This is a genomic window from Streptomyces sp. NPDC000229, assembly GCF_040300825.1.
Lineage (GTDB): Bacteria > Actinomycetota > Actinomycetes > Streptomycetales > Streptomycetaceae > Streptomyces.
The window spans coordinates 1-92,448 of record NZ_JBEPEL010000019.1 but is presented as its reverse complement, the minus strand read 5'-3'; the positions used below and the strand labels follow the sequence as shown (position 1 = coordinate 92,448).

The 92,448-nt window shown below is 71.8% G+C and carries 83 protein-coding genes and 1 pseudogene; 39 read left to right on the top strand and 45 right to left on the bottom strand.

What is annotated here, in order from left to right:
* The first annotated feature begins 122 nt into the window (after positions 1–122).
* From ABT360_RS13120 to ABT360_RS13110, 3 genes and pseudogenes are all read left to right on the top strand, one after another.
* Positions 123–1,145 carry a carbohydrate ABC transporter permease gene (locus tag ABT360_RS13120; protein ID WP_351814476.1) on the top strand — a complete coding sequence of 341 codons (1,023 nt, stop codon included), beginning with the start codon at positions 123–125 and terminating at the stop codon, positions 1,143–1,145.
* 65 nt (positions 1,146–1,210) lie between these two features.
* The gene (locus ABT360_RS13115; protein WP_351814489.1) at positions 1,211–2,029 is read left to right on the top strand and encodes a carbohydrate ABC transporter permease; all 819 of its coding nucleotides are present in this window, start codon (positions 1,211–1,213) and stop codon (positions 2,027–2,029) included.
* Positions 2,030–2,037: 8 nt separating this feature from the next.
* A pseudogene (locus ABT360_RS13110) lies at positions 2,038–3,580 on the top strand (glycoside hydrolase family 3 protein).
* A 91-nt stretch (positions 3,581–3,671) separates the two neighbouring features.
* On the opposite strand, the gene nagB reads toward ABT360_RS13110, so the two are convergent.
* Entirely contained in the window at positions 3,672–4,457 is a 786-nt protein-coding gene (gene nagB, locus ABT360_RS13105) for a glucosamine-6-phosphate deaminase (protein ID WP_351814474.1), read from the bottom strand.
* 52 nt (positions 4,458–4,509) lie between these two features.
* On the opposite strand from nagB, the gene ABT360_RS13100 reads away from it, so the two are divergent.
* Positions 4,510–5,610: an SIS domain-containing protein gene (locus tag ABT360_RS13100; protein WP_444852234.1), complete on the top strand. Its 1,101-nt coding sequence runs from the start codon at positions 4,510–4,512 to the stop codon at positions 5,608–5,610.
* Between the two features lie 421 nt (positions 5,611–6,031).
* Positions 6,032–7,501, top strand: a complete 1,470-nt coding sequence (locus ABT360_RS13095; protein WP_351814485.1) for a sensor histidine kinase — start codon at positions 6,032–6,034, stop codon at positions 7,499–7,501.
* A 137-nt stretch (positions 7,502–7,638) separates the two neighbouring features.
* Here the strand turns inward: ABT360_RS13095 and ABT360_RS13090 are convergent, their stop codons facing one another.
* Positions 7,639–7,896 carry a WhiB family transcriptional regulator gene (locus tag ABT360_RS13090; RefSeq protein ID WP_003953983.1) on the bottom strand — a complete coding sequence of 86 codons (258 nt, stop codon included), beginning with the start codon at positions 7,894–7,896 and terminating at the stop codon, positions 7,639–7,641.
* 318 nt (positions 7,897–8,214) lie between these two features.
* Positions 8,215–9,183, bottom strand: coding sequence for a diacylglycerol/lipid kinase family protein (locus ABT360_RS13085; RefSeq protein WP_351814472.1), 969 nt, complete (start codon positions 9,181–9,183; stop codon positions 8,215–8,217).
* An 82-nt stretch (positions 9,184–9,265) separates the two neighbouring features.
* Here ABT360_RS13085 and ABT360_RS13080 point away from each other — a divergent pair, with 82 nt between their 5' ends.
* Entirely contained in the window at positions 9,266–9,697 is a 432-nt protein-coding gene (locus tag ABT360_RS13080) for a hypothetical protein (protein WP_351814470.1), read from the top strand.
* A 37-nt stretch (positions 9,698–9,734) separates the two neighbouring features.
* Here ABT360_RS13080 and ABT360_RS13075 read toward each other — a convergent pair whose 3' ends face one another.
* The 3 genes from ABT360_RS13075 to ABT360_RS13065 all read right to left on the bottom strand — a co-directional run bounded on the left by ABT360_RS13075 (position 9,735) and on the right by ABT360_RS13065 (position 11,563).
* Positions 9,735–10,652 (bottom strand): RNA polymerase sigma factor SigF, encoded by a 918-nt coding sequence (locus tag ABT360_RS13075; RefSeq protein WP_351814468.1) that lies wholly within the window; start codon positions 10,650–10,652, stop codon positions 9,735–9,737.
* Entirely contained in the window at positions 10,649–11,062 is a 414-nt protein-coding gene (locus ABT360_RS13070; RefSeq protein ID WP_073754203.1) for an anti-sigma regulatory factor, read from the bottom strand. Before ABT360_RS13070 ends, ABT360_RS13075 begins: the two co-directional genes overlap by 4 nt.
* A 240-nt stretch (positions 11,063–11,302) precedes the next feature.
* Positions 11,303–11,563 carry a UBP-type zinc finger domain-containing protein gene (locus tag ABT360_RS13065; RefSeq protein WP_351814465.1) on the bottom strand — a complete coding sequence of 87 codons (261 nt, stop codon included), beginning with the start codon at positions 11,561–11,563 and terminating at the stop codon, positions 11,303–11,305.
* Positions 11,564–11,760: 197 nt separating this feature from the next.
* Here ABT360_RS13065 and ABT360_RS13060 point away from each other — a divergent pair, with 197 nt between their 5' ends.
* A complete protein-coding gene (locus ABT360_RS13060) occupies positions 11,761–13,359 on the top strand; it encodes a Na+/H+ antiporter (RefSeq protein ID WP_351814464.1) in 1,599 nt (532 codons plus the stop codon).
* Here ABT360_RS13060 and ABT360_RS13055 read toward each other — a convergent pair.
* Complete coding sequence (locus ABT360_RS13055; protein ID WP_351814462.1) at positions 13,335–14,288, bottom strand: 1-aminocyclopropane-1-carboxylate deaminase/D-cysteine desulfhydrase; 954 nt, start codon at positions 14,286–14,288, stop codon at positions 13,335–13,337. The two genes, ABT360_RS13060 and ABT360_RS13055, sit on opposite strands and share 25 nt — an antisense overlap.
* Before the next feature lie 10 nt (positions 14,289–14,298).
* Complete coding sequence (locus ABT360_RS13050; RefSeq protein ID WP_351814460.1) at positions 14,299–14,889, bottom strand: N-acetylmuramoyl-L-alanine amidase; 591 nt, start codon at positions 14,887–14,889, stop codon at positions 14,299–14,301.
* A gap of 242 nt (positions 14,890–15,131) precedes the next feature.
* Here ABT360_RS13050 and ABT360_RS13045 point away from each other — a divergent pair, with 242 nt between their 5' ends.
* Complete coding sequence (locus tag ABT360_RS13045; protein ID WP_351814458.1) at positions 15,132–16,547, top strand: family 2B encapsulin nanocompartment shell protein; 1,416 nt, start codon at positions 15,132–15,134, stop codon at positions 16,545–16,547.
* A gap of 422 nt (positions 16,548–16,969) precedes the next feature.
* On the opposite strand, the gene ABT360_RS13040 is transcribed toward ABT360_RS13045, so the two are convergent.
* A complete protein-coding gene (locus ABT360_RS13040) occupies positions 16,970–17,545 on the bottom strand; it encodes a TetR/AcrR family transcriptional regulator (protein WP_351814456.1) in 576 nt (191 codons plus the stop codon).
* 109 nt (positions 17,546–17,654) lie between these two features.
* Between ABT360_RS13040 and ABT360_RS13035 the strand changes: the two genes are divergently transcribed.
* The 3 genes from ABT360_RS13035 to ABT360_RS13025 all read left to right on the top strand — a co-directional run bounded on the left by ABT360_RS13035 (position 17,655) and on the right by ABT360_RS13025 (position 19,024).
* Entirely contained in the window at positions 17,655–18,239 is a 585-nt protein-coding gene (locus ABT360_RS13035; protein ID WP_351814454.1) for a dihydrofolate reductase family protein, read from the top strand.
* A 43-nt stretch (positions 18,240–18,282) separates the two neighbouring features.
* On the top strand, positions 18,283–18,504 hold the full coding sequence (locus tag ABT360_RS13030) for a hypothetical protein (protein WP_351814453.1): 222 nt from the start codon (positions 18,283–18,285) through the stop codon (positions 18,502–18,504).
* Positions 18,505–18,565: 61 nt separating this feature from the next.
* A complete protein-coding gene (locus ABT360_RS13025) occupies positions 18,566–19,024 on the top strand; it encodes a DUF6304 family protein (protein ID WP_351814451.1) in 459 nt (152 codons plus the stop codon).
* 54 nt (positions 19,025–19,078) lie between these two features.
* Here ABT360_RS13025 and snpA read toward each other — a convergent pair whose 3' ends face one another.
* Positions 19,079–19,759 carry a snapalysin gene (gene snpA, locus ABT360_RS13020; protein WP_351814449.1) on the bottom strand — a complete coding sequence of 227 codons (681 nt, stop codon included), beginning with the start codon at positions 19,757–19,759 and terminating at the stop codon, positions 19,079–19,081.
* Between the two features lie 175 nt (positions 19,760–19,934).
* Between snpA and ABT360_RS13015 the strand changes: the two genes are divergently transcribed.
* Together ABT360_RS13015 and ABT360_RS13010 are read left to right on the top strand one after the other, a co-directional pair.
* On the top strand, positions 19,935–20,912 hold the full coding sequence (locus ABT360_RS13015) for a LysR family transcriptional regulator (protein WP_351814447.1): 978 nt from the start codon (positions 19,935–19,937) through the stop codon (positions 20,910–20,912).
* 20 nt (positions 20,913–20,932) lie between these two features.
* The gene (locus ABT360_RS13010) at positions 20,933–21,466 is read left to right on the top strand and encodes a GNAT family N-acetyltransferase (protein ID WP_351814445.1); all 534 of its coding nucleotides are present in this window, start codon (positions 20,933–20,935) and stop codon (positions 21,464–21,466) included.
* Here ABT360_RS13010 and ABT360_RS13005 read toward each other — a convergent pair.
* Both ABT360_RS13005 and sodN read right to left on the bottom strand, forming a co-directional pair.
* Positions 21,456–22,250 (bottom strand): hypothetical protein, encoded by a 795-nt coding sequence (locus tag ABT360_RS13005; protein WP_351814443.1) that lies wholly within the window; start codon positions 22,248–22,250, stop codon positions 21,456–21,458. The two genes, ABT360_RS13010 and ABT360_RS13005, sit on opposite strands and share 11 nt — an antisense overlap.
* 291 nt (positions 22,251–22,541) lie before the next feature.
* Positions 22,542–22,937 (bottom strand): superoxide dismutase, Ni, encoded by a 396-nt coding sequence (gene sodN / locus ABT360_RS13000; RefSeq protein WP_084895967.1) that lies wholly within the window; start codon positions 22,935–22,937, stop codon positions 22,542–22,544.
* A gap of 174 nt (positions 22,938–23,111) precedes the next feature.
* Between sodN and sodX the strand changes: the two genes are divergently transcribed.
* The gene (gene sodX, locus ABT360_RS12995; RefSeq protein WP_351814441.1) at positions 23,112–23,549 is read left to right on the top strand and encodes a nickel-type superoxide dismutase maturation protease; all 438 of its coding nucleotides are present in this window, start codon (positions 23,112–23,114) and stop codon (positions 23,547–23,549) included.
* Here sodX and ABT360_RS12990 read toward each other — a convergent pair.
* Positions 23,453–24,082, bottom strand: coding sequence for a CGNR zinc finger domain-containing protein (locus tag ABT360_RS12990; RefSeq protein WP_351814439.1), 630 nt, complete (start codon positions 24,080–24,082; stop codon positions 23,453–23,455). The genes sodX and ABT360_RS12990 overlap by 97 nt on opposite strands.
* 84 nt (positions 24,083–24,166) lie before the next feature.
* Between ABT360_RS12990 and ABT360_RS12985 the strand changes: the two genes are divergently transcribed.
* Positions 24,167–24,928 carry a class I SAM-dependent methyltransferase gene (locus ABT360_RS12985; protein WP_351814437.1) on the top strand — a complete coding sequence of 254 codons (762 nt, stop codon included), beginning with the start codon at positions 24,167–24,169 and terminating at the stop codon, positions 24,926–24,928.
* Positions 24,929–24,995: 67 nt separating this feature from the next.
* On the opposite strand, the gene ABT360_RS12980 is transcribed toward ABT360_RS12985, so the two are convergent.
* The 3 genes from ABT360_RS12980 to ABT360_RS12970 form a co-directional block, all read right to left on the bottom strand.
* Positions 24,996–25,757 (bottom strand): amino acid ABC transporter ATP-binding protein, encoded by a 762-nt coding sequence (locus tag ABT360_RS12980; RefSeq protein WP_351814435.1) that lies wholly within the window; start codon positions 25,755–25,757, stop codon positions 24,996–24,998.
* Complete coding sequence (locus ABT360_RS12975; RefSeq protein WP_351814483.1) at positions 25,754–26,659, bottom strand: amino acid ABC transporter permease; 906 nt, start codon at positions 26,657–26,659, stop codon at positions 25,754–25,756. The genes ABT360_RS12980 and ABT360_RS12975 overlap by 4 nt, the downstream gene beginning before the upstream one ends.
* 726 nt (positions 26,660–27,385) lie before the next feature.
* Positions 27,386–28,366 (bottom strand): ABC transporter substrate-binding protein, encoded by a 981-nt coding sequence (locus ABT360_RS12970; protein ID WP_351814433.1) that lies wholly within the window; start codon positions 28,364–28,366, stop codon positions 27,386–27,388.
* A gap of 561 nt (positions 28,367–28,927) precedes the next feature.
* On the opposite strand from ABT360_RS12970, the gene ABT360_RS12965 reads away from it, so the two are divergent.
* From ABT360_RS12965 to ABT360_RS12935, 7 genes are all read left to right on the top strand, one after another.
* Entirely contained in the window at positions 28,928–30,145 is a 1,218-nt protein-coding gene (locus tag ABT360_RS12965; protein WP_351814431.1) for an NAD(P)-dependent malic enzyme, read from the top strand.
* A 214-nt stretch (positions 30,146–30,359) separates the two neighbouring features.
* On the top strand, positions 30,360–30,932 hold the full coding sequence (locus tag ABT360_RS12960) for a phosphoesterase (RefSeq protein ID WP_351814430.1): 573 nt from the start codon (positions 30,360–30,362) through the stop codon (positions 30,930–30,932).
* Complete coding sequence (locus ABT360_RS12955; protein ID WP_351814428.1) at positions 30,929–32,485, top strand: alkaline phosphatase D family protein; 1,557 nt, start codon at positions 30,929–30,931, stop codon at positions 32,483–32,485. Before ABT360_RS12960 ends, ABT360_RS12955 begins: the two co-directional genes overlap by 4 nt.
* Before the next feature lie 79 nt (positions 32,486–32,564).
* Positions 32,565–33,530 (top strand): zinc-binding dehydrogenase, encoded by a 966-nt coding sequence (locus tag ABT360_RS12950; RefSeq protein ID WP_351814426.1) that lies wholly within the window; start codon positions 32,565–32,567, stop codon positions 33,528–33,530.
* A 60-nt stretch (positions 33,531–33,590) separates the two neighbouring features.
* Positions 33,591–34,970, top strand: a complete 1,380-nt coding sequence (locus tag ABT360_RS12945; protein WP_351814424.1) for a glycoside hydrolase family 5 protein — start codon at positions 33,591–33,593, stop codon at positions 34,968–34,970.
* 90 nt (positions 34,971–35,060) lie between these two features.
* Positions 35,061–35,270 carry a helix-turn-helix domain-containing protein gene (locus ABT360_RS12940; RefSeq protein WP_056794174.1) on the top strand — a complete coding sequence of 70 codons (210 nt, stop codon included), beginning with the start codon at positions 35,061–35,063 and terminating at the stop codon, positions 35,268–35,270.
* Entirely contained in the window at positions 35,270–35,836 is a 567-nt protein-coding gene (locus tag ABT360_RS12935) for a Clp protease N-terminal domain-containing protein (RefSeq protein ID WP_351814422.1), read from the top strand. The genes ABT360_RS12940 and ABT360_RS12935 overlap by 1 nt, the downstream gene beginning before the upstream one ends.
* A 414-nt stretch (positions 35,837–36,250) precedes the next feature.
* Here the strand turns inward: ABT360_RS12935 and ABT360_RS12930 are convergent, their stop codons facing one another.
* Both ABT360_RS12930 and ABT360_RS12925 read right to left on the bottom strand, forming a co-directional pair.
* On the bottom strand, positions 36,251–37,147 hold the full coding sequence (locus tag ABT360_RS12930) for a PadR family transcriptional regulator (RefSeq protein WP_351814420.1): 897 nt from the start codon (positions 37,145–37,147) through the stop codon (positions 36,251–36,253).
* Position 37,148: 1 nt separating this feature from the next.
* A complete protein-coding gene (locus ABT360_RS12925) occupies positions 37,149–37,982 on the bottom strand; it encodes a DUF4097 family beta strand repeat-containing protein (protein WP_351814418.1) in 834 nt (277 codons plus the stop codon).
* A gap of 114 nt (positions 37,983–38,096) precedes the next feature.
* Between ABT360_RS12925 and ABT360_RS12920 the strand changes: the two genes are divergently transcribed.
* A complete protein-coding gene (locus tag ABT360_RS12920; RefSeq protein WP_351814416.1) occupies positions 38,097–38,906 on the top strand; it encodes a hypothetical protein in 810 nt (269 codons plus the stop codon).
* Here the strand turns inward: ABT360_RS12920 and ABT360_RS12915 are convergent, their stop codons facing one another.
* From ABT360_RS12915 to ABT360_RS12895, 5 genes are all read right to left on the bottom strand, one after another.
* Positions 38,907–39,089, bottom strand: a complete 183-nt coding sequence (locus ABT360_RS12915; RefSeq protein WP_003961784.1) for a DUF6104 family protein — start codon at positions 39,087–39,089, stop codon at positions 38,907–38,909.
* 113 nt (positions 39,090–39,202) lie between these two features.
* The gene (locus ABT360_RS12910; protein ID WP_351814414.1) at positions 39,203–43,045 is read right to left on the bottom strand and encodes a multifunctional oxoglutarate decarboxylase/oxoglutarate dehydrogenase thiamine pyrophosphate-binding subunit/dihydrolipoyllysine-residue succinyltransferase subunit; all 3,843 of its coding nucleotides are present in this window, start codon (positions 43,043–43,045) and stop codon (positions 39,203–39,205) included.
* Positions 43,046–43,314: 269 nt separating this feature from the next.
* Entirely contained in the window at positions 43,315–44,397 is a 1,083-nt protein-coding gene (locus ABT360_RS12905; RefSeq protein WP_351814412.1) for a HAMP domain-containing sensor histidine kinase, read from the bottom strand.
* Positions 44,394–45,131, bottom strand: a complete 738-nt coding sequence (locus ABT360_RS12900) for a response regulator transcription factor (RefSeq protein WP_073754293.1) — start codon at positions 45,129–45,131, stop codon at positions 44,394–44,396. Before ABT360_RS12900 ends, ABT360_RS12905 begins: the two co-directional genes overlap by 4 nt.
* Before the next feature lie 82 nt (positions 45,132–45,213).
* Positions 45,214–45,897, bottom strand: a complete 684-nt coding sequence (locus ABT360_RS12895) for a spermidine synthase (RefSeq protein WP_351814410.1) — start codon at positions 45,895–45,897, stop codon at positions 45,214–45,216.
* A gap of 180 nt (positions 45,898–46,077) precedes the next feature.
* Here ABT360_RS12895 and ABT360_RS12890 point away from each other — a divergent pair, with 180 nt between their 5' ends.
* Together ABT360_RS12890 and ABT360_RS12885 are read left to right on the top strand one after the other, a co-directional pair.
* Positions 46,078–46,833, top strand: a complete 756-nt coding sequence (locus ABT360_RS12890; protein ID WP_444852233.1) for a rhomboid-like protein — start codon at positions 46,078–46,080, stop codon at positions 46,831–46,833.
* A gap of 329 nt (positions 46,834–47,162) precedes the next feature.
* The gene (locus ABT360_RS12885; RefSeq protein WP_351814408.1) at positions 47,163–47,711 is read left to right on the top strand and encodes a hypothetical protein; all 549 of its coding nucleotides are present in this window, start codon (positions 47,163–47,165) and stop codon (positions 47,709–47,711) included.
* An 88-nt stretch (positions 47,712–47,799) separates the two neighbouring features.
* On the opposite strand, the gene ABT360_RS12880 is transcribed toward ABT360_RS12885, so the two are convergent.
* Together ABT360_RS12880 and ABT360_RS12875 are read right to left on the bottom strand one after the other, a co-directional pair.
* Entirely contained in the window at positions 47,800–48,597 is a 798-nt protein-coding gene (locus tag ABT360_RS12880; RefSeq protein ID WP_351814406.1) for a nucleotidyltransferase domain-containing protein, read from the bottom strand.
* A 105-nt stretch (positions 48,598–48,702) separates the two neighbouring features.
* Positions 48,703–49,182 (bottom strand): hypothetical protein, encoded by a 480-nt coding sequence (locus tag ABT360_RS12875; protein WP_351814404.1) that lies wholly within the window; start codon positions 49,180–49,182, stop codon positions 48,703–48,705.
* A 240-nt stretch (positions 49,183–49,422) separates the two neighbouring features.
* Between ABT360_RS12875 and lon the strand changes: the two genes are divergently transcribed.
* Positions 49,423–51,897, top strand: a complete 2,475-nt coding sequence (lon, locus tag ABT360_RS12870) for an endopeptidase La (RefSeq protein WP_351814402.1) — start codon at positions 49,423–49,425, stop codon at positions 51,895–51,897.
* An 87-nt stretch (positions 51,898–51,984) separates the two neighbouring features.
* On the opposite strand, the gene ABT360_RS12865 is transcribed toward lon, so the two are convergent.
* Both ABT360_RS12865 and ABT360_RS12860 read right to left on the bottom strand, forming a co-directional pair.
* Positions 51,985–52,770 (bottom strand): trypsin-like serine protease, encoded by a 786-nt coding sequence (locus ABT360_RS12865; RefSeq protein ID WP_351814400.1) that lies wholly within the window; start codon positions 52,768–52,770, stop codon positions 51,985–51,987.
* 30 nt (positions 52,771–52,800) lie between these two features.
* Positions 52,801–53,784 carry a helix-turn-helix domain-containing protein gene (locus tag ABT360_RS12860; protein ID WP_351814398.1) on the bottom strand — a complete coding sequence of 328 codons (984 nt, stop codon included), beginning with the start codon at positions 53,782–53,784 and terminating at the stop codon, positions 52,801–52,803.
* 203 nt (positions 53,785–53,987) lie between these two features.
* Here ABT360_RS12860 and ABT360_RS12855 point away from each other — a divergent pair, with 203 nt between their 5' ends.
* The 3 genes from ABT360_RS12855 to ABT360_RS12845 all read left to right on the top strand — a co-directional run bounded on the left by ABT360_RS12855 (position 53,988) and on the right by ABT360_RS12845 (position 58,522).
* Positions 53,988–56,747 carry a M4 family metallopeptidase gene (locus tag ABT360_RS12855; RefSeq protein WP_351814479.1) on the top strand — a complete coding sequence of 920 codons (2,760 nt, stop codon included), beginning with the start codon at positions 53,988–53,990 and terminating at the stop codon, positions 56,745–56,747.
* A 261-nt stretch (positions 56,748–57,008) separates the two neighbouring features.
* A complete protein-coding gene (locus ABT360_RS12850; protein ID WP_444852232.1) occupies positions 57,009–57,491 on the top strand; it encodes a MarR family winged helix-turn-helix transcriptional regulator in 483 nt (160 codons plus the stop codon).
* A 101-nt stretch (positions 57,492–57,592) separates the two neighbouring features.
* Positions 57,593–58,522 carry a hypothetical protein gene (locus ABT360_RS12845; RefSeq protein ID WP_351814395.1) on the top strand — a complete coding sequence of 310 codons (930 nt, stop codon included), beginning with the start codon at positions 57,593–57,595 and terminating at the stop codon, positions 58,520–58,522.
* Between the two features lie 34 nt (positions 58,523–58,556).
* Here ABT360_RS12845 and ABT360_RS12840 read toward each other — a convergent pair whose 3' ends face one another.
* Positions 58,557–59,333, bottom strand: coding sequence for a hypothetical protein (locus ABT360_RS12840; RefSeq protein ID WP_351814393.1), 777 nt, complete (start codon positions 59,331–59,333; stop codon positions 58,557–58,559).
* A gap of 369 nt (positions 59,334–59,702) precedes the next feature.
* Between ABT360_RS12840 and ABT360_RS12835 the strand changes: the two genes are divergently transcribed.
* Genes ABT360_RS12835 through ABT360_RS12815 form a run of 5 tightly spaced genes read left to right on the top strand, consistent with a single transcriptional unit; the run spans position 59,703 to position 65,298 of the window.
* Positions 59,703–62,522 carry a sensor histidine kinase gene (locus ABT360_RS12835; protein WP_351814391.1) on the top strand — a complete coding sequence of 940 codons (2,820 nt, stop codon included), beginning with the start codon at positions 59,703–59,705 and terminating at the stop codon, positions 62,520–62,522.
* Entirely contained in the window at positions 62,519–63,028 is a 510-nt protein-coding gene (locus ABT360_RS12830; protein ID WP_351814390.1) for a roadblock/LC7 domain-containing protein, read from the top strand. Before ABT360_RS12835 ends, ABT360_RS12830 begins: the two co-directional genes overlap by 4 nt.
* Positions 63,025–63,435, top strand: coding sequence for a DUF742 domain-containing protein (locus tag ABT360_RS12825; protein WP_189553156.1), 411 nt, complete (start codon positions 63,025–63,027; stop codon positions 63,433–63,435). Before ABT360_RS12830 ends, ABT360_RS12825 begins: the two co-directional genes overlap by 4 nt.
* A gap of 7 nt (positions 63,436–63,442) precedes the next feature.
* Positions 63,443–64,045, top strand: a complete 603-nt coding sequence (locus ABT360_RS12820) for a GTP-binding protein (protein WP_351814389.1) — start codon at positions 63,443–63,445, stop codon at positions 64,043–64,045.
* Positions 64,046–64,062: 17 nt separating this feature from the next.
* A complete protein-coding gene (locus ABT360_RS12815; protein WP_351814388.1) occupies positions 64,063–65,298 on the top strand; it encodes a styrene monooxygenase/indole monooxygenase family protein in 1,236 nt (411 codons plus the stop codon).
* 151 nt (positions 65,299–65,449) lie between these two features.
* On the opposite strand, the gene ABT360_RS12810 is transcribed toward ABT360_RS12815, so the two are convergent.
* The 5 genes from ABT360_RS12810 to ABT360_RS12790 all read right to left on the bottom strand — a co-directional run bounded on the left by ABT360_RS12810 (position 65,450) and on the right by ABT360_RS12790 (position 72,960).
* Entirely contained in the window at positions 65,450–68,617 is a 3,168-nt protein-coding gene (locus ABT360_RS12810) for an SAV_2336 N-terminal domain-related protein (protein ID WP_351814386.1), read from the bottom strand.
* On the bottom strand, positions 68,617–69,606 hold the full coding sequence (locus tag ABT360_RS12805) for an AAA family ATPase (protein WP_351814384.1): 990 nt from the start codon (positions 69,604–69,606) through the stop codon (positions 68,617–68,619). The genes ABT360_RS12810 and ABT360_RS12805 overlap by 1 nt, the downstream gene beginning before the upstream one ends.
* Positions 69,599–71,533 (bottom strand): VMAP-C domain-containing protein, encoded by a 1,935-nt coding sequence (locus ABT360_RS12800; RefSeq protein ID WP_351814382.1) that lies wholly within the window; start codon positions 71,531–71,533, stop codon positions 69,599–69,601. Before ABT360_RS12800 ends, ABT360_RS12805 begins: the two co-directional genes overlap by 8 nt.
* 40 nt (positions 71,534–71,573) lie before the next feature.
* Positions 71,574–71,897, bottom strand: a complete 324-nt coding sequence (locus ABT360_RS12795; RefSeq protein WP_351814380.1) for a CU044_2847 family protein — start codon at positions 71,895–71,897, stop codon at positions 71,574–71,576.
* Between the two features lie 154 nt (positions 71,898–72,051).
* On the bottom strand, positions 72,052–72,960 hold the full coding sequence (locus ABT360_RS12790; protein ID WP_351814378.1) for a DMT family transporter: 909 nt from the start codon (positions 72,958–72,960) through the stop codon (positions 72,052–72,054).
* A gap of 37 nt (positions 72,961–72,997) precedes the next feature.
* On the opposite strand from ABT360_RS12790, the gene ABT360_RS12785 reads away from it, so the two are divergent.
* Together ABT360_RS12785 and ABT360_RS12780 are read left to right on the top strand one after the other, a co-directional pair.
* The gene (locus ABT360_RS12785) at positions 72,998–74,404 is read left to right on the top strand and encodes an aminotransferase-like domain-containing protein (RefSeq protein WP_351814376.1); all 1,407 of its coding nucleotides are present in this window, start codon (positions 72,998–73,000) and stop codon (positions 74,402–74,404) included.
* Positions 74,405–74,553: 149 nt separating this feature from the next.
* On the top strand, positions 74,554–75,054 hold the full coding sequence (locus ABT360_RS12780; protein ID WP_351814374.1) for a CchlQ: 501 nt from the start codon (positions 74,554–74,556) through the stop codon (positions 75,052–75,054).
* 48 nt (positions 75,055–75,102) lie between these two features.
* Here the strand turns inward: ABT360_RS12780 and ABT360_RS12775 are convergent, their stop codons facing one another.
* From ABT360_RS12775 to ABT360_RS12755, 5 genes are all read right to left on the bottom strand, one after another.
* A complete protein-coding gene (locus tag ABT360_RS12775; RefSeq protein ID WP_351814373.1) occupies positions 75,103–76,344 on the bottom strand; it encodes a C40 family peptidase in 1,242 nt (413 codons plus the stop codon).
* 98 nt (positions 76,345–76,442) lie between these two features.
* A complete protein-coding gene (locus ABT360_RS12770; RefSeq protein ID WP_351814372.1) occupies positions 76,443–78,833 on the bottom strand; it encodes an outer membrane protein assembly factor BamB family protein in 2,391 nt (796 codons plus the stop codon).
* A gap of 102 nt (positions 78,834–78,935) precedes the next feature.
* The gene (locus ABT360_RS12765) at positions 78,936–79,202 is read right to left on the bottom strand and encodes a hypothetical protein (protein WP_351814371.1); all 267 of its coding nucleotides are present in this window, start codon (positions 79,200–79,202) and stop codon (positions 78,936–78,938) included.
* A 21-nt stretch (positions 79,203–79,223) separates the two neighbouring features.
* Positions 79,224–79,952: a TetR/AcrR family transcriptional regulator gene (locus tag ABT360_RS12760; RefSeq protein ID WP_351814370.1), complete on the bottom strand. Its 729-nt coding sequence runs from the start codon at positions 79,950–79,952 to the stop codon at positions 79,224–79,226.
* A gap of 42 nt (positions 79,953–79,994) precedes the next feature.
* A complete protein-coding gene (locus ABT360_RS12755) occupies positions 79,995–80,930 on the bottom strand; it encodes an AurF N-oxygenase family protein (protein ID WP_351814368.1) in 936 nt (311 codons plus the stop codon).
* Positions 80,931–81,090: 160 nt separating this feature from the next.
* Here ABT360_RS12755 and ABT360_RS12750 point away from each other — a divergent pair, with 160 nt between their 5' ends.
* On the top strand, positions 81,091–82,194 hold the full coding sequence (locus ABT360_RS12750) for a ferritin-like domain-containing protein (protein WP_351814366.1): 1,104 nt from the start codon (positions 81,091–81,093) through the stop codon (positions 82,192–82,194).
* Between the two features lie 36 nt (positions 82,195–82,230).
* Entirely contained in the window at positions 82,231–83,052 is an 822-nt protein-coding gene (locus ABT360_RS12745; protein ID WP_351814364.1) for a hypothetical protein, read from the top strand.
* Here the strand turns inward: ABT360_RS12745 and ABT360_RS12740 are convergent.
* From ABT360_RS12740 to ABT360_RS12710, 7 genes are all read right to left on the bottom strand, one after another.
* On the bottom strand, positions 83,049–83,501 hold the full coding sequence (locus ABT360_RS12740) for a DUF3291 domain-containing protein (protein WP_351814362.1): 453 nt from the start codon (positions 83,499–83,501) through the stop codon (positions 83,049–83,051). The genes ABT360_RS12745 and ABT360_RS12740 overlap by 4 nt on opposite strands.
* Positions 83,502–83,514: 13 nt before the next feature.
* Positions 83,515–85,035 (bottom strand): penicillin-binding transpeptidase domain-containing protein, encoded by a 1,521-nt coding sequence (locus ABT360_RS12735; RefSeq protein WP_351814360.1) that lies wholly within the window; start codon positions 85,033–85,035, stop codon positions 83,515–83,517.
* Positions 85,032–86,411 carry an FtsW/RodA/SpoVE family cell cycle protein gene (locus ABT360_RS12730; protein WP_351814359.1) on the bottom strand — a complete coding sequence of 460 codons (1,380 nt, stop codon included), beginning with the start codon at positions 86,409–86,411 and terminating at the stop codon, positions 85,032–85,034. Before ABT360_RS12730 ends, ABT360_RS12735 begins: the two co-directional genes overlap by 4 nt.
* A gap of 184 nt (positions 86,412–86,595) precedes the next feature.
* Positions 86,596–87,891, bottom strand: a complete 1,296-nt coding sequence (locus tag ABT360_RS12725; protein WP_351814357.1) for a HAMP domain-containing sensor histidine kinase — start codon at positions 87,889–87,891, stop codon at positions 86,596–86,598.
* On the bottom strand, positions 87,891–88,616 hold the full coding sequence (locus ABT360_RS12720) for a hypothetical protein (protein WP_444852231.1): 726 nt from the start codon (positions 88,614–88,616) through the stop codon (positions 87,891–87,893). Before ABT360_RS12720 ends, ABT360_RS12725 begins: the two co-directional genes overlap by 1 nt.
* Before the next feature lie 281 nt (positions 88,617–88,897).
* Positions 88,898–89,143, bottom strand: a complete 246-nt coding sequence (locus tag ABT360_RS12715; RefSeq protein WP_351814355.1) for a zinc-ribbon domain-containing protein — start codon at positions 89,141–89,143, stop codon at positions 88,898–88,900.
* Positions 89,140–91,347: a HEAT repeat domain-containing protein gene (locus ABT360_RS12710; RefSeq protein WP_351814353.1), complete on the bottom strand. Its 2,208-nt coding sequence runs from the start codon at positions 91,345–91,347 to the stop codon at positions 89,140–89,142. The genes ABT360_RS12715 and ABT360_RS12710 overlap by 4 nt, the downstream gene beginning before the upstream one ends.
* A gap of 212 nt (positions 91,348–91,559) precedes the next feature.
* Here ABT360_RS12710 and ABT360_RS12705 point away from each other — a divergent pair, with 212 nt between their 5' ends.
* On the top strand, positions 91,560–92,357 hold the full coding sequence (locus ABT360_RS12705; RefSeq protein WP_351814351.1) for a nuclease-related domain-containing protein: 798 nt from the start codon (positions 91,560–91,562) through the stop codon (positions 92,355–92,357).
* Positions 92,358–92,448: the final 91 nt, after the last annotated feature.

The window sequence follows — 92,448 nt, the reverse complement described above, 5'->3', positions numbered from 1 at the left end:
TTCCTATCTGGGGCGCCCGGCGGCGGCCGCCCCCCCCCCCGGTGGGGCCGACGGGTTACCCCACGCCGGTCGCACCACCGGGTCCATGACCCGGTCAGCACAGAACCGCGAGGAAGAAGACCATGACCGTGGACTCCCAGGGAGCGGTGAGCACCGCTCCTTCGGACGCGCCCGGGACCGCGGCAGGGACGTCGAAGACCCCGCCACCCCCGTCCGGCTCGAAGCACGTCCTCCAGCCTCCTCGCGGCAGACGCTCGCTGCCCCGCGGGGTGCTGCCCTACCTGCTGATCGCCCCCGCCGCCCTCTCCATGGCGGTGCTGCTGCTCTATCCGCTGATCCGCAATGTGATCCTCTCCTTCCAGCAGGTCGGCCGGAGGGAACTGATCACCCGTAAGCCCGAGTGGATCGGCGTCGAGAACTACACCGAGCTGCTGGGAGATTCCGCGTTCTGGACCGTCGTGGTCCGCAGCGTCGTCTTCACGGCCGCCAACGTCGTACTGATCATGGTCCTCGGTACCCTGATCGGGCTGCTGCTCAACCGGCTCGGCACGAAGATGCGCCTGGTCCTGTCGCTGTCGCTGATGCTGGCCTGGGCCATGCCGATCGTCGCCTCCGTCACCGTCTTCCGGTGGCTCTTCGACGAGCAGTTCGGCGTCGTCAACTGGCTGCTGCGCACGCTCGGCTTCTCCGGCTACGAACAGCACAACTGGTTCGAGAGCGGTTTCTCCACCCTCGTGATCGTCACGCTCCTGCTGGTGTGGGGCTCGATCCCGTTCGTCGCGCTCAACATGTACGCCGCTCTCACCACGGTCGGCGGCGAGCTGTACGAGGCGGCCAAGATGGACGGTGCGAACGGGTGGCGGACGTTCTGGTCCGTGGTCTTCCCGAACCTCAGGCCGTTCTTCCTGATCACCACGTTCCTGGAGATCATCTGGGTCTTCAAGGCGTTCGCCCAGGTGTACGCGATGAACCTCGGCGGCCCCGACCGAGGCTCCGAGACCCTGCCCGTCTTCGCCTACATCGAGGGCCAGGGCCAGTTCCACTACGGCGTCGCCGCCGCCATCTCCGTACTCACCATCGTGATGCTGATCGCGGCCATGTCCTTCTACTTCCGCCTGATCCTGAAGCAGGAGGAGGAGCAGTGAGCACCACCACCGCCATCGCCACCACCGGCGACCCGGCCCCGCAGGTCCTCCGGAAGAGGAAGCCGCTGCGATTCGGGGCGGTCGCCAAGAACCTCGCCGCGCTCGCCCTGGCCGTGCTGTTCGTCTTCCCGGTCTACTGGATGCTCAGCTCGTCGCTGAAGCCGCAGTCCGAGATCCTCAGCAAGGACCCGGTGTTCCTCTTCGTCCCGACGTTCGAGAACTACCCGACCGCCACCGGCGTCGACCTGTTCTGGACGTACGTGGCCAACAGCCTCACCGTCACGATCGGCGCCGTGCTCCTGGCCCTGGTCGTCGCCCTGGCCGCCTCCTTCGCCATCGCCCGGATGAAGTTCCGCGGCCGCAAGGGCCTCGTCCTGGGCGTGATGATGGCGCAGATGGCCCCCTGGGAGGTCATGGTCATCGTGATGTACATGATCGCCCGGGACGGCGACATGCTGAACAGCATCCCGCTGCTCACCGCGATCTACTTCGTCATGGTGCTGCCCTTCACCATCTGGACCCTGCGCGGCTTCATCGCCGCCGTCCCGGTGGAGCTGGAGGAGGCCGCCCAGATCGACGGCTGCACCCGGGGCCAGGCATTCCGCAAGGTGATCTTCCCGCTGCTGGCGCCCGGCCTGATGTCGACGTCGCTGTTCGGATTCATCACCGCCTGGAACGAGTTCGCGATGGTGCTGATCCTCAACAAGGAGAAGACCGCGCAGACCCTGCCCCTGTGGCTGACGCAGTTCCAGACGGCCTTCGGCAGCGACTGGGGCGCCACCATGGCCGCCTCCTCGCTCTTCGCCCTCCCCGTCCTCATCGTGTTCCTCTTCCTCCAGCGCCGGGCCGTCGGCGGCATGACCGCCGGCGCAGTGAAGGGATAACGGCACCCATGACGACCCTCGTACGCGGCGCCTCCCCGACCCTGGTCAGAGACGCGCTCACCGTCCTCCAGCCCGGCTTCACCGGCACCACCGCCCCCGACTGGCTGCTGCGGCGCATCGGCGAAGGCCTCTCCTCCGTGGGCCTGTTCGGCCGCAACATCACCTCGCCGGACCAACTCGCCGCGCTGACCGCCCGGCTGCGCGCCGAGCGGGACGACGTCCTCGTCGCGATCGACGAGGAGGGCGGCGACGTCACCCGCCTGGAGGTCCACACCGGCTCCTCCTTCCCCGGCAACCTGGCGCTCGGCACGGTCGACGACACTGGACTGACCCGGGCCGTGGCCGCCGAGCTCGGCCGCCGGCTCGCCGCGTGCGGCGTCGACTTCAACTGGGCGCCCTCCGCGGACGTCAACCTCCGACCCGGACAACCCGGTCATCGGCGTACGGTCCTTCGGCGCCGACCCACAGCTGGCCGCCCGCCACACCGTGGCCTACATCGAGGGCCTCCAGTCCGTCGGTGTCGTCGCCTGCACCAAGCACTTCCCCGGCCATGGCGACACCAATGTCGACTCCCACCTGGCGATGCCCCGCATCGATGCGGACCTCGCCACGCTGCACGCCCGTGAGCTGGTGCCGTTCCGCGCCGCGATCGCCGCGGGTTCCAAATCGGTGATGAGCGCGCACATCCTGCTTCCCGCGCTCGACCCGGACCGCCCGGCGACCCTGAGCCCGCGGATCCTCACCGGTCTGCTGCGCCAGGAGCTGGGCTACGAGGGCCTGATCGTCACCGACGGCATGGAGATGCGGGCCATCGCCTCGACGTACGGCATCGAGCGCGGCTCCGTCCTCGCGCTCGCGGCGGGCGCCGACGCCATCTGCGTCGGCGGCGGCCTGGCGGACGAGGAGACCGTCCTGCGACTGCGCGACGCGCTGGTCGACGCGGTACGGACCGGCGACCTGCCCGAGGAGCGACTGGCCGACGCGGCGGCGCGGGTGCGCGCGCTCGCGTCCTGGACCCAGGCGCACCGGGCCAGGGGGGGCGCAGCAGAGCCGGGCGCGGCTTCGGAGGCGGGGGTGCCCCCGGCGGAGCGAGGGGAAGGGACCGCGCCCGGCACCGACATCGGTCTGGTGGCCGCCCGGCGCGCGCTGGGCGTCACCGGCTCACGCGCGCCGCTCACCGCCCCCGCCCATGTCGCCGCCTTCGCCCCGGAGACCAACATCGCCGTCGGCGCCGAGACCCCGTGGGGCGTCGGGCCCGAGCTGGCGCGGCGCCTGCCCGGGACGACGACCGGGACGTACGCCGCCGACGCGGCCGTGGACCGGGTGCTGCGCGACGCGGGGGAGCGGCGGATCGTGGCGGTCGTCCGGGACGTCCACCGTCACCCGTGGATGGCCGGTGCCCTGGAGGCGCTGCTGGCCACCCGCCCCGACACGGTGGTCGTCGAGATGGGCGTCAACCAGGCGCCCGCCCGAGGGGCGTTGCACATCGCGACGCACGGGGCGGCGCGGGTGTGCGGGATCGCGGCGGCGGAGGTCATCGCGGGGGTGTGAGCCGTACGGGGAAGGGGCCGGTACCCGGACCTGGGTACCGGCCCCTTCCCGTACGCGCCCGCCGCGCCCGCGAGGGGCGGGCCCGGAGCGCTCAGATGCCCTGCCAGGACGGCTTGTTGGCGTACGTGTGACGGAAGTAGTCCGCGAGCTTCAGCTTGGAGGCGGCCGCCTCGTCGACGACCACCGTGGCGTGCGGGTGGAGCTGGAGCGCGGAGGCGGGGACAAGGGCGGCGACCGGGCCCTCGACGGTCTGCGCCACCGCCTCGGCCTTTCCCTCGCCGGTGGCGAGGAGGACCAGGTGGCGGGCCTCCAGGATGGTGCCGATGCCCTGGGTGATGACGTGGTGCGGCACCTGGTCGATGTCGCCCTCGAAGAACCGCGCGTTGTCGATGCGGGTCTGCTCGGTCAGCGTCTTGATGCGGGTCCGGGAGGCGAGCGAGGAGCACGGCTCGTTGAACCCGATGTGCCCGTCGGTGCCGATGCCGAGTATCTGGAGGTCCACGCCGCCCGCCTCGGCCAGCGCCCTGTCGTACGCCTCGCACGCCGCCTGGACGTCCTCGGCGGAGCCGTCGGGGCCCATGAAGGCGTCGGGGCCGAGGCCCAGCGGCTCGACGACCTGGCGCAGCACGGTGGAGCGGTACGACTCGGGGTGGCCGGCCGGCAGCCCGACGTACTCGTCCAGCTGCGCGATCCTGGCGCGCGAGACGTCCACGGCGCCCGCCCGGACCTTCGCGGTCAGCGCGTCGTAGATGGGCAGCGGGGTGGATCCGGTGGCCACGCCGAGCAGCGCGTCGGGCTTGCGGCGAAGAAGGCCGGCGATGCCCTCGGCGATGAGCTCGCCACCTGCCGCGGCGTCCTGGACGATGACAACTTCCACGCTGGGCCTGCCGATCTCAGAGAACGTATGTGGTATAGACCAATCTAGCAGAATGACCCTTCCGACTGGCGGCTTCTCGGGCGCCCGTGCTCGACTGGTGGCCATGAGCGAGCAGCCGGGCCGGATCATGTCGGGCGAGATGGCGGAGCAGCCTGCCGTGCTGCGCCGGATCCTGGAGCAGGGCGCCCCGGCGATCCGTACCGTCGCCCGTGCCATCGCCGCCCGCGGGCCCCGCTTCGTCCTGCTGACGGCACGCGGCACGTCGGACAACGCCGCCCTGTACGCCAAGTACCTGCTGGAGATCCGGCTCGGCCTGCCCTGCGGACTGACGTCCATGTCGACGACGACGGCCTACGGGGCGAAGCCCGACTTCACCGACGTCCTCGTCATCACGGTCAGCCAGTCCGGCGGCTCACCCGACCTCGTCGCCTCCACCAAGGCGGCCCGCGAGGCGGGCGCGGTCACGCTCGCCGTCACCAACAACGCCGACTCGCCGCTCGCGGCCGTCTCCGAGCACCACATCGACATCCTCGCCGGCCCCGAGAGGGCCCTGCCCGCGACCAAGACGTACACCGCCTCGCTGCTCGCCCTCTACCTGTTCGTCGAGGGCCTGCGCGGCGACGGCGGGGGCGCCTCCGCCCGAGCCGTCCCGGACCTGGCCGCCCAGGTCCTGGACCGCCGCTCCGAGGTCCGCGCCCTGGCCGGCCGCTACCGCTTCGCCGAGCGCATGGTGATCATCTCCCGCGGTTACGGCTACCCCACGGCCAAGGAAGCCGCGCTGAAGCTGATGGAGACCAGCTACATCCCCGCCCTCGCCTACTCGGGCGCCGACCTGCTGCACGGCCCGCTCGCCATGGTCGACAACATCTCGCCCGTCATCGCGGTCGTCCCCGACGGCAAGGGCGGGGAGGCTCTCCAGCCGGTCCTCGACCGGCTCCGCGGCCGTGGCGCGGACCTCGTCGTCATCGGCCCCCGCCCCCAGGTCGAGGCCGCTTCCGCCGGTTTCGTCCTGCCCACGGAAGGGCTGCCGGAGGAGCTCCAGCCGATCCTGGAGATCCTCCCGCTCCAGCTCCTCGCCCACGAGGTCACCATCGCCCGCGGCCAGGACCCCGACGCCCCCCGCGCCCTCGCCAAGGTCACCGAGACCCGCTGACCCCGCGCGCTTCCACGGCAGCGAGCCGTTCGTCGCGTCGATCCAGTGGCCGGTCACTGCGCGAAACGGCGGCGCGCACCCCCGCCGCCTCGTGAAAAACCCGCGGGCCGCGGCGCCAGGACGGGACCCTCAACCCGTCCGGCACCGCAGCCCGGAGTTGCCCGGCCGTCGGGTGTGCGGTCCCGCGGCCGTGTGGAGGACTCGGCGCAGTCAGGGCAGAGAGCGCCGGGTACCTCGATCCACCCTCCTGTGCGGGGAGGGCGGAGGTTCTATTGTTTCACTGGTTCAGTCTGGACTAGACCAATCTGGCTGTCCATCCTTACGCCAGACCATATGTACGCGCCCATACTCCACCACGGACCGGCCAAACGCCAGGTTCATCCGATTCGGCGGCACGGGTACGCTCGCACATGTGCCCTCCATGAACGACCTCGTACGCCAGCACACCGCTCTGAGTGAGTCCGACCTCGAGTGGCTCCATCTGCTGGTCTCGGAGTGGCAACTGCTCTCCGACCTGTCCTTCGCCGACCTCGTGCTGTGGGTGCCCACTCTCGACGGCACACGCTACGTCTCCGTCGCCCAGATGCGGCCCAACACCGGCCCCACCTCCTACCAGGACGACATGGTCGGCCACCTCGTCCCGCGCGGCCGCCGCCCCCTGCTCGACGCCGCCCTCGACGAGGGCCGGATCGTCCGCGAGGGCGACCCGGAGTGGCGCGAGGAGGTCCCGGTGCGGGTCGAATCCATCCCGGTACGCCGGGAAGGCCGCGTCCTGGGAGTGATCGCGCGGAATACGAACCTCCTCACCGTCCGTACCCCCAGCCGGCTGGAGCTGACCTATCTCCAGTCCGCCTCGGACCTGGCGCAGATGATCGCGGCCGGCACCTTCCCCTTCCCCGGTCAACAAGTCGACATGGACGCCTCGCCGCGCGCCGGTGACGGGCTGATCCGCCTCGACGCCGACGGTGTCGTCCAGTACGCCTCGCCCAACGCCCTCTCCGCGTACCACCGCCTCGGCCTCGCCGCCGACCTGGTCGGCCAGCACCTCGGCCAGATCACCGCCGAACTGGCCCCGTCCCGCGGCCCCGTGGACGAGGCCCTGGTCAAGCTGGCCAGCGGATACGCGCCGCGCGAGGCGGAGGTCGAGGGCAACGGCGGCGTCATCCAGCTGCGCGCCATCCCGCTCAAGCCCAAGGGCACCCGGATCGGTTCCCTGGTCCTGCTCCGGGACGTCACGGAACTACGCCGCCGCGAGCGCGAGTTGATCACCAAGGACGCCACCATCCGGGAGATCCACCACCGGGTGAAGAACAACCTCCAGACCGTCGCCGCCCTGCTGCGCCTCCAGGCCCGCCGGATGGACTCCGACCGCGGCCGCGAGGCGCTCAACGAGGCGGTCCGGCGCGTCGGCTCGATCGCCATCGTGCACGAGACGCTCTCGCAGAACCTGGACGAGCGGGTCGAGTTCGACGAGATCGCCGACCGGGTGATCTCGATGGTCGCCGAGATCTCCCCCGGCAAGGTCACCTGCCGCCGCAACGGCCGCTTCGGCATCCTCGACGCAGAGGTGGCCACCCCGCTGTCGATGGTCCTCACCGAGATCCTCCAGAACGCCCTGGAGCACGCCTACGCCCCGGCCGAACACGGCACGGTCGAGGTCTCGGCGGTACGCGGTGGCACACGCCCCGCCGACGCCCGGCTGCTGATCACCGTTCAGGACGACGGCCGTGGACTGCCCGAGGGCTTCGACCCGCAACGCGCCGGCAACCTCGGCCTGCAGATCGTACGGACGCTGGTGGAGGGGGAGTTGGGCGGCACGTTCGACATGCAGCCCGCCCCGGGGCGCGGTACGCGGGTGGTGCTCGACATCCCGGTCACGCCCCAGAAATAGCAGCGAGCCCCGGACCGTGGGAGACGGTCCGGGGCTCGAACGCTTTGGGTTACTGCTGCGCGCTGCGGCTCGGGAGGCGGGTCAGTGCGTACACGCTGTACGCGCCGCCTGGCTCAGGCTCGTAGCGGTGGCGTCGCTCAGGCGCTGGCGTTACGCGCCCGGTTGCGGGCGGCGCGGCGCTTCATGGCGCGACGCTCGTCCTCGCTGAGGCCACCCCAGACGCCGGAGTCCTGGCCGGACTCGAGCGCCCACTGCAGGCACTGCTCCATGACGGGGCAGCGTCGGCAGACAGCCTTGGCTTCCTCGATCTGCAGCAGCGCAGGACCGGTGTTGCCGATGGGGAAGAACAGCTCGGGGTCTTCCTCACGACAAACGGCGTTGTGACGCCAGTCCATGGCTGCTACCTCTCCTTGGTGTTGCATGCAGGTTGCTTGTGAATGTGAACGCTTTCACGAATCCCTCAACAAGTGAAGGGCCGAACGCCAGATGAACTGGTGTGGTCCTGGATTTGAGGAGGGGTTCTGGCTTTCACTGGAGGCCGGTCTTGCGGGCCGTCCCGATCGCCATGTAGAGATTCGCAAACCTCGGCTGCGGATACAACCCCTTCTGGAAAGTTTTTTTTGATTCCTCGGTGTCGGCTAGGTCACAGCCGTACTTCTATGGGGTGGACCCTGGCCCATACGTTCGAGATAAAGGACCGAAGGCCCTTCCACTCACACAATCACACGCAGTGCACGACGAACGCCTGTGAACGTCACGCTGCTGCGCAGACCCAGGTGGTCACCGTCCATCTGGAAGGGCAGCGGGACCTTCGAATGCAAGGCGAAGTCGGTCAGGTCGTGCAGGGAGAGGGCGTGCTTGCCATGCGGACCGCGCTCCGGGCTGGAGGTCAGCAGCTGGGTCGCGTAACGGGCCACCGAGGCCGTCGACAGCCGGCTCAGCGCGAGCACGTCGAGGGCCGTGTCGAAGGACGCCGCGGGTGACGCGTACACGGGGCGATTGCCCAGGTAGGTCCAGGGGGCGGTGTTGCAGACTATCGACAGGGAAAGATCGTGGACCGGGTCGTGCCCCGGGCGCTCCAGCGTGATCACACCGCGCCTCCGGTGCGGCTCGTCCAGGAACTGGCGCATGGCCTGCCGGATGTAGAGGGCGTGCGTCGATCTCCTCCCGCGCTCCCGCTGCTGTTCGACCCGGCCGATCACCCCCGCGTCGAACCCCAGACCGGCACAGAACGTGAACCAGCGGGCCGGAACCGACTCGTCCTCGGTGCCCGGCGTACCCGCCGCGAGGCCGAGACCGACCGTGCGGTCGCGCCTCTCGCGCAGCGCGTCCAGCAGCGCGCCCGTCGCCTCGACGGCGTCGTTCGGCAGCCCCAGCGCGCGGGCGAAGACATTGGTGGACCCGCCGGGCACGACCGCGAGGTGCGGGAGCCGGTCGGGATCCGGGCCGTGGTGCAGCAGACCGTTGACGACCTCGTTGACGGTGCCGTCGCCGCCGAGGGCGACGACCAGCTCGACGTCCCGGGACTCGGCGGCCCGCCGGGCGAGGTCGCGGGCATGGCCCCGGTACTCCGTCGTGACCGCCTCCAGCTTCATCTCGCTGGCCAGCGCGTGGATCAGTACGTCACGGGTGCGGGCACTGGTGGTGGTGGCTGCCGGATTGACCACGAGAAGTGCGCGCATGCCCGCCAGGTTACCTACCGCGCGGTACCGGGGCCCAGCCCCGGCCCGGTCCGTGGACAGGACCGGCCGTTACCCTGCGAGGGTGAGCAGTACGGAGCAGACACCCGCCGACACCTCCCCTTCCGCCTCGCGTCCCGCCCGGGTCACCGCCGCCGCGGCCGTGGCCGGGCTGGAGGCGCTCGCCCTGTTCGCCGGGGGCGTCTACCTGCTCGTGACGAGCCTCACGGGCCGCCCCGACGACCTGACGCAGGCGCTGACGGGCGGTGCCACGCTCATCGCCCTCGGCCTGATCCCGCTGCTGGCCGCGCGGGGACTGCTGCGGTGCCGCAGCTGGAGCCGCGGCCCGGCGATCATCACGCAGCTGATGGCCCTGCCGGTGGCCTGGACGCTCCTCCAGGCGTCGAGCGCCGCGATCCCGGCCGGTATCGCCCTCGCGGCCGCCGCCGTGACCGGGCTGGTACTGCTGGTCCACCCCGCGACCACCCAGGCGCTGGGCATCCGTCCCCGCGCCTGAAGCCGTCCCGAGGGCCCCGGCGCGGTGCGGAGCCGTCCTACTCCTCGACCAGCAGCTTCTCGCGCAGCTGCGCCAGCGTGCGGGCCAGCAGGCGCGAGACGTGCATCTGTGAGATGCCGACCTCCTGGGCGATCTGCGACTGGGTCATGTTGCCGAAGAAGCGCAGGAGCAGGATGCGCTTCTCGCGCGGCGGGAGGTCCTCCAGCAGCGGCTTGAGGGACTCGCGGTATTCGACGCCCTCCAGCGCCTCGTCCTCCGAGCCGAGGGTGTCGGCGACCGCCGGGGACTCGTCGTCCGTGTCCGGGACGTCCAGGGACAGCGTCGAGTACGCGTTGGCGGACTCCAGGCCCTCCAGGACCTCCTCCTCCGAGATGCCGAGACGCTCGGCGAGCTCGTGCACGGTCGGGGAGCGGCCGTGCAACTGGGAGAGCTCGGCGGTGGCCGTGGTCAGGGAGAGGCGCAGCTCCTGGAGGCGGCGCGGCACCCGCACCGCCCAGCCCTTGTCGCGGAAGTGGCGCTTGATCTCGCCGACGACCGTGGGTGTGGCGTACGTGGAGAACTCCACGCCCCGGTCGGGATCGAATCGGTCCACGGACTTGATCAGGCCGATGGTGGCGACCTGCGTCAGGTCGTCCAGCGGCTCCCCGCGGTTGCGGAACCGGCGCGCGAGGTGCTCGACCAGCGGCAGATGCATCCGTACGAGCCGATTGCGCAGCTCGGCCCGCTCGGGCGAGCCGTCGGGCAGCGTACGAAGCTCGATGAAGAGTGCTTTCGCGCCACTGCGGTCGTTCGGATCGTGGTGGTTCTTCTTCTGCTGCTGCTGCTCGTTCATCCGGTCCGCCCGCTCATCCAAAAGACCGTCCACCGGGTGCGGCCGCGCCTGCTGTTCCGGGATCGAGCTCAGTGCCCGTGGGCCGCGCTCCTCGTCTCGCACCGGACCGTCCCCGTTCCTCACGCCGGCCCGGGTCCCGCGCCGCGCTGTTTGTACAGGCTGATGGAGACCGTCCGGTCGTCGGCGACGGACGAGTCGACCTTGCCGGCCAGTGCCGAGAGCACCGTCCAGGCGAACGTGTCGCGCTCCGGCGCCCTGCCGTCGGTCGTGGGCGCCGAGACCGTGACGTCCAAGGAGTCGTCGATGAGGCGGAACACACAGCTCAGGACCGAGCCGGGCACCGCTTGCTGGAGCAGGATCGCGCACGCCTCGTCGACCGCGATGCGCAAGTCCTCGATCTCGTCGAGGGTGAAGTCCAAACGCGCCGCCAAGCCGGCCGTGGCCGTACGCAGCACGGACAGGTAGGCACCCGCAGCGGGCAGCCGGACTTCCACGAAGTCCTGGGTCCCGGGCTCGCCTGCGATCTGGGACACCCTCACCTCCAAGGTGGCACAAGCTCTTTCGGGGCTCGGGGAGGGTAGATCCTCCCCGGAACCGTGCGGTACGCAGGTATGCGTAGTCCGCCGTGACGCTATCGCGATCCATGGTGCCGTGTCGCCGGGACCCCCGGTCCAGCGACTGTCACTCATGGTAAGCACATGGGTACGCTCAGTGGCTAGAGGTCTGCGGGGCCCAATCGCGAGAAACCGACGGAGGGTTGACGTACCCAGACCTCACACGATCGAACCGTCGACAAAGCACCAACGCCACTTCTCCCCGGGCTCGAAGGTCCGCATCACCGGGTGCCCGGTGTCCTTGAAGTGCTGGGTGGCGTGCTGCCCCGCCGAGGAGTCGCAGCAGCCGACGTGTCCGCACTGCAGGCACAGCCGCAGCTGCACCGGATGCATCCCGTCGGACGCGCACTCCGGGCAGGTCTCGGAAAGCGGGCTGGGCTCGGGACGTGGCAGTCCGGCCAGGTGCAGACACTCGCGCATGATTGCCAGGTTACGAGGTGGCCGCCCCCGTGGTGCACCGAGGCGGAGCCTCGGTGGTTGCTGGTGGTGGGTGGTGCCAGGGCGGAACGCCGGGGTGCCGCCCCTGTGGTGTGCCGGGGCGGGGCTTCGGTGGTTGCTGGTGGGGGCGGTGCCAGGGTGGAACGCCTGGTAGCCGTTCCACTCGGAGTGGGGAGACGATGGACGCACTGTCACTGGTGGCGCTGGTCGCGGTGAGCGCCGTGATCGCGGGGGTGGCACGCAGGACGCCGGTGCCGGCACCGCTGCTGCTGGTCGCGGCGGGGCTGGCCGCCTCGTACGTACCGGGAGTGCCGGACTACACCCTGGACCCGCACATCGTGCTGCCGCTGGTGCTGCCGCCGCTGCTGCACACGGCCGCGCTGGACTCCTCGTACCTGGATCTGCGGGCGAATCTGCGGCCGGTCGCGCTGCTGTCGGTGGGCTATGTGCTCTTCGCGACGCTGGGCGTGGGGTACCTGGCCCACCTCATGGTGCCGGACCTGCCGCTGACCGCCGCCCTGGTGCTGGGCGCGGTGATCGCGCCGCCGGACGCGGTGGCCGCCACCGCCATCGCCCGGCGGCTGGGGCTGCCCGGCCGGATCACCACGATCCTGCAGGGCGAGTCCCTGGTGAACGACGCGACCGCGATCACCGCGTTCAAGGTGGCGCTCGCGGCGGCCGTCGGGGAGGGGATCAGCTGGGCCGGGGGGATCGGCGAGTTCGCCGTCGCGGCGCTCGGCGGCATCGGCGTCGGCCTGGTGCTGATGGTGCCCATCCACTGGCTGCGCCGTACGCTGCGCGAGCCGCTGCTCCAGAACACCCTGTCGCTGCTGATCCCGTTCGTCGCCTACGCGGCCGCCGAGCACGTCCATGCCTCCGGCGTCCTCGCCGTCGTCGTGGTCGCCCTGTACCTGGGGCACCGCTCCTGGCAGGTCGACTTCGCCACCCGTCTCCAGGAGGAGGCCGTGTGGAAGATGGTCGCCTTCGTGCTGGAGACGTCCGTCTTCGCGCTGATCGGGCTCCAGCTGCCCCATGTGGTCCGCGAGCTCGGTACGTACGGGACGGGCGAGGCCGTCCTCTACGCGGCCGGCGTCTTCGCCGCGGTCGTCGTCGTGCGGTTCGTCTGGGTCTTCCCGGCCACCTATCTGCCGCGTGCGCTGTCGCGCCGCGTCAGGGAGCGGGAGCCGGGCGTCGACTGGACCGCGCCCGTGATCGTCGGCTGGGCGGGCATGCGGGGCGTGGTGTCCCTGGCGATCGCCTTCTCCATCCCGGTCACTGCGGCGGGGGAGGCCTTCCCCGCGCGGAACCTGGTGCTGTTCCTGACGTTCACCACGGTGATCGGCACCCTGGTGGTGCAGGGCCTCACCCTGCCGCCGCTGATCCGGGCACTGAAGCTGCCCGGGCGGGACACGCAGGCCGAGACGCTGGCCGAGGCACAGGCGCAGAGCGAGGCGTCGCGGGCCGCCGAGCAGCGCCTGGAGGAGCTCCTCGCCGACGAGCGCAACGCACTGCCCCGGCCGCTCGCCGACCGGCTGCGCACGGTCCTGGAGCGGCGGCGCAACGCCGTGTGGGAGCGGCTGGGCGCGGCGAACCCGGTCACCGGGGAGACGGCGGACGACACCTACCGGCGGCTCGCGCGGGAGATGATCGAGGCGGAGCGCGAGGTCTTCGTGCGGCTGCGCGACGAGCGGCGCATCGACGACGAGATGATGCGTACGCTGCTGCGCCGGCTGGACCTGGAGGAGGCGGCCGCCTACCGGGAGGCGGCCGACGGCTGACCGGGGCCGGGCCTGCCGGTGTGCTGGTGAGCGGGATCGGGGCGGCCGGTGATCACTGCCGCGAGGGTCGTTCCGGGCGGGAACGCGCCCTCCTCGGCGAGGGCGACGAGTCCGTACAGCAATTTGGCGACATATATGCGCTCGATGGCGAGTCCGTGCCGCGCCTCGAAGTCGGCGGCGAACGCCTCCAGGGCGGGTGCCGTACGGGCGTAGCCGCCGAAGTGGAACCGCTCGTCGAGACTCCAGTCGCCCGCCGGTCCGCCGAACGCCGCCTCCTGGAGCTCCCGTATCTCCCCGCCCAGGAAACCGCCCTTGAGCACCGGTACGCCGATCGTGCGGCGGCCCCCGCCGAGCCCGGCCGCCAGCCCGGCGAGTGTGCCGCCCGTCCCGCACGCGACCGCCGCCACGTCCACGCCCCGGTCGCCCAGCTCCCGCCCCAGCTCCGTACAACCGCGCACCGCGAGCGCGTTGCTGCCGCCCTCGGGGACGACGAAGCTGTCCGGGGGAGCCTCCCGGAGCAGGCGCTCCAGCACCCGGGGGTCGCCCTTCGCGCGGTACGTGGCGCGGTCCACGAACAGCAGCCGCATCCCGTCCGCGGCGCACCGCGCCAGCGACGGGTTCAGGGGCCGGCCGGCGAGTTCGTCACCGCGTACCACCCCGGTGGTGGGGAAGCCCAGCAGGCGGCCGGCGGCAGCGGTGGCGCGGAGGTGGTTGGAGTAGGCACCGCCGAAGGTGAGGACCGGCCGCCCGGCCGCGGCGGCCAGGTTGGGCGCGAGTTTGCGCCACTTGTTGCCCGGCAGGTCGGGGTGGATCAGGTCGTCGCGCTTGAGCAGCAGCCGCACGCCCTGCCGGGTGAAGCGCTCGTCCTCGACCGGCTCCAGGGGGGAGGGGAGCAGCGGGTCGAGGGAGGACAGGTCGAGCGCGTTCACCCCGCCATTGTCACTTCAGCCGTTCCGCGATGCGTGCCCGCATGGTCTTCATGGAGAAGCCCCGTGGGTCGACCTTGCCCGGCTGCCACTCCAGGTGACCGATGACCGAGCGGGCGGTCCAGCCGTGCCGGCGGCAGATCGCGGCCGCCGCCTTCTCGATGGCCAGCAGTTGGGTTTCGGGCCAGGGATCCTTCCCGTCGCCGAGGTTCTCGCACTCGAATCCGTAGAAGTGGGTGTTGCCGTCGACGTTCGCCTGGTTGTCGTGCGGCAGTGCCTTCTCGGCGATCACGGCGCGCAGTACGTCGCGGTCGCCCTTGCCGGCGTGGTTGGCGCGACCGTATCCGACGAGGTGGACGCAGCCGTCCTTGGTGATCACCCCGTGACAGAGCGGACCGGGCAGTCCGGGGCGGCCCTCCTGGCAGAGGCGGACGGTGTGGTCCCTGCCCTTGGTGACGGTGTGGTGGATCATCACGCCGTGGACGGGGCCCCAGGGGCCCTTGTGGTTGCGGTTGTGGGTGCGCCAGTCGCCGACCTCGGCGACGGTGAGGCCTTCGTCGCGCAGCGCGTCGAGAAAGCCGTTCGCGGACATGGGTGGGGCCATGCCGCCTCCTTCGTGGTTGTGCCTACCGCGGTAGTACCCGAAGGGCGGGAGGCGCCGCTCGTGTTCGTACGACGTGCGAGCCGATCCGGACAGGCGCGCCTGGGGCTCCAGAGGGTGAGGGAAACGCATGTCATGCCCCGTGAGTGAAGATCCAGTCTCGCTCATTCGTGTAATGGCGCCACCACGGAGTGTGCTGAAAGGCTTTTCCTCCGAAGGTCTGACCGTGATCGAGAGGGATGTTCATGTCGGTTGGTTCGGTTGGCGAGGAAATCCGCGCGGAACAGGCGTCGCCGCAGCAGAGTCTCGGTACGGCGGCCGCGCGGAACCTGGCGACCACCACCAAGTCGGTTCCGCAGATGCAGGAGATCACCTCCCGGTGGCTGCTGCGGATGCTTCCGTGGGTGCAGGTACAGGGCGGTACCTACCGGGTGAACCGGCGGCTCAGCTACTCGGTGGGCGACGGGCGGGTGACGTTCGTGCAGACCGCCGAGCGGGTCGCCGTGATCCCCAACGAGCTGCGCGAACTGCCCGCGTTGCGCGACTACGACGACGAGGCGGCGCTCACCGAGCTGGCGCAGCGGTGCACGCAGCGGGAGTTCGCGGCCGGTGAGGTGATCGTCGAGGCGGGCGCGCAGACCGACCGCGTCTTCCTGCTGGCGCACGGCAGGGTCGAGCAGGTCGGCACCGGCCCGTACGGCGACGAGGCGGTCCTCGGCGTCCTCGCCGACGGCGCGTACTTCGGTGACGGGTGCCTGGCCGACCGGGACGCCACCTGGGAGTGGACCGCCCGCGCCGCGACCGCGTGCACCGTGCTGGAGCTCACCCGCGCCGACGTGACGAACCTGGCGGAGCGCGCCGAGTCGCTGGCCGGACACCTGGCCGCCCTGGCGTCCCTGCCGCACCAGCGCACCAACAGCCACGGCGAGAAGGCCATCGACCTGTCGGCCGGCCACGTCGGCGAGGCGGTCCTCCCGCACACGTACGTCGACTACGAGGCCTCCCCGCGCGAGTACGAACTCAGCGTCGCCCAGACCGTGTTGAAGGTCCACAGCCGGGTCGCCGACCTCTACAACCAGCCGATGAACCAGACGGAGCAGCAGTTGCGGCTCACCGTCGAGGCGTTGCGGGAGCGCCAGGAGTACGAGCTCATCAACAACAAGGAGTTCGGGCTGCTCTCCAACTGCGACTACGGGCAGCGGCTCCAACCGCACGACGGCGTGCCCAGCCCGGACGACATGGACGAGCTGCTCTCCCGCCGCCGCGGCAACAAGATGTTCCTCGCCCACCCGCGCGCCATCGCCGCCTTCGGCCGCGAGTGCAACAGGCGGGGCCTGGTCCCGGGCTCCGTGGAGGTGGGAGGGCACCAGATCCCGGCCTGGCGCGGTGTGCCGATCTTCCCGTGCAGCAAGATCCCGGTCTCCGAGGCCCGCACGACCTCGATCCTCTGTATGCGTACGGGCGAGGCCGACCAGGGCGTCATCGGCCTCCACCAGACCGGCATCCCCGACGAGATCGAGCCGAGCCTGTCGGTCCGGTTCATGGGCATCGACGAGCAGGCGATCATCTCGTACCTGGTCACCGCCTACTACTCGGCGGCGATCCTGGTGCCCGACGCGCTCGGCGTGCTGGAGAACGTGGAAGTCAGCCGCTGGCGGTGACGCCGCCGTGCGGGACGGCGGACGCCGGCGGGCGGGAAGCCGTGCCGGCGCCGCCCTCGCCCCGGGGCGCGGCCGCCGGTGCGGAGCCGGCGGAGCTGTACGGGTGGCGGGCCCCCGGGACGGCGCCGATCTGCGGCGCACGGCGGACGCCGTGGCGCGGGCGGGCGCGAGTGGGCGCAGGCGGTGGACGCCGTGACGCGGCCAGGCGTGACTGGGTGGGGGCGGAGGGGGCGACCCGATGGCGTGCGTGGGCGTGACTGGGCGCAGGTGGGGGGGCCGACTCCATGGTGCGGGCGGGGCAGCGGTTGTCGTGGCGGTGCCCGACCCGACCGCGGCCGGGCAACTGCCGGCGCCGGATCGCGTTCGTGACCCGGCGTACGCGTCGAGGCGGCGGAACACGCCCGCCCTGTGGACGTTGGTGACTACCGGGCGGGCACGATCCTGTTCACCACCGTCGCCACGACCCGGTCCAGCTCCTCCTCGGAGAGCATCCCCGGCAGCGTGAAGTGCTCCAGCAATACGCCCGTCATGGCCAGGTACAGCACCAGCACGGTGTCGGCGTCACCCGGCAGCCCCGCGTCCAGGTGGAAGCGGGTGTTCTCGTCGAGTTCGGCGCGGACCGCCCGGGTCAGCTCGGCCTGGAGGGCGGGCCGCCGGGTGGCCTCCAGCCGCAGCTCCAGCATGGCCAGGTAGCCGGTCCGTTCCGCCGCGATGCGCTGCACCAGCCACTTCATCAGCTCGGTGACCAGCTCGCGGCTGGGCTCGGGCCGCATCGCCGCGTCCACCTTCTCCGGCGCCGGGACCATCCGCGCGTGGATGCGTGAACCGGCCTGGGTGAGCAGGTCTTCGCGGTTGGCGAAGTAGTTGGACGACGTACCGGCGGGGACCCCCGCCTGGGCGTCCACGGCCCGGAAGGTCAGCCCCCGCGCGCCTTCCCGCGCCAGTACGTCGATGGCGGCGTCCAGTAGCGCCGTTCTGCGTTCCGGGTTCCTCGCCATACGGCGGCCTCCTGAAAGTACTTGCACAACCACTACATCCGGAGCACTATATCCGTCGTGGTTGCGGCGCCGCAGCCCGACCCGACCACCGACCACGGGGGATCTCCGTATGCGCAAGCTCACCTACCTCGTCGCCTGCTCGATCGACGGCTTCATAGGCGACCCGAACGGCGACGCCTCCTCGATGTTCCAGTTCGCCGGGGGCGAGTACCTCGCCTGGTACGAGGCCGAGTACCCCGACGCGCTGCCCGTCGAGGCCCGCACGGCGATCGGGATCGCCGACGCGGAGAACAAGCGCTTCGACACCGTCATCCAGGGCCGCGGCAGCTACCAGATCGGCCTGGACGCCGACATCCCCAGCCCCTACGGGCACCTGCGCGAGATCGTCGCCTCGCGCACTCTGGAGAAGGCCCCCCACCCCAACGTGGAGATCGTCACCGGCGACATCGTCGGCCGGGTCCGCGAGCTCAAGGCGGAGGACGGCGACCTGGGCATCTGGCTCTGCGGCGGCTCACAGATCGCGGGTGAGCTCCTCGACGAGGTCGACGAGCTGGTGATCAAGACCTACCCGCAGGTGTACGGCGCCGGCATGCCGATGTTCGGCACCGGCTTCGCCGTCACCGACTTCGCCCTCGACGGGGTGAAGGCCTTCGAGAACGGGGTCGTGGTGCGGTGGTACAGCCGGAAGCGCTGACCGTCGCCTGTCCGGTCCGCCGAAATCGCCATATCCTGGGGCCATGGGCAGCAGCGAAGGACGCGAGACCGTCCACCGCCCGCAGGCGGGGCCTGAGCGCCAGTGCCCCTCCTGTGGACAGCCTGTGGGTACGGTCCTGAAGCGACGCAAGATCCTCGGCGTGTGGGCCCCCCTGTGGGAGCCCGGGCCATGCCGCAATCGCGCGTGCGCGCGGTACGCGGAGGGTGCGGAGGACGAGCCGGGCAAGAGCGCCAAGACCGGCTGAAGTCCGGCTCCGGGGGTGACCGGCGCACGTCGGAGGCGGTCCTACCGCTACAGTCCGCGCCATGTCATCGGAGTCGACGGAAATCTGGACCGGCTGGTACCGGGACCGCCGCGGAGCGGAAGCGATCGTGATCGCGGCGGACGGGCGGCGGATCGCCACCCGCATCAGGGGCGTGGAGTACGCGGGCGCGCGCCTGGACGCGCTGCGCGCGGCGGAGGAGAACGGCGGCCTGCCCTTGGCCGGCTGCGTACTGGAGTGGGACCTGCCGCTGCCGGTCCTCACCGACGGCACCACCCAACAGGCCACTCTCAGCTGCCTGTTGGCGCTGGGCGAAGCCCTGTCCGACGGCTCACCCGAGCGAGTGGATCTTCAGCTGACCCTGCACTGCGGGGGAGCGGCGTACGACTCGGGCCTCGCCGGCGGCGACTTCGACCAGGCCCTCGACCGCATCCTGCGCCAGCTGCCGCCCGGCACCCGGTTCGGCCGCAAGCTCCTGGAGGGCACCGAAGCCGCCGCCTGACGCCCGGCGGGCCGGACGCGGCTCGCTGCCGGCCCGCCGAGCACGTACGACGCGCTACGAGACGCCGGCCAGGGCGGCCGCCAGGCCGTTCTGCCACAGGCGGTCGACGCGGGCGCGTTCCTGGGCGTTCGGCTGGGCGTTCTGGCACGAGGGGCCAGGGCCGCCGCCGGACATCAGCTCGCTGCACGGGCCGGAGTAGTGGTCGGGCAGCCCGAGGACGTGGCCGGTCTCGTGGGCGGTGACGCGGGTGGAGTTGTAGATCTGGTTCTGCCGGTAGTCGAGGAAGATGTAGCCCCGGCCGTGGCCGTCGGTGCTGGCGTACGAGCCGCGGGAGTCATTGCCCTCGTAGTAGCGGAAGTCCGGGTTGCTGCCCTCCTGGAGCTTCACATTGCTGACGGAGCTGTTCCAGATCTGGGTGGAGCGGGCTATCTGGGTGCGGAAACTCGGGGCGCCCGTCGCCGAGTAGACGACGGTGACGGCCTGCGCACCGGGGTTGGCGGCCCGCTTCTCGGCGACCGACTCCATCACGGCCTCGAAGAAGGCCCGGTTGGCCTTGGCGTCCTCGGCGGAGCCGGCGTACGCGGCGTACGACGACGATGCGGATGCGGATGCGGATGCGGATGCGGGCGCGGGTCCGGATGCGGGCGCGGCGGCGGTGGCGGTCGCGGCCGGTACGGCTGCCAGGGCGGCGGCGAGGCTCAGGGCAGCGGCCAGCGCGGCCTTGGGGTGTCTCATGGGGGGCTCCTCGTGATCCTGAACGGCTGGGTGGGCCGTTCGGTTGGGGAGAGTGTCGAGGAGCCGGTGTCCCGTACGGATGATGCCAACGGGCGATAGCACCGGCGCATCACCCGTCCCTCAACTCCCTTGCCGTATCTGGTGGTACGACCGTCAACCGTCCTACCCTCGGGGCATGGAGCTGGAGGTGAGGCACCTGCGGGCGCTGTGCGCCATCGCGGACACGGGCAGCCTGCACAAGGCCGCCCGCCTGCTCGGCGTCAGCCAGCCGTCCCTGACGACCCAGCTGCGGCGCATCGAACACGCCCTGGGCGCCGAGCTGTTCGCCCGCGAGCGGACCGGGTGCAGGCCCACCCCGCTGGGCCACGCCGTCCTCAGCCGCGCCCGCCCCCTCGTGGCCCAGATGACCCTCCTCGTCACCGAGACCAGGGCAGCAGCCGCCCGCGCCGACGGGGCCCGGCTGCGCATCGGCTCCACCGCGAGCCGGGTGCTGGCGGGCTGGCTGCGCCGGCTGCGGGACCGGCTGCCCGGCACCGACATCACGCTGCACATGGACGTCTCGGCGGGCGCCCTGCTGCGGGCGCTGGCGGCGGGGCAGCTCGACGTGGCCTTCGTCCACGAGGTGGAGGGCTTCCCGCTGCGGGTACCGGAGGGCCTGGAGCGGCGCGTACTGGTCGAGCGCGAGCCGCAGTTCATCTCCATGGCGCGGGACCACCCGGCCGCCGCCGCGCCCGTCGTGGACCTCACCGACCTGGCCGGCGACCGCTGGATGGTCGATCCCACCGTGGACGGCGAGTGGGACGGGCTGCGCCGGGTGCTCGGGGCTGCCGGGATCGACCCTCCGGTCCTGCACGGCGACTACCACACGGCCGCGTCGCTCATCGTGGCCGGCGAGGTCGTGGCGCCGTGCCAGCCGACGTCGGGCCCGCGCGACGACATGGCGATACGTCCGTTACGGGGCGACCCGCTGGCGGTGCGCCTGCTGCTCTACAGCCGCCCCGGAACGGGCACCGGCACCGGCTGCACCGACGCGACGTACGCGGAAGCGGCGTACGCGGAGCTCACCGCCGCCTACCGCGAGGCGGCGCTGCGCACCTCGGCGTACCGGCAGTGGCTGCTGCGCCACGGAAGCCCCCTGGCACAGGCGGCCTGACCCCAGGAAGGCACCCCCCCATGCCCCTCACGCCCCCCACCCTCACCGATGGTGACCTCGTGCTGCGCGCGTGGACCGACGCGGACGTCCCCGCCATGGCCGAGCTGTTCGACGAACCCGCCGTCGCCTACCGCACGCCCCTCGCCTCCCCGTTCGACGAGGCCGCCGCGACCGCGTACCTGTCCATGATCCACCGCACCCGCGCCGACGGCACCCGCCTCCACCTGGCCATCACCAAGGACGGCGGCGCACCGCTCGGCGAAGTGCTGCTGGACCTCACCCAAGGAACCCTCGGGTACGCCGTCGGCGCCGCCCACCGAGGCCAGGGCCTCGCCTCCCGCGCCACCCGCCTGCTGACCGGCCACGCCCACGCGGTGCTCGGCCTGCCGAGGGTGATCCTGCGGATCGAGCCGGACAACGCCGCCAGCGCGGCCGTCGCCCGCGCGGCAGGCTTCCGTCTCACGGACGAGCCGCCCGAGACGGTACGCAGCAACGGCCGCACCCACACGCTCCTCACATGGGCCCATGACGCCCGGCCGGTCGCTACTGCTTGAGGGCATCCAGCGTCGCCCGGGTGTCGGCCTCCAGCATCGCCCGGACCTCATGCTCGGCGGGCGGCGTGGTCTTGTCGTCGGGGCCACCGCCGAACCAGCTCCAGCGCAGCTCGAAGGTGAACCAGCCGTCCCGCACGGCCAGCGTCATGCCGCCGAGCCCGTCCTTGTCCTTGCCGCGCTTCTCGGTCACCAGGTACGCCTCGTCGCCGAAGCCCTCGACGGCCTCGGTCTCGTAGGCGTACGTCTTGTCCGACCTGTCCTCGTGGGACAGCTGGAGCGACGCGAACTCGCCCGCCGGGTCGGTCGCCTTGTGCCACTCGGCCCTGGCGGAGACGTAGATGTTCGCCAGCGAACCCTCGTCGGCCTTCGGGTCCTTGAGGCTGCGGCTGCAGTAGCTCTGGTCTATGCCCTTCTGCCGGGAGGCGAAACGATTGTCCGAGTCGGTCTCCTCCTCCAGCTCGTACCGCTTCCGGAAGGCGTCCAGGGGCGTGCTGTCGCACATGTTCTCCTGGTACCGGTGGCCCGCGAAGTCCGCCTCCGCCCCGCCGAGCGTGCCGGTCGCGAACAGCGACCCCGCCCACACCGCCGACGCCACCACCACGCCCCCGAGCGCCCACAGCCACCCCGGCACCGCCTTGCGCCCGCCCGGACCGGCCCCCGGCGGCACCGGCGGAACCGGCGGCTGGGCCGGACCGTAGAACGGCTGGGACTGGGCGTACGGATTGGGCTGCTGGGGAGGGACGTGCTGGTAGGGGCTCTGCTGGTACGGATTGGGTGTCGACATGGCCGCAGGCTACCGGGGGCCCGACCACCCACCGCCCCGCCGGAACCGCACGATCTACTCGCCCTCGGGGCGGGCCCGTTGCCGACGGACGCCGTCGTCGCGGAGGCGCGGGCCCCGGTCTGCCGGAGGTCCAGCGGCAGCCCCCGCCCGGGACGAGGCGCGGTCCGTTTCCACGACCGCCCGGGCGCCCGGCGAACAGCACCCCACGCCGGAACGCACGGCGGCCCGGCCATGGCGTATTCCGCCGGGCCGGGCCGCCGTTCTGTTCGCTTCGCTGCTCGGGTGGGCAGCTCAGGCCTTCTTGGTCTCCCAGAAGATCTTGTCGATCTGCGCGATGTAGTCCAGCGCCTTCTGGCCCGTCGCCGGGTCGGTCGACGCCTTGGCGGCCGAGAGGGCCTTCAGGGCGTCGTTGACCAGCTGGTGCAGCTCCGGGTACTTCTCGAAGTGCGGCGGCTTGAAGTAGTCGCTCCACAGCACCGAGACGTGGTGCTTGGCGAGCTCCGCGCGCTCTTCCTTGATGGTCGTCGCACGGGCCTGGAAGTGCGGGTCGTCGTTCGCCTGCATCTTCTCCTGGGTGGCCTTGACGGACTCGGCCTCGATACGGGCCTGGGCCGGGTCGTAGACACCGCAGGGGAGGTCGCAGTGGGCGCTGACCTTCACCTTCGGGGCAAACAGGCGGGAGAGCATTGAGCCGTCCTTCCTCGTGATCGTCTTCTCAGGTGGGAGATTACTCCGTGACAGACGGGTTTTCGCGAGTGCCCCCTTGGGCTTACGACAAAAGTCCAGGGTGACCATGGGACTCGTGGAGGAAGGTCCAGGATTGGTCAAGGAAGGTCCAGGAAGGTCCAGGAGGTGTGCCGGATGACGGAGCAGGGGCGCGAGCCCGAGCGGGGGCCGAAGGCGCCGTTCGGGGTCGCGGAGGTGACCGGGCCGTCGATGGTGCCCACCCTGCACCACGGTGACCAGCTGCTGGTGCACTACGGGGCACCGCTGCGGGCCGGGGACGTGGCCGTGCTGCGGCATCCCCTGCAGCAGGACCTGCTGATCGTGAAGCGGCTGGTCGAGCGGCGCGACGGCGGCTGGTGGGTGCTCGGGGACAACCGGGCCGCCGAGGCCGTGGACAGCCGGGCTTTCGGCCCCGTCCCCCCGGAGCTGGTGCTGGGGCGGGTGCGGGCGCGGTACCGGGGGATACGGCCCGGCCGTCAGCGGTCGGTCGGGGTGGTGCTCTCCTGGCTGGTGTCGGCGGTGCGGCCGGTGCTCGCCGACCGTTCCGTCTCCAGGCGCTTGCGGGCGCGGTAGGCGGCGACGTTCGCGCGGGTGGCGCAGCGGTCGGAGCAGTAGCGGCGGGACCGGTTGGTGGAGGTGTCCAGGTACGCGTTGCGGCACGGGGCCGCCTGGCACAGGCCGAGCCGGTCGGCGCCGAACTCGGTCAGGTGGAAGGCCAGGCCCATGGCGGCGATCGCGGCGTACCCGGCGGTCGCGTTGGACGGGTGGTCCGCGAGGTGCATGTGCCAGCGCGGGCGGCCCTCGTCGTCGAGGGTTTCGTGGCCGGAGATCTGCGGGCTGACCGGGAACTCCAGCAGCAGCGAGTTGAGCAGGTCCACGGCGTGTGTCTGGTCGCCCGCGTCGGCCGCGGTGAAGACCGCCCGCAGCCGTGTCCGTACCGAACGGAACCGGGTGACGTCCGCGTCGGTCGCGCGCCGCGCCATCTGCGATGCCTCGCCGAACAGTTCGCGGACCGCGTCCACGGAGGTCAGGGAGTCCTTGTTGCGCGCCGGCTCCTCGGTGTTCACCAGACGTACGGCATAGTCCGAGTAATAGGCCAGTTCCACTTGTAGTCCTTACGGCGGCGGTCTAGGGTCGGGAACAGAACGAGTAACAGACGGGTCTGATACGAGGGTATTACGGAGGTCGCGGTGACGGAGACGACTGCGGGAACCGACTGGCGTGCCTGGCAGGACAGCTGGGACCGGCAGCAGGAGTGGTACATGCCCGACCGCGAGGAGCGGTTCAGGGTCATGCTCGACATGGTCGAGGCGTTCACCGGCCCCGCGCCGAGGGTCCTCGACCTCGCGTGCGGTACGGGAAGTATCACGAAGCGGCTGTTCGACCGGTTCCCGGACGCCGTCAGCACCGGTGTCGACCTCGACCCCGCGCTCCTCGCCATCGCCGAGGGGTACTTCGACGGCGACGACAGGGTGACCTTCGTGAGGGCCGACCTCACGGACCCGCAGTGGGTCCGGGCGCTGCCGTACGACTCGTACGACGCCGTCCTCACCGCCACCGCCCTGCACTGGCTCCGCGTGGAGCCGCTGGCCACGCTGTACGGGCAGCTCGGCGGGCTCGTCCGCGAGGGCGGCGTGTTCATGAACGCCGACCACATGCGCGACGAGTCCACGCCCCGCATCAACGCCGCAGAGCGCGCCCACCGGCACGCCGCGATGGACCGCGCCAAGGAGTCCGGCGCCCTCGACTGGGCCGCCTGGTGGGAACTGGCCGCCAAGGACCCGGTCCTGGCCGCTCCGACGGCCGAGCGGTTCGCGATCTACGGCGAGCACGCCGAGGGCGACACACCCTCCCTGGACTGGCACGCGCGCACCCTCCGGGAAGCCGGGTTCGCCGAGGCGAGGGCGGTGTGGTCCTCGCCGTCGGACGCGCTGGTGCTGGCGCTGAAGTAGCCGAGCCACGGGAAGGGGCGGTACGGGATGACCCGTACCGCCCCTTCAAGTGTCAGCTACAGCGCCTTTACAGCACCTTCGACAGGAACGCCTTCGTCCGGTCGTGCTGCGGGTTGGTCAGGACGTCACGCGGGTGGCCGGACTCGACCACCACACCGCCGTCCATGAACACCAGGGAGTCGCCGACCTCACGGGCGAAGCCCATCTCGTGCGTGACGACGACCATCGTCATGCCCGATTCGGCCAGGTCCCGCATCACGTCCAGCACGTCGCCCACGAGCTCCGGGTCGAGCGCCGACGTCGGCTCGTCGAAGAGCATCAGCTTCGGCTCCATCGCCAGCGCCCGGGCGATCGCCACACGCTGCTGCTGGCCGCCGGAGAGCTGGGAGGGGTAGTTGCCGGACTTGTCGCCCAGCCCCACCCGGTCCAGCAGCTTCAGTGCCCGCTCGCGGGCCACGGCCTTGGACTCGCCCTTGACCTGGACCGGGGCCTCCATGACGTTCTCGACCGCCGTCATGTGGGGGAACAGGTTGAAGCGCTGGAAGACCATGCCGATGTCCCGGCGCTTGAGGGCGACCTCGCTGTCCTTCAGCTCGTACAGCTTGTCGCCCTTCTGGCGGTAACCGACCAGCTCGCCGTCGACGTACAGGCGGCCGGCGTTGACCTTCTCCAGGTGGTTGATGCACCGCAGGAAGGTCGACTTGCCCGAACCGGAGGGACCGATGAGGCAGAACACCTCACCCGGCGCCACCTCCAGGTCGATGCCCTTGAGAATGTGGGCCGCGCCGTAGGACTTGTGCACGCCCTCGGCCTTCACCATGGCGGTCATCGCGCCACCTCCGGGCGTCGCAGGGTGGACAGATTGGCCTTGACCTTCTGCCATGGGGTCTTGGGGAGATCGCGCAGCGAACCGCGGGCGTAACGGCGCTCCAGGTAGAACTGGCCGACGCTGAAGATGCTGGTCAGCGCCAGGTACCAGAAGGAGGCCACGAAGAGCATCTCCATCACCGCGTACGTACGGCCGGAGACGATCTGCGCGCTGCGGAGCAGGTCGGGGTACGAGACCACCGCCACCAGCGACGAGGTCTTCAGCAGGTTGATGAACTCGTTGCCGGTCGGCGGGATGATCACCCGCATCGCCTGGGGCAGCACCACGCGGCGCATGGTCTGCGTCTGGGTCATGCCGAGCGCGTGCGCGGCCTCGGTCTGGCCCTCGTCGACCGACTGGATGCCGGCGCGGACGATCTCCGCCATGTAGGCGCCCTCGTTGAGGCCCAGTCCGAGCAGCGCCACGACCAGCGGGGTCATGACGTCCGTCATCTCGTCCTTGTAGATGAACGGGATCTCGAAGATGGGGAAGATCAGCGCGAGGCTGTACCAGAGCAGCAGCTGGACGTAGACCGGGGTGCCGCGGAAGATCCAGATGAAGAGCCAGGAGACACCACCGGTCACCGGGTTCTTCGACATCCGCATCACGGCGAGCACGACGCCGAGTACGAGGCCGATGACCATCGACACGACGCTGATCATCAGCGTGCGGCCCATGCCGGCGATGATGTCGCCGTCGGTGATGTAGTCGCCGACCGTCGCCCAGTTGACGTTGCCGCCGGCGAAGGCGGAGATCAGCCAGACCAGGATGGCGAGCACGAGCGCGCCGCTGACGTAGCGCCCGTAGTGGCGGACGGGGATCGCCCGGATCGGCTCGGCGGCGTCGCCGTCCTCCTTGGCGATCCGGGGCGTGCGCCCGGACCCGCCGGCGTCCCCGGCGGCGGGCTCCTTGGTGAGGGTCGCGCCCTTGGCGTCCTCCGGGGCCTTGTCCGCCGTGGGCTTCGCCTCGGGCTCCGCCTTGGTGGCGGTGACCTCGGGCTCCGCCTTGTCACCGGCGGGGGCGGTCTCGGCGGCCGGGGACTTCTGGAGGGCTTCCACGGCGTCGGCGGCGGCAGCAGCCGTCGCGGTCGCCTCGGCCGCCTCGACGGCCTTGGTCGCCTTGCCGGCGTCGGTCGTCTCCGGGGCGTCGGCGGCCGGAGCCGCCTCGCCGCCCTCGGCCGGGGTCGCGGTCGGGACCGCCCGGGTGTCCTCGGCGGGGGCGGAGGACGCGGCGGTCTCCGGGGCCTGCACGGCCTTCACGGCGTCCGCCGCTGCGGCGGCCGTCGCGGTGGCCTCGGCCGCCTCGGTGGCCTTGGCGGCGGCCGTCGTGCGCTTGGCCGGGGCCTTCTTGGCCGTGCCGGCGGTGGTCGCCTTCTTGGCCGTCGCCGTCTTCCGCGTGGCGGTGGTCTTCTTGGCGGCCGTCTTGCGGGGCGCGGCGGCCTTCTTGGCCGCCGTCTTCCTCGGGGTCGAGGCCTTCTTCGCGGCGGCGGGCTTCGCCGTGCCGGCGCCGGTGTCCTCCGATGGGGTGTCGGAGGACCCCGGGGTGAGCTTTTCAGTCACGATGACTGCCTTTCACAGAGCGCGGGTGGATCACTTGCCGCCGTTGATGACGGCCTTGTCGATCGCGCTCTGCGAGGCGCCCCACTTGTCCAGGATCTTCTGGTACGTGCCATCCGCGATGATCGCGTCGAGGGCTTCCTTGATCGCGTCACGCAGCTGGGTGTTGCCCTTGTCCACGGCGATGCCGAACGGGCCCGCGTCGACCGGCTCGCCGGCGACCTCGAAGGCCTTGCCCGCGTCCGCGGTCTTCGCGACGTGCACGGCGACCGGGTAGTCGTTCAGGTCGGCGTCCGCGCCGCCCGACTTCACGCGCACCTGCGCCTCGGCGTCCGTGTCCGGGGTCTCGATGGCGATCTTGGGCTTGCCGTCCTTCTCGCACTTGGCGGACTGCGCCTTGGCGGCGTCCGCGTACGTCGTGCCGAGCTGGACCGCGACCTTCTTGCCGCACAGGTCGTCGAGGGTCTTGATGCCCTTGGGGTTGCCCTTCTTGACCAGGATGGCCGTGCCGGACTGGAAGTAGTCGACGAAGTCGACGCCCTTGCCGGTCTTCTTGCCCTCGTCCAGGCCCTGCTGGCGGTCCTTGTTGTCCGTCATGCCGGACATCACGATGTCGACGCGGCCCGAGTACAGGGAGCCGACCAGACCGTCGAACTTGCCGTTCTCGAACTTGAACGTCACGCCCAGCTTCTTGCCGAGCGCCTCACCGATCTCCGGGTCGATACCGACGATCTTGTTGCCCTCCATGGACTCCATGGGGGCGTATGCCGCATCCGTGCCGACCTTGATGACACCGGACTTCTTGTACTTCTCGGGCAGCTTCGCGAAGAGCGGGGCCGAGCTGCCCTGGGAGGTGGCGCCCGATTCCTTCGCCTTGCCGGCCTCGGTCTGGTCGCCACAGGCGGTCAGCAGCATGGAGCCGGCGACCGCGATCGCGGCGACCGCGGCTATCCGGGGCGTCCGGGACGTCCGGGTCTTCGCGGCGGTCGTACAGCGGGTGGTGCTTGCGGTCATGGTCGGGTTCCTCCGGCGGGTGAGGGAGTTGCCAAAGCGGTCGCGCACGCACCATCGGGTGCCTCGACCGCGTGTGATTACGGCATCTTGCCATTCGGACTAGCCCAAACAGGGGGCCGCGCATGTCAAAATCGGGTAACGGGACACCCCCGAACCCCAACAGGCCGGTACATCAGGGCCGGACCTTCTACGGGGTTGCCTTCTTCCGGCCGGAAAATCTCCGGTTGATCTCGTTATTCGGACGCGATAGCGGTCGCAAATCGGCCTGCAACGGACTTGTCCAGAAATTCAGCTATGAGTCATGTCACCGGATTCCGGCTGTGGCCGGGGTCAAGGCTCATATGAGATACCGACTCGTCGACAGAGCGGTCCGTCCGGTAAGAAGGATCCTTACACCCCTCATCCGGGGCTCAGGGCGCGTGTGCGGCGCGCCCGACGCGTACGTACCTCTCCCTGCAAGGGCGGGCCAACCGCCTCGCGCAGGCACGGACGCGGTGCCCGCCCACCCCTCCTCAACCAGGAGTGGCCACCCTCGAACGAAATGACTTAAGGGGTCAACAAATGGCAGCGGAGATCGTCAATCCTCGCAGCGACAGTGACAACAGCACCGGGAGTGCATCCGACGAGCCCTTCGATCCGGCGTTCGCGCTGCATCGCGGCGGCAAGATGGCCGTGCAGGCCACGGTTCCGATCCGCGACAGGGACGACCTGTCCCTCGCGTACACGCCGGGCGTCGCCAAGGTGTGCAGCGCCATCGCCGAGCGGCCGGAGCTCGTGCACGACTACACCTGGAAGTCCCAGGTCGTCGCCGTCGTGACGGACGGCACGGCCGTGCTCGGACTCGGTGACATCGGCCCGGAGGCGTCCCTCCCGGTCATGGAGGGGAAGGCGATCCTCTTCAAGCAGTTCGGCGGCGTGGACGCGGTGCCCATCGCGCTCGCCACGACCGACACGGACGAGATCGTGGACACCGTCGTCCGCCTCGCGCCGTCCTTCGGCGGCGTGAACCTGGAGGACATCTCGGCGCCCCGGTGCTTCGAGATCGAGCGCAAGCTCCAGGAGCGGCTCGACATCCCGGTCTTCCACGACGACCAGCACGGCACCGCCGTGGTCACCCTGGCCGCCCTGCGGAACGCGGCGAAGCTGACCGGCCGCGGTCTGGGCGACCTGCGCGCCGTGATCTCCGGCGCCGGCGCGGCCGGTGTGGCCATCGCCAAATTCCTGCTGGAGGCCGGCCTCGGCGACGTGGCGGTCGCGGACCGCAAGGGCATCGTCAGCCGGGACCGCGAGGACCTCACGCCGGTCAAGCGCGAGCTCGCCGAGCTCACCAACCGCGCCGGGCTCACCGGCTCCCTGGAGAGCGCGCTGGCCGGTGCGGACGTCTTCATCGGCGTCTCCGGCGGTACGGTGCCGGAGCCGGCGATCGCGTCGATGGCGCCGAACGCCTTCGTCTTCGCGATGGCCAACCCGAACCCGGAGGTCCACCCCGACGTCGCGCACAAGTACGCGTCGGTCGTGGCCACCGGCCGGTCGGACTACCCGAACCAGATCAACAACGTGCTCGCCTTCCCCGGCATCTTCGCGGGCGCGCTCCAGGTGCGGGCGTCCAGGATCACCGAGGGCATGAAGATCGCCGCCGCCAACGCGCTGGCGGACGTGGTCGGTGACCAGCTGGCCGCCGACTACGTGATCCCGTCGCCGTTCGACGAGCGGGTCGCCCCGGCCGTCACGGCCGCCGTGGCCGCCGCCGCTCGCGCGGAGGGCGTCGCCCGCCGCTGACACCCGGCTGCCGGTGCCTGCCGAGAAGGGCCCCGTCCCCTCCCCCTCGGGGTGTGGCCGGGGCCCTTCCGCGTCCCTGGGCCTTGGACTTTCCGCACGGGTCCTTGGACCGCCCGCGCAATGTTCGCCGCCGCTCTTCCGGAGGTTCATGTGGGGCTGCTGTGATGCAGCGCGCCAGGCCACCCCACGGAACAACAGCACACAGGAGGCGCGCGTGAATCTGGTCGTCAACGGGGACGCCGAAAGCGGTCCGGGAGGTACCGCCGATCCCGTCGGGACCGTCACCGGCTGGCGGGTCGTGCAGGGCGCGCCCGCCCTCATCGCGTACACCCTCGGCGGGGGATACCCCACCGCCTCCGACCCGGGTCCCGCCCAGCGCGGGAGCCGGTTCTTCTCCGGCGGGAACTCGCCCCGCACCGCCCTCCTCCAGGACATCGCCCTGCCCGCCACCGGGACCACCGGCCACGCGGCCGTCGACGCCGGCCAGGTGCGGTACGCGGTGAGCGCCTGGCTCGGCGGCTACGCGACCCAGGAGGACGGCGCCCGGCTGTCGGTGGAGTTCCGGGACGGCAAGGGCACCCCGGTGGCGCTGAGCGTGCTGGGGCCGGTGACGGCGGGGGAGCGCAACGGGCGCACGGGGCTGCTGGAGCGCAGGGCGGGGTCGCTCGTCCCGCCCGGTGCCCGCACCGCGCGCGTACTCCTCGTGCTCACCCGTACCGGCGGCGGCACGTCGAACGACGGTTACGCGGACGGGATCACGCTCACGCTCACGGGGGTACAGGCATGACGCTCGACCGACGCAACCTGCTCAAGGCCGCCGGCGCCGCCGGTGCCCTGAACCTCGTGTGGCCGCTCAGCGCCGGCCTCTCGCCCGCCCAGGCGCGTGAGGCCGCCGAGGCGCTCGGCGCCGACTACGACCCGGCCCCCTTCACCCTCGGTGTCGCCTCCGGTGACCCGCAGCCGACCGGCGTCGTGCTGTGGACGCGCCTCGCGCCCGAGCCGCTCGCCGCCGAGCAGCAGCTGCCCGAGGTCGTCGAGGTCGAGTGGGTGGTGGCGGAGGACCAGGCGCTGAGCCGGGTCGTGGCCCGGGGCAAGGCCCCCGCCTCCGCGACGCTCGGCCACAGCGTTCACGTGCCGGTGAGCGGGCTGAGTGCCGGACGCCACTACTGGTACGCCTTCAAGGCCCTCGGCAAGACCAGCCGGGTCGGCAGGACGAAGACCGCACCCGTGGGCGCCGTCTCCCGCGTACGCTTCGCCGCCGCCAACTGTCAGGCGTTCCACGACGGCTACTACGCCGCCCACCGGGGCATCGCCCGCGAGAACGTCGACTTCGTCGTCCACCTCGGCGACTACATCTACGAGCACGGCCCCGTCGGCGGCGACCACGTGCGCGACCACGACACACCCGCGATCCTCACCCTCGCCGACTACCGCCGCCGCCACGCCCTCTACAAGGGCGACGCCTCCCTGCGCGAGGCGCACGCCGCCCACCCGTGGTTCCTCACCTGGGACGACCACGAGGTCGTCAACGACTACAGCGGTACGGGCGGCGGGGCGCCGTTCATGCAGCGGCGGGCGGCCGCGTACCAGGCCTGGTACGAGAACATGCCGCACCGCGACAACTCCGCCACGGCGGCGTTGCCCGACCCGGAGATCCACCGCGTACGCCGCTGGGGCGACCTGCTGGAGCTGACCGTCCTCGACCTGCGCTCGTACCGCTCCGCACAGAACCTGCCGAACGGCACCATCCTGGGCGCCGAACAGAAGTCCTGGCTCAAGGGGACCATCGACCGGGCGCCCGACTCCTGGCACGTGTGGGCCAACTCGATCATGCTCAGCCAGCTCCGGGGCCGGCCGGGCGGCTCGTACATGTTCACCGACCAGTGGGACGGCTTCCTCGCCGAGCGCAAGGAGGTCCTGAACCACGTCCACACCAGTGGCCTCGAAGACCTCGTCGTCATCACCGGCGACTGGCACTCGGCGTTCGTCGACGACATCCGCACGGACTTCGACGACACCTCCTCGCCGCTCGTCGGGACGGAGTTCACGGCCCACTCGGTCACCTCGGGCGCCTACTCCGCCGACTGGAACGCGACCAACGGCCCCCTCATGGGGAAGGCCAACCCGCACCTGAAGTACTTCGAGGGCAACCGGTACGGCTACGACGTGTACGAGGTCACGCCGCAGCGGTTCAGCGCGCACATGCGGGTGATCGCCGACCGCCGCGACCCGGTCTCACCCGTCTCCACGCTCACCACCTTCCACGTGGACCGGGGAAGGACGGGTTCGTACGAGGACCCGGCCACCAAGAACAGCCCCGCCCAGTGGCGCCGGGACTGACCGCGGCCGACCGGGACTGACGTACGTCACACCGGTGTGCGGTACCGCCGCGCACCGGTGTCGTCCTATGGTCAAGGTCATGTTCGCTGCCTACGCCGCCCGAATCGACCGCGACCAGCCCCTGAACGGACTTGAGCTGGGCGAACGCCCCGCCCCCGAGGTCCTTCCCGGCTGGACCACCGTCACCGTCAAGGCCGCCTCCCTCAACCACCACGACCTCTGGTCGCTGCGGGGGGTCGGGCTGGGCGAGGACAAGTTGCCGATGATCCTCGGCTGCGACGCCGCCGGCCTCGACGAGGACGGCAACGAGGTGGTCGTCCACTCCGTCATCGGCCAGACCGGCCACGGCGTCGGTCCGAACGAGCCCCGCTCCATCCTGACCGAGCGCTACCAGGGCACGTTCGCCGAGAAGGTCGCCGTCCCCGCCTGGAACGTACTGCCCAAGCCGAAGGAGCTGTCCTTCGCAGAGGCCGCCTGCCTGCCGACCGCGTGGCTCACCGCGTACCGCATGCTCTTCACCAACGCGGGCGTACGCCCCGGCGACTCGGTCCTCGTGCAGGGCGCGGGCGGCGGGGTCGCCACGGCCGCGATCGTCCTGGGCAAGGCGGCCGGGCTGCGGGTCTTCGCCACCAGCCGCGACGAGGCCAAGCGCAAGCGGGCGATCGAGCTGGGCGCGGTCGAGGCGTACGAGCCGGGCGCGCGGCTGCCGCAGCGGGTGGACGCCGTGATCGAGACCGTCGGCGCGGCCACCTGGTCGCACTCGGTGAAGTCGCTGCGCCCGGGCGGCACGCTGGTGATCTCGGGCGCCACGAGCGGCGACCGGCCCTCGCACGCCGAACTGACCCGGATCTTCTTCCTGGAGCTGAAGGTCGTCGGCTCGACGATGGGCTCCAAGGACGAGCTGGAGGACCTGCTCGCGTTCTGCGCGGCGACGGGCGTCCGGCCGGTGATCGACGAGGTGCTGCCGCTGGACCGGGCCCGGGAGGGCTTCGAGAAGATGGCCACCGGTGACCTCTTCGGAAAGATTGTCCTCACCACCTCTTGATGGTCCGTCAGTTCCGCTGATGGGATCTCCGGCACTGTCGACCGTGCCGGAGGTCCCGTCATGCGCACCCTCGCTCTCGCCCTCTCCGCCCTGCTGGCCCTCGCCCCTTCCGCCGCCTCGGCCCCTACGGCCCCCTCGGCCGTCTCGGCCCACGCGGACACCTCGGAGATCCCCCGCCTCACCGACGGCCGGGGCCGCGTCCTGACACTGCGCGGCTGGAACGTCGAGGACAAGACGCACCGCGGTGAGGCGGCGCTGTCCGCCATCACCGAGAAGCACTTCCGCGACATGCGGGCCCAGGGCTTCAACTTCGCCCGGCTGCTGGTCTTCTGGGACGACCTGGAGCCGAAGCGCGGCCGGTACAGCGAGAGCTACCTCCGCAAGATCGAGCGGATCCTGGACTGGGCGCACAAGCACCGCATGTACGTCCTGATCGACGCCCACCAGGACGTCTTCGGCCCGGCCTTCGGCCACCGGGGCATCCCGGAGTGGGCCACCCGCACCGACGGCCTGCCGTTCACCCCGCACCCCGACGACTGGTTCGCCGAGTACTTCGAGCCGGCCGTGCAGCGGGCCTTCACGCACCTGTACGAGGATGGAGACCTGCGGCGCGCCCAGGCCCGGATGTGGCGGGTCCTCGCCGGCCGCTTCGCGCACCATCCGGCGGTGATCGGCTACGACCTCATCAACGAGCCGATGGGCGAGCTGCGCGAGGGCGAGGACCTGCCGACGGCCGCCCGCCGCATCGAGCGCGACCACCTCACGCCCCTGTACAACCGCCTCGCGGACGCGGTCCGTTCGGTCGACGGCGACAACTGGGTGTTCGTCGAGCCGACCCCGATCGTCGGGGAGGGCGTCCCCACGGGCCTGGGCCGGATCGAGGACCACAAGGTCGTCTACGCCCCGCACTTCTACAACACCGCGATGGAGGCGGGCGCGGACTACGACCCCTCGGCGGGCTGGATCGAGTCCTACGAGGCGGCGGTGACGGCGTACCCGAAGGAGTACCGGGTGCCGGTCGTGGTGGGGGAGTGGGGCCCGCTGAACAACTCGCTGCCCAACATGGGCCGTTTCTACCGCGAGGCGCTGACGTCCCTGAACCGCTACAGCTCGGGCTGGGCGGGCTATGTGTGGTGCTACGGCGGTGGGTACTGCGCGGTGGACGGCTCGGGTGCCTGGCGCACCAACAAGGAGCAGACGGCCGCGCCGTACGCGGAGGCGGTGGCGGGCCGGGTGGTCGAGCAGAGCCCGTCCCGGCTGACCTACGTCGCCGGACGCGGCGGCGCCACCGAGCTCTCCCTGCCCCCGAGCCCGAGCGGCTGGCGCGTGGCGGTGGAGGGGCGGGCGTGGCTGGTCCCGAGCCCGGCCGGGCGGGCGGTGGTACGGGCGGTGCCGGGCGCGACGGTCACGGTGTCGGTGTCCCCCGGCGCCACCCGCTGATCGCCCGGGGCCGGGCCCTGTTCCCGTTTCAGCCACGACGGGGTGTCAATTTTGGTTGACAGCCCTTCGGTGTCAACGTAGGTTGACATCATGACCGAAGCGACCGATCTGGCCGCACGCGCGGGCGACCGTGATCCCCGGGTGGGGTTGCGCGCCGTGGCCGCGTTGCGGCGGCTGCTGGAGCAGCTGGAAGCCGTACAAGTCCGAAGTGCCCGGGCCCAGGGCTGGTCCTGGCAGGAGATCGCAGCCGAGCTGGGCGTCAGCCGGCAGGCCGTGCACAAGAAGTACGGGAGGCATTGATGTTCGAGCGATTCACCGAGGCTGCCCGGAACGTCGTCAAGGGAGCCGTCACTCACGCGGAACGGGCGGACGCCGGCTCCGTCACCGAGGAGCACCTGCTGCTGGCGCTGCTGGACCGGGAGGGCACGAGGTCGGCGGTCGCGTTCGGCGCCCTCGGCGTCACCGCCCGGCGCGCCTCGGTGGAGTCCGCCCTGGCGGAGGCGCGGAGGCGCGGCGGCCTGACGCGGGCGGACGCGGACGCGCTGGCGGGCATCGGGATCGACGTGACGGAGATCGTCTCCAAGGTCGAGGCCGCCCACGGGGCGGGCGCACTGGCGGGTGATCGGAAGCCCAAACGCCGGTGGACGGGCCACCGGCCCTTCACCCGCCCGGCCAAGGACACCCTGGAGCAGTCCCTGCGCGTCGCGCTGGGACGGGGGGACCGCCACATCGGCGACGAACACCTCCTCCTCGCCCTGGCGGCCCGCCCGGGCGTCGTCGCGGACGTCCTCGCCGACCACGGGGCGACGTACACCGCGCTGGAGCGGGCGCTCTCCGGCCCGGCCGGCGACGCCCGGGCGAGCTGACCGGCGCCTTCCTCCCCGCCGGTGACGCCTGGGTGGCGACCGGGCTGCGCCGCCCCGGGCGGCGGTTGCGGCGGGGCGCTCAACGGTGAGGCCGTAGCCCACCGGCCCTCGTGCCCGCGGCTCGTCGAACCGGGCCGAGCGGCCCTGCCGTACCTGGCGCCGGAGCGGCTGTGGGGCGAGTCCACGCTCCAGCTGCTCCGTGATGTCGGCGGACAGCCTCATGCCGGGCACCAGGACACCGTCTGGAACGGCCCGGTGTCCGGAGAACGCCGAGGGACGGCAAACACGGCCGGATCGTTCGGCTCCAGGGCCAAGGCCGCACCCGGACGGCCGGCCGCACCGGCCAAGGGCCCGGACGGCACCGACGGGTGCTGCCCGGGCCCTCGCCGTGCGACGGGGACGCCGCCCGGAGGGTCAGTCCCGCGGGTTCTTCAGCAGCGCGACGATGTGGGCCGCCGCCGTGGACAGGTGGCGGCGGGCCTCGGTGAGCTGGGCGGCCGTGACGCCGTGGTCGCGGGCCGCGTCGCGGACGTCGTCGCGGAAGCGGTCCAGCAGGCGCTCCAGGTCGCGGGCCGGGTCGGCCGACGCGTCGCCGGCCTGGGCCCACTCCGGGGTCTCGGCCGCCTCGGGCTTCGTGTACGGGGGCCAGGGCGCCGACGGGGCCGCGCCGCCGAGCAGGCCACCCAGCCGGCCGGCGAGGTCGGCCAGGCCTTCGCCCCGCATCACGTGGTCCTGGACCTGCTGCGCGATCCGCTGCATCTCCTGGCGGGCCCTGTCCTGGGCCTCCTTGGCCTGTCGCCGCGCCGTCTGCGCCTCCTCGCGGGCGCGCCGCGACTCGTCCTTGGCCCGCCGCGCCTGGTCCTTCCACTCCTGCTTGGCCCGGCGCCACGTCGCCCACTCGTCGCCCCCTGGTGGCGGCGTACGCCGCGACTCGCCCGCCGCGGCCCGCATCTCGCGGCGCAGCGTGCCCGCCGCGCCGCGTACGTCGTCGCGGATCTCGGCGGCGAGCTCGGAGACCGAGTCGCGGATCTCCAGCTCCAGGTCGGCCAGTTCGCCGCTGCGGCCGGCGAGCTCCTCGCGCCCGGCGTCGGTGATCGAGTACACCTTGCGCCCGCCCTCGGTGGCGTGCGTGACCAGGCCCTCGGCCTCCAGCTTGGCCAGGCGCGGGTAGACGGTGCCGGCGGAGGGCACGTACAGGCCGTGGAAGCGTTCCTCCAGGAGGCGGATCACCTCGTACCCGTGGCGCGGCGCCTCGTCGAGGAGTTTGAGCAGGTAGAGGCGGAGCCGGCCGTGGGCGAAGACGGGGGGCATGTCAGAGCACCTTTCCGGTGGGGGCTTCGTCCGGTCGGCGCAGCAGCGCGATGGAGCCGGAGACCGTGGTGGCCTTCAGCTTCCCCTTGCCGTCGCCGAGCGTGCCGGTGATCTTCTTGGCGCCCCACTGCCCGGTGACCCGCAGGTCGTCGAAGGCGCTGGAGACGGCACCCCCCGTGGTGTGGGCCTCGACCTGGGCGTTGGCGGGATGGGGCAGCCGGATGGCGACCTCACCGGAGACGGTGGTCAGCCGGATGTCGGTGGGCTCCTCGGCGGGGTCGAGGTCGATGACCATGTCGCCGCTGACCGAGTCCGCCCGTACGGAGGGGCCGGCGCCCTCGACGATCGTGAGGTCGCCCGACACGGAGTTGAAGCGGAGGTCGCCGGTGACCGCCTGGGACTCGACGTTGCCGGAGACGGTGTCGGCGCGGACCGGGCCCGAGAGGCCGACGAGCGTGGTGTCACCGGTGACGCCGCGTACGTCCGTACGCCCCCGGAGGCCCGAGATCACGGCTTCGGCGCCGATGACGCCCACCTCGACGTCGGCGCCCGCCGGGACGGCGAGGGAGACGACGGCGCTGCGGTGCCACCCCTTCGGGTCGAGCCACTTGAGGAAGCCCTTCCAGGGCAGGTCCTCGTAGGCGATGGTCAGGGTGGAACCCTCCTGGACGACGATCAGGGGCGGCCCCTCGATGTCGGAGATCTCCAGCCGTGCAGGGCCCTCGTCGGTGCCCACGACATTGACGGCGCCATGGACGACACGCACGTTGAGCGCTGTCACGGGTGCGTCGTCGAGGGTCAGTTTCGTCGGCTCGCTGACGGACCACTCCGGCATGGGACCTCCCTGGGGCGTGACGCAACATATCGCGTCTCCTGACGGACACGATATATCGCGGACCGGTGAAGTCAAGCGTGCCGAACCTGGACAAATTGCCCTAGCGTATGGCCCATGAACGCGACTTCGCCGGGCGCGCTGCTGTTCTGTCGGACCGATGTGCCGTCCGTACGGCCCCCGGCCCTGCTGTTGCGCGAGCGGCTGCTCCTCGCCCCGGCCGGTCCCGACTGGAGCGTGCTCGTCCCCGAGGGCGCGCCGTGGCGCGAGGGCGCCGAACCGGTGGACCGGGTCGTCGCGGGCTGGGCCGGCGCCCTGACGATCGGTGTGACGTGGCCGGTGGTGGCCCTGTGGTGGGACGCGGACCGCGCGGGGTGCGTCCTCGCGACCGGCTTCCGCCGCCCCGTCGGCTACACCTGGCTGGCGGACGGCACCCCGGTCGGCGAGGACGAGGCCATGCACACCTTCGCCGCCCGCCTCGGGCTCGACCCCGTCCTGGACACCCAGGACCTCGAACCCCTCACCCGCCCCGACCCGCACGCCACCGCCCCGGCCCGCCTGCTGGGCCTCACGGCCGTCCTGAGCCGGCACGGCCTCACCCTCCCGTCGGGCCTCGCCCCCGGCGAACCGGCCACCCACCTGTGGGCGGCCGCCCGGGCACAGGGCGCGGAGCCGGTCGAATGGCAGGGCTGGCTCGACGCCGTACGCACCGAACTGGACGCCGTCGAGAAGGGCGCCCTCGGCCCCTGGATCTGCGGCCCCCGCGCCCGCGCGCTCGCCACGGCCCAACTGGCGGCGGGCGTCCCCCTGCTGGCCTGGGCGCTCACCCGCCGCAGCCCGGGCTGGGCGACGACGGCCGCGCTGCTGATCGCCCAGGGCGCACTGGGCCTCGCCTACGACCGCCTGCGCGGCACGGCGCGGAAGTGACTACTCGTCCTCGTCCTCGTCGTCCAGCCGCGCCAGCCAGGTGGCCAGGCGCTCGACGGGAACCTCGAAGTCGGGGTTGAGGTCGACGAACGTACGCAGCTGCTCGGCGAGCCACTCGAAGGTGACCTCCTCCTCGCCGCGCCGCTTCTCCAGCTCCTCGATGCCACGGTCGGTGAAGTACAAGACGTGCTCCAAAAGGTCAGAACGTTCCCCGTCAGGATATGCACTGCTCACGCCGGAGGGCCCGGCCCGCATCCTTGATGCGCGCCGGGCCCTCCGACTCGTGGAACCGCCGGTCAGGCGTCGAAGACCTCGGCCACCAGCTGGGCCTGCTCGGCCTCGTGGCGCTTCTTCGAACCCACCGCCGGGGACGAGCCGTGCGGCCGCGAGATGCGGCGCAGGCGCTCGCCGTGCGGGATGTCCGCGCCGACCGCCAGGTCGAGGTGGTCGATCAGGTTGAGCGCGATGAACGGCCAGGCACCCTGGTTCGCCGGCTCCTCCTGGGCCCACAGGTACTTCTCGGCGTTCGGGTACTTGGAGATCTCGGCCTGGAGCTCCGCACCCGGCAGCGGGTAGAGGCGCTCGAGGCGGATGATCGCCGTGTCCGTGACGCCGCGCTTCTGACGCTCGGCGTCCAGGTCGTAGTAGACCTTGCCCGAGCAGAAGACGACCTTGCGGACCGCGTTCGCCTCGACCGAGGCGTCACCGATCACCGGGCGGAAGCCGCCGGTGGTGAACTCCTCCGCCTTCGACGCGGCGGCCTTCAGGCGCAGCATCGACTTCGGCGTGAAGACGACCAGCGGCTTGTGGTGCGGGTTGTGCACCTGCCACCGCAGGAGGTGGAAGTAGTTCGACGGCAGCGTCGGCATGGCGACCGTCATGTTGTTCTGCGCGCACAGCTGGAGGAAGCGCTCCGGGCGGGCCGAGGAGTGGTCCGGGCCCTGGCCCTCGTAACCGTGCGGCAGCAGCAGCGTGACGCCGGAGGTCTGGCCCCACTTCTGCTCGGCCGAGGAGATGAACTCGTCCACGACGGTCTGAGCGCCGTTGACGAAGTCACCGAACTGGGCCTCCCACATGACCAGGGCGTCCGGGCGGGCCAGCGAGTAGCCGTACTCGAAGCCCATCGCCGCGTACTCGCTGAGCAGCGAGTCGTAGACGTTGTAGCGGGCCTGTTCGTCGGAGAGGTACTGCAGCGGGGTGTAGTCCTCGCCGGTCTCCTGGTCCACCAGCACCGCGTGGCGCTGGCCGAAGGTGCCGCGGCGGGTGTCCTGGCCGGCGAGCCGGACCGGGGTGCCCTCCATCAGCAGCGAACCGATGGCGAGGGTCTCGCCCATGCCCCAGTCGATCGTGCCGTCGTCGACGGAGGCGGCACGGCGCTGGAGCTGCGGCATCAGGCGCGGGTGCACCTTGACGCGGTCGGGGATGTTGACCTGCGACTCGGCGATCCGCTTCACGATCTCCTGGGAGACCGCGGTGGTGACGGCGACGGGGAACTCGGCCTGCGCCTCGGGGCTGTGCGCCGGGCCGGGCTGCGAGGTGGCCTCGCGGACCTCCGCGAACACCTTCTCCAGCTGGCCCTGGAAGTCCTGGAGCGCCTGCTCCGCCTCTTCCAGCGTGATGTCGCCGCGACCGATCAGCGACTCGGTGTAGAGCTTGCGCACCGAGCGCTTCTTGTCGATCAGGTTGTACATCTGCGGGTTGGTGAACTGCGGGTTGTCGCCCTCGTTGTGACCGCGGCGGCGGTAGCAGATGAGGTCGATCACGACGTCCTTGTTGAACGTCTGGCGGAACTCGAAGGCCAGCCGCGCCACGCGGACCACGGCCTCCGGGTCGTCGCCGTTCACATGGAAGATCGGCGCCTCGATCATGCGGGCCACGTCGGTCGCGTACATCGACGAACGCGACGACTCCGGGGCGGCGGTGAAGCCGACCTGGTTGTTGATGACGATGTGGACCGTGCCGCCGGTGCGGTAGCCGCGCAGCTGCGACATGTTGAGCGTCTCGGCGACGACACCCTGGCCCGCGAAGGCCGCGTCACCGTGCAGGGCGACGGGCAGGACGGTGAAGTCCGTGCCGCCCTTGTTGATGACGTCCTGCTTGGCGCGGACGACACCCTCCAGGACCGGGTCGACCGCCTCCAGGTGCGAGGGGTTGGCGACCAGGGAGACCTTGATCTGCTCGCCGTCCAGGCCGGTGAAGGTGCCCTCGGCGCCCAGGTGGTACTTCACGTCGCCGGAGCCGTGCATCGACTTCGGGTCGAGGTTGCCCTCGAACTCGCGGAAGATCTGCGCGTACGACTTGCCGACGATGTTCGCCAGGACGTTGAGGCGGCCGCGGTGGGCCATGCCGATGACGACCTCGTCGAGGCGCGACTCGGCGGCCGAGTCGATGACCGCGTCCAGCAGCGGGATGACGGACTCGCCGCCCTCCAGGGAGAACCGCTTCTGCCCGACGTACTTGGTCTGGAGGAACGTCTCGAACGCCTCGGCCGCGTTGAGGCGGCGCAGGATCCGCAGCTGCTCCTCGCGCTCCGGCTTGGAGTGGGGGCGCTCGACGCGGTCCTGGATCCACTTGCGCTGCTTGGGGTCCTGGATGTGCATGAACTCGATGCCGGTGGTGCGGCAGTACGAGTCGCGCAGCACACCGAGGATGTCGCGCAGCTTCATCATGGACTTGCCGCCGAAGCCGCCGACCGCGAACTCCCGCTCCAGGTCCCAGAGCGTCAGGCCGTGCTCGGTGATGTCCAGGTCGGGGTGCTTGCGCTGGCGGTACTCCAACGGGTCGGTGTCGGCCATGACGTGGCCGCGGACCCGGTAGGAGTGGATCAGCTCGAAGACGCGCGCGGCCTTGGTGACGTCGTCGTCGTGCGACGCGTCGATGTCCTTGAGCCAGCGGACCGGCTCGTAGGGGATGCGCAGCGACTCGAAGACGTCGTCGTAGAAGCCGTTCTCGCCGAGCAGCAGGTTCGCGACGATACGGAGGAACTCGCCCGACGCGGCGCCCTGGATGACCCGGTGGTCGTACGTCGAGGTGAGGGTCATCACCTTGGAGATGCCCAGCTTGTTCAGGGTGTCCTGCGAGGTGCCCTGGAACTCGGCCGGGTAGTCCATCGAACCGACGCCCATGATGACCGACTGACCGGGCATCAGACGCGGCACGGAGTGCACGGTGCCGAGGCCGCCGGGGTTGGTCAGCGAGACGGTGACGCCGGTGAAGTCGTCCATCGTCAGCTTGTTGTTGCGGGCGCGGCGGACGATGTCCTCGTACGCCTGCCAGAACTCGAAGAAGCCGAGCGTCTCGGCCTTCTTGATGCCCGCGACGACCAGCTGGCGCTCGCCGTTCGGCTTGACCAGGTCGATCGCCAGACCGAAGTTGACGTGCTCCGGCTTGACCAGGACCGGCTTGCCGTCCTTCTCCCCGTAGGAGTAGTTCATCGACGGCATGGCCTTGATGGCCTGCACCATCGCGTACCCGATGAGGTGCGTGAAGGAGATCTTCCCGCCGCGGGCCCGCTTGAGGTGGTTGTTGATGACGATGCGGTTGTCGAACAGCAGCTTCACCGGGACGGCGCGGACCGAGGTGGCGGTCGGCAGCTCCAGCGAGGCGTTCATGTTCTTGGCGACCGCGGCGGCCGGGCCGCGCAGCGGCACGTACTCGGGGCCGGACGGGGCCTCGGTGGCCGGCTGCGCCTTGGCGGCGGCGGGCTTCGCGGCCGGGGCCTTCGCGGCGGGAGCGGGCGCGGCGGGGGCGGGCGCGGCCTTCGCGGCCGGGGCCTGGGCGGCGGGCGCGGGCTGTGCGGCGGGGGCGGCAGCGGCCTGTGCGGGTGCCGCTGCTGCCGGCTGCGCCGGGGTGGCCGGGGCCTGGGCCGGCGCCGGGGTCGCGGGCGCGGTGTTCGCAGCCCCCGCGGCTACGGCACCCTCGCCCGCGGGCTTGTCCGCCGAGCCGGACGAGGCGCCCGGCTTGTAGTCGGCGAAGAAGTCCCACCAGGCACGGTCGACCGAATTCGGGTCCTGGAGGTACTGCTGGTAGATCTCGTCGACGAGCCACTCATTGGCACCGAACGCGGCGGCAGGGTTCGAAGGACCCTGCCCGTCCTGGTCGGTCGAGATACTCGAGTTACTGGGGGACTGAGACGACACGGCGGCAACCGCCCTCTTCCGCTTCACAAGGTGATGGACAGCGGAAATAAAGGCTACGCCTCCCGGGCCGGGACGTGCAGGCCGGGCATGCCATCGTCGCGTAGATCACATCTGAGGGCGTGTTTCGGGGCTGGAAATGGCGGGAAACAAGCGTGGTTGCCCTGCGAATGGGTAGGGGGCGGCGCGGCTGCGGCCCCTGACGGCGCACACCCTCGACCGCGTCCTGCCCATCTCTACGCAGAACGAGCCCCTCCGGTTCGAACCCTACGTCAACCGCGCTGCTGCGGGATCCCTGGAAGAGTGACCTGGATACGGCATCCACGTGCGGATTCGGCCACCCCGATGCGTCCGCCGTGCAGATCGACCGCCCAGCGGGCGATCGCCAGGCCCAGTCCCGTACCGCCGTCGCTGCCCGGGCCGTGGGGTGAGGGGACGCTGCCCCGGTTGAACCGCTCGAAGACCTTGTGCCGTTCCGACTCCGGGATGCCCGGGCCCTCGTCCACCACTTCCAGGTCCAGCGACTCCGGCTGCCGCCCGCGCCGGGCCCGCACCGTCACACGGCCGTGCGGCGGCGAGTGCTTCACCGCGTTGTCGATCAGGTTCGCCACCACCTGGTGCAGCCGCTCGCTGTCCGCGTGCGCGGTCAGCTCGGGCGGCGACACGTCCAGGTGCAGATGCACATCCGTACGGGTGTGACGGCCCGAGCCGGAGTCCAGCCCGCGCTGCGCGGCGGCCAGGTTGGCCTCCTTGAGCACCCCCGACAGGTACGGCCACACCTCGAAGCGCCGCGACCGGAGTGGTACGACACCGTTGTCGAGCCGTGACAGATCCAGCAGCGTCTCCACCAGCCGGCCCAGCCGCTCGGTCTGCTTCAGCGCCGTGCGCATGGTCTCGGGGTCGGCGGCCGAGACGCCGTCCACGACGTTCTCCAGCACCGCGCGCAGCGCCGCGATCGGGGTGCGCAGCTCGTGCGAGACATTGGCCACCAGCTCCTTGCGGTGCCGGTCCACCGCCTCCAGGTCGTCGGCCATGCGGTTGATCGTGCAGGCCAGGTCGCCGAGCTCGTCACGGCGGTCGGCGCCGCGCACCCGGCGGGTGTAGTCGCCGTGCGAGATGGACTTCGCCACCGTGTTCATCTCGTCCAGCGGCGCGGTCAGGCCGTGCGCCACGAACTGGGTGATCAGCAGCGTGGCGATCACGGAGAAGACGGTGATGAAGCGCAGCTCGGTCTCCGTGCGCAGAGCTACCATCAGCAGGCCGGTCGTGATGAAGACCGAGACGACGACGAGTGTGCCCAGTTTGGTCTTGATCGAGATCGAGACCGAGCGCAGCCGGGACCGGAGCGATCTCATGGCGCGGGGGTCTCCAGCGCGTACCCGACACCGTGGACCGTACGGATCCGCTCGGCACCGATCTTGCGGCGCAGCGCCTTGATGTGGCTGTCCACGGTCCGGGTGCCCGACGCGTCCGCCCAGTCCCACACCTCGGCGAGCAGCTGTTCGCGCGAGAGGACCGCGCGGGGCGTGTTCGCCAGGCAGACCAGCAGGTCGAACTCGGTCGGCGTGAGGTGGACGTCCTCGCCCTTGACCCGTACGCGCCGCTGCGCGTGGTCGATCTCCAGCTCGCCGAGCCGCAGTATGCCGCTGCGCGGCGTCACCGCGGCCAGCGCCGCCCGCTCGACCCGCCGCAGCAGGACGTGCACCCGGGCGGCGAGCTCCCGCATCGAGAACGGCTTGGTCATGTAGTCGTCGGCGCCGACCCCGAGGCCGACCAGCATGTCGGTCTCGTCGTCGCGGGCCGTCAGCATCAGCACCGGCACCGGCCGCTGGGCCTGGACCCGGCGGCACACCTCCAGGCCGTCGAAGCCCGGCAGCATGACGTCCAGGACCATCAGGTCGGGCTGCCACGCTTCGGCGGCGTCCACGGCCGCCGGGCCGTCGGTGGCCGTCTGCACCAGGAAGCCCTCGGCCCGCAACCGGGCGGAGATGGCCTCGACGATGGTGGTGTCGTCCTCGACGACCAGCACGCGGCGCTGTGTGCCCGGCGCGACCGCCGTGCCGTTGTGGCTGGTGTGTGTCTGCTCCATCGCCCCGCCCCTGTCGCGTCCTGCGCGAGCGTGTAGATCCGTGTGTTCGATCAGCAGCGTAAAGGCACCGACCGCGTCCCGGCTACGCAGGGCGAACGGCGAGGTGGACCACGTCCGGTACGCCCCGGGCAACCGCGACCTCTTCGGTTCTTACCCCGCTGAACCCGGCATTCCGCAATGACTCTTCGAAATCGGCGGACGGCTGGGCGGACCAGACGGCGAGCACTCCGCCGGGGTTCAGGCGGGCCGCGCAGGCCGCCAGACCGGCCGGTGAGTAGAGGCTGTCGTTGTCCTCCGTGACGGTCCAGTCGGGGCCGTTGTCGATGTCCAGGCAGAGCGCGTCGAACGTGTCGGGGGAGGTGCGGACGTACTCGACCAGGTCGGCGTGGACCAGTACCGTCCGCGGGTCGGCGAGCGCCTCGCCGGAGATCCGGGCGAGCGGCCCTCCGCGGTGCCAGTCGATGATCGCCTCTTCGCGCTCCACGACGGCGATACGCCCCCAGGCGGGCTCGGCGGCCGCGTGCGCCAGCGAGAACCCCACGCCGAGTCCGCCGACGAGCACCGACGGATGCGGCCGGGCCCCGAGCGCCCCGAGGGCGGCGTCGATCAGCAGCCGCTCGGACCGGCCGTCGGAGGTGTCCATCAGGAACGTGCCGTTGGCGATGATCTCGAAGTCGTCCCCGCGTCGGCGCAGGACCACCTCGCCGTACGGTCCGTCCCGGCGGTCGAGCGTCACGGGTGTTCGCGCGTCTGTCGTCACAGCCATGATCCTCAGCGTAGCGAGGGGCGGGCCCGCCGCTGTGACCTATGTCATGGACGGGGTCGCACATGATCGCGTTGGCTGGGGCAAGGCATGATCCGGGGGAGCTGCGCCAGGGGTCTGCCCGAGGGGTTCGTGCGGGGGTTGTGCGGGGGTTTGTCGACAAGAGGAAAGGGCGGCCTCGCGGTGCACCAGCTCCGGACGCGCGGTACGGATGACGGCGTCGAGCTGCTGGAGCACATCCCGCGCCAGCGCACGGCCGCCGCTACCGTCACCGCTCCGGTTTCCGGCCCGGTTCCCGCCCCGGTGGCCCGCAGGCCCGCCCGGTGGCGCCGTGCCGCGCGGCTGCTGCCCACGCCCACCGGTACACCGTTCACCTTCGGCTACGCCCTCGTCCTGGCCGCCACCTCGCTGTTCGCCGAGTACGGCGACCCCCGGACCGTCGCCGCGCTGCTGCACGCCTCCAGCACCGACGTCGCCCATCTGTCCCGTACGCCGCTGCTCGTGCTGGTCGCCAGCGCGCTCTGGGTGGCGGGTGGCCTGTTCTCGCCGTACGCCGTCGGGTTCGTCTTCGTCCTGACGGCGCTGGAGCGCCGCATCGGGGCGTGGCGGACGGCCGCCGTGTTCCTGGTGGGGCATGTGGTGGCCACGCTGGCGACGGAGATCCCGGTCGGGCTGTCCGTACTGGCCGGGCACCTGCCGGACTCGTCCCTGCACCGGCTCGACTACGGCATCAGTTTCGGCCTGATGGCGTCCGTCGGGGCGTTGGCAGGGCTGCTCAGCCCGGTGCCGCGCGCCCTCGTGCTGGCATGGGTGTCGGCGATGCTGCTCCAGGACCTGCTGGCCTTCGAGGACCCCCTCACCAACTGGGGCCACCCGCTGGCGCTGGTGATCGGCCTCGGTTGCCGGCCCTTGCTGCGCCGGACGACCGGGCGCCTCTGACTCCTGCCCCTCGGCTCCGCACGATCTCGCTCGGCGGCCCGTTCGGCGCCGTCCGGCCGCGCGGTGCTCCGCCCGGCGGTGGCCCCCGGCTCCGCCGCGGCCGCCGGGGCGCCACGAGGGAGACCCCCTCCCCGGACCGGGCAGATGTAATGGCTTACGAGGGCAGGGGGCTGTTACGCGCCGGGTGGCGGTGAGGCGCCCGAGGGTTTCTGTCCGTCAAAAGGTGACAAAAGGTGCGTAGTTGGTCACTCCTTGTTTCACTGACGCCGAGGCTGCCGGGTTCCGGCGCCCGTCGCGGAGCACAGCGGAAGAAGGAGAAAGAACGCAGCATGAAGATCACGAGCAGCACCCTCAAGCGGCTGGCCGTCCCGGCCCTGGTCGCGGGCCTGGCCCTGCCCCTCGCCGGTGCGACGCCGGCCGGCTCCGCCGAGGCGGGCGCCACGGTCACCCGCTACAGCGGGACGGTCACGCTCAACGCGCGTGCCGGAGTGGAGAACAAGGTCACCTTCTCCGCCAACGCGGCCCGCGAGCTGGTGGTCCGCGACACCTCCGGTCTCAAGATCGGGCCCGGGTGCAGGCGCGCCGGGACCGACGGCACCACCGCCGTCTGCGGTTCGCTGGCCGCCGTCACGCGGGTCCGGGCGATGGTCCGCGACGCCGACGACGTCGTACGGGTCAACGTGGCCGAGGCCAGCACGGTCGACGCCGGCAACGGCCGGGACCTGGTGCAGACCGGCGCGGCCAACGACACGATCAACGTCCGGGACGGGGAGGGCGGTGACCGGGTGGAGACCTGCGGTGGCGGCACCCATGACACCTTCTTCGCGGACCGGGCCGACGTCATCCCCATGACCTGCGAGAACCGGTTCTTCGAGTAGTCCCGGCCCCTTCGGGCCGCCTCCGGCCCGGGGTGTGGCGCCCGCCGTGCACGGGCCGCCGCACCCCGGGCCGAGGTGTGCCGGCGGCTCAGGGGCGAGGCGCCTTCACGCCGTGCACGGCCTCGTACTCGGCCGCGAGCCACGGCCCCAGGCCGTCGACGAGGACGGCGAACGCGGCCGGGTCCGCCCCTGCCGGGTCGCGCCCCACGGCCACGGCCATCCGCATCTGGGCCGCCCGCTCCGGGTAATGGGCGGCGAACGCCTCCGTCATCTCGTCCAGGTCACTCGTCCAGTCGCCCCAGCGCGGCATCACCAGCGTGAAGCCGGTACGCACCAGATGGCGGCCCACCCAGCGGCCCAGCCGCGCGCGCTCCGCGCCCGTCGTGGCCCCGGCCGCCCGCTGCCGCCAGCGCGGCAGGAGCAGGGCGAGGTCCCCATTCGTCTCGCGGGCGAGCAGCGACGTGGGCCGGTAGCGGGGCAGCCGCCCGGCGAGGTCCTCACCCAGCAGCGGGGTGCACAGGCAGGCGACGAAGAAGCCCAGGTCGTAGCGTTCGCGCTCGCTCAGCAGGGTGGGCGCGCCGAAGAGCAGGGTCCCGACGCCGTCGATCTGCGGGAAGCGGCGGTCCAGTTCCGCGTCCATGCCGGCCGCGGCGTCCCGGTCGGCGTCGGTGGGCTCCTCGTGCAGGGCGATCAGCAGGTCGAGGTCCGAGACGCCGGGCGTGGCGGTGCCGCGGGGAACGCTGCCGTACAGATACGCGCTGTGGAGTCGTGCGGGGCCGAAGGTCTTCCCGATCCGTACGCGCGCGGCGTCGACCACCGGGACGAAGGCCTCCGGTACACGGTCGAGCGAGACCTCACGGGCCAGAGTGCCGTCCTCGTTCAGCATGCGCCCCACTCTGCCCCTCCGGGCTGCGCGTGTCGGCTACCAGTGGCGTGCGCAGGTGATGTCCGCGACGCCATCAGCCGGCCGACGGTGCCCGGCGGAGGCGTCTCACAAGGCTGTGGGGCCAGGCCCGTCGTAGTAGCCCGGACGAGCCAGGAGGACGGAACCGAAGTAGTACCCCTGCTCTTCGTCGGGCTGGTCGTCGGCCTCGAAGGGGCGCCAGAAGCTGAGCAGCAGATCTGGTGCGACGAACGACGCGGAGTCCTCCGGATCGGGGGTGACGGTGGTGAGCGCGGCCATGCGCGTCACCACCTCACGGGCCGGCAGGGCGAAGACGTCGACGCCGCGGAAGAGCACGGAATCCGACGGGTCGGACGGTCGTCCGAACTCCACGGACTCCAGTCGGTCGCGCACACAGCCGATGCTGATCATCAAGCCGCTCGGGCGGACGATGTGCTGTCCTGCGCGGTCGGACGGCGAGTGCTCCTCGGAGGCGCGCAGCGACTGGAGCGCGCTGTCGGCTTCTCGCCGTGACATGCCGATCCGCAGGGGGCCCACACCTGTGGGCGGAACGAGCGCGAAGTCCATGGGCGCATGGTGCCACGAGCGGTTTCGAGGAGTGGGGGCGAGAGGCCGGGGGCCGGTCGGGGCCTCTCTTCGCGCTCGTGCGAGACCTCGTCCACGCCGAGCTGACGGTGCCTGCCGGGCCAGGTTCACCGCTACAGGACACGAGAGGGTGATCGCTCACAGCGAACATCCATGGGGAACACTGCGGCTGTCATAAGCATTGAGTGTGTACAGCTCAACTTGACTGCCGAAGGGGAGATCATGGCATCGACGTCCACACCGCTCACCCTGCCCGTGCTGCCGCTCGACGATGAGGTCGTGCTGCCCGGGATGGTGGTGCCACTGGACCTGTCCGACTCCGAGGTGCGAGCCGCGGTGGAGGCCGCCCAGGCCGCCGCCCGGTCGTCGGGAGCGCAGGGCAAGCCCAAGGTCCTGCTGGTGCCGCGCATCGACGGGACGTACGCGGGGATCGGCGTCCTCGGCACCGTCGAGCAGGTCGGGCGGCTCTCCGACGGCGACCCCGGCGCGCTCATCCGCGGCCGTGGCCGTGTGAAGATCGGCGCCGGTACGACCGGCCCGGGCGCCGCCCTGTGGGTCGAGGGCACCACCGTCGAGGAATCGGTCCCCGACCCGCTGCCCGGGCAGATCACCGATCTGGTCAAGGAGTACAAGGCGCTCGCCACCAGCTGGCTCAAGAAGCGCGGTGCCTGGCAGGTCGTCGACCGGGTCCAGCAGATCGACGGCGTCTCCGCCCTCGCCGACAACTCCGGCTACTCGCCCTTCCTGACCGTGGCCCAGAAGGTCGAACTGCTGGAGACCGAGGACCCCGTGGCCCGCCTCAAGCTCGCCACCGAGCAGCTGCGCGACCACCTCGCCGAGCAGGACATCGCCGAGTCCATCGCCAAGGACGTCCAGGAAGGCGTCGACAAGCAGCAGCGGGAGTTCCTGCTGCGCCGCCAGCTCGAAGCCGTACGCAAGGAGCTGCGCGAGCTCAACGGAGAGAAGGACGGTGAGGAGTCCGACGACTACCGGGCCCGCGTCGAGGCCGCCGACCTCCCCGAGAAGGTGCGCGAAGCCGCCCTCAAGGAGGTCGACAAGCTGGAGCGGTCCAGCGACCAGAACCCCGAGACCGCCTGGATCCGCACCTGGCTCGACACGGTCCTGGAGATGCCGTGGCACGAGCGCACCGAGGACAGCTACGACATCAAGGGCGCCAAGCAGGTCCTCGACGCCGAGCACGCCGGCCTGGAGGACGTGAAGGAGCGCATCACCGAGTACCTGGCGGTACGCAAGCGGCGCGCCGACCGCGGCCTCGGCGTATTCGTGGGCGGGCGGCAGAAGGAAGGGGCGGCGCGAAGCGCCTCGGTTGAGGGTGGTGGTGGGAGACGGGCGGGCGGCGCGGTCCTCGCGCTGGTGGGCCCGCCCGGCGTCGGGAAGACGAGCCTCGGTGAGAGCGTCGCGCACGCGATGGGACGGAAGTTCGTACGGGTCGCCCTCGGCGGCGTACGCGACGAGGCGGAGATCCGCGGCCACCGGCGTACGTACGTGGGCGCCCTGCCGGGCCGGATCGTGCGGGCCGTCAAGGAGGCGGGGTCGATGAACCCGGTGGTCCTGCTCGACGAGATCGACAAGGTCGGCTCCGACTTCCGGGGCGACCCGGCGGCCGCGCTGCTTGAGGTCCTCGACCCGGCGCAGAACCACACCTTCCGCGACCACTACCTGGAGGTCGAACTCGACCTGTCCGACGTGGTCTTCCTCGCCACCGCCAACGTCCTGGAGGCCATCCCCGAGGCGCTCGCCGACCGGATGGAGATCGTCCGCCTCGACGGCTACACCGAGGACGAGAAGGTCGTCATCGCCCGTGACCACCTCGTGCCGCGCCAGCTGGAGCGGGCGGGCCTGGAGAGCGGCGAGGTGACGCTGGACGAGTCGGCGCTGCGCAAGCTCGCGGGCGAGTACACCCGTGAGGCGGGCGTCCGGAACCTGGAGCGGTCCATCGCCCGGCTGCTGCGCAAGGTCGCCGCCAAGCACGAACTGGGCGACCAGGAGTTGCCGTTCACCATCGGCGAGGGCGACCTGCGCGGGCTCATCGGACGGCCGCACCATGTGCCCGAGTCCGCCCAGGACCCGGCCGAGCGCCGCACCTCCGTACCCGGCGTCGCCACCGGCCTCGCCGTCACCGGCGCGGGCGGTGACGTCCTGTTCGTGGAGGCGTCGCTGGCCGATCCGGAGACCGGCGCGGCGGGACTGACGCTGACCGGCCAGCTCGGTGACGTGATGAAGGAGTCCGCGCAGATCGCCCTGAGCTTCCTGCGCTCGCACGGCGCCGAACTGGAGCTGCCCGTCACCGGCCTGAAGGACCGGGGCGTGCACATCCACTTCCCGGCGGGCGCGGTGCCCAAGGACGGCCCGAGCGCGGGGATCACGATGACGACGGCGCTCGCGTCGCTGCTGTCCGGGCGGCTGGTCCGTACCGATGTGGCGATGACCGGCGAGGTGTCGCTGACCGGGCGGGTGCTGCCGATCGGCGGCGTGAAGCAGAAGCTGCTGGCCGCGCACCGGGCGGGCGTCACGACGGTGATCATCCCCAAGCGGAACGAGGCCGACCTGGACGACGTCCCGGCCGAAATCCTCGACAAGCTGGAGGTCCACCCGGTCACCGACGTCCGCCAGGTGCTGGAACTCGCCCTGTCGCCCGCGACGACGGCCCGAAGCGCCGAACCCGTCGCGGCCTGACGCCCGCAGAGCGCCGAACCCGTCGCGGCCTGACGCCCGCGCGGAGAGCCCCGTGGTGCACCGCCACCACGGGGATCCCGTGCGCCCTCACGCACCGGAGGCCTTCACCGCCCGGTCGTACAGTGCCTTCGTCCGGGCGTCGAAGAGGACCGCCGTCGATTCCGTGTCCGTGTCCCCGCCGCTCAGGACGCCGATGAGGCGGCCGTCGGCGAGCCAGGGGCTGCCGCTCGTGCCGTCGAAGAAGCCCCCGCACTCCATCAGCATCGAGCCCGCCAGGTCCGGGTCCCGCCGGGTGTCGGTGGTGCAGGCGATGGGGCCGTCGGCCGGATTGCGGTCCTTGTTGGGGTAGCCGACCACCGTCACGCGCCGCTCGGGACCCGACGCCCAGTCCGGCCGCGCCGCGCCCACCACCTGCTGCACCTGACGGCCCCGGCCGTCCGGGTCCAGCGTCAGGAAGGCGTAGTCATGCGCGTCCGCGTCGTCACCGGCGGCCTTCCACGCGTCGGCCACCTGCACCGTACGCACCTTCCACCTGCCGTACGGAGCCGGGTTCTTGCCCTTGCCCCGGTAGGCGGGGGCGAACGAGAAGTCCGCGCTCGCCGCGCCGTCCGCGTACACACAGTGCGCGGCGGTCGCGACGACGTTGCCCTTCGGGCTGTCCACCACACTCGCGGTGCACCAGTGGCCGTCCTCGTCGAGCAGCACCCCCACCGTCGGCAGCCCCGCGGACGGCGCCGCCGAACGCTGCGGCGCCGGCGGCCCGCTCGCCGCGGCCTCGACGTCCGGGCGCGGGGCCGAATGCGACGGACCCCCGCACGCGGTGGCGGTGGTCACGACGGCGACGATCCACAGCAACGGCCTCTTCCAGCGCATACGGCCCATCCTTGCCCATCGGCACACCGCTCAGCCATCCAGCCATCCCCGGGACGAGACCCGCGCCCCCGCCTGGAACCGCGTCCGGGCACCCAGCGACTCCAGCAGGCGGCTGATCCGCCGCCGCACCGTGTGCACATGGACACCCAGCCGCCGGGCGATCGCCTCGTCCTTGAGCCCCGCCGCGAGCAGCGCCAGCAACTCCCGCTCCGGTCCGGGCAGCGCGCCCGCCCCGTCCTCCTCCGCGCCCAGCGGCCCGGCCCGTTCCCACACGGCCTCGAACAGCGGCACCAGCGCCCCGCACAGCAGCCCGTCGCCGATCACCAGCGCGGCCGCGCGTGGACCGGCGGCGTCCGTCGGCGGCAGCAGCGTGACGCGCCGGTCCACCGCCACCAGCCTCGCCGGGACGTCCGCGGCGACCCGTAACCGAAGCCCGCGCCGCACCAGGCCGGTCAGCGCCCGCACCCGCCCCGGGTCCGCGAGCCCCGCCCGGTCCAGTACCGCCCGCACCTCCACGCCCCGCGCCAGCAGCGACTCGACGTCCAGCGCGGTGAACGGCGGCCGGTCCAGGACGACGACCTCCCGCTCCGCGCCGTGCAGCAGCCGCCCGGCCCGCTCGGCGATGGCCCGGCGCCCCGTCACCACCTCGACACGCCCCCGCTCACCACCCCCCTGGGCGTTCGCGTCCCCCGCGAGCCGGTCCGCGGCCATCCGCAACCGCGCCAGCTCGGCCGACTTCAGGTGCAGTTCCGCCTGACGGCGGTGGATCAACGTACGGATGGCCGCGGCGGGCGCGGCCGGGTGCGGCAGCGCGTCGCCGGCGACGGGCGGATCGGGCGGCCGGGCGAAACCGTGCTCGACGAGCCGGTCCAGCGCCACGTCCAGCCGCTCGCGCGGCAGGTCGAGCAGTCGCGCCAACTCGTCCGCCCCGTCCGCCTGTTCCTTCAGCAGTGCCTCGTAGGCGCGCTCCTCGGTCCTGCCCAGGCCGAGAGTGGTCAGTTCTCCCTGGATCATGCGTGGGATTCTCACTCCGCATTCACAGGCCACACAAGTGTGCGTGTCCACTTCTCAACCCCCGCCGTCCGTTGCCGCGTTGCTGCGCCACGGCTTGCATGGCCATGACCGCCTGAACGGCTGACCAGCACGTGGGAGGGGTACGGACTGTGCGCAAACCCAGCACGCCCGGCACAACCGGCACGCAATCGGCGAGAACCGGCATACGGGCGGCGGCCCGGGGAGCGGCGCTGCTCGCCGCCGCGGGGCTCCTGATCACCGCGGTTCCGGCTTCGGCGGCGACCCCGCCGGCCGCCGAACCGCCCGCCGACGTCATCCCGGGGGCGCGGACCGCGACCCCCGCGCTCGTCGACGGCATCCGGGAAGCGGCTGACGCCGAGGCGAGCCCGGCGGACGCGGCGCGCGGCCACCTGGCCGCCAAGGAGAGCCGCTACAAGATCGCCGAACCGGGGCGCGATCTCGCCCCCGTACAGACGCTCAAGCGCGGCGCGGAGGAGACCGTACGGCTCCAGCAGAAGCACAAGGGCGTGCCGGTGCTCGGCGGGCAGTACGTGGTGCGCATGGAGACCAAGGGCGGCGAACGGGTCGTCACCGGCACCTCCGGCAAGTACTTCACGGGCCTGACGACCGGCGTGGACCCGGCCGTGGCCAAGGACGTCGCGGTGCGCCGCGCGGTCGCCGCCGTCCAGAGCCGGCTCGGCGGCCACCGGCTGTCCAGGGCCGACGCGACGAAGACCACGCCGCTGCAAGGCACCACCGGGGGACTGGTGGTCGTCCCGCGGGGCGAGGGTGTGCTCACGTACCACGTGACCGTCCGCGGTACGCACCCGGTGACCGGTGCGCCGGTGCTCCAGCACGTGTACATGGACGCGCGGGCCGGGTTCCCGGTGCTCCAGTTCAGCGGCATCAAGACGATCACCCCGCCCAAGGCCCCGACGGGAACGGCCGCGAAGAAGGCGGACACCCCGGCCGACCCGGGCACCGGGACCACCGGCAGCGGCACGCTGCTGAACGGCACCAAGGTGGACCTCCACGTCCGCAAGGCCGCCGACGACCGGTACGTGATGGCCGACCACGCCCGGATGGCGGACGGCAGCAAGAACGCCCTGACCACCTGGGACGCCCGCGACAAGGACGTCTACGAGGTCCTGGGCGGCTGGCCGGGCGACCTCAAGGAGTTCGGCTCGCCCCGCGCGGAGTTCGGCAAGGACGCCACCGACGCGGGCGCGGTCGACGCGCACTGGGCGGCCGGACAGGTCTACGACTACTACAAGAAGCATCACGCCAGGGACGGCCTCGACGGGCGCGGCTCGGCCGTCAACTCCCTGGTGGGCGTGACCGAGATGGGCCTGCCGTACGTCAACGCCTCCTGGGACGGCACCAAGATGGTGTACGGCTCCGGCGACAGCGAGTACAAGCCGCTCTCCGCCGACCTCGACGTGGTCGGACACGAGATGACCCACGGCGTCGTCGAGAACACCGCCAACCTGGTCTACGCCGGCCAGTCCGGCGCCCTCAACGAGGCCGTGGCCGACTACTTCGGCAACGCCATCGACGTCACGCAGGCCGGCATCCCGATGGACCACCCGGACTCGGGCCTCATCGGCGAGGACCTGTGCCGCAAGGCCACGCCCCGCGCCTGCGCGCTGCGCGACCTCAATGACGGTGCCACCACCTCCAAGGACTTCCTCGGCGCCACCTTCGGCACCGACAACGGCGGGGTGCACCTCAACTCGACCGTCTTCTCCGGCGCTCTGTGGGACATGCGCCAGGACCTGGGCGCCGAGCTGGCCGACCGTGTCGTGTACAAGGCCCTGACCGAGTACATGACCCCGCTGGACGGCTTCACCGACGGCCGCAACGCGGTCCTCGCGGCGGCCAAGGACCTCGGTGTCACCGGCCGGCTGCTCAATGCCGCCAAGCGGTCCTTCAACGCCCACGGCATCGTCGCGGGCTGGGAGGAGGCGCTGGGCGTCGACTCCGACGAGCTGTTCGGCCAGCTGAACATCTCCGGCACCGGGGTGCAGGCGGGCGGCGGCTGGTGGACGGTCGCCAAGTCCAACGACGACGGCACCGAGCCGTACTCCGTCTACGCCGGCCGTGCGGACGGCAACGGCACGCCGAAGCTCATCAGCCCCAACGACGGCCGCTACCACGTCCACCCGGCCACGGACGGAAAGACCGTCGTCTGGGCGGCGTACGGCGCGGCGAGCGTGGACATCCTGTCCCGGCCGATCGCGGGCGGACCCGTCAAGAGGCTGTACTCGTCCACCACGTCGGACGTCGCCGGGCTGCGGGTCGAGAACGGCGTGACGGTCTTCGAGACGCTCGGCCTGTTCACCCGCCATGTCGTCCACCTGCGCCCGGGCGACGTCACGCCCACGTACGTGGACGGCGGCGACGAGGACGTCCTCACCGGGCTCCCGTCGATCGCCCACGGCAAGGTCGCGTACGCCAAGCTCTACCCGGAGGGCGGCGACTACCGCCTCGGCGTGGAGCTCCTGGACCTGAGGACCGGGAAGAAGACCATGACCGAGCGGCTGGACGAGCCGCAGACCGTGGGGCAGACCGGCCTCAACGGCAGCCACGTCTTCTGGCTCACCGACGAGAACACCGCCGACGAGGGCCGGATGGGCATCCGCCGGGCGAACCTCGACGGCACCGGCGCGTACGACATCAGCGCCGAGGGCAAGCCGGGCGCGTTGATCGCCGCCGATCTGACGGTCTCGGAGTCGGCGGTCACGGTCAACGCGTCCCTGCCGGACAGCGCGTACCGCAACGAGACCCTGCCGAAGAACTGGCAGCTGACCACCGACGGCACCCGCAAGGAGCGCGTCTCCTGCAACCGCGGCGAGCAGCTCTCCCCGGCGGCCCTCGCAGGCACCCAGGTGGTCTGGATCGACGGCACGACCGGCTGGACGAACCTCGTCACCCGCACCCGCCCGGCCGGCCGCTGCGGCTGACGCCGCCGCTGCCCGCCGTGCCCGCCGCTTCCCCGACAGCCCCCCGGCGCCCCTCCGCGCCGGGGGGCTCCCTCATGCGCCGACCCCGTGCAGCCCGCCGCCATGACGCCGCGCACGGGAAGCCGGCCCCCGGAAGGGGGTCACCGTGCCGCCCTCGGTCCCTGCCTGCGAAATACTGGCCGATGACTGGTCAAGCCGCGGCAATGGCCGCCGCCGAAACCGGATCTCACCAGCCGAGGAAAGCGCGCGAGGGGTGCTGACGTGCAGGGAAGCCGTACGGGGAGTGACGCCGAAGGCGACGAGGGATGCGGGGTGCACCGTGAATTCCTCGCCCTGGAGCGGGAATTGTCCGTCTTTCTGCGCCGCGCCCGCGCCTCGTCCGGCGAAATGGCCCGCGAGGTCCACCCCGAACTGGAACCCGCCGCCTACGGCCTGCTCGTGCGCCTGGACGAGGCCGGCACCCAGCGGGCCACCGAGCTCGCCGGCTACTTCGGGGTCGGCAAGGCCACCATGAGCCGCCAGCTGCGTGCCCTGGAGGACCTCGGGCTCGTCGCCCGCGCCCCGGACCCCGCCGACGGCCGCGCCTCCCTCGTCCGCCTCACCGACGAGGGCCGCAGCCGCTTCCGCCATGTACGCGACGCCCGCCGCGCCCGCTACGTACGCAAGCTCGCCGACTGGGACCGCGCCGAGGTCGCCGAGCTGGCCCGGCTGTTGCACCAGTTCAACGCCTCGGCCGAGAGCTGACGCCCTGGCGGCGGGCCCACCGGGCGAAGGGCGGATATTTTACGCACTCGATAACGGGCCGACGGTGGCCGGACGCGCACCCTCACCTCCATCATCGACCGATGATCAAGAACGTTCTCGGCGTGGCCCTCGCGGGCGCCGCGCTCCTCGCAACCGCCACCGCGGCCCCCGTCCAGGCTTCCGTCCAGGCCCACGCCCAGGAGACCGACTGGCAGCGCGTCGGTGACGACATCACCTCCGGCATCAGCGGCATCGCCGTCGACGGCGTACACGACGGCACGGCGGAACTGCTCGCCGTACGGGACAGCAAGAAGCCCGGTGAGAACCGGCTCGTGGCCCTGCGTCACCGCGCGGGCGGCCAGCCCTCGCAGCGCCCGGTGGCCTGGGCGGGGGAGCCGGCGGTGGACCTGGAGGCGATCGACGCCGTCCCCGGCCGGCCCCACGAGTACGTCGCCCTGGCCAGCGGCGGAACGGCGTACCGGATCCGCTGGGAGGGGCACACCGCCCGGGTGCTGGCCGCGTTCCCCGTACCCGGCGTCTCCCCGGACGACAACTACGAGGGATTCGCCCTCACCGCCTCCCGTGGTGGGAAGATCCTCGCGGTGTGGGCCGACCGCGGTCAGGACGACCGTCCGGCGACCCTGTCCGCCGCGGAATGGGACCCGCGCGGCAACACGTTCGGCGAGCCGGTCTCGGCGGAGTTCCGCGTCCCGTACCCGGCCCACGACGTGCGCCACATATCGGATGTGAAGGTCTCCGCCGGCGGCCGGGTGACGGTCTCCTCGGCGTCGGACCCGGGTGACGACGGCCCGTACGACTCGGTCCTCTTCGACGCCGGCCGGGTGACGTCCGGCCACGGCGACAACCGCGTCCACCTGGCCGTGCACCGGTCCCCGCACCGGCTCGCGACCTTCCCCGGCCACAAGATCGAGGCCCTGGCGTGCCTGCCCCACTCCCGCGAGGGCGTCGTGGGCACGGACGACGAGAACGACGGCGGTGCGATCGCCACGGCGGACTTCTGCCGCCCGTGACCGGGTGACCGGGTGAGCGGGGGCCGGCGGGCCGTCAGAGTCCGACGTGGACCACCGTCGCGTCGTCGTGCCTCTTCCAGCGGTACGCGTACGAGGGCGACGCCTCCAGCTCCCGCACCCGCGCGATCAGCCCGCGCGGGCCCTCCTTGTCCACCACGGCGAAGCAGTCCGCCCAGTCGCCCATTCCGAACACCTCCGTCCAGCGCGTCGCCCCGTCCGTCATGGCGACCAGCGCCCGCACCTCGGCCGACGGCACCCGGCCGGTGACCGCGCGGGTCGCCACCGACGGGTCGGCGGCCGCGGTGAAGAAGCCGCCCTCCTTGTTCCGCACGGTCGTGTCGGTGATCGCGTGGGACGCCAGCGAGCCGGGGGGCAGCCGGTCGAGCCGGTCGTCCACCACCGCCCGCACCGCCCCCTCCGGCGACCGGAGCAGCAGCACCGAGTCGGCCAGCACCAGATACTCGACGTTCGAAGCGTCCCAGCGCGCCAGAACCACCGTCGCCTGGGGCGTACGTACGTGAGAAAGGTCACACGAGCCGCGGTGGGCGTCCGCGGTGCGCCGGATTGCCTCCGACAGGATCTCGGCCAACGTCAGGTCCGGGCGTGAACCGGACAGTTCGGTCAGCGCGCCGCCCAGTCTCGCGGTGAACCAGGGCACCGAGTGCACACAACCGTCATCGTCGATCGGCGGTGTCACCCCGTCCAGCACCACCAGCGCCCCGCCCTGCCCGGACGCGGGAAGCACCACGGAAGCCCAGTCCTCGTTGGGGCGTTCCGGCGCGCCCGGGACGGAGGAGATCTCGGTATGCATGGGTTCCAGTCTGCATGACTTCTTCACACGGCCCACAAAAGGCCGGAATGGGCCTGTACCAGCAGGTCAGTGTGCGGGTAGAGGTCGGAATCCGGCCCTCCGGCAACCTGCGGGCGGGCATCCTGCCAAAGCCCGCGTAGATCTTTCAACCCGTCCCCCCGCACATCCCTCGGGCATGCGCCCGGGAGAGTTGTTCGCCAACTCCGGAGTGTTGTTCACTCGTTCGGGTGGCGGAGTGGCCGACGTGTGCCCCCTTCAACAACCGCGCTGGAATGGTCGAGGCCGTAGCAGGGGTTGGGGAGCTGTTCGCATACGTGACCGGTCGTCACTCTGCTTCATGGGCGGACGAGTTCAAGAATGTGAGCACCGGTGCAGAAGCGCAGTGAGACTCCCGGCGATCCCCAGGCACCGGGCGGCCGCCGCGTACGCGTACGCAGCCGGCTCGTCGCCGGCGTCGCGCTGGTCGGGATCACCGTCATAGGGGCCGGAGCCCCGGCCGTCCTCACCGCCTCCGGTGACCTCACCGACTCCCAGCGGCTGGTCACCCTCGCCGAGCTCAACCGGCAGGCGGTCACCCTCGCGCACTCCCTCGCGGACGAGCGCGACGAGGTCACCGCGTACGTCGCCGCCGGACGCGGCACCGGGAACGACGACGCGACGGGCGACGCCGGGGCGAAGGTGCCCTCTGTGGACGCCGCCCACCGTGCCCGCGTCGACCGGCAGATCGAGGAGATCGACGCCGCGGCGCCCGACGACCTCCGCCGCGAACTCGCCGGCCTCCCCGCGATACGGCGCTCCGCCCTCACCGGCAAGGGCACCGCCATGGAGGCCCACCGGGCGTACACCGACGTCATCACCAAGCTCCAGGCCCTCTCCGCCGAGCTCGCCGAGAAGACCCCCGCCCGCGCCGCCGACGCGGGCGCCGGCACCCGCGCCCTGACCGAACTCGGTCGCGCCGTCGACCAGGCCTCCGCCACCCGCGGCCTGCTCCTCGGCGCGCTCGCCGTCCCCGGCAAGAAGAACACCGGCCTCGTCTACGACCCCGTCACCGGCCAGTACGTCGAGCCCGAGGACCCCGCCGGGGACGCGGCCGACCGCGCCCGCGGCGCCCTCAGCGCCGCCGCCCAGCAGGCGCGCGTCCGCGAACAGGCCGCCCTCTCCGATTTCGACCAGGCCGCCCCGCCCGCCTCCCGCGACTCCCTCGCCGCCACCGTCACCGGCCCCGAGGTCAAGAGCGCCGAAACGTACCTCGCGCGCCTCACCGACCGGCCCGAACTGTCCGACGGCGACCGCAAGACCGACCAGGAGAAGCTCCGGGCGACCCTCACCGCCCGCATCGAGCAGATGCGGGGCGTGGAGTCCTCCCTCGCCACCGGCGAGGTGCGGCGCATGGAGCAGCTCCGCGACGACGACGTCACCGCCCTCGAACTGCGCATCGCGCTCCTCGGCGGCTGCCTGCTCATCGCGATCGGCGTCTCCACCGCCGTCGCCCGCACCCTCACCCGGCCGCTCGCCGTCCTCCGTATCGGCGCCGCCCGCCTCGCGGAGTCGCCCGAGACGGAGGAGCCGGTCCGGTTCACCGGCCGCAACGACGAGTTCGCCCAGGTCGTACGCTCCCTCAACACCCTGCACGGCAGGCTGCGCGAGCTCGGCGCCCGCGCCGAGCAGCTCGACGCCGAGCGCACCGACGCCGTCGCCGCCCGCGAAGCACTCGCCGCCGAGCTGGCGACCCAGCGCGCCGAGCTGCGCGACCGGACCGCCGAGGTCAGCGCCGAACTGGAGGCGCTGCGCGGCAGCGTCCACCACACATTCGTCAACCTCTCCCTCCGTACGCTCGGACTCGTCGAACGGCAGCTCGCCGTCATCGAGAAGCTGGAGGAGCGCGAGCAGGACCCGGAGCGGCTCGCCACGCTCTTCAAGCTCGACCACATGGCCACGGTCATGCGGCGGCACAGCGAGAACCTGCTCGTCCTCGCCGGGCACGAGCACAACCACGCCCACCAGGGGCCGGTACCGCTGGTCGACGTCCTGCGCGCCGCCGTCAGCGAGATCGAGCGGTACGAGCGGGTCACCATCCAGTCGCTGCCGCCGCACGCGTACGTGGCCGGGTTCGCCGCCGACGACCTCTCGCACCTGCTGGCGGAGCTGCTGGAGAACGCCACGTCCTTCTCGCCGCCGGACGCCAAGGTCCAGCTCTCCGGCTGGCTGCTGGAGAGCGGCGAGGTGATGCTCTCCGTCGAGGACGCGGGCATAGGGATGACCGAGGGCCGGCTCGCCGAGCTGAACGCCCGCCTGGCCGACCCGGAGTCGGAGTCCCAGTCGGACGCCGACCGGGACGGCGAGGGCCTCGGCATGCGGGTGACCGCGCTGCTCGCGGCCCGGCACGGGGTACGGGTCCAGCTGCGCGACCAGAAGCAGGGCGGCGTGACGGCGGTCGTCGTCCTCCCGCCCGCCCTGCTCCCGGACGCCCCGCCGACCGCCCTGCCCCCGTCGGTCACCGTCGCGGGCTCCGGCCCGACGCTGAACCTCCCGGGCTCGGTCGCCGAAGCCAACTCCAACACCCTGCCCAGCGCCCGCACGGCCCGTGACCCCCTGGTCGCCGCCGCCGAAGCCACGCTCCGGGCCACGCCCGAGGCCGCCACGCCGGCCGCCCCGCCGGCCGCCCCGGCGGACGGCGGCCCGGCGGACGAGGACGCCCCCGAGCCTGCCGCCCCCGCCGGGCCCGAGACCACCCTCCAGGTGCGCGCGCCGGGTGAGCCGCAGTCCGGGCCCGAGCCGGAGACCGACCCGGAGCCGCAGTCCCGGCCCGAGCCGGAGACCGGGCCCGAGCCGGAGACCGGGCCTGCGGCGAACGACAGCGAGCCCGAGACGCACGAGCGGGCCGACGCGCACGAGCGGGCCGACGACCGAGAGGGCGGCGAGCCGCGTGCGCGCGAGCCCAAGTGGGAACGCGTCACGGACAAGGGCCTGCCCAAGCGGACCCCCAAGGTCGTCGAGCCGACCACGCCGCCCGCCGGGCGCAAGGGCGGGGTCGACGCCGAGGCGCTGCGCCGCAGGCTCGGCGGGTTCCACCAGGGCGCCAAGGACGGCCGCCGCGATGCCGAGGCCGAGATCGCGGAAGGCACCCAGCAGTTGGAAGCGGTACGTACCGAAGAGACGGGGGACACAGTCGAGGAGGCACGCAGTTGACTGCGACGACCGGCAGTACCACCGGCACCGCAACGTTCGGACTGAGCAGTGAAGCCAAGAACCTGCAGTGGCTGCTCGGCAACCTCGTCGAGGAGGTGCCGGGGGTCCGCTCCGTAGCCGTCGTCTCGTCCGACGGGCTGCTGCTGCTCTCCTCCGACCCGGTGGACCGGAAGGGCAAGGCCCCGGCCGGCCAGTCCCGGTCCGACGGTCCGCGCGGGGCGGCCGCCGACCTCGCCACCATCGTCTCCGGCATCGGCAGCCTCACCATCGGTGCCGCCAAGCTGATGGACGGCGGAAACGTCAAGCAGACGATGGTCGCGATGGAGGAGGGCAGCGTCTTCGTCATGACCATCAGCGACGGCTCACTCCTCGGGGTGCACGCCACGCCCGACTGCGACATGAGTGTCGTGGCGTACCACATGGCACTCTTCGTCGGCCGCGCCGGACACGTACTCACACCCGAACTCCGCAGCGAACTGCGCAAGTCGATGGAGAGTGCCGAATGACCTCCGCATCCGCCGCCGGCCGGCTGCCGGTCCGGGGCGGCGGGCGACGGCCCGCCCGCGTCCGCCCCTACTCGCTCACCGGCGGCCGCACCCGCTTCGGCCACGTCCTGCTCGTCGAGACGTTCGTCGCCGCGCTGGAGGCACCCGAGGAGCGCAAGGAGCTGACGAACGGCGGCCTCGCCTCCCGGGTCATGCCGGAGATGCGGGCGATTGTCGAGATCTGCCGCCGAATGCGTACGGTGGCCGAGATCTCCGCGCTGCTGAAGATGCCGCTGGGCGTCGTCCGGGTGCTGCTCAGCGACCTGGCCGACCAGGGGAGAATCCGCGTGTACGGCACCGGTCACGGCACCGGCCAGCCCGACCGCGCACTGCTCGAAAGGGTGCTGAGTGGTCTCCGCCGCCTCTGAGATAGCCGTGGACGAACCCGAGGCCCAGGAAGACGTCCAGGCCTGGCAACTCGACCACACCCGCGCTCCCATCGCGACGAAGGTCGTGGTCGCCGGCGGCTTCGGCGTCGGCAAGACGACCTTCGTCGGATCGGTCTCCGAGATCACGCCGCTGCAGACCGAAGCGCTGATGACGCAGGCGAGCGAGGACACCGACGACCTCACCGCCACGCCCGACAAGCTCACCACCACCGTCGCCATGGACTTCGGGCGCATCACGCTCGACGACGACCTGGTGCTGTACCTCTTCGGTACGCCGGGCCAGCAGCGCTTCTGGTTCATGTGGGACGACCTGGTGCGCGGGGCCATCGGTGCCGTGGTCATGGCCGACACCCGGAGGCTGACCGACTGCTTCCCGGCGCTCGACTACTTCGAGAGCTGCGGGCTGCCGTACGTCGTGGCGGTCAACCACTTCGAGGGGACCGAGCTGTTCGAGGCCGAGGACGTACGCGAGGCGCTCACGGTGCCCAAGGACGTACCAATCGTGATCATGGACGCCCGGAAGCGGATCACGGTGGTCGAGTCACTGCTGGCGCTGGTGGCCCGCGCCCTCGAAACCACCCCTGAGTAAGGAAAAGAGACTCTTCGATGCGGAAGATACTCATCGTCGGAGCCGGGCAGTCCGGACTCCAGCTGGCCCTCGGACTCCAGTCGCAGGGGTACGAGGTCACCCTGATGTCCAACCGCACGGCGGACGAGATCCGGGCCGGCCGGGTCATGTCCACGCAGTGCATGTTCCACACGGCGCTCCAGCACGAGCGGGACCTGGGTATCAACTTCTGGGAGTCCCAGGCGCCGAAGATCGAAGGCCTTGGCGTCTCCGTCGCAGGGCCGGAGTCGCAGAGGGTGATCGACTGGCTGGGCACGCTGGACGGGTACGCCCAGTCCGTCGACCAGCGGGTGAAGATGGCCGGCTGGATGGAGACGTTCGCGCAGCGCGGCGGCCAGCTCGTCATCCACGGCGCGGCCGTCTCCGACCTGGACTACTTCTCCCGCACGTACGACCTCGTCCTCGTCTCGGCGGGCAAGGGCGAGCTGGTGTCCATGTTCGGCCGGGACGCCTCCCGCTCCCCGTACAGCGAGCCGCAGCGCGCGCTGGCCGTCGCGTACGTGCACGGGCTCGGCCCGCGCCCCGAGCACCCGGACGTCGAGGCGGTCCGGTGCAACCTGGTGCCGGGCGTCGGCGAAATGTTCATCATGCCGACCCTCACCACTTCCGGCCGCGCCGACATCCTCTTCTGGGAGGGCATCCCGGGCGGCCCGCTGGATGTCTTCCAGGGCGTCAAGGACCCGGCTGAGCACCTCTCCCTCACCCTGGAGCTGATGGAGAAGTTCCTGCCCTGGGAGTACGCAAGGGCCACCAAGGTCGAGCTGACCGACTCCAACGGCACCCTCTCCGGCCGCTACGCCCCGACGGTCCGCAACCCCATCGGCCGTCTCCCCGGCGGCGGCCTGGTCCTCGGCGTCGCGGACGTGGTCGTCGCCAACGACCCGATCACGGGCCAGGGCTCCAACTCGGCCTCCAAGTGCGCCGCTTCCTACCTGGCGTCCATCGTGGAACACGGCGACCGGCCCTTCGACGAGACCTGGATGCAGCAGACCTTCGACCGCTACTGGGACACCGCCCAGCACGTCACCAAGTGGACCAACGCCATGCTCGGCGTCCCCCCGGAGCACGTCCTCAACCTCATCGGCGCGGCGGGCCAGCTCCAGCCGGTGGCGGACCGTTTCGCGAACGGCTTCAACAACCCGGCCGACTTCGAGAACTTCTTCTACGACCCGGAGAAGACCGCCGCCTACCTGGCCTCGGTCACTGGGGAGTAACGCCCTGCCGGTGGGCGCGTCCCGCGTCGCTCACGTGACAGTCCGCCCGAGAGGCCCGGCCCTGGAAATGAGGCCGGGTCACCGGACCACAAGGAGCTGGACCCGGAGCCGAACGCGAAGCGTCACACCCGCCGGGTGTGCCATTGCCGCTTCAACTGGTGTTTGCCGCCGGTTGGAAGTCGTCAGCCGGTAGGATGATCAGTTGGGAAGCACCGTCCGTCAAAGAAAGACCCGATGCGATCAGGCTCCTGCCGAGTGCGGTGCAGTACGACGCGATGGCTTGGGCGGCCGGCGTCTGGGGTTTGGCCATGAAGGCGAAATCATCGGAGGTCGCCACTTTCCGCAGCGATCGAGAATCGGCATCTCCGATTCCGAAGGCGACGATATGCGGTGCGGCTCTGTTGAGTTCCCGGTTGATCAACCGGGAATGGGCTTCCTCCCAGTCGTCGAGCGGTATGCCATCGGTCAAGAAGAAGACAATGGGCCGGTAGACCCGGTATCCCTCGCTTTTCAGCCGGATGACGTCGTTGGGGATGCGCTCGGCCAGAGTCGTGAAAACCGGGGCGTATTCAGTGAGGCCACCGGCACGCAGCGGCGGAAGCCGAGCCTCGGCCCGCAGGTCCGCGAGCTCCAAGCGGACGACGACATCCCCTGAGAATCCCAGGATCGACAGGCGAAGCCGGGAGGCGACAACCGGCTCGTGCAGCAGCGCAACGTGCAGCGCGGCCAGTCCCGCGTTGAGGTCGCCGATGTACTCGGCCATGGATCCGGACTCGTCCGCGACCAAATAGACCGGGATCACTGCTTCCGCGGACTCGGTCACCGGTGCTCGGGGGGCTCCTCGTCCGGCCGGCGCATCGGAGACCTCGGTCAGTGCACCCGCCGTTCCGCCCACTGGGCCGGTTGAGCGGTACGCGATCGGCCCGTCCCGGAGAAGGCGGACCTCTTCGAGCAGTTCGGCGGTGCTGGGACGCTGCATGGGGTCCACAGCCATGCATCTTTCAAGGAGCCGGCCGATTTCGGGGCCCGCGCCGGACAGCCGGCCCGCCCGCACTGTGTACTGGTTGTACTGCGGGTACTGGTAGCGGGTCATCTCGTTGGAGACGATCGCGCCCAGGCCGTAGATGTCGAAGGACGAATGAAGTGGCTTGGTCAGGGAGTACCCTTCGGGCGGCAAGAACTCGTCCCGCAGTGGCCGGTACCGGGCATAGCGGTGGAGACGGCCGTCGTGCTGGGAGTACATCCAGCTGATGACGACCACGCTGTCCGGCACGACGAGTACGGCGTGCGGTGACAGATTCCCGTGCACGATGCCGCGGGAGTGAGACCGTTCCAGCGCCTCTGCGAGCCGCTGGATGAGGAGCAGTACCGCCCGTGGGTCATCGGGTGGGCTGTTCTCCGCCCAGGGACGGTCCTGGAGGGTTCCCGCCGGTTGTCCCGATACCGATCTGACACATTCCATGGCAAGCCAGGGGCTGGTCGCCTGCGTTCCTGTCCCGAGCAGTCGCGGTGCGTACCTGTCACCCATACGCCGGAGCGACTCCGCTTCGGTCTCCATGAGTGCCGGAATCATGTCCGGGTCGGAGGAGGGAGGGATCTGCGGCTGGACCTTCACCAGTGCGCTGTTCCCGCGGTCGTCCATCCCGAGGAACACCTCGGAGAAGTCCGCGCGGGTGACGAATTCGAGCAGGCGGTACGGGCCTGCTGGTGGACGGCGTGATGTGGCAGGAGGGGCCTGAGGCTTTGAAGGCCGACCGCCCGGTGTCTCGACGGCTCTGGGCCATCCTGCGCGTACGAGGACCTCTGCGCGGAGCCGGGCCCAGGGGATGCTGTCCGTCGGCAACCGGACTTGGCCCTCAACATCCGGGATGAGACCGGTGACGCGGCCTGGTGCGCCGACCGGGCTACGTTCGAAGAAGCGTGAAACCTCCAGGAGGATCGCGTCCACCTCGTGTGAGCGCAGCCCGGCGAGAAGTTCCGCGCGAACTCCTGGAAGGAAGTCATAGGGAATGTCCTCGAGGGGCGTCTCCTCGTCGGCCTCGCCCGGCACAAGGAGGCCGCTGAACATCACTTCGGCGAGCACCGACGGCGGAGTGCCAGGAAGAGTCGCCGCTTGGACCACGCGCATGATGAACACATTCAGTGGCACCGCCGACAGGCAGGACAGCAGCCGGAACGCCTCCGGTGTGGCCGTGGCGTGGAAGTCCCGGAGCCGCCGCTGTGGTGATCGGACATCGGGGGTGCCCGCCGGCCGGGATCCTGCTCTCAGGAGCGCGACCGCGGTGTCGACGCCACCGATCTCCTGTCCCGCCACCAGCCGGGCCCATGGCCGGAGCCACCGCGAGGCCAGTTCCAACACCGGGACGGGTACGCTGCCGACGGGCAGGGACCGGGTCCGGCGACGGTATCCGGTGTAGGTGAGGAGGGTGTTGGCCGCCGAGTGTTCGGCACGGCGAAGCCTTGCCGGGACGGTGGGAAAAGCCGAGTACGGCCAGAGGTGTTCAGGGAGGGCCTGAAGCACCGCCACGGGGCCGACCGCAGCCCACTGGCGAACCGCCTGGTGCACCTGAGGCTGGTCCCATCCAGGCGCCACCCCGTCGGTGAGTACGAGTACGAGCCGGCGGCCCGACGGGTCGCAGAGTTGAGACGTGCTCTGCAGGGGCCCGGCATGGGGGCCGGGCCGAGTGCTCAGGCCGGGTGGACGGTCTGGCGAGATGTGCAGAAAGCGGATGCGCACGTCACGGAACGCCCCCAGCTGGACCAGAAGACGGTGCACTTCGTCCGTGAGGGAAGTCCACAGCATCCTGCTGGTCGGGTGGTTGTCCACGACCAGGATGGTGTCGAGCCAGCGTTCCGTCGCAGGGCGCAGTACGGGCACGAGCGTCCCGGGACCGTGTAGGGCGAAGCGCTGTGCGCTGTGCTCGGCGGTTTCCTCCTCGTCGAGTTCGCTGAGACGGCGTGAGGACACACGACGTTTCAAGGGCTTCAAGGCGCGCAGCAGGTGTAGCGGCTGGGGCAGGGACGAGCACGTGGGCAGACGCACCGCTCTGGCGGGCAGCCGGTCCAGCGCCCCGGCGGTAGTCGTCTCGGCCGGTGTGTGAACAGGGACCGACGAAGCCTGCGGTGACGCGTCGTTTCCGTTGCCGGATTCCGTCTTGTCGGAGCTCCTGGACTCGCGTTGCGGGGTGCCGTCCGAGGGAGCGGCCGAGGACGTGCCCGGCGGCAGGTGATCCGCGAGCCACAGGATCTCGGCGAGTTCCCGCGGCGTGGGTTCGAGGCCGAGTGCCGTGAGAACCGACCGGAAGCGCCCGATGCTCATCAAAGTGTCCGGTTCAGGTACTGCATGACGAGATCCGCGATGTGACCTGGGCCGGTGTCGGTTCCGCCGGCTGCATGCCGGGCGAGGTAGACGGCCTGGAGAAGCTGATCCGTCGCGAGTTCTCCCGTGCCACGACGGTCGAGAAAGCGGTTGATCAGAGTCTCGGCATGGGGGGCTGCGTCCTGTCCGAGGTGGGCGTACACGATCGCGCGCAACCTTTCCTCGTCGGGCACGGGGAGGTGCAGGCGAACACAGCGGCGTAGGAAGGCGGGCGGGAATTCTCGTTCCCCATTGCTGGTGAGTACGACGAACGGGAAGGCCCGACACCGGACCCGGCCGCCAGTGATCTTCACTCGTGCACCGTTGTCGGCGGGGCGGACATCAGCACTGCCGATCGTGTCAGCGATCCTTGCCAGTTCGGGAATCTCGAAGGCGCCTTCCTCGAAGACGTCCAAAAGGTCGTTCGGAAGGTCGATGTCGCTCTTGTCGATTTCGTCGACAAGGAGGACCCGAGGCAGTTCGAAGGGGGCCAGGGCCGTACCCAGCGGGCCCAAACGGAAGTACTGGCCGATGTGAGTCGGTGTCGGATCGGAGGCGTTGTTCACCTCTTCCAGCCGGCCGAGCGCGTCGTAGCGGTACAGTCCATCCTTCAGGGTGCTGCGGCTGGTGATCGGCCAGCGGAGGACGGAACCAAGCCGTAGTTCGTGGGCAACGGAGTACGCGAGACTGGACTTGCCCACTCCTGGATCGCCGGTGACGAGCAACGGCCTGCGCAGGTAGAGGGCTGTATTGACCATCTCGAGGGTCTGCCGGTCGGGCTGATAGGCCTGGGCCCGCAGTGGCCACCGCTCGGTGAGACCGTAGTCACTGTCCCGGTCGAATGGCGTCGGCTCGTCGTCATAGAAGGCGCGCCAGGGCGGAGGTTCCGGCAGCTTCGCTACATCGCCGTGCGGCTCGCCGCTGCCCCGATAGATCAGCCAGTCACTCACGAGCCGAACCCCTCTCCGCGTAGTGCAGTGGTGTGTCGGGCAGCTGCCGATCAGGGTTGTCCCACAGCAGCACGAGATTCAGAGCGTGGTGCTCATCCGCGGCTCGGGACGCTGCTTCTCCGCGCAGCCGCCGGACCTTCTCCGGCCACCGGCCGGGCGGGGCATCATGCAGGTCCCGGCGCAGCTTGGCGAACGTGTCCGCCGTCGGGCACCGGCCCTGCTCGCCGCACCCCAAGCAGGCCCGGGTATGCGGCGCGGCGCCGCCCTTCTCGGCCTGTGGGACGGCGCAGCTGTCACGTTGCGTGCGCCGCCACATCACCACGGGCACTCCGCAGGACAGCGCCACCTCGAGTGCGGTCGTGGAGGGAGCCAGCCGGAGCGAGCCGGCGAGCACGAGCGCCGCGAGGTCGGGGTCGGTCTCCATCCAGCCTTCAAGCATCTCGTGGTCCGCCTGATGACTGTTACACGCCAATCCCAGTGCCTGCTGGCCGGCCACCGCACCGGCGGTGAAGCGGTCCCATCGCTCACGCCAGGTCGGGTGGAGTTCCTCATCCTCGAACCGTTCCAGGTCCCGCACCACCACCGGATACTTGCGGCCGAGGCTCGACCAGGCACGACGAGGCCACAGGCGCCAGGCATCGAAGTCTTCCTCCATGAGCTGCTGGGGGACGATCAACTCCACCATGACCCTGTCGCCACCACTTCGCCCGAGCAAGGCGAGTTGGTCCGGAAGCCGCTGACGGGTCAGGTCCAGTGCTTCTTCGAGCGGTAAGGCAGCGCTCTCGGCCGCGACCGGTGAAATGGCGTCCGGCCCCTCGTAACGCCACATCGCCACGTGGTAGCGGTCCCGGTCCACCACGGACGGTCGTAATCGGACCATCACAGATCGGAGGATGGCGGGGGGTGGCGTCGGCTCCCATAGTCCGGCCCATTCACCGCGGTCGATACCGAGCACTCCGCCCATCAGGTCCACCCAGGTGCGCAGGCGTGAACCGAGTTCACCCGCGTGCTCACGCGCGACCATGGCCAGGTACTGGAGCGTCCGTGGCGCCCGGTGCCCCGGAGTGACCAGTGATTCGAGCTCGCTCACCACGTCACGGTGTGCCCGCAGAGGAAGTTCCGGGGCCGCCGCATATCGACCGGACGCCTGGTGAAAGCCCGCTGACAGCGCGTCGGGCGCGGGGGCGGGCGCACTGGCGAGCATGGCGAACAGTTGGCGCTGGGCGGGCATCGGGATGCCGGCCGACCACGGTGGCGTGGGCGGATGCGGTGAGGAGAACGGCCATCGCAGATCACGGACGTGGAAGGAATCATGAGCCCGTACCAGCGCGCGGTAGGCCGACGGCTCCAAGAGGCGTAATGCACCGATGGGGGTCGCCAGGCCGCCCATGTCGCTGTCGGCCGAGCGGGTCGCCTTGACCACCGCGCACACCCCTCCGGTGCTCAGGTCGAGCACCGGTCCCCCTGACATGCCGTTGGTGACCTCGTCCCGCTTCAGCCGCAGCATTCGTCCGCCGTCCAACGTCTGCTCACCCTGGTACTCGAAGGTGGAGGTGAGCGGCTCCGGTACAGCGCGGTACTTGTCGGAAAAACCGATTGCCGTGAGGGGGCTGCCACCACTCGGCAACCGGTCGTACCACCAGGCACATGGGTGGTCCGTCGGGGCATCCGACAGCTTCACTATGGCCAGGTCCGGATATGGCCACAGGCCACCCCCGGTCGGGGCTGGAGAGGCGGCGACGACCCGGCCGTCGAGCTCAGCCTTCCCCCAGTGAACCGTGACGGGAGACCCCACCGCCGCCCCCGACACATGCGCGCAGGTGACGACGTAGCTGGGAGCGGCGAGAAACCCGCTGCCTGACGTCCGCCCGTGCACCCTGACCAAGCACCTACGGCCCTGCTCGGTCAACTGTCCCGCATACGCCATTCGTCTCCTCCGGTCTGAACCGACGTGACTGCCGCCATGCTCAGGTTCCGGTGCTCGGCTGCCGACCGCTCCAGGACAGGGTCACCTTGAGGGCGGCTTTGCCGCTCGTACCGGCGATCGCGGCCACCAGACCGTCCTTGCCCGCTGCCAGCTCCACGCCGAACTCCACGCTCACCCCGTCCGGAGCCGCTTGGGCGACGGCCTGACGGACATTGGCAGCCACGGATCGCAGCGTTTGGTCGAAGCCCCGCAGTGCTTGCACTCCGCCGTCGAAGAAGCCGGAATCTTGTGGTCCGGACGACTGCTCGACGTGAGCCCACACCACCTCGCCGTCCGGCAGTTGCACTTCCACTAACCGCTGCATCGTCCCCCGCTCGGGCCTGCGTTCGTACCGGACAGAGCCGGTTGATGAGCACCCAACGATAGCCGCGCGCGCCGGACCCGCGCATGGCTTCAGCCACGATGGGATCTCCTGTGAGCTGCCGCCTGTCCTCCATCTTCCGGCCTTCTCCGCTGCTTCACCGATCGCACTTCACGTCGGGCGTACGCCCCAGCCGCGTCCGTACGGCGACGGCGGCCGAGGCGATCACCGTGATGCCGCCCAGGACGGTGGGCCAGGTGATCTGCTCGTGGAGGAGCAGCGCGGCCCAGGAGATGGTCATGACGGGCTGGACGAGTTGTATCTGGCTGACCTGGGCCATCGGGCCGATCGCGAGGCCGCGGTACCAGGCGAAGAAGCCGAGGAACATGCTGACCACGCCGAGGTAGGCGAACGCGGCCCACTGGACGGGGGTGCCGGTCGGGGGGTGTTGCGCCATGGAGAAGGCGGCGAGGGCGGTCATCAGGGGCGCGGAGAGGACCAGGGCCCAGGAGATGGTCTGCCAGGCGCCCAGTTCGCGGGCGAGGAGGCCGCCCTCCGCGTAGCCGATGCCGGCCGCGAGGACGGCGCCGAGCAGGAGCAGGTCGGACCAGTGGAGGCCGCCGAGTCCGCCGCCTTGGAGGGAGGCGAACCCGACCGCGGCGATCGCGCCGACGGCGGCCATGGCCCAGAACCGGACCGGGGGGCGCTCGTGGCCGCGGAGGACGGCCAGTACGGCGGTCGCGGCCGGGAGGAGCGCGATCACGACGGCACTGTGGCTGGCCGAGGCGGTGGTCAGCGCGAAGGACGTCAGGACGGGGAAGCCGACGACCACGCCGCCCGCGACGACCGCCAGGCGGGCCCACTGGACACCGCGGGGCAGACGCTGCCTCGTGATCACCAGCGCGGCGGCGGCGAGGAGCGCGGCGATCACCGCCCGGCCGGAGCCGATGAACAGCGGTGACATTCCGCCGCCTTCGACGGCGACCCGGGTGAAGGGGACGGTGAACGAGAACGCCGCGACGCCGAGCAGGCCCCACCGGAGACCGGCATGAGCCGGGGATAGCACTGGGGCGGCGATCAGAGTAGCGCTACTATCATGTGTCATGAACAACGATAGCAGTTCGCGGATCGTCGCCGGGCTGAGCGAGTGGATCGCGACGGCCGCTCCGGGCGCGAAGCTGCCGTCCACCCGGACGCTGGTCGCGCGGTACGGGGCGAGCCCCGTCACGGTGCAGAAGGCGCTGCGGACCCTCGTGGCGCAGGGGTCGGTGGAAAGCCGGCCCGGCGTGGGGACCTTCGTCCGGGCGGTCCGGGTCGCTCGCCCCAACGACTACGGGTGGCAGACCGCGGCCCTCGGGACGCCGCCGCACCGCATTCCGCAGCTGTCCACCGCGTTGCGGACGTTCCCGAACGACGTGATCGCGCTGCACTCCGGCTATCCGGACCGGGATCTGCTGCCCGAGCGGCTGGTCCGGGCCGCGTTCACCCGCGCGGCCCGGGGCGACGCCGCCGTCAGCCGTCCGCCGTCCGCCGGGCTGCCGGAGTTGCAGGCGTGGTTCGCGACGGAGCTCGGCAGCGCGATGCCGGTGGGGGTCGCGCCCCCGGCACCGAGTGATGTCGTCGTCGTCCCCGGCAGCCAGAGCGGGCTCAACTCCGCCTTCCGCGCCGTCGTCGGTGAGGGCCGCCCGCTGCTGGTGGAGTCACCGACGTACTGGGGGGCGATCCTCGCCGCCGCGTCGGCGGGCGTGCGGGTCGTGCCGGTTCCCAGTGGAGCGGACGGCCCCGACCCGGACGAGCTGGCGCGGGCGTTCGAGCAGACCGGGGCGCGCGCGTTCTACGCGCAGCCGAACTTCGCCAACCCCACCGGCGCCCGCTGGGCGCCCGACCTGGCGGCCCGGGTCCTCGACACCGTTAGCCGGCACGGCGCGTTCCTGATCGAGGACGACTGGGCGCACGACTTCGGTATCGCCGCGGACCCGGTCCCCATCGCCGCCCGGGACGACAGCGGGCACATCATCTACCTGCGGTCCCTGACCAAAAGCGTCTCCCCGGCCGTCCGTATCGCCGCGATCGTCGCCCGAGGCCCGGCCCGTGAGCGCATCCTCGCCGACGCCCAGGCCGAGTCCATGTACGTCAGCGGCATGCTCCAGGCCGTCGCGCTCGACGTCGTCACCCAGCCCGCCTGGCGCACCCACCTGCGCAACCTCCGCCAGCAGTTGGCCGCCCGCCGGGACCTCCTCGTCGACGCGCTCCGGGAGCACGTACCCGCAGCCCGCCTCGAAGCTCTTCCGCAGGGTGGCCTGAACCTCTGGGTCCGGCTGCCGGACGCCACCGACCTGCCCCGGCTCGTCCGTGACTGCGAGAGCGCCGGAGTGCTCATCGCCCCCGGCGGCGAGTGGTTCCCCGCCGAACCGACCGGCGCGTACCTCCGCCTCAACTACTCCGGGCCCAACCCCGGTGCCTTCCCCGACGGCGCCCGCGTCATCGGGCAGGCGCTCGCGGCGCAGTAGGCGCGGTCGTGGTGCCTCGCGGGGCCGGCCCCTGTTGTCCGGCGGGAGCCCCGCGGAGATTCCTGCTCCGACGTCGGTGATCACGGGCGGGAGGTGCTGAGGTGGACTGGGGGACTCTCGTCGCTGCGGCGAGCGGTGGCTCGCCGGCTGTGTCCGGCACCGTTCTGGCCGACTGTCTGCGCCATCGCCACGAGGACGACCGGGGGGCGGGGGAGCGGCGGCGGGCGGTGTACCTCGAGTTCATCCGTGCCGCCGAGGCCTGCCATGCCCGGCTGTGGCAGATCGCCCAGGCTCTCGGCGCGGAAGCGGACCTCGACGCGGCCACCCGCGCGGCGCTGAACGAGGCCGCCGTCTACGAGGCGCGCGAGCGGCTGTTCATCGACGCGAGCACCGCGGTCGCCAGTGCCGGGCAGGCGATGTTCGAGGGGCTCCGCGCGCTCCGGCACGTGGTGGCGGCCGGCGCCGAGCCGGCCTCACCCGCCTTCCACGACGCCTACCATCCGTACATCGCCACGGTCTGGGCCTACCGGGTCGCGGTGCGCGAGGAGCTGGAGGGCCAGTCCTTCTCGCCCGGGGCCTTCGGGTGGGACCGGTGGGACGGGAAGGACCGGTGCCCGTTGTGCCGGGACGCGGCCGCCGCCGGACCGTGAGCGGCGGCCGGCCCGGCGCGCCGAGGCCGGGCCCCCGTCGCACCTCCGTCATCCCTCGTTGTTGCCCTCGTCCGAGCCGTCCGCCGCGCCGGTGGGCAGGTCCGGCGGGGTGTAGGAGCGCAGGGAGCGGGCCTTGGGGTCGGGGCGGACCGCGCCGAGGAGGGGGTTGGCGGCGATGGGGGAGACCTTGACGCGGGCGCCGGGGCGCGGGGCCTGGATGACCAGTCCGTCACCCAGGTAGATCGCCACGTGCGTGGCCTTGGGGAAGTAGACCACCAGGTCCCCGGGGCGCAGGGAGCGCAGCGGCACCTTGGGCAGGGTGCGCCACTGTTCCTGGCTGGTGCGGGGGATGGGGCGGCCCGCCTTCGCCCACGCCTGGGACGTGAGGCCCGAGCAGTCGAAGGACTCCGGGCCCTCGGCGCCCCACACGTACGGCTTGCCGATCTGTTCGGCGGCGTACGACAGGGCCTCGTCGCCCAGTTCCGAGGGGGCGCGGGCGCCTTCCAGCTCGCCGGTGGCGAGGAGCTCGCGCTGGGCGTCCTGTGTCTCGGACTCCTCCAGGGCGGTCAGCTCCTCGACCTCCTCGTCCGACAGCGCGGCGAGGGTCTCCTCGACCTCCTTCAGCCGTGCCGTCACCTCGTCGCGGGCCTTCTTCTGCTTCTCGGCCAGCGTCTGCTCCCGGTCCAGCGCCTTGCGGGACGCGGTCGCCAGCCGGTCCGCCCGCTTCTCGCCCTTCTCCAGCCGGGCCACGGTCGCCGCCCGTTCGCGGGATGCGCGCCGCAGCAGGTGGTGCTGGTCCAGGGCGTGGTCGGGGTCCCGGGCGAGGAGCAGCCGCAGGGAGGAGGAGAAGTCGGTACGGCCCTGGTACTGGGCGCGGGCCAGCCGCCCGGCCTCCACCCGGGCGTGGGCGAGGGAGTCGCGCGTCCTCGTCAGGTCGCCGGTGAGCTTCTTGGTCTCGGCGGCGAGCGCCTTCCGCTCCTCCTCGGTGGCGTTGTACGTCTCGGTCGCCTCCTCCGCCTGCTGGTACAGCGTGCGCAACTGCGTCAGCAGCTCGGGCACGCTGGACGAGCCGGACGCTTCGGTGGGCGACTCGGCCGGTTCCGTGGGCGACTCGGACGCTTCCGTGGGCGACTCGGACGCTTCCGTGGACGAGCCGGGCGGCACGCTGGACGGCTCGGCCGGTTCTTCCGTGGACGAGCCGGGCGGTTCGGGCGCGGCGGCCGCGGGGGCGGCGGGCAGTGCGGCCAGCAGAAGGGACGCACAGACCGTCCGCAGCAGTCTTCCTGACATGTCATCACCTCCGCTCCCATCATGGGGCGGCAAATGGTATGACTAGCGTATTAAGTGCATGACGGGGTGGATGGGGGCAGAAGGGTCACCCGTCCTGGCTACTCCACCGGCAGCCCGTAGAACATCCGGTCCCGCCGGACGACCGCGCCCGCGGCCCCCGCCGCCAGCACGCCGTACGCCGCCGAGGTGTCCTCGCCGCCCGGGGCCTGGACCCCCGCGTTCTGGAACTTCCACAGCCGCCGCCCGTCACCCGCCGCGAACGCGGTGACCTGCGAGCCGTCCGCCACGAGCAGGGTGCGGCCGCTCGTACTGACCGTCACGCCCGGGACGTCGCCGCCGGCCTCCGCCTCCGTACCGCGCCGCCAGCGCGCCCGGCCGGTCGCCGGATCGAGCGCGTACACCGTCTGGGAACGGTCGGCGACGTACAGCGTGCCGCCGTGCACCTGGGCGCGCCCGAAGACGGCGGTGCCCGGCAGCTGCCACAACGGCCGACGGGTCCCGGTGTCGAACGCGTGCAGGCCGCCCGTGACCGCTGCGTACAGCCGCCCCGACTCGTCCCCGGACACCGTGCTGCCCGGCCGTGCCGTGCCGAACGGCCGGAACCACTGGCGCGCGCCGGTGGCCCGGTCGTGCGAGAAGAAGATCGCGAGCCCCTTGGCGGCCTTGACCTGAGCGGCCGTCAGCGACCGCGGGTCCTGGCGTACGACGAGCGCGTCCGGGCGCAGGGCGAGCACCTCGTAGGCCGGGGTGTACGGGGCACGGCCGTTGGGCACCTGGATCCGCCACAGCTCCTTGGACCGTGCGACGTCGTACGCGAAGAGGTACGTACGGGTCGCCAGCGTGCCGGTGAACCACACGACCGTGCCGGAGTGTCCGGCCACCGACGCCGGGCGGACGCCGTCCGGGTACGCCACCCGTTGACCGACCGTGCCGTCCTTGGGGGAGAGCAGCAGGAAACCGGCGGCGCCCACGACGAGCAGCCGGTCCTTCCCGATGGTCAGGGCGCGGTGTACGGAGGCGGCGTCGGCGCGCTGCCAGAGGCGCCGGCCGGTGGCCAGGTCGACGGCCGCGGTGTGGGCGTCGGTGGTGAGGACCAGGGCCCGGTCCCGCCAGACGGCGGCGTTCAGCGTGGAGCGGGCGGTGGCGGGGTGCTCGTACGCCCAGCGCGGCTGGGGCGGTACCCCGGCGACGGCGGGGCGCGGCCGGGCGGCGGGCTTGGCGTCGGTGCGCGGCTCCTCGCCGTCACCGGACGTGAACGCGAGGACGCCGCCGCCCCCGAGGACGGCCCCCGTCACCCCGGCGGCCAGCCCGGTGAACAGGCCGCGCCGGGAGAGGGCGGGCGCGGAAGCGGGCGCGGATGCCGGGGCGGGGGCGGCAGGGGCGGGGGCGGCAGGGACGGGGAGCGCGGGTGGCTGCGCCTGGACCGGCGGGGCGGGCGGGAGGAGGACCGGCGGCGGCGCGGGCACCGGGGCCGGGGCCGGGGACGGGCGCGGCACGACGAGTTCGGTGGTGACGGGATCCCGGCGCACCTGCCGCCCCACACGGACGGTCCGCCCGTCCGTGTCCTCCGGCGTCTCCGTGTCCTCCGGCGCCTCCAGGGCCGCCGCCCGCGTCTCCTGCTCGTCGAGCGCCTCGACCACCCGGTCCGGGAGCCAGCCGCCGCGGGCCAGGGCCGACGCGCCCTCCAGGGCCAGGACCGCGGCCACCTCCCCGGCCCCGGGGCGGTCCTCCGGGGACTTGGCGAGGCACCGGGCGATCAGCGGGCGCAGGTCCTCCGGGACGGCACCGAGGGCCGGTTCGGCGTCCGCGATGGCCTCCGCGTCCGCCAGCGGAGGGGTGCCGGTCGCGGCGTACGCCAGCAGCAGCCCGAGCACGAAGACGTCCGACGGCGGGCCCGGCTCGTGACCGGCGACCTGCTCGGGGGTGAGGTAACCCAGCCGTACCGACAACTGCCCGCCCTCATGGGCCTGGGCCGACTCGGCCGCGCCCAGGGCGCCGAACGCGGTCAGCCGCGGCCCGTCGGCCGCCAGCAGCACGGTGCCGGGGGCGAGCCCGTGCAGCACGGCGCCGGTCGCGTGGACCCGCGACAGCGTCTCGGCGAGCCCCGCGCCCAGCACCCTCAGCGCCCGCTCGGGCAACGGCCCGGCCAGGGCGACCGCTTCGCCGAGGGTGAGCGCGGGTACGTAGGGCGTCGCCGTCCACAGCAGCGGTCCGTCGACGGAGGCCTCCAGCGGCTGGGCGACCCAGCCGCCGGCCAGCCGCTCGGCCGTGCGGGCCTCCGCCGCGAACCGGCGGCGGAAGGCGGGCAGTTCCGCGAGCGCGGCCGGCGCCACGGTGAGGACGACCCGCGTACCGTCGTCGCCCCGCGCGAGGTACCGCACGGCGCTCGCCGACTCCCGCAGGCGCGCGAGGACGGTGTACGGCCCGCACCGGCGGGGGTCACCGTCCCTCAGCGGTCCGATCGGCTGAAGCGGCGACGACGATTCCATGCGGAGGCTCCCCCTCTTGGCGGCGCGGCGGCGCGGCGGCGGCGATGCGGCGACGCCAGGGCGCGACGGCGCGACGGCGCGACGGCGCGCATGCCCGTGATCCTACGACTTCCGTGACCAGGGCCACTTCAGCTCGCGCCGCTCGCGGCCCTCGGGGGCGTACTCGTACTTCCAGCCACGCTGGAGCCCGAGCCGCTTGGTGTAGCCGGAGGGGACACGGCGGTAGGCGTGGACGGTCGGCGGGCCGCCGTCCTCGGCCGGGACGGGGACGGTGTACCACTTGGGCGGGTGACCGGTCATGCCGGTGAGCACCGGCAGGACGCGGCCGTCCAGGGGACCGCCGTAGAAGGGGGTGTTCTCGCTTCGCACACCCCCAGTCTCACACCCGGCTCACAGCAGGTGCGCGGCCCCGCTCACCACGGGGAGCACCCGGCGTACCAGGGTGCCCACCGGCCCCTCGGCCGTCTCCTGGGAGAGCAGCACCGCCAGCGCCCCTGCCGTCTGCTCGTCGCTCGCGGCGGTCGCCGTCAGCAGCGCGACCAGGTGGTCGACCAGCCAGGCACGCAGTTCGGCGGCGGGCGGCTGCTTGTCCTCGTCCAGCCAGATGAGTGACGCCGCCTCGACCGCCGCGATCCATGTACGCACCATCATCCGCAGCCTCGGCCCCGGGCCGGGGACGCCCAGGTGCAGCAGGACCTGCTCGGCGGCCGCGCGGCGTACCTCGTCGACGATCGCGGTCGTACGGGAGGTCTCGGCGACGCTGCCGCCCTGGAGCAGGGCGCTGAACCCGGCGTCGTGCTGGTCGACGAAGGCCAGGTACCGGTCGAGGACGCGGGCGAGCCGCTCGGTGGGCGGGCCCACGGGCGGTTCGGCGAAGCACAGCTCCAGCTCGTGGGCGGCCGACCGCAGCGCGGCCTCGTACAACTCCTGCTTGCCACCCGCGAAGTAGCGGTACACGAGCGGGCGCGAGACACCGGCCGCCTCGGCGACGTCGTCGAGCGAGACGTCCTCCGGCGCCCGGTGCGCGAAGAGCGAGAGGGCGACGCCGAGGAGCTGCGTACGGCGCTCCTCGACGCTCAGCCGTCGGTACGCGGGTGCGGGCGTGGCGGCACTGGTCATGCCCGCAGCGTAACTCCGCCCCCTCCTCGGTGGTGCCGGGCTTCAGGCGAGGAGGCCGGAACTCTTCCAGAGCCTGCGGCCCACGCCCCGCAGCACGCCGATGTCGTCGAGGAAGTCCGTCAGCCGCCTGGCGCCGGACTGCATGACCTCGCGGCGGTGGCCGCTCGCCCGCACCTGGGCGACCGCCTCGCGCCGGTCGAGGCCGACGTTCTCGTACACCTGGGGGTTGACGAAGCAGACGGAGAAGACGCGGGCCGCCTCACCGCAGCTGATCCGGGTGAACTCCTGCTCCCAGCGCGGGGCGGTGACCATCTGGCGGCGCAACTCCTCGCGCGCGTACCGGACGTGCCGGGCCTCCTCCACCACATGGATGCGGGTCACGCCGCGCACCAGGGTCTGGACGCGCTCGTCGGGGAAGGTCAGGCGCTGCATCCAGTCGAGGATCTCCTCGCCGAGCAGCGTGGCCGCGAACGAACCGGGGGTGGTCGACACGGTCTTCAGGACGCGCGCCATGTTGTGGTAGACGCGCGGCACCGGGTACGCCGGGGCCTGGCCCTTCTGGATCATCCTGGCGAACATCATCGAGTGGCGGCACTCGTCGGCGATCTCGGTGAGCGCGTACCGGACGTGGTTGCTGGTGACCGACTTGTCGTAGATGTGCCGGACCAAAAGCTGCATCAGGATGATCTCGAACCAGATGCCGAGCGAGGCGAGCGACGCGGCCTCGTGCCGGGCCAGGTCCATCCGCTGTTCCTCGGACATCTTCCGCCACAGCGGGGTGTCGTAGAGGGAGACCAGCTCCGGCGGCCAGAACCACTTGCCGTCCTCGATGGGGGCGTCCCAGTCGAGTTCCTTGTCCGGGTCGAAGGAGTGCTTCGCGGAGGACTCGAGCAGACGCTCGGCGACCTGTTCGCGGTCCCGGAGCGGGCCGAGCGCGTCGCGGAGCAGACGTATGTCGCGTTCGGACACGGTCGTCATGAGCGGGGCACCTCGCGCAGTTGGCGTTACTGGGGGTCATCCCTTATAAGACTGCGTGTCAGCAAGGCCGTCAATCCCCTGTGCCCGACTTGTTGACCCGGCGTCTACCAACGTGTGAGCCTGCCAACCATCCGTCAGCGCACAGGCGAAGGAGCCGTCCGTGTCGACGCATGACCTCTACACCAGGAATCCGGGAGACCCGATCTGGCAGGTTCCGGCGACCGGCGCCGCCCGGTTCAGCTGGGACTACGACGACGGCCGCGACCGGCTCCTCGCCCTCTACCAGAAGGGAAAGGACAAGCAGTGGGACGGCGCCACGCGTATCGACTGGGACCTGGAGGTCGACCCGTACGACCCCCTCGGCACCCCGGACGAGGCGCTGACCCTGTACGGGACGCGCCACTGGGCCAAGCTGACCGAGAAGGACAAGGGCGAGCTGCGCAAGCACTACGCCTCGTGGCAGTTCAGCCAGTTCCTGCACGGCGAGCAGGGCGCGATGATCTGCGCGGCCCGGATCGTCGAGTCCGTCCCCGACATGGACGCCAAGTTCTACTCCGCCACCCAGACGATGGACGAGGCCCGGCACGCCGAGATATACGGCCGCTTCCTGCACGAGAAGATCGGGATGCTCTACCCGATCAACGACAACCTCCAGGGGCTGCTCGGCGACACCCTGCGCGACTCCCGCTGGGACATGCCCTACCTCGGCATGCAGGTCCTCATCGAGGGCCTCGCGCTCGCCGCGTTCGGAATGATCCGGGACACCACGAACAAGCCGCTGCCGAAGCAGATCCTGGCGTACGTCATGCAGGACGAGGCACGGCACGTCGCCTTCGGCCGCATGGCGCTGCGCGACTACTACAAGCAGCTCACCGACGCCGAACTGCGCGAGCGCGAGGAGTTCGTCATCGAGGGCTGCTACCTCATGCGCGACCGGCTGCGCGGCGTGGAGGTGCTGGAGAACTTCGGCGTCTCGAAGAAGGAGGCGGAGGGGTTCGCGGAGCAGTCGGAATTCCTGCGTCTGTTCCGTAAGTTGCTGTTCAGCCGGATAGTGCCGTGCGTCAAGGACATCGGCCTGTGGGGCGAACGGCTCCAGAAGGCGTACGTCGACATGGGCGTCTTCGAGCTGGGCGACTCCAACCTGGACCTGCTGATGACCCAGGACGAGGAGATCGCGGAACAGCTCGACCGGGAACGCTTCGCGGCCGAGGAGGCCGAGCGGGTCGCGGAGGTGACGGAGGCCATCGCGAAGGGTGGCTCGTGACCAGGGCGTTCGTGCCCGTGACGTAGCCTGGCGGGCATGACCATGCCGCCTCCGCCCCAGCAGCCGCCCGGCCCCTACGGTGCGTACCCCGGCCCGCAGCCCGGCCCGCACGCCGCACAGCCCTCCGGCCCGTATGGTGCGCAGCCCGGCTTCCCGCAGCAGTACCCCGGGCCGCCCGGCCCGTACGGCGGCCCGATGCCCGGCCCGTACGGGGTGCAGCCGCCGCGGAAGAAGCGCACCGGGTTGGTCGTCGGCCTCGTCGCCGGGGGGCTCGTCCTGCTCGGCTGCCTCGGCTACGGCGTCAAGATGGTCGTCGACGGCCCCGGCGGCGCCTCCTTCCCGGCGGCCACGCACAAGCTCACCGTGCCCAAGACGGTCGCGGGCGGCGAGTACACGCTCGCCGAGGACATGTCCGAAACCGAGGGCAAGAAGGTGCTGGACGACACGTACAGCAGGAGCTTCCGCACCGACGGGGCGGTGGTCGCCCACTACACCGCCGGGTCCGGCGGCACGATGAAGGCGATGGTCGTCAGCGGCATCTACGGGCAGCTGAAGAACCCCGACACCGAACGCAGGAACATGCTGGAGGGCGCCGCCACGGCCAAGGACGCCAAGGTCGAGATACCCGCGAAGGACGTCACCCCCGCCGGGTCGCCGGTCACGGTGGAGTGCGAGGTGCTCACCAACACCAGCAACGGGATCACCTTCCCGATGTGCGGATGGGGCGACGACAACACCGTCACCGCCATCGGCGTGGTCGACGCGGCCTCGGCCGGCCAGAAGCCCGAGGACATCGACCTGGCCGCGGCCGCCGAGCTGACCTTGAAGGTCCGTTCGGAAATGCGCAAGCCGCTCTAGCCGAGGTCCCCCGGCGGGAACGTCGTCCGCAGCGTGAACGCGTGCGGCGTCGGGCCCTGTTCACGCAGGTGCAGGAGGCGCTTCTCGGCCTCCTCCACCGTCGGACGGTGGCCCGCCTCCACCCACCACAGCGCGGTCATCGCCTCCTTGACCCGCTCGAACCACTCGTACCGGCGGCTCAGCAGCTCCCGGTGCCGGCCCTGGTACATGAACGCCGTCAGGGCGTCGATGTCCCGCCACACCGTCAGGTTGACGATCAGCCACTCGTCGCCGAAGACGGGTACGTCGGTGGCGTCACCGCTCTCGCTCTGCAGCCGCCAGACAAAACCGTCGGCGGCGTCCGCCGTGGCGTTCACGGGGTCGAGCGCGTCGACGAAGTCCTTCAACTCCGGGGAGTCCAGCGGGAATTTGAGACGGGCGATGTTCACCTGGGCGAGCTCGAAGTCCATGGGCGCACCATAATCACGGCCCGAACGGCCCGCCCATCCCGTTTCGCGGACCGAGACGACCGGCGCTGCGCCGCTCCTCCTCCCGCAACGCCTCCTCCATCACCGACCGCGCGATCGGCGCCGCGCTGCCCCCGCCGCTGATGTCCTCCCGGTTGGCCGAGGCGTCCTCCACGACCACCGCCACCGCCACCGCCGGCCGGCCCGTTCCCTCCGCCTGCGCCCAGCCGATGAACCACGCGTACGGCGTGCCGATGTTGCCCACGCCGTGCTGCGCCGTACCGGTCTTGCCGCCGACCTTCGCGCCCGGGATCGCCGCGTTGCTGCCCGAGCCGCCGTCGACGACGTCCACCATCAGCTGCTGGAGCCGCAGCGCGGTCGGCGGCAGCATCGCCTGCCGGTAGGTGCGGCGGACGTGCTGCGTCACGGTGTCGCCGTCGGAGGTCGTCGTCCGGTCCACCAGGTGGGGGTACGCGATCTCCCCGCCGTTGGCGACCGCGGCGGCGACCATCGCCATCTGGAGCGGGGTGGCCCTGGTGTCGTACTGGCCGATGGCGGAGAGGGCCAGCCGGTCCACCGTCATCTCGGTGTCGAAGTTGGACCTGGCCACTGCCGACGGGACGCGCAACGAGGGGTCGTTGAAGCCGAACCGGGCCACCGCGTCGAGCATCCCGGCGGCCCCCACCTTCACCCCGAGGTGGGCCATAACGGTGTTGCAGGACCAGCGGATCGCGTACGCCAGTGAGGCGTTGCCGCATCCCTTGGCCTCGTTGGGCAGCACGGTGCGCGTGCCCGGCAGCAGGTACGGCTCGGGGGCGTCCGTCGGGGCGTCGACGTCCGTGACGATCCCGGCGTCCAGTGCGGCCGCCGCGGTCACGATCTTGAACGTGGAGCCGGGCGGATAGGTCTGCCGCAGGGCCCGGTTGAGCATCGGCTGGCCCGGTGCCGCGTTGAGCCGGGCCCACGCCGCGGCCACCTCGCGGCCGGTGCCGGACAGCAGACCCGGGTCGTACGAGGGGCTGCTCACCAGCGCCAGGACCCGTCCGCTGGACGGCTCGATGGCGGCGACCGCGCCGCGCCTGCCGCCGAGCTCCTCGTACGCGACGCGCTGCAGCGACTCGCGGATGGTGGTGACGACGTCCCCGCCCGGCGGCCGGGTGCGGCTGAGGTCGTGCCAGAAGGGGAAGAGCGCCAGCATCGGGCTCGTACCGGACAACACGGGGTCCTCGGCGTGCTCCAGGAGGGTGGTGCCGTACGTCTGCGAGGCATGCCCGGTCACCGGGGCGTACAGCGGGCCGTCGGTGTACGTGCGCTCGTGGCGCAGCTGCTCGCCGGTGTCCTTGGAGCCGGTGACGGGCCTGCCGTCCACGACGATGTCGCCGCGCGGCTCGGCGTAACGGGCCATGACCAGGCGCCGGTTGGCCGGGTTCTTGTCCAGTGCCGGTGCTTCGAAGACCTGGACGCGGGCGGCGTTGACCAGCAGGGCGGCGAGCAGGAGCAGGCACAGCAGGGCGGCGTGCCGGATGCAGGGGATCACCGGGCCTCCGTCACGACGGGGAGGATGGCACCGGGCTCGGCGCCCTGTGGTTCGGGGGCGCGGGCCGAGTCGCTGACGCGGATCAGGAGTGCCACGATGATCCAGTTGGTGACGACCGACGAACCGCCCTGTGCGAGGAACGGCATGGCCATACCGGTCAGCGGGATCAGGCCCATCACCCCGCCCGCGATGACGAACACCTGGAGCGCCGGGATGGAGGAGAGGCCGGTGGCCAGGAGCCGGCCGAACGGATCCCGCAGCGCGAGACCGGTACGGAAACCACGGGCAATGAGCAGGGCGTACAGAAGGAAGACGGCAGTCAGCCCGGCCAGGCCCAGCTCCTCGCCCGCGGTGGCCAGGATGAAGTCGGACTTGGCGGCGAAGCCGATCAGGATCGAGTCACCGAGGCCCAGGCCCGTACCGAGCATCCCGCCGGCGGCGAAGGCGAACAGCGACTGTGCGAGCTGGCCGGGGCCCCGGCCCGCCTCGATGGACGCGAAGGGGTGGAGCCAGTCCTCCACGCGGCTGTTGACGTGCGGTTCGAGACCACCGACCACGAACGCCCCGGCCGCGGCCAGCAGCAGCCCGACGGCGACCCAGCCGGTGCGGCCGGTGGCCACGTACAGCAGGATCACGAACAGCCCGAAGAACAGCAGCGAGGTGCCGAGGTCCCGCTCCAGCACGAGGACGCCCACGCTCACCAGCCAGATCGCGACGATCGGCCCGAGGACCCGCCCGGTGGGCAACTGCACGCCCCACACCCGGCGGCCGGTGTACGCGAGGGCGTGACGGTTGGCGGCGAGGTACGCGGCGAAGAAGACCGCGAGCAGGATCTTGGCGAACTCGCCGGGCTGGAAGGAGAATCCGCCGATCCGGATCCAGATCTTGGCGCCGTTGACCGCGGGGAAGAAGATCGGCACCAACAGCAGCAGCAGCGCGGTGGCGACGGACACGTACGCATAGCCCTGGAGGGTGCGGTGGTCGCGGAGGAGGACGACCACGGCGATGAACAGCGCGACGCCGAGGGTGGACCACACCAGTTGGGTGGGCGCGGCGTGGTCGGCGGGGGTCTCCAGGTCGAGGCGGTAGATGAGGACCAGGCCGAGACCGTTGAGCAGGACCGCGATGGGGAGGAGGAGCGGGTCGGCGTACGGGGCGCGGAAACGGACCGCGAGGTGCGCGAGCAGGGCGAGCAGCCCGAGCCCGGCGCCGTACGCGGCGGCGTCCGGGGGAACGGCGCCGGTCCTGGCGAGGCCGACGCCGAGGTAGCCGTAGACGGAAATGAGGACGGCGCCGATGAGGAGGGACAGCTCCACCCCCCGGCGCTTGTGCAGACGCACCCCGGGCGGCGGGGCGTCGGCCCTCGTTGCGGTCATGCCCCGCAACGTAGCAAGCGATGAGGCGTATGTCCGTTATGTCGGCCCGGGGTGCCCCCTGACGCCACGTCGCGTGACACGCCCCCAGACGGCACCTGCCGGGGCGACTGCCCGGAACGGGGACGGGCCCCGGAGCGGGCGGGGGCGACTGCCCGGAACGGGGACGGGCCCCGGGGTGGGCCGGTTACGCGGTGGGGGCGTCCCGCACCGGGGGTGCCGGGGGCTCCGGTGTGTCCCGGTACGGGGGGAGCGCCAGGCGGGCCTCGGCGCCGCCGTCGGGCGCGTTGGCGAAGCGCAGCTCCGCGCCGATGACCGACGCCTGGCCCGCCGCGATCGTCAGGCCCAGCCCATGGCCCTTGCTGCCGCTCTCCGTGCGGAACCGCTGTGGCCCGTGCTCCAGGAGGTACTCCGGATACCCGGGCCCGTGGTCGCGGACGGTCACCACCGGGCCGTCCACCGTCAGGGCGACCGGCGGCCGACCGTGCTTGTGGGCGTTGGTCACCAGGTTGCCCAGCACCCGTTCCAGGCGCCGCTTGTCCGTCTCGACGCGCGCATCCCGGACGACCCGCACCTCCGTGTCCGTGCCCGACGCCCGCACCACCCGCTCGACCAGTGGGCCCAGCTCGTGCACATCGAGGTCGACCTTCTCGGTGCGCGTGTCCAGCCGGGAGATCTCCAGCAGGTCCTCCGTCAGCGACCGCATCGCCTTCACCCGGTCCCGGACCAGTTCGGCGGGCCGCCCCGGCGGCAGCAGTTCGGCCGCCGCCGAGAGACCCGTCAGGGGCGTACGCAGCTCGTGCGCCACGTCCGCCGTGAAGCGCTGCTCGCTCAGCAGCTTGCCCTGGAGGCTGGACGCCATGGTGTCCAGCGCCCCCGACACGGTCGCGACCTCGTCCTCCGGATGGGCGGGGTCCTTCGTACGGGGGTCATTGACGCGCGCGTCCAGGTCGCCCGCGCTGATCCGCCGCGCCACCTGCGCCGTCAGGTGCAGCCGCCGTGTCACCCGGGTCACCGCGAACGACCCGACCAGCAGCGTCGCCCCGATCGCCAGCACGGAGGAGCCCACGATCGCCTGGTCCAGCCCGCTGATGGTGCTCGCGCTCAGCGAGTAGTCCACGCGTACCGCCAGTGCCCGGCCGTCGGCGGGACCGGCCGCCCACATGGTGGGCCGGCCCGCGGGGTCGTCGGCCACCACCGTGCCGCGCTCGCCCCGGACCGCCAGGGCGCGCAACGGGGACGGAATGCCGTCCGGGTCGACGCCCGCGTACGGCGGCAACGGCTCGCCCGCCTCGTACGCGCGCGTCACCTCCTCCAGCCGCTCCAGCGCCTTCTCCCGCGCCGTGTCCACCGTCTGCCGGGTCACCGACGCATGGACCAGCGCGCCCAGCAGGGCGGCCAGGGCGCAGCACATCACCGTGATGAAGACCCCGGCCTTCCAGGTGAGCGTCGCCATCCAGGCGGGCGGCCTCGGGCGTCGCATCACGCACCGCCCCCCGTCGGGGAAGGAGCCGGCGAGGCGGGCTTCGGCGGCACCGGCTTCACCCGGACGATCTCGTCCCGCGTGGGGAGCAGCGTCCGCTGCTGGGCGTCCCACGACCACGCCGTGCGGTACTCGTATCCCGGGATGCCCGCCGAGACCACCCGTACGACCAGGTCCTTGCCCGCCAACTGCACGCCCACGACCTGGTCGACGGTGGACATGATCCGGGTCAGGCCGCCCTTCTCGGGCATGTACACACGCAAGCCGGTCTGCTGGTCGGGCATACGGATGCCGACGACCAGCTCGTCCTTGCCGTCCCCGGTGAGGTCCCGGTAGTACGGCGTCATCACCGGGCACTGCCTCGGCCTGCGCCCGCACTCCCGGATCTGCTCGGCCGTCTCCTGGTACATGCCGTCCGGGCCGCTGTACTCGTCGGGGTGCGCCGCCACCTCGGCCTGCACGACGGCCACCGGGTCGACCCGGTGGACGTCGTCGCCGGGGGCCTTGACCCCGGGCACCCGCGCGGTGTCGCTCTCGCCGTAGTCGTACGGCGGCGCGGTGACGGGCGGCAAGTCGGGCCACAGCCGGACCGGGCCGACGGCCGTCGGTGTGGGGCCCGCGCTCTGCAGTTCGCCCGCGTTGCCACAGCCCGACAGCAGGAGCGTGGCCACCGCCGCGCCGGGCAGCAGCAGCGCCGCGTACACGGCCGGGCGGTGCGGGCTCACGGTGCTCCTGACTGGCGCGGCGCCGGACGGCGGACGGGCGGACGGGTCGGTCTTCCGTAAACCTTATTCGTACGGAAGTCCTTTTTGTCGACCGTGCGTCCGGCGCCCGGCGTTCCCCGCCGCCCGCGTCACCGTAGGTCCGGCCCCCGGCCGTCCCACCGCCCGCGTCACGGTGCGCACGCGTCACCGCACCTCCACGGCCGGTACGGCCCCGCGTCACCGCACCCCCGCGTCACGGTGCGCACGCCTCACCGCACCCCCGCGGCCCGTGCGGCTCCGCGTCAGCGCACCCGTGTGTCTCCTGACAGCAGCCGGTCGGCCTGCTCCCGCGTGATGCGCTGCTCCGCGCCGCAGAACGTGCACTGCGTCGCGTACGACGTCGACACCGGGAACAGCGGCACGAAGAACAGCGTGAACTTGGTGGTCTTCTTCCGCAGCGCGTGCGCGGCGGGATTGCCGCACCGGCCGCACACCAGCGTCAGCATCGCCAGTTGCTGGAGATACCCCTTCGTCCCGAAGATGATCATCCGGCGGTCTCCTCTCCGGAGTGGCCCATCGCCCGCCGGCACAACGCCAGCAGCTTCTCGTCGTGGTGGACGTCGTGGTCGCCCGAGGTGCCCTCCGACACGTTGTGCCGGCGCGAACGGGCCAGCTCCGCCCGCAGCAGCGGGGTCGCCTCCGCCGGCACGGGCCCCAGGTCCGCGAGGCACTCGGCGATCCCCACCCGTGTGTGCCGGTTCTCCTTCCAGGCTCCCACCAGCACCGGCAGGGCCTCCCGGACGTCCCCGGTCACCCGGCACAGCGCCACGGCCGCGTCCACCCGCAGCCATACCCCGGGCGCCGCCAGGCACGCCCGCAGCTCCGGCGCCACGGCCTCGGCCGCCCGCCCCATCGCGGCGACCGCCCATGCCGCCTCCCGCCGCTGTGCCGCGTCCGGCGCGAGCAACAGGGCCCGCAGCCGGGGCAGTACGGCTCCGGCGTCACCCTCCACCGCCCACAGCGCACGGGCCGCCGACGTCGCCACCGCCACCGAGCAGTCGTCCAGCAGCGCCCGCAGGTCGCCCGCCGCCTCGCCCGCCGCAGGCCCGAACGCCGTCAGCGCCCGCAGCGACGACTCCACCACCCATTCGCGGCGGAACGCGGGCGCCCCGCGCAGCACCCGCAGCACCTCCGGCAGCGCCTCCGCCGCTCCCAGGTGCGCCAGCGCCAGCAGCAGCGGGCCCGCCTCCTCGCTGAGCTCCTCGTCCAGCGGCAGGGCGCCGAGCCGGTGCCGCAGCGCCGGCACCAGCGGGGCGCCGTTCTCGCCCAGGTGCGTGACGGCGTAGCCGAGCCGGCTGTCCAGGTCGGGCTGCTCCAGGGCCCGGGCCAGCGCAGGCACCGCCCGGGCATCACCGGTACGGGTGAGGGCCAGCAGCGCGTTGCCCGTCCCGAACCGGCCGCCCACCCGCTCCGGCGCCCAGGGGGCCGGGTCGGCCGCCACCTTGGCCGCCAACGCGTCCGCCGCCGGGCGGGCCACCTCGAACAGGCCCTCCAGCCACGTGACGGCGGCCTCCCGCAGCCGCGGTTCGGGGTCCGCCAGCTGCGCCCCGACGAGCCGCACCACCTCGTCGTACGCCCCCCGCCACGTCCGCACCAGGCCGCCGCACATCCACACCGCGTCCGCCCGCTGGTCCCGGTCGGGGCTGCGCAGCTGGGCGGTGACCAGCGCGATCCGGTCCTCGACCCGGTCGTCGAGGGCGCTGTGCAGGGTCCGCAGCAGGTCGTCGGCCCACGCCGAGCCACGCCCGGCGCGCTGCTCCTCGCGCAGCTCCCGCAGCCGGCCCACCAGGGTGGGTGCCCCGTGCCGCGGTTCGAGCAGCTCCGGCACGTCGGGCAGCTCCAGCGCATCGGGCAGGTCGCGCAGCTCCGCCAGCACGCCCAGGTCGGTCAGGTCCGGGAGGCCGGCTGCGCCCGCCGGACCGCCCACCGGATCCGGACGCCCACCCCACCCCGGTGCTTCCCGCAGCTCCTCCAGCAGTTCCGTCACCGTCTCGACGACATCGCCCGGGAGCCGCGCGGGGGAGCACCGTGCCAGCTGGGCGAGGGCCGCGAGGCGCAGGGCGGGGTCCTGGGCGGCGCCCATGAGCCAGCCGAGCCAGTCGGCGATCTCGTCGCGCAGCGACTCGTACCGCAGGGCGATCCGGCCCACGGCCTCCACCAGCGCGAGCCGCACCTCGGTGTCCGTCTCGACGGTCAGCCGCTCCCGCAACAGGGCCAGCACCCGCGCGGGGTCGCCGTGCAGCGAGGCGAGCGCGCCCGGTGCCGCGAGCCGTACCTCCCGGTCCTCGTCGTCGACGAGCGCGAGGAACACGTCCGCACCGGCGGCGACGGCCGCGGCCGCCATCGCGTAGTTCGCCGCGTCCTCGAAGGCCTCGTCCTCCGGGTCCAGTTCGTCGAGTTCGTCGTCGCCGTCCAGGTCGATGCCGCCGATGCTGGCCAGCAGCTCGACGATGCAGCCGCGGTCCTGCACCTCGGGCGTGGCCACCAGCTCCAGCAGGAAGGGGATGCAGGCGAGCGTCGAGTCGTACACGTCGCCCTGGTGGTGCACCGCGCCGTACATGCCGTCGAGCGCGACCTCCCGCTCCGCCGGATCGGGAGAAGCGAGCCCGCGCAGCAGCTCGGGCACGTCGTCAGCCGGACCGTAGGCATGACCCAGCGAGGCCCAGTCGACCTCGTCGATCCCCGTGAACATGCCGTCCCTCCCCGCGAACACTGCACTTGGGGGCAATAGTGCACCACACCACCGAGCGCCATGCCCCGGCAATCGGACACGCCCCGCCACCGTCGAGCGCCCGTCCCCTGCCCCTCCCTCACCCGTCCCCTGCCCCCTCTTCCGCCCCTCTCCTGCCCTTCTCTTGCCCCCGTGGGGCAGGGCTGTTCCCATGGGCGTGGGGGTGATGGGGCATGACCGCACTGCGCGTCACACCGAGCGGCCGCGGCGGCGGCCGGCTGTGGGTCAGCCTGCAGGACGGCCGGGACATCGCCTGGTACGACCGGGACAGCGGCCGGATCAGCCTGCTGTCCGAGGCGTACGAGGACGAGGTGCGGGCCGCGCTCGCGCCCTTCGTCACCGGCGAGGTCACGGTCGGCCCGCCGCCCGTGCCCACCGCCTCCGACCTGACCCGCCTCACCCTTCACCCCGACGACGACCTCGCCCCCAACCGCCCTGGCGAAGCCCTGCACGGCATGCTCGACGGTGCCTCCCGGCGCCGCTTCGGCCGGCATGAACCGCGCCTTGCGGACCTCGCCGCCCAGCAGTGTGTCGGCGACGCCCTCGACGGGCTCGACGCGGCGGGCTGGCGGGTCCTGCACTGCGTGCCCCTGCCGGGCGCCGCCCTCATCGACCACCTGGCGATCGGCCCGGCCGGCGTGCTCGCGGTGCGCACCCTCGCGGCGCGCGGCAGGCGCGTCCGGATCGCCGACCCGCTGGTCGCCGTCGGCCGCGCGGGGCCGGAGCCGCATCTGCGCTGGGCCCGCCGCCAGGCCGAACGGGCCGCGCACGCCCTGGCCACGGCCGTGCGCCCGGTCCTCGCGGTCGCCGGTCCGGGCCGGCTGGACGTGCCGCCCGGCCTCGACGGCGTACGGGTGCTGCGGGACGGCGAGATCCCGTCCCTGGCGCGGCTCGGGGGTGTATTGAGGCCGGCGGACGTGGAGTCCCTGTACGCGACGGCCCGCGACCGCCGTACGTGGCTCCGCCTCTAGGTCGTGTCTTTCGGATCTTGCCGGGCTCGCGAGCCCTGGCACGCGCATCTGCTGCGTTGTCGTCGGTCGCCAATGCTCCGCAGTGGCTCCT

What these genes read in the sequence shown, in the direction of transcription:
- ABT360_RS13040 (WP_351814456.1), bottom strand. Translation starts at nt 17,545, where the DNA reads ATGGCGAGGAACCCGGAACGCAGAACGGCGCTACTGGACGCCGCCATC.
- ABT360_RS12795 (WP_351814380.1), bottom strand. Translation starts at nt 71,897, where the DNA reads ATGCAGCGGTTAGTGGAAGTGCAACTGCCGGACGGCGAGGTGGTGTGG.
- ABT360_RS12785 (WP_351814376.1), top strand. Translation starts at nt 72,998, where the DNA reads ATGAACAACGATAGCAGTTCGCGGATCGTCGCCGGGCTGAGCGAGTGG.
- ABT360_RS13005 (WP_351814443.1), bottom strand. Translation starts at nt 22,250, where the DNA reads ATGTCGACACCCAATCCGTACCAGCAGAGCCCCTACCAGCACGTCCCT.
- ABT360_RS13065 (WP_351814465.1), bottom strand. Translation starts at nt 11,563, where the DNA reads ATGCGCGAGTGTCTGCACCTGGCCGGACTGCCACGTCCCGAGCCCAGC.
- ABT360_RS12770 (WP_351814372.1), bottom strand. Translation starts at nt 78,833, where the DNA reads ATGGAATCGTCGTCGCCGCTTCAGCCGATCGGACCGCTGAGGGACGGT.
- ABT360_RS12715 (WP_351814355.1), bottom strand. Translation starts at nt 89,143, where the DNA reads ATGATCATCTTCGGGACGAAGGGGTATCTCCAGCAACTGGCGATGCTG.
- ABT360_RS12755 (WP_351814368.1), bottom strand. Translation starts at nt 80,930, where the DNA reads ATGACGACCGTGTCCGAACGCGACATACGTCTGCTCCGCGACGCGCTC.
- ABT360_RS13035 (WP_351814454.1), top strand. Translation starts at nt 17,655, where the DNA reads ATGCGCAAGCTCACCTACCTCGTCGCCTGCTCGATCGACGGCTTCATA.
- ABT360_RS12970 (WP_351814433.1), bottom strand. Translation starts at nt 28,366, where the DNA reads ATGACCGCAAGCACCACCCGCTGTACGACCGCCGCGAAGACCCGGACG.
- lon (WP_351814402.1), top strand. Translation starts at nt 49,423, where the DNA reads ATGGCATCGACGTCCACACCGCTCACCCTGCCCGTGCTGCCGCTCGAC.
- ABT360_RS13085 (WP_351814472.1), bottom strand. Translation starts at nt 9,183, where the DNA reads ATGCGCGCACTTCTCGTGGTCAATCCGGCAGCCACCACCACCAGTGCC.
- ABT360_RS12950 (WP_351814426.1), top strand. Translation starts at nt 32,565, where the DNA reads ATGTTCGCTGCCTACGCCGCCCGAATCGACCGCGACCAGCCCCTGAAC.
- ABT360_RS12875 (WP_351814404.1), bottom strand. Translation starts at nt 49,182, where the DNA reads ATGGACTTCGCGCTCGTTCCGCCCACAGGTGTGGGCCCCCTGCGGATC.
- ABT360_RS13050 (WP_351814460.1), bottom strand. Translation starts at nt 14,889, where the DNA reads ATGGCCCCACCCATGTCCGCGAACGGCTTTCTCGACGCGCTGCGCGAC.
- ABT360_RS12865 (WP_351814400.1), bottom strand. Translation starts at nt 52,770, where the DNA reads ATGCGCTGGAAGAGGCCGTTGCTGTGGATCGTCGCCGTCGTGACCACC.
- ABT360_RS12800 (WP_351814382.1), bottom strand. Translation starts at nt 71,533, where the DNA reads ATGGCGTATGCGGGACAGTTGACCGAGCAGGGCCGTAGGTGCTTGGTC.
- ABT360_RS13030 (WP_351814453.1), top strand. Translation starts at nt 18,283, where the DNA reads ATGGGCAGCAGCGAAGGACGCGAGACCGTCCACCGCCCGCAGGCGGGG.
- ABT360_RS12895 (WP_351814410.1), bottom strand. Translation starts at nt 45,897, where the DNA reads ATGGCTGTGACGACAGACGCGCGAACACCCGTGACGCTCGACCGCCGG.
- ABT360_RS12925 (WP_351814418.1), bottom strand. Translation starts at nt 37,982, where the DNA reads ATGCCGGAGTGGTCCGTCAGCGAGCCGACGAAACTGACCCTCGACGAC.
- ABT360_RS12860 (WP_351814398.1), bottom strand. Translation starts at nt 53,784, where the DNA reads ATGATCCAGGGAGAACTGACCACTCTCGGCCTGGGCAGGACCGAGGAG.
- ABT360_RS12920 (WP_351814416.1), top strand. Translation starts at nt 38,097, where the DNA reads ATGAACGCGACTTCGCCGGGCGCGCTGCTGTTCTGTCGGACCGATGTG.
- ABT360_RS12930 (WP_351814420.1), bottom strand. Translation starts at nt 37,147, where the DNA reads ATGCCCCCCGTCTTCGCCCACGGCCGGCTCCGCCTCTACCTGCTCAAA.
- ABT360_RS12955 (WP_351814428.1), top strand. Translation starts at nt 30,929, where the DNA reads ATGACGCTCGACCGACGCAACCTGCTCAAGGCCGCCGGCGCCGCCGGT.
- ABT360_RS12845 (WP_351814395.1), top strand. Translation starts at nt 57,593, where the DNA reads ATGATCAAGAACGTTCTCGGCGTGGCCCTCGCGGGCGCCGCGCTCCTC.
- ABT360_RS13100 (WP_444852234.1), top strand. Translation starts at nt 4,510, where the DNA reads ATGACCCTTCCGACTGGCGGCTTCTCGGGCGCCCGTGCTCGACTGGTG.
- ABT360_RS13010 (WP_351814445.1), top strand. Translation starts at nt 20,933, where the DNA reads ATGCCCCTCACGCCCCCCACCCTCACCGATGGTGACCTCGTGCTGCGC.
- ABT360_RS12940 (WP_056794174.1), top strand. Translation starts at nt 35,061, where the DNA reads ATGACCGAAGCGACCGATCTGGCCGCACGCGCGGGCGACCGTGATCCC.
- ABT360_RS13120 (WP_351814476.1), top strand. Translation starts at nt 123, where the DNA reads ATGACCGTGGACTCCCAGGGAGCGGTGAGCACCGCTCCTTCGGACGCG.
- ABT360_RS12935 (WP_351814422.1), top strand. Translation starts at nt 35,270, where the DNA reads ATGTTCGAGCGATTCACCGAGGCTGCCCGGAACGTCGTCAAGGGAGCC.
- ABT360_RS12745 (WP_351814364.1), top strand. Translation starts at nt 82,231, where the DNA reads ATGACCATGCCGCCTCCGCCCCAGCAGCCGCCCGGCCCCTACGGTGCG.
- ABT360_RS13060 (WP_351814464.1), top strand. Translation starts at nt 11,761, where the DNA reads ATGGACGCACTGTCACTGGTGGCGCTGGTCGCGGTGAGCGCCGTGATC.
- ABT360_RS12775 (WP_351814373.1), bottom strand. Translation starts at nt 76,344, where the DNA reads ATGTCAGGAAGACTGCTGCGGACGGTCTGTGCGTCCCTTCTGCTGGCC.
- ABT360_RS12980 (WP_351814435.1), bottom strand. Translation starts at nt 25,757, where the DNA reads ATGACCGCCATGGTGAAGGCCGAGGGCGTGCACAAGTCCTACGGCGCG.
- ABT360_RS12815 (WP_351814388.1), top strand. Translation starts at nt 64,063, where the DNA reads ATGCGGAAGATACTCATCGTCGGAGCCGGGCAGTCCGGACTCCAGCTG.
- ABT360_RS12885 (WP_351814408.1), top strand. Translation starts at nt 47,163, where the DNA reads ATGAAGATCACGAGCAGCACCCTCAAGCGGCTGGCCGTCCCGGCCCTG.
- ABT360_RS13090 (WP_003953983.1), bottom strand. Translation starts at nt 7,896, where the DNA reads ATGGACTGGCGTCACAACGCCGTTTGTCGTGAGGAAGACCCCGAGCTG.
- ABT360_RS13095 (WP_351814485.1), top strand. Translation starts at nt 6,032, where the DNA reads ATGAACGACCTCGTACGCCAGCACACCGCTCTGAGTGAGTCCGACCTC.
- snpA (WP_351814449.1), bottom strand. Translation starts at nt 19,759, where the DNA reads ATGAGACACCCCAAGGCCGCGCTGGCCGCTGCCCTGAGCCTCGCCGCC.
- ABT360_RS12905 (WP_351814412.1), bottom strand. Translation starts at nt 44,397, where the DNA reads ATGAGATCGCTCCGGTCCCGGCTGCGCTCGGTCTCGATCTCGATCAAG.
- sodX (WP_351814441.1), top strand. Translation starts at nt 23,112, where the DNA reads ATGACGGAGCAGGGGCGCGAGCCCGAGCGGGGGCCGAAGGCGCCGTTC.
- ABT360_RS13015 (WP_351814447.1), top strand. Translation starts at nt 19,935, where the DNA reads ATGGAGCTGGAGGTGAGGCACCTGCGGGCGCTGTGCGCCATCGCGGAC.
- ABT360_RS12760 (WP_351814370.1), bottom strand. Translation starts at nt 79,952, where the DNA reads ATGACCAGTGCCGCCACGCCCGCACCCGCGTACCGACGGCTGAGCGTC.
- ABT360_RS12900 (WP_073754293.1), bottom strand. Translation starts at nt 45,131, where the DNA reads ATGGAGCAGACACACACCAGCCACAACGGCACGGCGGTCGCGCCGGGC.
- ABT360_RS12965 (WP_351814431.1), top strand. Translation starts at nt 28,928, where the DNA reads ATGGCAGCGGAGATCGTCAATCCTCGCAGCGACAGTGACAACAGCACC.
- ABT360_RS13045 (WP_351814458.1), top strand. Translation starts at nt 15,132, where the DNA reads ATGTCGGTTGGTTCGGTTGGCGAGGAAATCCGCGCGGAACAGGCGTCG.
- ABT360_RS12840 (WP_351814393.1), bottom strand. Translation starts at nt 59,333, where the DNA reads ATGCATACCGAGATCTCCTCCGTCCCGGGCGCGCCGGAACGCCCCAAC.
- sodN (WP_084895967.1), bottom strand. Translation starts at nt 22,937, where the DNA reads ATGCTCTCCCGCCTGTTTGCCCCGAAGGTGAAGGTCAGCGCCCACTGC.
- ABT360_RS12740 (WP_351814362.1), bottom strand. Translation starts at nt 83,501, where the DNA reads ATGGACTTCGAGCTCGCCCAGGTGAACATCGCCCGTCTCAAATTCCCG.
- ABT360_RS12945 (WP_351814424.1), top strand. Translation starts at nt 33,591, where the DNA reads ATGCGCACCCTCGCTCTCGCCCTCTCCGCCCTGCTGGCCCTCGCCCCT.
- ABT360_RS12730 (WP_351814359.1), bottom strand. Translation starts at nt 86,411, where the DNA reads ATGACCGCAACGAGGGCCGACGCCCCGCCGCCCGGGGTGCGTCTGCAC.
- ABT360_RS13025 (WP_351814451.1), top strand. Translation starts at nt 18,566, where the DNA reads ATGTCATCGGAGTCGACGGAAATCTGGACCGGCTGGTACCGGGACCGC.
- ABT360_RS12710 (WP_351814353.1), bottom strand. Translation starts at nt 91,347, where the DNA reads ATGTTCACGGGGATCGACGAGGTCGACTGGGCCTCGCTGGGTCATGCC.
- ABT360_RS12725 (WP_351814357.1), bottom strand. Translation starts at nt 87,891, where the DNA reads ATGCGACGCCCGAGGCCGCCCGCCTGGATGGCGACGCTCACCTGGAAG.
- ABT360_RS12825 (WP_189553156.1), top strand. Translation starts at nt 63,025, where the DNA reads ATGACCTCCGCATCCGCCGCCGGCCGGCTGCCGGTCCGGGGCGGCGGG.
- ABT360_RS12880 (WP_351814406.1), bottom strand. Translation starts at nt 48,597, where the DNA reads ATGCTGAACGAGGACGGCACTCTGGCCCGTGAGGTCTCGCTCGACCGT.
- ABT360_RS12810 (WP_351814386.1), bottom strand. Translation starts at nt 68,617, where the DNA reads ATGAGCATCGGGCGCTTCCGGTCGGTTCTCACGGCACTCGGCCTCGAA.
- ABT360_RS12705 (WP_351814351.1), top strand. Translation starts at nt 91,560, where the DNA reads ATGACCGCACTGCGCGTCACACCGAGCGGCCGCGGCGGCGGCCGGCTG.